This is a genomic window from Paenibacillus sp. NRS-1760 (assembly GCF_050467785.1).
Taxonomy (GTDB): Bacteria; Bacillota; Bacilli; order Paenibacillales; family Paenibacillaceae; genus Pristimantibacillus.
This window is the reverse complement of record NZ_JBITPK010000021.1, coordinates 115,343-230,685: the sequence shown is the minus strand read 5'-3', so window position 1 is coordinate 230,685 and position 115,343 is coordinate 115,343. Positions and strand designations below refer to the sequence as shown.

Sequence of the window (115,343 nt, the reverse complement as noted above, 5' to 3'; positions counted from 1 at the left end):
CCAATAGCAAGAATGGCGGGCATAATACGATGTTAGTGAGGGCACTCGCAACAGGTAACTGCGACCTGATCTGTGATACCACGGTGGAGCGCATTGACACCGAGGGTGGAAAACATGCTACCGGGGTTCGTCTCGTGCAGCAATTGGAGGGCTCAATCCAGCGACGGATAATACGGGCGGGGCATGTTGTGGTTGCCGCCGGAGCTATCGAAAGCGCACGCCTCCTTCTCAACTCGGCAACGGAATCAGAACCGGATGGAATCGGCAATCGGAGCGGACAAGTAGGAAGAAACCTTCAAGGCCATGTCTACTCTGGTGCTTACGGCCTCTTTGATGAACCGATTCAAGACGGTCTAGGTCCGGGAGTGAGCATTGCCACTTTCCGCTTTGACCATAGTAACGAGGGCATTATCGGGGGAGGGTTGCTTGCTAACGAGTTCACTCGGTTGCCGATTATTCACTGGTATCGAGCGCTTGCCCCGAATGCGGCGCGATGGGGGAGCGCAGGCAAGGAAACCATGCGGCAGAGCTTCTTGCGCACCAGCCAAATTCAGGGGCCGATCCAAGAGATCCCGAGCGCGGAATCCCGAGTACGGCTATCAAATGCGATAAAGGATCGCTTTGGCATACCTGTTGCTCAGCTCTCGGGTAGCGTCCATCCTGAGTCGCTGCGAGCTTCAGCCATGCTGGGAGAGCAAGCAGAGAAGTGGCTTTGGGCTGCTGGGGCAAGTGAAGTTTGGCAAACTCGGGCAGGTGGCGGGCTTAGCGCAGGACAGCATCAGGCAGGTACACTTCGCATGGGCAATGACCCTTCAACTTCCGTCACTGATCCCTTAGGTCGTGTACATGGATACGACAATCTCTGGGTGAGCGACGGATCTGTGCACGTGACCAATGGCGGTGTTAACCCGGTGTTGACGATCATGGCTTTAGCTTTCCGTACTGCAGAGAACCTCGTGAAACAAGGGTAGCGAAAAATTATAGAAGCATAGTAACAAAAAAATGAATCATAAAAAGACTCGCTAAAACCTAAGATGGTCATCTTGCTATCAGAGATGCGTAGTGGAAGAACTGCATCTGTGCAGTTCAAAAATAGGGAGGTAATCATGTCCATTATACGCCTTGCTACCCTGGAAGATATCGATGAACTTGTTCGAATGCGCTGGGAGTTCTCGGAAGAGGAGAACAGCGATAGTACACTAAACTATGAGGAGTTCCATCAAACTTGTTATGAATTCTTAGTTAAAGCAATGAAAAGCGGAGACTGGTATATTTGGGTAGCAGAAGATTCAGGAAGCATAGTGTCACATATGTATCTTCAACTCATTCATAAAGTACCGAGACCCGGTAAATCCCCGGACCCTTATTATGGATACGTGACCAACGTATATACGCGACCTTCATTTAGAAATCAAGGAATCGGCAGCGACATTCAACTGGCCATGGAGCATTGGTCAAAAGAAAATAAAGTCGAGTTCCTTTTGGTTTGGCCGAGCAGCAATAGTGTGCAATTTTACTCCAAAAATGGCTTCTTTCGCTGCGATGAAGCGATGGAAAAGCATTTATAGTTTTATAATAAGAGCAGGAGCTGCGATAGCCTGCTCTTCTTTTTTTTGTTCTATCAGAAAATAATCAGATTTCTCTATTCGTATTCGTCCACATCCGCTAAGATGGGTTAGTACTCAAAAAGATTGATAGCGGGGGTTCAGCACCCCAATAGAAAAGGAGCACTAACCATGATTAAACAAGTACTAGGATTACAACAGAAAGAAGGATCTGCTGAAAAGAAGGTTACCTGGCTGGAATTGTTTTATGATTTGCTTTTTGTAGCGGCAGTTTCAAAAGCAGCTCATGTCTTGCTGCATGTCGAGAATGGCTCCATTCCAGTAGAATACTTAGGGAAATTCGTACTAATCTTCGTTCCAATTTGGTGGGCTTGGGTGGGACAATCGCTTTTTGTAAATCGCTTCGGACAAGATGTCTTATCCCACAGAATATTTCTCATTCTACAATTATTTTTTGTATTAATAATGACGGCTAGCTTATCGGTTGATTTTGATCAATATTATGTTTCATTTTTAATAGGCTATATTGGTTTAAGAGCTATGACGGCTATTCAATATTTAGCGGTTCATAAGAAAGAAGAAGCACATAAAAAGATCACTGCTCATTATTTAGGGAGTCGCTTTTGGATTGGTTTGGTCATATCTGCATCATCATTATTTTTTGACTCGTGGATACGTTATGCCGTTTTGTATGCAGGAATAGCTGTAGACATATTGCTGCCTTTAATCGGTCGAAAATATTTAGTGAAAAGCCCGGTAAATACTCATCATTTATTAGAACGCTTCTCTCTGTTTACGCTTATTCTGCTTGGCGAATCCGTAATCAGCATACTAGCCGTATTGCAGTCCAGCAACTGGACGTGGCAATCTATCTTATTTGCGTTAATTACTTTTGTGTTAATCATCGCTATGTGGTGGCAATATTTTGATAACGTCGAGAAGAAAGTAAACAAATCAATAGAGACTGCAGGACAAACGATTATTTATGGACATTTATTCATTTATTTATCGATGTGTATGATCGCTGCTTCGATTCAGTTGTTATTTTTGAAACAATTAGATTATTTATTTATGTTAGGTTATATGTTTGGATCTGTATTGCTCTATTTTTTTTCAACCTCATTAGTTTTCCATAAGTATAGACATGAACATCAAAGACTGGGCATATCACATTTAGCACTTTTCTTAGGGCTGCTACTCGCTTTTTTTACAGTGGATTTGTTTCTTGTACTTCCCAATTACATAATCATTGGAGAAGTGATGGTGTTTTTTGTTGTATATGCAAAATTAACAACGCAAAACGTGAAAAAGCCATGAGCACGGATCATTGCTGAACGGTGCTCATGACTTTCGACTTGTATACTGCTTGCTACGGGCTGATGATACCTTTGGCCCGAGCGTCTTTCAGCCACTGCGGGTATTCATTGAATAGTCGATCATACAGATCCTCGTCACTAACTTGGTCCAAATCATCCAGCGCAAAAAAATCGGCGTTATCGAGTACTCGTCCCCTCAAATCATCGAGCTTGCGCAACACGCCGAAGTCGGCATTACCGAGGCCGACAAATTGCCAAAATATATTTTGACCGGAGCTATCAATAAGCAGCTTCGAAATTTTCTTCGTTTCATAGATGCCGCCATCGCTGAAGAAGACAATATAGGTTGGCATTTTTGAAGGCTCTTCTTGTGTATACTTCTTGATTATATCGGCCATAACGAGAGGCTCATTATTACCTGCCCCGAGGCCGCCAAATAGGCGAGGGGCCGGATATGTATTTTTAACATAATTTTCGTATTCATTTTCGTTTACGCTCTTCATTCGTTGACTCTTCGAGGCAAAGAACCAGACATCCATCATGCCATCGTCATCCATGCTTGCAGCTACTGCAAGTACCCGCTCAAATGCTCGCTGCACCACGCCTTTTTCGTAGAGAGCATACATGGAGCCGGAGGCATCGAATATAACAGCTACCCGCGCTTTTTGCTGATCGATATTTTTTTTGCGAAGCGATATGGCCACCTTTTGCTTCAACAAATCAATTTTGTTCAAATTAATTTTAGATGGCGCTGCACTTGCCGAGGAGCTCGCTGCGCCTGAGCGTGCAGCTTTGATTTCGGATACAGCTTTTGAGCGTGACTGATCGGCTTGAATCGTCGGAGCAGTTGGGGATGGGGGACTGCTTGTATCTTCTTCCTCAGCAACGTTTACGCCATGAGCTTCCGCGAGCGGTTTCAAACCACCATGGAAACCTTTGCCAACTGCACGAAGCTTAAAGCCGCTTGAATGCAGGTACAACTCGGCGAGCACTAGCGAGGTTTCAGCATTTCCTTCTGTTATTTCATATACAACTTTATTCACCGAGGTATCGGCTGTGATTTGGCATCCCTTTACATCTGCGAACGTTCCCGGTCCATCAAGGGTGATCGCAAATACGCATTTTTGAATTTTCGATGACTGGAGGGCTGAAAGATTAATGATGAATTCACTATTCCATTTGTCTTGTGGAGTGAATTGCACGATGCGCCCAGGATCGGCAGGCTGGTTGTAAAATACGAAATAATCATCGGATGAAACTTTACCGTCAGAGCCTACCATAAAGCAGCTGACATCGAGCTCTGCTGGCGAATGCTTGCAGGAAATGGCAACCTTCACCGAGGTCGCGTCGCCAAGGGGAGCATTGGCGCCTGTTATTAATTTAATCGTAGAAGTACTCATACGTTCACTCTCCTTGTCTCGTACTGAGAATGTGAGGGATAACCTGCATATTATGGAAACCTTACACTGTAATGGTTGAATTATATCATAGGATTGAATAGAGAACTATTCTAATAGATGGGTGTGATTTAATAGATTATCCATGCTTAAGAATCAATCTGCTTAGCTTATGTCCGGTGAGAATGGGTTGGTTGTTGGAATTTATAATTTTGATTCTACAAGCTTCCAAGCTTCACTCATTCTTTCTATTCCGTCTGTCAAATCATCGTCTGTGAGGTGGGAAAAGCCGAGGCTTATGCCAATCCGATTACGGTTCGTTCGATCTTTCACCCACTCGACGCCTGCTTCCCGGCAAGCCTTCTCAAAAGCATCATAATCCTCTTGTGCTCCTGTCCACCAACCGAAAATATGCAAACCTGCATCTCCCTCAACCCAGCGAATCGGAATGGTCAATCGTTTCAACGCGTCGCGCAAAAGAGTGAATTTGTGGCTGTATATTCGCTTCATTCGTCTCAAATGCCGTTCATACAGCCCGCTGTTCATGAATGAGGCGAGTGCCCGCTGCTCAAGAATTGCGCTTGGATGCGGCTCATATAATGCCTTTGCTCTAGCAAAGGGCACGACTAAAACTCTCGGCAGAACAACAAAACCAAGCCTTATATCCGTCATCATCGTTTTGGAAAATGTTCCTGTGTATATGACGAGATCAGCTGAAGTTTCCAAACTTTTGAGCGTCTCAATCGGTTTGCCTCGGTGGCGGAATTCACTGTCATATTCATCCTCGACGATAAATGCACTCTGTTCAGCGGCCCATTGGAGCAGCTGCTGCCTTCGCTCCATGTTCAACACAGCCCCCGTTGGGTATTGGCGATTCGGTGTAACAAAAAGCAGCTTGGCATTCCACGGTTGCGGAACTAGTCCTTGATCGTCAACTTCACCTTCAATCAACATTGCTCCTGAAGCAAGCACAGCTTTCCGAATCCCGTAATAACCGGGGCTTTCGGCTACGACGGCATCCCCAGAGCCTGCTAAAAGCTGTGTCAACAAGGCAATTGCTTGCATCGATCCGTTTACGATCGCAATTTGCTCCGAATCAGCAACAATACCCCGATAGCGCTGAAGATGCTTAGCGATGGCTTCGCGCAAAGTTTCCACACCAAGCGGCTTGTGTGCATCGATATTAGCTTTTTCTGTCATTTTCCTTGTTTCATCATACAGGCACCGATTCCAGTCTTCCTTCGAAAACGAGCTCATGTCGGTTATTCCTAGTTGAAATGATATTTTCTCGGAACATTTTGAATGCTCTGAACCATCATTTACTAATGTCTGATGGCTATTCGCCCCATCAATGTGGGTATCTGTTTCCCTGACATGAACTGCCATGCCTGCAATCCGCTCACCCCATTCAGACAATTGTATTTCTCTCTTGGCAAAAGGGAGCAAAGAAAGGTTCGTTGTCTGATAACTAACGTATGTTCCGCTGCCGGTCAAGGGAGCCACATACCCTTCAGCTGCGAGTGCTTCAAGTACATTCGAAACTGTACCGCGTGAAAATCCATACATCCTCGCTAGTTCCCGGCTTGAAGGAAGCTTATCCCCATGGACAAGCTTGCCTTCCAACAAAGCATCCCGCAGCGCATGGTACAACATCTCATATTTGGTGGTGTAACGTTCTTTATACGGCTCTAAAGCTAAATAAATAGTCATGTTTGCTTACCTGCCGTTTCTAAAGTGGTCTAATGAAATGGATCGAAAATGGATCTATTACTAATCCGATATGCATCATATAATGACAACAATCTCACATTTTCAGTAAACAAGCAATACGGAATCCATACCTTAGCAGAGATACTATTCTTATATAAAATCGGAGGTCACGGTAATTAATACAGAAAAAAACACATTGCAAGGAACGCGCGCAAAGCTGACCTTGTTGGAGGAGCATCATGCTGGCATGCTGCTGGAAGCGGCAAAGGACACACCGATTTGGGGTGTGTCTTTGAAAGGGATTTCTTCGTTAGCTGACGCCGAGCAGTATATTGGGCAAGCCAAAAAAGAAGAGGCGGCGGGAACCTGCATTCCTTTTGTTATATGGGATCAGGTACAGAATAAAATCGTTGGGAGTACCCGATTTTTCGATATTTCAGCAGAGCATCGCGGTTTGGAAATCGGCTATACCTGGATGAACCCCAGCGTTTGGCGGACAAGAGTGAATACCGAATGCAAATATTTGCTGCTGCGCGAAGCATTCGAGAATCACAACATGATCAGAGTACAGCTTAAAGCGGATCTTCGTAATACGAGGTCACAGGCAGCTATTGAGCGCATCGGTGGCATTCGAGAAGGGGTGCTGCGCAACCATCGCGTGTTAAGTGATGGCTATATTCGCGATACAGTAATGTACAGCATTACAAATCAGGAATGGCCGTCGGTTAAGGCAAGGCTGGAGTCTTATCTCTCTAAATAAGAATGGAGTTAGACCTTTTTATTTGTAGATAATGAATAATTTCTTGACAACTCGAGGTGGAATAACGATGCACGAGGGAAGACACGGACTCATAGGGCATCATCAGCACAGAGGACACAGAAACCGGGGACATGAACACGATGGTAGCAAACATGAGCGTTCTTCAAGCGCTCAAACCTTCCGCCGAGGCAGAGCGATTGCATTCCTTGAGAGACTTCAAACGAAGCGCTCTACTTTACTGCATCAACTGAATCAGCCAGAATACGACGCCATCAAACTAGTTATAAGTGGTGAATTAAAAGCAACGGATGCGATTATTCAGGAGTTTATCCATTCGTTTGAGCTTCGCGAAGCAGCTCCTGAAAGCGACAATAACAATAATGGAGAAGATGAGAAAAATGACAGTAACTGAAGCAATAGGAACCCGCAGAAGTATTAAATCATTCCGTTCTCAGCCCATTTCCGAAGTTGATTTGATTTCTTGGCTTGAGACTGCCAGCTATGCGCCTAACCATCGCTTTAACGAGCCTTGGGAGCTCTTGTTTATTGGGCCAGATACAAGAACTAAATTAAATCATAAAACGGACTTTGGCAAAGCGCCTGTCGTTATTGGAGTATTGTCTAAACCAGGTTCGACTTCATTTGAACGCGATGAGAATGATATGGCTGTCTCTTGTTTTGTACAGAACTTCTTATTAGCCGCTCATGAAGCTGGTGTTGGTGTGTATTGGGCATCTCTAGGGGCTTTGGCTCACAACCGCACCATTCTAGATGTGCCGGAAGATTACGATGTTATTGGTATATTTGGAATTGGTTATCCAGCAGAAGTTCCAAATGCTAAGCCAAGAACATCAATTGCTTCCAAGATTACGTATCTCTCTTAAAAATAAACCTCTCTACAGTATTGCTTGGTTGTGGGGAGTTTTTTTGTTATTAGTGAATGATCTAAAGCAAGAAATATTCACTTTGACTAGCCACAGCATTACGATATATTTAAAGCAATTCCACAAATTCATTTTCAAATGACAAATGATCAAAATATAAAGGTTGTGATTCCATGCTAACGCCCGTCACCCTTCGAGGGGATCTAGTCCATCTCGAACCAATGACGATGGACCACGTCGATGCTCTCTGCTCCGCCGCCTCGGAAGATCGGTCACTTTATACGTATACCAATGTGCCAAATGGGCGGGTGGATACCGAACGATATATAGAGGGTGCGTTAATGTCTTACGAGAAAGGCCGTGCAGTGCCATTTGTAGTTCGTCATCTTGAAACAGAGCGGATTGTTGGCACCACAAGATTTCTGGATTTAGAAGTTTTCTCATGGCCGCCTCCATGGCCTCCAGGCGTTGCGAGTGGACCATCGCCTTCGGATGAGAAAACGCCAACCGTGGCCGAAATCGGCAGCACTTGGTATGCAGCATCAGTTATTCGTTCAGGAGTTAATACACAGTCTAAGCTTCTTCTGCTTACCCATGCGTTTGAAACGTGGAAGACAACTAGAGTTTCGCTCAAAACAGATGCTCGCAATTTACGTTCTCGTTCAGCGATATTACGGTTAGGTGCTGCTTTTGAAGGTATTCGAAGGGCACATGTCCCTGCAAGTGATGGGGGTATTAGAGATACAGTTTATTATTCGATACTTGCCGAGGAATGGCCATCTGTGCGGGCCAATCTTCAAGAACGTCTTCAAAGAGGATCAAATCGTTAGGGGCCAGTTCCAATGATCTTCAATTGAAAAGTGATTTTTTAAAATATAACCTCTCTAGCGTGAAGATACACGGTATAGAGGTTTTTTGTGTTTTATGTAGTCAAGAGCGTTGAACAAAAAGAGTGAGCTAATTTGTTGAGAAAATTTATATTTAATGATACTCTAAATTTAGGCAGTACCTAATTATTTTAGTTGTTGCCTAATGCGGTGTCGAGGGGTGTTTAACTTGCTTGAATGGATGCTCAGAAAAATGATGGCTGATCGAGGAATATGGACGGGTGCAGCGCTGGCTCGCCTGCTGGAGGATAAGGCTAACTATAACCTTTCTGCTCCTTCAATCAGTGCTCTAATATCAGGTAAACCGAAGCAAATGAAGGCTGAAACGCTAGATGCACTTTGTACTGCTTTAGAATGTAAACCTAATGATCTATGGGTACATACCCCAACTTTACAAGTCAAGGAGGCTTAGTTTGTGGCTATAAAAGCAATTCTGCCTTTTGGTGATCCTGTTCTTCGAAAGAAAGCTAAGCCAATTGAAAGCATTACTCCGAAAATTTTAAAGCTATTAGATGATTTGGCTGAAACACTCTACGATTCGAATGATGGGGCTGGTCTAGCTGCTCCTCAAATAGGCATTCTAAGAAGATTGATTGTCATGGATTGTGGCGATGGGCTAATTGAACTGATTAACCCGGAGATCGTCTATCAAAGCGGTGAACAAGTTGGCTCTGAAGGGTGTTTATCTCTACCTGGATATTATGGCATAGTTAAAAGGTCACAACATGTGAAAGTGAAAACGTTAACTAGATCAGGTGAAGAGCTGGTTATTGAAGCAGAGGGTTTTCTGGCGAGATGCATACAACATGAGGTGGACCACTTAAATGGTAGGCTTTATATAGATCTTATCCAAGAGAATTCTTTTTTTGTAGAGGGGACGAATGAACGGGCAGATCTTATTGAGGCATGCAAGTTATCTTATACAAATTTGTAATAGAGGATTGTTAAAATTCAATGTTATCTCAACCTAAAACGAGCCACTAGAAGCGATTCTAGGGCTCGTTATTTTTTGGGATATGACCTTCACGCTTAGTAAAACAGGAAATATGTTTTACAAGTGCTGGATCAGTTGCTTAACGAGCTTCTCCAAATAAAGCTGGTCAACCTCGTCAAAACGATTAAGCTCAGGGCTATCTATGTCGAGAACGCCGAACAACTCGTCGTTTATAATAATTGGAATAACGATTTCGGATTGGGATGCGGCATCACAGGCGATATGTCCCGGAAACTCATGCACATTTCCAACTCTCACAGTCACTCTTTGGCTGGCAGCTTTCCCGCAAACGCCCCGATGTAGAGGAATGCGGACGCAAGCGGGTAATCCTTGAAAAGGTCCTAGGACTAGTTCTTCTCCCCGATACACGTAAAATCCAACCCAATTAATACGATCTAAAAATTGATTAAGCAAGGCCGATGCATTGGACAGGTTGGCAATTACATCAGATTCACCCTCCAGCAAAGCTTGAAGCTGCCGTATGGCCAAATCGTATTTTTGCTCCTTTGATCCTTCGTATTGTTCTGGATGAAACATCGTTCGACTCCTTTATTGTAAATGGGATTAGTTTATCATTTTTTGTTGTACATCACATTTTAGCATACTCCCTAATAAGATTTAAACATTTCGAAATAACCGGCAAATGAAGCAGCGGAATTCAAATGGATTAATTTTCAATGGGAGAACGCATACTAACAAAAAAGGAGTGATGGTTTTGGAAAATAATAAAGACAATCCGAAAAAAGACTACAAGCCAGACATTACGAATTACGATTATGTTTGGGGCAGTGACCAAGATGAATATGTGAAAAACGACCAACCAGCTGACGAAGCAACAAAGCAAGAAATTGAACTTTCGGAAAAATGATTTAGTAGCATGTATATTTAAATCATAAAAGAGGCTGTTCCTTAAGCAATTTCCGAATCATGCAGCCCCCACTTTTCACGTAATATGCTGGCAAAAAAGAACCTTCAGATTCACTTTCGTAGTGGTTTTGAAGGTTCTTTTGCACATAATATGGGATTCACTCACTCCGGTTTACCCTGCTGGGATATCCCCTATTCTAATTCGGCAAATATGCACTTCTACATTGTTCTTCATTATTTTCTATCCTGCATATTCGCAGGATAGCGGAATCATTCTCATACTTACGTGTAGCTATACTGTATTTCCTACAACATAAGCGCTCTAAAACTACTAAAATGGCAGATCATATAGAAAGTTATTCCATAAATACAACATAGATCTCCAACACAGCTAAACATGGGCGAAGTTCCTGCAATTGTGCAGGATAGCTGAACATTGATCGCGGAGATTGCTGTTGGTGGCTTCTCAAAATAACACCAAAACAAAGAAAAAGTGTAAGGATATGCGTTGTCGGTAAGACGAATGATTGAACCTGAAAGTATATTCGGGCAAATCAAGAATAACCGGGGATTTCGGCGTTTTCTGCTTCGCGGCTTGCCTAAGGTAAGTCTAGAGGTCGGCTGGCTTTCGCTTGCCCATAATCTGATGAAGCAAGCAAATAGTGACCTGAATAGAAAAATAGCCGTACAGGAATAGCTCTCCTGACGGCTATTTTTCATATTTCCCAATATTTCCGTTCAAAGTGAGCTATCTCTTCAGCGAGCTAAACGCACGCTTTTGGGACAGCCTCTTTTTGCTATTTGCAACGATTAAAGATGATTTCACCAATTTTTCTGTATCCTATGGAGTTGGGGTGAATCAAATCCTTAGACCAAAAGGTATTGTCTTCAGCCATTGGATGATTCCAGAAATCGATAAGCATTAATTTGTACTCGCTGCTAAGTGAACGAACGACTTCATTTGCTTGTAGCAGCTGTTCTTTTATTACTCGTTTTTTTTCATCAGGCAAAGGCAATCTAGCTGTAAAGTCGGGAAGATTTCCGATTATAACAGCAGCACCTGACTTGCTTAACGCATCTATCATGAGCTCCATTTCCGACTTATACTCATTGAAGTTCCAGCGGCCTTTTAAAATATCATTAGCGCCTGCAATTAGGCTGACTAAGTCGGGCTCTAGTGCTAGAGCCTCTTCCAGCTGCTTTAAACGAATCTCTTTGGTTATCAATCCACGTTTAGCCAAATTGGTGTATTTTAATGCGGGCTCATGCAGCTCGGCGAAGTGATGGACCCAGCTCTTTAATGGGGTCTCCTCAACTTCATCACCAATACCTTCCGTAAAGCTATCACCTATAGTTACAAAGTGTTTCCACATATCGGGCACCTCTTTCTATTTTATGTATACCTATAGTATAAGACACCTATGTAATGGAGTCGAAGACTAGATGAATCAAGCTATTGATTTATCTAGTCTTTTTTCTGTCCAAATGTTAAAAACGTCAATGTTGAAAGCACATGAAATCGCTTAACATTAAACTAGTGTTTGTATTGCATTTGGGCACAATCTTCTAAATAATGAAAAAGTGTATACGGTGAAGCCGTATCATTTGCAAGTGGAAACAAAAAAACGAATCTAAGCTGCTGCTTCATGGCAATCTTAGCAAAAATGGAGGCGGTACTTATCCGTACAGGGTTTAGCAGAATAAAGAGCTCACTGTTGCTTCGCTTCGCGTTATTGCTGGCTTTGTTGCTGATACCGATTATCTTGATCGGGAACAACTTTTATTCTGGAGGCAGGGAGCTGCTGCGAAGGGAAATATCCAACTCGATGGAGTCGAGGGTTGATGCGAATATACGTGCGATGGAGAAGGAAGTCGAACGGATTCAACTGCTGCAGTTTGAATTAATTAATGACGAATCGCTGAACAAGCTGGCGGTTATTCCAGACTACATGAATCAATATGACAAAAGCCAAGCCATATTAATGGTACAGGACAGGCTGTTTGCACTAAAAAACAGCAGCGTCTATATATCGGATGTGTCCGTACATATTCCTTCCCTTAACCGTACGATATCCGCTATGCAGGGAACGGGCGCGATGATGCATGAACAATTTAATGCTACTAGTGAGCTGGCTAGAAAGAGTCCGGGAAAAGCGATTTATTTCCTCAATCATATTCCGTATATTGTACTTGTTCACGAGGTGCGTGGTTTGTACGAAGCGGAAAATGCGATGTATTCCATTATTGTGGAGCTCTCACCACATGAACTAAGCAAATCACTTTCCTCTTTAGAGAGCAGCGAGAATAGCGGCTCCGTTCTAAGCGATCCGAATGGCGATTTTATTATTCGCACTCATCATTATGAGAATCCCTATTTGGATCAGTACATCGATCAATATAAATCGGGTGCACCGAATGAATACGAGAATATTAGGAGTGTCGGCGAGGGAGATGATAGAGTGCTCGTATCCTCTCGGTTCTCTGAGCTTCTCGGGTTCTCGCTCATTCATTTTGTTCCTGAGAAACATTTGTTCAATAACTTACATCGATACCAGCAGCTGTTCTGGGTGTTAATTGCCGTATTCCTCTTCTTTATTATTGTTTTGTGTCTTTCCTTGTACCGTATGATCCATCGGCCGCTGCTGGCGCTTCTGCGTGCATTTAGGAAGATGGAGAAGGGCGAATTGGACGTAACGATTACCGAGAACAGCCGCAGCGAGTTCGGATATTTACTCCAAGGCTTTAATAAAATGTCCCGTTATATGCGGGATTTGATTGAACAAGTATATACGCACAAAATATTAGTTCAACGAGCTGAGCTAAAGCATCTACAATCACAAATTAACCCGCATTTTCTATATAACAGCTATTTCACGCTCTATAATATGATTGCGGTGGAAGATCATGACAGTGCCAAGCAGTTCGCTTCACAGATGGGCAGCTATTTACAGTACATTACCCGCAATTCCTCAGATGAAGTACCGCTTTTCGAGGAGGCCAAGCATGCTACAATTTATGCTGAAATTCAGGGCAGGCGCTTTCGTCTGCGGATGAAGGCCAAGTGCGGCGAAGTTCCAACCGCTTACCTTGAGGTTAAGGTACCGCGCCTTATTCTTCAGCCCTTAATCGAAAACGCTTTCGAGCATGTATTTGATCATGTGGAGGAAGGCGGACTTCTGTCTATCACTTTCGAAGAAGCAGAGGAATGTTTGTTGATTCGTGTGGAAGACAATGGCCTATTATTGGATCAGGAACGGCTGGAGACGCTAGAGAAGCTGCTGAGGACGGATGAAAGTACGATTGAAACGACTGGCCTGCTAAACATACACCGAAGGTTGCGGATGAAATACGGGGAGCGAGGCGGAATCGTTGTCGAGCGCAGCCGTCTTGGAGGATTAGAAGTTCGTTTGACCATATGGAAGGAGGACAAGGCGTATGCTTAGATTGTTAATTGTTGATGACGAGCCCGATATTGCGGACGGCCTCTATACACTTCTGCAGGAACGTTTTCCGATCGAGTTCGAACTGTATAAGGCTTATTCTGGAAAGAGCGCTCTCGAATGGTTAAGGAGGGGAAGATTTGACATCGTAATGACCGATATTCGGATGCCTGTTCTAAGCGGTCTGGAGCTTCACAAGCATATTCGCAGGTTATGGCCTAGATGCAAAGTTGTTTTTTTGACCGGGCATAGCGAATTCGATTATGTATACGAGGCTATCCATTATGACAATACCAGCTATCTTCTGAAGACGGAAGGCCATGAGAAAATTTTGGATACGATTGGCAAGCTGGCAGAGAATATCGCCGGAGAACAGCAGATTGAAGGTCTTATGGGCAAAGCGATGCAGCAGATGGAGCAAACGCTGCCGCTGCTTCAAAACGAGCTGTTAAGCGAACTGCTCTATGATGAATCATTTGATAGGCGCAGCAGGTGCAATCAATTCGAGGAGCTGGGTATTCCGCTCGATCCGAAGCGTCCAGTTCTCCTTATGATGGCTAAACTGATCGGATTGGATTCTGGATCACGGCAGGCTGGAAAAGCGCAGCTGCATGCAGGGATGAAGGTAATCGAGGAGCAGTATGGTTATTCCCATCTGTATATGAAGTATATATTTGTGGACAAGGAAACAATGGCCTGGTTCATCCAACCGGCATCCAGTCATCTAAGCGAACCGATTGAACAATCTGCTTTGTGGAGCGACACTCGACTAGCGGTTCGGGAATATGCGGAGAATGCAGAGGCTGCTTTTCAGCAATCTTTCCATATTTCACTATTTTTTCTGCTGGACAGGTCTCCTTGCGAGTGGGATGACATTGCCGACCGATGGGCGATGCTGGAGCATGAGTATCATCGTCAATCCGGTGATCGAAACGGTGTTGTTCAAGTTGAATTCGGCGAGACCGAGCTTTACCTTGCGAAGATGCTGCGCAAAACGGATTTGTTTGGCGAATATTTAGCAAACGGCCAAGCCGAAGCGTTCGATTCCGCCTGGGATCGCTTCAAAGCTGAGCCTATGAGAATGGAATCGGTTTACTCTGCGCTATCGCTTGTTTTCCTGCGCCATATTCATCGTTTTAATTTGCAGGAGCGCCTATCGGTACGCATTGATTTGTCGGTATTAATGCAGCCGGCAGCTGATCAAGTTAATCTGTCATCATATATGGATTATTATTATCGACTTGCCATGACGATTTTTGAGATGCAGCAGCAGGACCAGGCTGAACGCCGCGACCGGACCATTGATCTTGTGAAGAGCTATATTCACGATCACCTAGGAGAGGATCTCTCTTTGGTGCGTTTATCTGAGATTGTACAATGGAATCCGTCTTATTTATCCAGAGCATTCAAAAAGGTGACGGGTACAAACGTGCTCACTTATATCCATGAGGCTAAGCTGAAAGAAGCGATGCGGATGCTGCTTCAACCAGATCTGAAAATTCATGAAATAAGTGCCGCGCTTGGCTTTATTTCACCGCCCCATTTTACACGATTCTTCAAGAAAGCAAGCGGTTATACCCCACAGGATTATCGATCGCTTGAAGAACGATGATGGATGGGCTTGCTCGGCAAATTTTTGCACATAGGTAAAAAATAGATAAGCAGAAGTAAAGAAATGGCCTGTTACGTAAGTCGATGTAGCGGGCTTATACTTTATTCATGCAAGTGACAGCGTTTACAACAAAAGGGGGATTGAACATGCAACACAAAAGCTTTAAGCGATATTTAATTCTCGCTACAGCAGTCATGCTTCTCTTAACATCAGCATGCAGCACTACGAATAACGGAGCGAGTGGAAACAAGGGTAAGCAAGAAAACACTGCAAACACAGGCGACAGCAAGGGCGCAGCGAATTCGACAGACAAACCAGCCGATGGTGTTCCGCTGGGCAAATATGAGCCTGCAATTGAGGTGACAACCGTAAGATCGCTGCCGCCGTCGATCAAGTTCGAGAAGGGCGACAGCATAGACAACAATATTTGGTATCGCAGTTATGAAGAGGAGCTGGGTATTAAGCTGATCAATAAGTGGAGCGTTCCACAGACACAGTGGCAGCAAAAAATGAATGTGACCATCGCATCTGGTGATATTCCTGATATTTTGACGGTGTCAGCTAATGAGCTGAAGCGCCTTGTCGATGCCGATATGGTCGAGGACATGACGGAAGTATTCGAGAAATATGCTTCGGAGAAAACCAAGCAAGTCATAAGTAATGATGGAGGCAACGGAATGAAGGCCTCCACCTTCGAAGGCAAATTGCTTGCGCTGCCTGGTGTTACCTTCACAGGTACCGGTGCGCAGATGTTATGGATTAGACAAGATTGGCTGAAGAAGCTTAATTTGCCTGAGCCCAAATCTTTGGAGGACGTATATCGCATCGCCGAGGCGTTTGCGAGTCAAGATCCTGATGGCAACAACCAGAAGGACACGATAGGGCTGGGTGGAATCAATAAGGATTTGAATTCCTTAATGGGCTTCTTCGAGAGCTTCCATGCCTATCCAGGCCGCTGGGTCAAAGATGATTCTGGACAGCTCGTCTACGGAGATATACAACCAGGGCTCAAGCCTGCGCTGCAGAAGCTGCAGGATCTGTTCAAAGCAGGTCTGATCGATCCAGAATTTGCGGTCAAGGATCAGGCTAAAGCATACGAATTAATTGCCGGTAACAAAACGGGCATGTTCTACTCAGGCGAGGGTGCCGTGTGGTGGCCTTTGACGGATCATTATAAGAAGGAAAAGTCGGATTGGAAGCCGTATCCACTCATTTCCTTTGACGACCAGCCAGCAAGTACCTCAGGCGGCATTCCGGTTGGGAATTATTATGTCGTTCGCAAAGGGTTCGAGCATCCGGAAGCGCTCGTAAAGCTGCTTAATTTTGCAGTAGAGAAGCAATATGGTCCGGAAGGACGTCTGGACGCCTATTGGTACGGGGGAGAAAACAAGGAAATTAATGTTGCGGCATTTGCAGCTGTTATCATAAGTGATCCACTGGAGCTGATAAATATTCACCGAGGTGTTCAGGAATCGGTTGATGCAGGGAAGTATGTAGATAATCCGATTGCCGATGTAAAGCATCATTATGACCTCTACCAGTTGTGGTTATCGGGGAAATTTATAGACAGCAACGAGGAAGGGCAGGCCTGGTCTTCCTATAAATGGGCTGGACCAGGAGGCGGTATGAATGTAGTCAGCGACTATGTGAAGGATAACAAGTATCTGGTTGATGAATATTCGGGACCAAGCACGCCAACGATGACAGCCAAGAAAAGCACACTGGATAAGATGAAGCTGGAAGTGTTCACGAAAATTATTATGGGGCAATCGGATGTAAGCGAGTTCGATAAGTTTGTAGCGGATTGGAAGAAATTTGGCGGAGATGCAATTACGGCTGAAGTAAACGAATGGTATAAGGCTAAACAATAACCTGAGAATGGAGAGGAAGCAGCTCGAATGGCTTGCTTCCTTTCTTACTCTATCAGCTTAGAAAGGAATGATCATGTTGCAAGCGGCGACCGTCAAAAGAAGACGATCTTGGAAGAAGCATCTACCTCTGCATCTTATGCTGGTGCCCGGAATTCTATTGTTAATCATGTTTCATTATATCCCTATGGCAGGAATCGTCATTGCCTTCCAGAATTTCATTCCTGCTAAAGGCTTCTTCGATTCCAAATGGGTGGGTTGGAACAATTTCGAGTTTATGCTCCAAATGCCTGGGATTGGCCAAGTGTTATGGAACACCATTTTTATTGCTTTTCTGAAAATCATCTTCGGTCAAATTGCCCCTATTGTGACGGCATTGCTGCTTAATGAAGTGCGGAAATCATCGATCAAGAGATCGGTGCAGACACTTATTTATTTGCCGCATTTCCTATCGTGGGTCATTCTTGGCGGCATTCTGATCGATATTCTCTCACCATCACAGGGACTACTGAATGAAGTGATTAGCTGGTTTGGAATGGAACCGCTATTTTTTCTTGGCAATGATAAGCTGTTTCCTTATGTGCTCGTTGTCACGGATGTATGGAAGGAATTTGGATTTGGCACGATTGTTTATCTCGCTGCGCTTACAAGCATTAATCCTACATTATACGAAGCCGCCATTATGGATGGGGCAGGCAGATGGAAACAAACGATTCATGTGACATTGCCAGGCATGCTTCCCATCATCGTGCTGCTCGCGACAATCGGGCTTGGGGGCGTACTGAATGCAGGCTTCGACCAAGTATTCAATTTGTATAACCCGCTTGTCTATCGTACGGGAGATATTCTAGACACTTTTGTTTATCGACTAGGTCTTATCGATGCTCAATATGCGGTTGCGACAGCTGTCGGCTTATTCAAATCTGTGGTCTCTTTGATTTTTGTAGGAGCCTCGTACTGGCTGGCTTATCGTATAGCTGGATACCGTATTTTTTAAGGAAAGGAGAGACCGTTATGGACATCAATGATTCACTGGGACGGAAAGTTTTTCTTATCTGCAATAATGTTTTCCTTATTACGTTAGCTGTTGTTTGTTTGCTTCCTCTAATTAATATATTAGCTCTGTCGTTTAGCTCAAGCTCGGCGGCGACGGCAGGGGCGGTCAAGCTGTGGCCAGTTGATTTTACGCTGAGCTCCTATAAGTACGCACTGTCCAAACCGGAATTTTTACAGTCGCTTTTTGTTTCGATTGTGCGGGTTGTCCTTGGTACGATTATCAGTTTATTGGTGGTTGTTATTTCCGCGTATCCGTTGTCGAAGGAACGGACGGACTTTCCGATGCGAACCTTCTATGTTTGGTTTTTCTTTGTAACCATTTTGTTTAGCGGGGGATTAATCCCAACCTACATGGTCATTCGAAATTACCATATGCTTGATACGATCTGGGCACTTGTACTTCCAGGCGCTGTGGCGGTGTTCAACATCGTGCTGCTGCTGAATTTCTTTCGCGGTACACCAAAAGAAATTCAGGAAGCTGCACTTGTTGATGGATGTACAGAGTGGCAACTGCTCTGGAAAATGATGGTTCCCATCTCGATTCCTGCACTGGCGACAATTTTGTTGTTTACATGCGTAGGCCAGTGGAATGCCTGGTTTGATGGACTGATCTATATGAACTCTCCTACGAATTATCCGTTGCAAACGTATCTGCAGACACTTGTTGTAAGCACGGAGTTGTTTACCGCAGGGGGAAACCTGACAGCGGAAGATATGAAGGCGTTAGCTGAGGTATCCGACCGTACAACCAAAGCTTCTCAAATTTTTCTAGCAGCACTGCCTGTGCTTGTTCTGTATCCGTTTTTGCAAAAGTATTTCATGAAGGGCATCGTGCTGGGCAGCGTGAAAGGATAGATTCAAGAATTATTATGACTTCATATCGGGAGGAATGGTTTGTGATGAAGATGAAGCTATTACTTGTGTTGCTTTTGATGGCAACCTTTTTGAATGTTGGGGAGGCGCATGCTGTGAGTCAGGAAAATAAGCAGATCTCTTCCAAAATCGTTACTTGGGAAACGCCTGATTGGCAGCAAAAAAACAAGAGCTTTTCGGTTTGGATAAGAGAGAATGGCAAGAAAACGTGGAAGGAGCTTTATGTTTATAACGTAAAGAACGGTGAGCAGAAGGAGCAAGATGTACCTACGGATGCAGCTATGGTTAACGTAGACTTTACAGGTACAGTTGAGTTTAAGGTAACTTATAACACGGATAAAATCAAAGATTATGAAATACGCCCTTCGGCTTATGGAATAAATGCTAAAAAAACAGAAGGAAATACATTAATCTTTTCGCTCACGCAAAATAATAAAGCTCCATTAAAGCCCACCATTATGGTGAATGGCAGCTGGAGTGAGGGCAATTTGCACATCCTTTCAAACACGCCTGAGAATGATGCGCCTTCACAGAATGCCGCAAACGTTTATGTCATAAATCCTGGCGACCCGATCCCGCTTTATTTGCCAACGGGAAAAGATACGTATTATTTTAAGCCGGGCGAGCACGAGCTGCCAAAAGGGATGTGGGTTGAGCTTGATCTCGAGGAAACCGTTCAACTGGAAAAATTTGATTTGGTGCAGCAGCTAACCGACTCCCAGTGGTTTGCAAAAGGACCCCAACGATTTGTGATTGAGGCCAAGGAGAGAAAAGACGACCCGTATGTAAAAGTATACGATGGGTATGAGAATAATAAGGAAGGAACAGTCACCGATTTATTGAGCAGCGTGAACGCGAGATATGTAAAGCTTGTCCTACTAGGTAATACCGGATCAAGTCATTATGTAATGACATCATTGGCAAGCGAATTTAAGCTTTATAAAAAGGGAGACGATTCTACAAATATTGCAAAGTGCAAAGCGGTAAATGGGGCATTCCCCAGTTACTCCAATATGACTGACGGCAATGATTCTACTCATTATATGTCGTCTACTGGTTATGGCAATTGGCATGCAGGAGAAGCGTTTTATATCAGTCAGAGCGATACGACTGTTTATTTGGCACCAGGCTCGCTTGTCAAAGGGTCAATTTCTGCAGATGATCTGAGCAACATTACAATTAAAGGCCGAGGTATCATGTACGGTGGTGATCTTTTGCGGCCTAGAAATTACGCTGAGGGACGAAGCGGGGCGATATGGATTACGAGAAGCGCTAATTCAAAGGTAGAAGGCATTACACTGATCGATTATCCGATGTGGTCAGTCGTTATGAACTTTACGGATCAAACGTCGATCAAAAACATAAATTTTTTCGGTTCGATGGTTAATGCTGATGGCATTCACCTCTCAGGCAGCAAAAATGCGCAGGTTTCAGGCGTCTTCATAAGAACGACGGACGATAATTTTGTCATTTATCATTATGGTGAGAGTTCAAATATAACGGTGAAGGATTCTATATTCTGGGCAGATAATGCTCGTCCTATTTTGCTAGGCTTGGGAGATACGCCAAATGCGACGATCGATAAGGTTAACTTTGAGAATATCTATATTTTGAATCAACGAGGCGTATGGGATCTGAATAAATATAATGGTGCGATTCAAATTTGGGCAACAGGAGGGAACAAGATAAGCAATATTGCCTTTAAAAATATTCATATCGATGAGTTCGAAGCTCCGGGGGACTCTATGCTTTTTCAAATCAAGACAGATGAGATGGCTGCTGGAATTGCGCCTGGTTCTGTGAGCAACGTCTCCTTTAACAACATTATCTACCGCGGCAAGCTTCCACGAAAATCTCTTATTAGCGGCGTTGACGACAGCCATAATGTGAGCGGGATCGTATTTAACCGTTTTAAAATAAACAATACGTTATTGTCTTCTACTAACATGAAACAGTTTATCGAATTTAAGGGGAAGTATTCGGATATAAAATTTAAATAGCATCAAAAAAACGGAAAATAAGCTGCTGACCTGCCTGTTATGGGCAGGTTTTTTTGTGTTTGCTATCAGGAAGGATGCATGCGTTCACGGAAAGCGGTAGGGCTGATTTTCTCATATTGTTTAAATAATTTACTGAAATAAAAGGTGTCTGAGATTCCGACATCTTGAGAGATTTCTTGTACCGATCGATTTGTACTTTTTAATAAAAACTTTGCTTTTTGAATTTTTAACATGTTCGTATATTTGATGATGTTTGTACCTGAATATTTCTTAAAGATTTGACACAAATATTCATACGTACGATCCATGCTGCGTTCTATTTCTTCTTTTGACAGGTTGTCGGTGTATGCTTCATCTAATAGACGAACCAATTTCCGATAAATAACAAATGATTCGGGAATGTAACGCTGATTTTTGGATTCGACTAAAATAGATAAAGCAATGGATTCCAAGATTTGCGCAAATTGCAGCGTTGAGCGAAAACGAAAGTATACTTCTGGTTTTGAGAAGGTCTCCAGCAGCTTTTCGAATTGGGAAAGAAGTTCATAAGGACGAGGGAATTGAAAATGCCTAGGCAGGATCAATTCATCGACATGCTCATATTCAAAGGTACGTAGATCCTGGTGCTCCAGCAGCGAATAATCGATGCCAGATGCCAAGTCTCCGACTTCCTTCAGAGAAGGCGTGCAGGAAAATTGAACCCAGAAGAAATTGACTTTGGGGTTCGTTTTTTTCCAGCTGTAATGCCGCTCCCACGGTTTTAAAATGAAGATATCTCCGGAGTTCAGCTCCAGCTGTTCGGATTCCACTTGCAGATAAATGGGTCCTTCGGCAACGACCATCAGTTCAAAAAAAGGATTGGAATGCTCCATCATATAGAGGTTATCATTGCCTTGTTGTATGCCAGCCCATCTCACATCAAGGCTCGCGAGCCTCGACATCGTAAAAAAAGACATGAAATCCCTCCCGTACCTATTCAATATGATCAATTAATTATAGGAGATTATGGTACCTCTGACAACACTGCGAACATACGAATATGAACCGATAGAATCGATGAAATGGAACGGTTTTTTTTAACATTATTTATTTTTAAACCTTAACAATGTCGATGTTTCTCGTACTGTTTCGTTGATAAACTCATTGATGTAACCACTATGAGAATAAGAGGTGCAACGATGAAAATTTCATTAGACCAGTATAAGAACAAAGTGCGCGGATGTTGGATCGGGAAAAACGTCGGAGGGACGCTCGGAGCGCCATTTGAATGCAAACGCGGGGTGCTTAATGTCACTTATTACACCCATGATCTGACGCAAGGAGTCCTTCCTAACGATGATTTGGATTTGCAATTGGTGTGGTTAAATGCAGCAGAGAAACACGGGAAAATGATTAATTCACGAATATTGGGCGAATATTGGCTGTCTTATATCGTTCCTAACTGGGCCGAATACGGTGCAGGGAAAAACAATATGCGGATGGGAATCGTGCCGCCGTTATCCGGTTATGTAAACAATAAATTCCGTGACAGCAATGGGGCTTTTATTCGCTCGGAGATATGGGCATGTCTCGCACCCGGCCATCCGGATATCGCTGTGAAATATGCTTTTGAAGATGCGGTTGTTGATCACAGTCATGAGGGTGTCTATGCGGAAGTATTCTTCGCAGCCATCCAAAGCGCCGCTTTCGTAGAGAGCGATACGTATAAGTTAATCGACATCGGACTTTCATACCTTCCAGATGATTGCGGATCTGCAAAAGCGGTTCGGACAGTTATAGAATGTTATCGTTCGGGTATGAGCTGGCAGGAAGCTCGAATTCGTGTGCTGACTGAGCTGCCTGGCAGCTTCGGTATTATCGGGATGACTCCGGAACTGTTGACGGATGAAGTTCCTGTCGGGGAAATGGGCTGGGATGCGCCAAGCAACGTTGGAATTACTATCATCGGCTGGCTTTACGGAGAAGGCGACTTTGGCAAAAGCATTTGTATCGCGAATAATTGCGGTGAAGATACCGATTGTACAGCGGCAACACTTGGCGCCATTATGGGGATTATTGGCGAGCCTGAGCGTGTGCCGTCGGAATGGCTGGAGCCTATTGGGGACGAGATCAAAACCTTATGCATCAATCTGGGAGATCAAGGCTTAAAGATCCCGAAGACGGTGACGGAACTTACGGATCGCATCTTAAAGCTGACACCGATTTTTCTTGGAAGCGAGTATTGTGACTATGTAAATGCGGAACGCGGATATACAATCGAGACTAAAGAAGATAAGGATTTATATAATCATCCGAAAAGAGTAAACTGCTGGGTTTATCGTGAAACCTCCGATTTGTTCAAGCAAAGCCCATTTATGGTCCATTACGACTTTCAAATCTTTTCGGTCTATTTGGATTATCGGAATGAACCTTTTGTATCGGAGGCTCAGCCAAAAAGGTTCCGCCTTGTCTTGGACAACCAACTGTTTATACAGCAGTGGTTAAACGTCAAATGGCATTTGCCGGAGGGTTGGACCGTGTCTCCAGGACCGAATATTAGCGTACCGCTTGAGCAGTATCACTGCAATGTTGGCTATAATGAGCTTTTCTTTGAGTTGACGCCTAATGCATTAAAGGAGCCGCGATATGATCTGATCGTCGAGATCACATCGGCTGGACGGCCTACGAAGGGTCTAATTCCCATCGTTTTATTGAATGTGCCCCAAGCTGCCGAAGAAGAAACTGTATCTCTTGTGGAGGATCGTTCAAAGGCTCCTGCCGCCCACATGATCCGATCAGTTATTTAGTTAAGCTAAGCGGGTGAATCCTAATCCTACATTTTACTATTGTTTGTAGCGTATTTTAGGGGGGAAAGTTTTGAACACAAATTCATTCAATAAAACAAATGCCACAAGGATACCGCCCAAAATATTCACATTCAGCGATGCTTGGACGGAATGGCTGCAAGGCAGCAAGTTCCCGATTGCTTTCTTCGGAGATAGTACTGTGGACGGTGCGAATACGTCGGGTTGGGTTGCCAATACGATTGGTTTGGACAGCACATCACCGAACACTTTCTCGAAGAAGCTGGAGGAGTTGCTTAGGCAAGCTGCACATAATAATATTTTACGTATTTATAATTCGGGATTTAGCGGTACGAATGCAAGTTGGGCGGTAACCATTCTAGAGATGCAGTTCGGAGCAGCATCCGACTATCATGACGTACAAATGATCGGAATCGGCTTCGGTATTAACGATCGGCTTCTCTACAAAAATGAAAAAGCTTATCGGGACGGATTCAAAGCTTCGATCAAGCAGATTATTAATTGGTGCTACTCAAAAAATATTCAGCCGTTTCTACTGACGACCCAAGCGATTGTCGAACCCGGGGTAAAGACCGAATATGCAGAAGATTACAAGATGAGAACGAGTGAACATATCGCTTGTATAGCTAATGAGGTCAAAAGAGAACTTGCAGAAGAGTACGCTCTTCAGCTCATTGACATGAACAAGTATACGGAGTTGTTTTTACAATATTCCTCTATCAGTACGCAACGGATTATTTCAGATCGACTGCACTTTGGAGACATTGGACATCAGTATGAAGCAGAAGTACTCTTCTCCTGCCTATCCCCTCGTACAATCGTCGTAGATGGCTATACCAAAATTGATTATTCGAGTCAAAAAATTAAGGACAGTGTACCAGATGACTGGTTGTCCATGCCGAAGGTGCTGACGGATTGTTTCAAAGTTTACGTTGACTATACGAAGGCAGATATGGGGGACATGATTATCATGTCTGCATCGGTTTTTGTTAACGCCAAGCGGAAGCTGACGTTGAAGGCTTTTAGGGGGAGCTCGCCGGATACCTATGTGAAAATAAATGGAGTTCCTCTAAGGTTAACTGGCTCTGAAACAATCATCGATCAGTTGGACCAAGGGTTGTATAACCTGGAAGTGTTTACAGGGGCGTCATTGAAGGTGGACTTTAAAGGCTTCATTCTAGAATAGAGTAAGTGTTGACATACCTATAACAGCTTGGAGGCTAAACAAATGACAACTCCGACAGTGATTTGGCCAAAAGGTGCACCTCATATTATTAGTGGAGAACCGCAAGGAGACCCAACATTAACTCCTTATTTGGTTGAAAGTGCTGTTCCTACAGCAGCTATTATTGTATGTCCAGGCGGTGCCTATGGCATGCTGGCAGATCATGAAGGTGAGCCGATCGCCCACTGGTTTAACAGGATAGGCATTTCTGCTTTCGTGCTGAAGTATCGGTTGGCGCCTTACAAGCATCCTGTTCCAATGCTTGACGCTCAGCGTGCCATCCGTTATGTACGTCATCATGCAAAAGACTGGAATATTGATGCGGAACGAGTAGGTGTGATAGGTTTTTCCGCAGGCGGTCATCTTGTGTCCACAGTTGGAACACATTACGACAGAGGGCGAATGGGGGATCTTGATCCAATTGAGAGGGAAAGCAGTCGTCCTGACTTGCTTATCTTATGTTATCCCGTTATCAGTTTTGGAGAGTTCCGTCATCATCATTCCATGGTCAATTTGCTTGGGGAATTTTCTTCTGAGGAGCAAAGACGTGACTTATCCAATGAGCTGCAAGTAACGGCGGATACACCACCTGTTTTTCTGTGGCATACGGCAGATGATGAGGCCGTTTCGGTGGAGAACAGCCTTCTCTTTGCACAGGCATTAAATAGGCATTATGTTCCTTGTGAACTGCATATGTTCGAGAGTGGTCCGCACGGTATGGGATTAGCCGAGAACGATGCAAGTGTCGGAACGTGGACATTGCTGTGCAAGGAATGGTTGAAAAAACGAGGCTGGAGAGTAGTAGAGGGAAAAGCTCCATAATAATATTTTTACAACGTTGAAAACAAGCAGCAGCTCCTATCGAATGATGATATGGAGCTGTTGCTTGTTTTTAGTTGATTTCAAATAGATGGTGGCCGAGCTGGAAAAGAATCATGGTCTTGTAGAACTTACCGCCTACTCTTATAGACTTGATTTTCTCATTAATTAAATATTATTATATATAAAGTATATGAATGTAATAGTGATTATGAAATAAAACCATAGGAGGATTATATGAAAAACTTTATTATTTTTGGAGCGAGTAAAGGACTCGGTGAAGCATTCGTTAAAGGATTACCGGAATCGGGGGACAACGTATGGATAGTTTCCAGAAGCAGTCCCAATGGTTTGGGACTTAACGATGGTGTTCATCGCTATTGGATTGAAGCTGATCTAGCGTTGAATGAAGCAAGCGATAGAATTGCGAGTAGATTACATGATGTCGTCATAGACGTATTCATATATAATGTTGGGATATGGGAAAGCAATGGATTTATGGATGACTACGATTTTGAGAAAGATGATCCTAACGAAATCGTTAATATTATAAATGTAAATGTAACATCCGCAATTACTTGCATCCAGAAGCTGCTGCCGAATTTAAAAAAATCAAGCAACGCAAAAATTTTCTTCATCGGATCTACATCAGGTCTCGAAAATAATGACAGTACACAAATTTCATTTGTAGCCTCGAAATTCGGATTGCGTGGAGTAAGCAATTCTTTGCGGGAGCATGTGAAGAAGTACGGAATAGGTGTAACCTGTATAAACCCAGGCGAAATTGCAACTCAGATCCCATATGAAGATGGAATAGAGAAAGTTTTATCGGCTTATAATGGGACACAGATCCCCCTTCAGGATATTGTATCTTTGGTCAAATGTGTGATGAATCTCTCAAGGGCTTCCTGTGTGAAAGAAATAAATATTCCAGCCATGCTCAGCACGAGTGTATGATTGCACGGACAAAACATGTTAATGGGAGAAAAGAGATGACAAATCAAGATGAATATTGGAATTGATGCTGGCGGGACACTTATCAAAGTCGCATATATGAAAAATGATCTGCTCGAATTTGAAAAGTTTCCTATTGCTGATTTGGAGCATGTGGCATCTTGGATAAACGGATTAGATAACATTAAGATCTGTACGACTGGCGGTAAAGCCACTTTTTTGAGATCGTTATTAAGTCAAAAAGCTGAACAAATCGTTGAATTTGAAGCAACATCGAATGGTGTGCGACATCTTCTTGCAACGTGTGGAATAACGGAGGAGTCATACATATTAACGAATGTTGGCACCGGAACTTCAATTCACCATATAGACAAAAGCGAGCAGCAGCGCGTCGGCGGTACCGGGGTCGGCGGCGGCACCATGATGGGGCTATCACAGCTGCTTACAGGGTTAACTGACTATGATAGCATTGTACCTTTAGCTGCTAAAGGTATACGAGATCGTATAGATTTAAAGGTAAGTCAAATTTATAAGGGGACAGTGCCCCCTATACCGGGAGATTTAACAGCCAGCAACTTCGGGAATGTTGACCCTATGGTATTGAAAGCAGATTTGGAAAATGAAGAACTACTAGCTTCTGTCATTGGAATGGTAGGGGAAACGGTGGCGACCGTTAGTGTTCTTGCGGCCGGACAATGCGGCGTATCCTCTGTCGTATTCATCGGTTCGTCGTTTATTCGAAATGAATTTCTTAAAGAAGTGGTACAAAGCTATACGAGGCTTAGAGGGGCAAATCCCATATTTCTCGAAAATGGGGAGTATTCAGGTGCCATTGGCGCTTTGCTGCATGTGAGTAAATAAACACAGCTAGCAAGTAGAGTATTCAAGGAAATGATAGTTCAACGAGACATCTATGATAGCGCTAACAAAAGTGCTTGCCAGTCCTCTGAAGTTGCAGTAAGTTAGTAGTATAAAGGAGGAATGAAATGATGGAACGGACTACTCTTCATTTACCCAGAAGTCAGCCGGAAGCACAAGGAATACCCTCCGCTGCTGTAATTGCCTTTTTAAATACTGTAAAAGAAAAAAAGCTGGAACTGCATAGTCTTATGCTGCTTAGACATGGACAGGTAGTAGCAGAGGGATGGTGGAAGCCTTATGCATCAGATATTCCTCATATGCTGTTCTCGCTTAGCAAGAGCTTTACCTCAACTGCCATGGGTCTCGCTGCTGCTGAAGGGAAATTGTCGTTAAACGATGCGGTTGTATCGTTCTTTCCGGAGGATGTTCCAGCCGAGATGAATTCTAATTTAGCTGCGATGGAAATCCGTCATTTGCTGATGATGGGAACAGGCCATGATCAGGACACAACAAGTAAGCTGCAGCAGTGTGAAGATGGAAATTGGGTCAAGGCGTTTCTGGATGCTCCTGTTGAGCATGCACCTGGTACACATTTTGTTTATAACAGTGGGGCTACATATATGCTGGCAGCTATACTGCAGAAGGTGACTGGTCAAACGCTTCTTGAATATTTGCAGCCGCGATTGTTTGAACCGCTTGGCATTGAAGGTGCGACATGGGAATCTTGTCCTCGGGGAATCCATGTTGGCGGGTGGGGGCTAAACATTACCACGGAGGATATTGCTAAGTTTGGCCAGCTATATTTGCAGAAAGGCGTGTGGAATGAACAGCGTCTGCTACAGGAAGATTGGGTTGATGAAGCGACGTCAGCACAAATATCCAATGGAGACGGTGGAGTGAGTGACTGGGCACAGGGTTATGGCTACCAGTTCTGGCGATGTCGGCACGGAGTGTACCGCGGTGACGGTGCATTCGGTCAATTTTGTATCGTAATGCCCGAGCAGAATGCGGTGCTGGCAATGACAAGCGGTACAAATGATTTGCAAGGTGTCCTGGATGTGGTATGGGATCACTTGCTCCCAGCAATGGAATCTTCGTCACTTCCTGCAAATCAGGATGCACATTCGAAGCTTGCGGATGAATTGCAGCAGTTAGCGCTGCCGCTGCCGCAGCTGCCGCCGGATTCACCATTGGAAACCATCATTGACGGCATTGAATATACGCTCGAAGTCAACGAACCGCTTTGGAAAAGCATTTCTATATCCTTCGAGGCTAATAAAGCTGTCGTCCTTCTGAGCAAGGAGGATGTTGAATATACGATTAAGCTTGGTCGAGGTGCATGGGTAGAGGGAACGACGCCTCTGTTTCAGGGAGAATATCAACGCTTCGTTGGCAGCTTTGCTTGGGAGCAGGAAAACACGCTTCAGCTGACCTTGAGGTTAATCGAAACGCCTTTCTCTATTCATGTCCACATTTTATTTGATGGTGACAACGTTGTATTAAGTCAAAACTCAAATGTATTAGCTGAAAAGTCTGAAATTCGTGGACGGAAAACGGATGTGAAATAGTTAAAAGCCGCATTAAATGCGGCTTTTTTTTTTGAGATAACTGTGATTAACGTAACATTATTGATAAGTTGTTTGATATTTATCTTTTATGCTAGTTTCGGGAACAATCCGCCTTGTATGCTGTCTCCTGCTGCTAGACCCAATCCTTCCGTACAGCTGTGCGGCTTTCCGCTAAATATTGTGCCATCCGGCATGAAAATAATAGCAAGCGCGCGCCGCGGTTTATCGGTATGATTGGCATTCGCATAATGGAACGTCAACCCGTCATGAAAGGTACAGCTTCCGGCTTTCATACGCACGACCACCGCAGTGTTTCTATCCACGTCTTGAGCTCCTGCATCGGCAAATATATCACTTGGAGCAACTAAGTCGATGCTTTTTAAATTTTTTATTTTTTGCGATTTTGGAACAAACATCATACAGCCGTTGTTCTCATCCACATCATCCAATGCGATCCAAATAGAGAATGCTCCGCTTTCCTGCATCGGCCAATATGGCCAATCTTGATGCCAAGGTGTGGGCTTGGAATCATTCGGCATTTTCAAGAGGGCATGATCATGAAATAAACGGATTCCTTCAAATCCAGTAAGCTGCTTGCCCATATCTGCAAAACGATTGCCTAACACGAACCGGGCCATTCCGCCATGATCTCTCCAAGTGTTTACACGCTGATTCAGCACTTTGAAGTAAGAGCCGCCAGCTTGGTCCGTCTGAATGGAACGCCCTGTAGTATCACTCATTGCTTCTTCCAAATACGTCCTCAGTTCTTGCAGCTCGTCCTCGGAAAGTACATTATCCACTTGAACAAAACCGTTTTCCCGATAAAAAATGATTTGCTTTTCAGTCAAAACCCTCTTATCATTCAACATAACCATTCTCCCTTTTATATAAAGTTGTTAGGTTTACTTTACGACAGGGAGCTGTTCGAATTCTTGGATGATCTACAAAAAAAGTAGGACGATCTGCTAAGGAGGATGGACTTGAATTGTCTATTCTAAATGGAAATGCATTTTTCGAGGACAGAGAGTTTCCTTTTTTTATACAGCGCTATCAAATTAAAAAAGGTGAGGTCATTCCTGCGCATACACATGATTTTGTTGAGCTTGTGTATGTGGCTAAGGGCGGAGCGCTGCATGAAATGGCCGATCAACGATATCCGCTTGCAACCGGTGATGTATTCGTAATCGAGCCACAAACCTATCATGGCTACTTTAACACCGATGGAGAAGAAACCATCGTATATAATCTCCTATTTGAGAAGCAACTGCTTCAGAAGGAATTGGGCGTCCTGCTGCAAATACCCGCCTTCATCAATTTCTTCTATCTCGCTCCTTTTCTAAGGAAAAACGCCTCTTTTGTACCGCATATTTCATTGAACGAGCATCAGCGGGGGCAATTGGAATTTCTTCTCCAAAAAATTCACAAGGAGTTTTATGAAAAGCCGGTAGGTTATCAGCTCGTCATAAAAACAAATTGGATCGAGTGTTTGGTGTTGTTAAGTCGTTATCAGGATAACAATGAGAACAATAATAATAGTCCGCTGCCGAAAGAGGAATGGATGAGTTCTATTTTGCATTTCTTAGAACAGAATTATCGACAGCCGTTATCGTTGAATCAGCTATCCCAAACCTGCGGCATGAGCGTGTCTTCCTTCACGGCAAAATTTAAGAAAGCGACAGGCATGAGCCTCATGGACTACAAGCACTCCCTTCAAGTCAGGCATGCTTGCGAATTATTGAAGGATCACCGCAATAAGGTTGTACATGTCGCATATAGTTCCGGATTTCAAGATGTCAGCTTCTTCAATCGGATTTTTCGCAAACACATGAGTATGACGCCAAGACAATTCCGCAATGGATTGTAGCGTTATTATGGCGGAATTGGTTGAATATCTGGAAGCAAGAGTGTAAGGTTAATGATGCTGGACTAACAGGCTGATCAGCATAAGAACAATAGTGGAGGTAACTTTATGAGTCAACGCTATAGAATTACAAGGACAATGCAAGAGCAGAACCATTCGGAGCAAAATATATCTTTGGAAGAGTGCAAAAGTTATTTTGCTGCCAAACCTGATTTTTCGTATACATCCGTTTTCACTGTAAAAGGGGAAACTACGATGTCTATTGATGGTGATTTTTTTATGTGGAGCTATGGCGATATCACAATCCCGTTCAGGCATTATCAGGGAGATATATATGTGTCCGGAACGAATGAAGCCGTGATCCCTAAGATGATTGAGGTTGCGAGCGAATTGGGTGCGGACGTGGTGGAAGGGTAAGAAGCAATATTTTATGTACTATCGTGAAAAATAAAGCCTCCTATCCGTAAAGTGATTTTACTGGCAGGAGGCTTTTTTTAATTGATGATTGAATGGATAACTTTATTGTACAATCGTTTTTGCAATAAAGGCCAGATCAACAATATCGATGACGCCATCATGGTTGATATCTGCTTTTTTGATCGCATTCCAATCAGGGCTAGTTGAATTTTTGCCATAGCTGGCTGCTGCAATACCAAGATCACCAACGGTCACTTTTCCATCTGAATTCGTGTCTCCTGATGTTGGGACATGGACTGCGTTTTTAAATGCTTGGAGTGCTTGATTCAAGGCGGTAACCGCTTGATCAATTTCCGCTTGGTTTACAGCTTTATCGGCTGCTGCTTTGGCAGTATTAATCGCTGCTTGCAAAGTGGCTTTGGAACCAACAGGGTATTGTCCTGGCGAACTGCCTTCTACAGCTGCTTGAACGGCTGCCTCTGATTGTGCAATTAAGGCATTCAAAGCTTCTTTGTTCAGCTCATTCGTGCTCGTGACTTTAACATTATGCGTGACAGGAGCAAGTGTGGTCTCCACGCCTGCTGAATTGGCAAGCTTCGCTTGCGAGAGTGTAATACTCGTATTAGGTGACTCTTTAATCGCTTTCCAGTGTAATTTAAGCAATTCTCCATCGGCGATGACAGCATGATCTGCACCTTCACTAGCAAGCAAAATCCGAATTTGTCCGGGAACGTCCGTTTTAGAATCAATAACGATAAGACCATTCTTTATGGACTCCGCCGAAACAAATGCGAGCTTGTCGGCATCATAATCAAATGTGAGATCCTGAGCATAAACGGCATCCTCCGATTTAGTCGACACATGCGTTAACCCGTAATTTACTTCGAGGCTTTCGCCTAATGAAAGGTGTGAAGCACCTGTAAGTGTCCCCGTTAATTTGTTTTCAACAGGGGGATTGAGGTTAGGAACATCGGCCTTATACATCGTCAAAAAGTCCAAATTCACATTGCCAATCGAACCATTATCAATACGATAGCTGATCACATTTTTGCCAGCCTTTAAGCGTAAACGCTCAGAAGCGGTAAACCATTCATCCCAGCTGATCGCCGTTTTATCTGGGCCTATCGTTTTTACTTGTATGCCATTTACATATACATTGATGTTTGCTCTTGCCGGCAGCTGCGTCGTAGGATTATTTGTAGATTCACCATCGACCTGAACGCCATAAGCGTATCTAACACCCACGATGTAATCACCATCTTCAGCCGCATTCACTACAAAACTGGCTTCTGCACCAGCTTTTTTGGGTAGGTTAATATAACCCGTTCCTTGATAATTTACATGGCTGTTGTCTTTCGTAATCTCACCATAAAGAATTGCATCTTCAGCTTGATACATATCTCCGAGTCCTAAATCACCAGAAGGCAAGTCCTGCCATTCATATGGCGATATAGGTACACCGAAATGCGGTGTTCCATCTGCATTCCAGCCAAATTTTTGAATATTGACCTGCCGCCACCAGTTTCGCCCAGTATCTTGATATACGCGCGAATGATAAATCATCCAATCTTCCTTGCCATCTGCCGATTTGACAAAACCTGCTCTGGCAGGGCCGGATACATCATCTGTAGCAACGAAAACATCATTTGTACGCGTCCAAGAATCTGGGTTCAAAAAATCGCCATCGGTATTCATAAAATAAGATAAACGATAGCCATTTGATGCATAATCACCTTCGGACATGGTAATAAACACTTTCCCATCCTTTTGCAATACACGAGGGCCTTCTCCGCCGCCTCCTGGCAGGAAGGAGCGGTCTGCTGTAATTGTATAGGGGTTATCCATTGGCGCAATTGCCGGGCCAATAGGTTCGCCGGAGCCTAAAGTGCCCCAAACCGCATATAGTTGTCCTTTGTAGTCGAAGACCGTGAAATCATTGGCTTGTTTATAAACGCCGTTTTCACCTGCATAAATGGCACCTTTATCAACGTACGCTCCTTGCGGGTCGTCTGTCACAGATTCCAGAACCGTTGCCATATGCTTGTAATCAAACTCTTTTAAGTCAGCGCAATAATAGATATACCATTTGCCATCAAAGAAGAAGAGTTCAGGTGCAAAAATCCGAGTTTGTGTTCCTTGGGAATCGAATACCATAATTTTTTCGCCTTGGTCTAACAGGGTACGAGACTTGGATACATAAACTTTATTGTTGGAGTCTAAATTGCTTGAAGAAACAAAGTAATAAAAACCATCTTTGTACGTGACAAAGGGGTCCTGTCCTTGATACAGCGGGTTGTTAAATTTATCAGATACGGAGGAGCTAGTAACTCCCATCTCTTTCATAAAGTCAGAACGGGCAATCGATACGCTCTTAATGGCATCATCAAGCAAACCAACCTTATCTAAATCACTAATTTCTTTGTCATCAATAGTGGCAAGCAGCTCTGCCGCAGTTATTTTTGCAGCGCTTAAGTTGTTTACTACGCTTTCTGCTACTTTGTCTGCAAAGTTTTCTGTTAAATAATCTATCTTTTGAATTTCTGCGGTCAAATCAGCTTTTTTAGTCGTGAGCACACGATCTGTAGGCAAATAAAGTGCTGATTCAGGCACGACCTCTCTGCTTTGGCTAGCGCTTTCCCATTCCATCTTAAGCCAAGTGCCTCCCCAGCCTTGCAAGTATTCAACTTTAATATCGTAATGCTTGCCTGCATCCAATGAAATGGAGGTGCTAACTTGTGGTTTTTCCCATGCCTGCTGCCAGAAGTCAATGATTAATGCTCCATTAACCCATAGTCTGAAACCATCATCACCAACCATATGGAAGGTGTAGTCTTCTGTATATTTTGGAACGATTGTACCTGTGAAACGTGCTGTATTAAAATCGGGTGTTCCGGAGAGCTGATTGAAGATGCTTGCAAAAGAATCGCCATTTAGATTGGAGACCGCTCTTTCTCCTCGAAAATCATTAAAATTAAAAATAGTAATATCTTCACGATTGTTAGGGTTCTTTTCACATTTAAAAAACTCGCCCAGCAATCCGTGACCGTCCACAGCTGCATCAGCAGCACGAGCATTTGCGGGTATAACAATCGTGCCTGCAAAAACAAACATAGCCAAAAGTATTCCTAGTACTCTTTTCATCGTTAAGCCTCCTGATTTCTCATTCTTATCATGCAAAGTAGGGAAGTATTGCTCTATAGCTGCTTCTCAAATTACCTCCTTTTCTCGTCCTATTGTTTGCTTCAAATTTACCATTTTTTATCGATTATAGATTTGTGAAATACGGGCTTTTTTTGCGTTTTTCTGTCCTTTTATTTATCAGATGGAGGGTTTGTGTTAAAGTATGGAATATTAGCGAAAGGTGGAGTAATGATGGAAATAGAAATTGATCAGAAGGGGAATTCCAAAGTTGCGATTATAGAGAGCACAGAAATTGTAGTAAGCGACGTGCAAGGGGCACTGGACTTGATGGCAACAGTGAATTATACAGATGGCTGCCATAAACTATTGATCCATAAAGCGAATATAACAGAGGAATTTTTTGATTTAAAAACAAAGCTTGCCGGGGAGATTTTGCAAAAGTACACAAATTATCACGTTAAAATCGCAATCGTTGGAGATTTTGATGGTTATGAAAGCAAAAGCTTGAAGGATTTTATTTATGAATGCAATAAAGGCAAGCAGGTTTTCTTTTTAAAAGATAAACAAGCTGCACTCGACGCACTGCACAATGTAAATTAATGGTATAAAGAAAAAGGCAGCCAAGGGTAATTGGCTGCCTTTTTCTCATGAAACAGCTAGCTGCTTCTGTTTCTTATTGCTACCGTGCCATCCGGATACGAGAACACCGAGTAATACAAGCGCTGCGCCGATATAACCTTTGAATGGCAATATTTCATTGATGAACACAAACCCGAACAAAGCTGCAAACAGCGGTTCGAGCGAAAAAATAAGCCCGGTTCGGATAGGAGTCGTATATTTCTGAGCCAAAGGCTGAACCACATAGCCAAATGCACTGCACACGATACTTAATACGAGTACGGCTACCCATCCTTCTGATGTATGAGGAAGTTTGGGCGTTTCGAATAGAAAAGAGAAGAACAAACCATAGGCACCTGCAAATCCCAATTGTAAAATGCCTAAGTTCAACGTATTCGTTGTTTTCGCCGCAGAATCGGTAATTAGAATATGTATGGCATACAATAGGGCCCCCATAATACATAAGAAATCTCCCGGATATATTCTCAGCTCGCTGTTTAATGTAAGAAATCCAATACCTATAATAGCAAGGCAAACCCCAATGACGAGGCTAAGCTTAAGTTTTTTCTTGAACACGGTGACATAAATTAAAGGGACAAATATAACGGTTAAGCTAATTAAAAATCCGGCGTTAGAAGTTGTGGTCGTTTTTAGACCAAACATAATGCCTGTAAATACACCAAATAATAATAATCCAAGTAATGCTGCATATTTTAACGTTTTCAGGTCGGTATGACGCAAGCTTTTGTGGAAGAGGGCGGCCGATAAAAGAAACGCAAACCCGCAGCGAAGAGCAATCAAATTAAATTCTTCAATCGAATTTAGTCCCAGCTTCATAAAAATATAGGATGAACCCCAACATAACGTAATCATTAAAATAAGAAAATCGGCTTTCAGCGGCTTCAATCTGTACCATCCTTTGTTTAGCAAGTGTTAGTAATCGAACCGGGTGGATACCAAGTACTAACACAGTATACTAAGGAAGGATTAACAAGTATATTGAATGTTTGTTATGATATACATTAGTAAATTTCATGTTAAAGGCGGGCTATCGATGAGTATTAATAAATACGAAGTTTTCATGAAAGTAGTTGAACAAGGGAGTCTGACAAAAGCTGCTGATCTGCTAGGATTCACGCAATCGGGCGTAAGTCATATGATCAAAAGCTTGGAAATAGAATTGGGTTTCGCCCTCCTGCTCCGAGGACGGTCGGGGATAAAATTAACGGCAAATGGAGAGCAGATGTTAAAGCCAATTCGTGAAATATTAAACTGGAACGAACAATTGAAGCAGGTAGTGTCATCGATTCATGGTTTGGAGGCAGGTACAATCCGTATAGGCACCTTCACCAGCGTATCCGTTCATTGGCTTCCTGGCATGATTAAGCAGTTTCAAAAAGAGTATCCGACCATTGAGATTAAACTGATGGAAGGCGACTATCAGGAAATAGAAAGCTGGATTGAAGAAGGTCAAATTGACTGTGGCTTCATATCTATTCCAACTCGCGGCACATTTGAGGTTATTCCTCTAAAGAAGGACCGAATGCTGGCTATTTTACCGCTGGATCATCCTCTAAGTGAGCTGTCCTATTTGCCTTTAGCCAAACTCGAAAATGAACCGTTCATCATTTCAAGTGAAGGTTCTGATTATGATGTCAGACGGGTTCTAGATCATGCGTCGATTAAACCCAATATTAAGTTTTCGTTAGGGGATGATTTTGCGATTATTGCCATGGTGGAGAATGGGCTTGGCGTCAGTATCCTCCCTGAGCTTGTTCTTCAAGGGCGCGACCATAACGTGTGCGTGATGGAACTCGAGGAGCGCAGCTACCGTTCACTCGGAATTGCCGTCCAGTCCATGAAAAATGCATCACCTTCCGCTAGGCGATTCGTAAATTATGTCCAGCAATGGTTGGAGAATTGGGAGCAATAAGAATCAGGCTGATCGCACGAAAGAACAGGAAGATAGTAGAGTTTAAAGGAATTTCATAGTAAAATATACTAAAAATTAAATAACCGAGGGGGTTGCTGATTGTGATCATTGAGACGGAACGGTTAATTTTAAGAGATTTTGTGACCAATGATTTCGAAGATATACATGTGTATGCATCGAATCCGATCGTAGTGAAGTACATGTTATGGGGACCAAACTCGAAAGAGGATACACAAAGCTATATGAATATGATAGCCGATATGCAAAAGCAACAGCCTCGACTTGGTTATGAACTCGCAGTGGTCATGAAAGAGAACAATCAGTTGATCGGTGGTTGTGGAATTCACATTATCAAGCCTTCACAAGGAGAGCTTGGTTATTGCTTTAATCATAACTATTGGGGAAGTGGCTTCGCATCAGAGGCTGCGGCTGCCTTGCTTGAATTTGGATTCCGTGAGCTCAGTCTTCATCGCATATTTGCAACCTGTCGCCCGGATAACATTGGATCGGCTAAAGTGCTGCAAAAAATAGGGTTGAAATATGAAGGACATATTAGAGAGCATATGCGCCATAACGAGAAATGGCATGATTCCTATCAATATTCCATTTTAGAAAATGAATATGTCTAGAAGAGCCACTTTCAAAAGGTGAGGTGACAATGATCATGGTTAGTGAAGAGGATAAAGCAATCATTAATCATTATGTTGCTGCTTATAATTCATTAGATGTAGCGGGAATGGTTAAGTTTTTGCATAACGATATTATATTCAGGAATGTTTCCAATGGCGAAATTAACACTGAAACCAGAGGTATACAAGAGTTTATACAATTGGCGGAAAAATCCTCAAAGATGTTCTCTAGCCGCTGTCAGACAATCATGAGCTATCATGCTGTAGAGGACAAAGTAGAAGTGCAGATTGATTATGAAGGAACACTTGCTGTTGATTTGCCTAACGGATTAGGCGCGGGAGACAAAATACAGTTAAAAGGGAAATCAATATTTGGGCTGGTAGACGGAAAAATTTTTATGATAGAAGATTATAGTTGAAGATAATTGCTAACAGAATAACATTCATTGGAGGTGCTTCACCTTGAAGACAATAGGTCTGATAGGCGGCATGAGCTGGGAGTCATCTGTGCTCTATTACCAAACCATTAATCAAAAGGTAAAAGAAAAGTTAGGGAAACTTCATTCTGCAAAAAGTATCATGTATTCAGTAGATTTCGAAGAAATCAAGACTCTCCAGGAACAGGGGAAGTGGGACGAAGCAACTGCCATCATGATTGATTGTGCACAAAAACTAGAATTAGCCGGAGCAGAGTTCATTATTATATGTACGAATACGATGCACAAAATGGCCAAAGAAGTAGAGGATGCGGTATCCATCCCACTGCTTCATATCGCAGATGCAACAGCAAATGAATTGGTTAAAGATGGGAGAAAGAAGGTTGCTTTGCTTGGTACGGCATTTACAATGGAACAGCAATTTTACAAGGGAAGACTAAGCGAAAAGTTTGGGCTTGATGTCATTATTCCTAATGAGTCAGAACGAAAGATTATACATGATATCGTCTATGAAGAGCTTTGCCTTGGAATTATAAACGAACAATCCAGAGAATCATATTTAAAGATCATTAATCGTCTCAGTGAGCAGGGAGCAGAAGCTATTATTCTTGGGTGTACAGAAATAACACTGCTCGTATCGCAAGATATTTGCAGTGTACCATTATATGATACAGCAAGAATTCATGCGGAGTGTGCAGTTGATTTTTCTTTAAGTGAGGAAATTTCTCGCTAACGTTCAGAGTTGATATCATCAACTTATGACATTGGTATGGCTTATTCGCGACTATCTAGTGCATATGGAACATCATATAAACAATCAGATATTAAATTAATGCAAATGGATGAAATGAAAAAGGCGACCGCTAAAGGTCGCCTTTTATTATACGATCTACTTGATCTTACAAATCTCTTTATCCATAAGCATTTTAATAAATAATCCGCCTTGAACGGTACGGTTTTGGAAGCCTACCATCTTTGCAGTGCTTGTTGAATACCAGTCGCTCATTGGAACGCGGCTCTCGGTTTTATCATATGCATGCCAGAGGCGGTCTACAATGGAATTGAAATCTTCCTTATTGTCGCAGAGCGTCGCACTCCAAACGATCCAATCCGATTTGGTGTAGGTGTCACGATTATCAAGCATGAGGCCAAACTCACCTGAATGTTTCTCCAAATAGGCTTTAGTCTCAGCTTTAAATGTATCTTTAGGGAACAATTCGAGACCGAATAATTGATCCCATACCGCATTGTATTTCATGCTGAAGGAATCAGGACGGTCAAATGCTAAACGATAGGTTCCGTCTTCATTAGCAGCCATGACGAGCCAGTTATCTATCATTCCTTTTGCAACATTCATTAATTCCTCTGACTTTTTCTCGTCTCCAGCCATACGGTTTAGAATCGCAAAGCTTGCGATACCCATAATAGCCTTAATCGATAAGTTACAGTTATGCGCGAGATGCCCTGCAAAATCATCCGTACACAGCTGGTTGTCAGGATCTACACCATTGTTGATTAAATAATTGCACCATTTCTCAAGATGGTCCCAGTTCTCTTTGGCAAAAGATACATCATTCTCCGTGACCGCAACAGCAGCTGTGCAAATCAGCATATTTCCACATTCTTCAACCGGCATTTGCCAAGTAGGGCATGTGCCATGACTATAGACTTGGCCGTTAACGAGTGGATAGGTTCCCGCATCGTGTGGTGCAAAATCATAATACCAAATATCAGTAGCAGCGTATTTAAAAATAGGGCGCAGCATCCCCTTAACGAGCTCTGGGTTGTAAATCAAAAATTGCGGTATGGATGGATACGTAACGTCTACCGTAGCTGCACAGCCATTGCTGAAATTTTCTTTGGATATAAAGAGAACGTTTCCATCGGTATCCGCACAAACCTTATGACCTGCAATAGCTTGTCTGTAGGCTAAGGATACTAGTTCCGCGTACTTCTCGTTGCCTGATTCTGCAGCTTCTGCAAATAGAGTGGATGAGAACTGTTCACACTTTTCAAATAGGTTGTCATACTCAGATAGAGCCTGCTTCAAGGCATCTTCGATGGTTTCACCGTCTTTTTTCCAATAAGCATTAAGCGGTTCATTAAAATATTCAATCGCTTTGATATCATCATATGCAACAGCAAAAAGCGCATTTGCGTTTTCGCCTGTATTTACAGGGATAGACAGCTCAATGTTATGGCTTACCGTACCGTATTCATGTGTATTGGCTACATCGATGACAGAAGCCTTTTCATGATTAGAAGCGAGGTATAAATAACCCCAGTTAATTCTAAGATCATCACCAGCTTTATTTAAAACATTTTGAAATTTGCTTCCAATCTTGCCGCATGTAAAACCTGGCTCGCTAATGTCTTTGTAATCGACTGGGAATTCATATTTAAAGTTTTGACATAACTCATCATCGACATTTATTTTTATAGTCACATCATGTGCTTCGCCATTGTTAGATTCGGCTTGTACATGAATATAAGACACAGGTCTAGACATAAGCTTTAAATCATCCATTAAAAGAGGGGTAGTAAACGTAACGAGTAAATTGATTTCATCAGATGTAAAACGATATTTGCTGGATAATGCATTAATATCTACGCTTGTTTGTTTCATTTTTATACCATTATCATTGCCGCCCATAAAACAATATTCTTTTCCGTTAACCACAGCGGTACCGACTAATTTATGAGGTTGGCCCGTCCAATGTTTGGTATCAGCTTCATTCAGTTCGTTAGCCATAGACCAAACAGAAAAATAAGGATCTACAGTTATAAGTGGGACAGCTGGAGCTCGCATAATCATAGTAATTCCTCCTAAGTTAGATGAAAATGAATGAAATGCAAAACGATTGAATAATGTTATCTGTTGCTGTAATATACAATTTATCATACAAATTACGGTCTGATAATAGAAGTTATCACAATAGATGTGAGGAATATCACAATGAAAGAAACTGTTTATAGCTTTTGGCATCTGCTAGATCCTAAACTTCCATTGAACATCGTAATGGCAGGAATTTCTTACTGCGACAAGAATTATATCATCGAGAGAAAAGGTGAAAATTTATTTTCATTCGAGTATATTATGGATGGAAGCGGTGTGTTGGAGATAGAATCCCAAACGCTGTATCCCCAAAAAAATGATGTATATCTCTTAACTAAAAATAGTTATCATAAGTATTATTCCAGCGAAGAAAATCCGTGGGTTAAAATTTGGGTCGTTTTTAATGGGGATTTTGCAGAAAGTTTATTTAAGCATTACTTGCCAGCAGACACCTATATTGTGAAAGATTGCAACATCCTTTCTTATATGAATGAAATTATTAATATTGCATCTGCCAAGCAAAAAAACTACTCTGATATTACAGATGAGATTTCAGTTATTGTGTTAAAAATCATATTGCATTTAAAAAACCATTTGGAAAATAAAGTGCTCTCTATTCCTGAGCGCATTAAACAATGTTTGGATTTAAACATCGAGAATGCTATCGATATTAACGATGTTTCATTGCAGCTTGGATATTCGAAAAACTACATTATTAAATTATTCCGAGAATGTTATGGTATAACGCCGTATACTTATTTTCGCAATCGCAAAATAGAGCTCGCCAAGCAATATTTGCTTAACACGAATCTAAACATCAACGAGATATCTACAAAGTTGAATTTTGCCGACCAGCATTATTTCTCTTCATCATTTAAAGCCATTGCAGGCATTACGCCTTCGGAATATAGAAAAAACAGAACTAATCAATTTATAGAGGCGGAGGGGTACTCTTGAACATCTACGTAGTCAGACACTGCAAGGCAGAAGGGCAATCGCCAAGTGCTAAGCTTACTGAAGAAGGTTATCTGCAAGCGGAGCGGGTAGCTGAATTTCTGCATGGCAAACCTATCGAACATATCATTTCGAGTCCGTTCCTAAGGGCCATTCAATCTATTTCTCCATTAGCTGAAAAAATTCAAGTAAACTGTCATGTGGATGACCGCTTGTCAGAACGGGTTTTATGTGGCGAAAGCAATGTTAACTGGCTTGAAATGCTTCGTCATACTTTTATAGATCTGGAGATGTGTTATGAAGGCGGCGAATCCAGTACTTCTGCGATGAATCGTGCCTTAGCGGTAATAACCGATGTGAGAAATAGCGGGTTTAGCAATGTGGTTATCGTTACGCATGGAAACTTGATGTCCTTGCTGCTTAAGCATTATGATACTAAATTCGGTTTTGAAGAATGGGCAGCCTTGTCTAATCCTGATGTCTATCATTTGCAGTTTGAAGGTGAATTGCCAATTATACAGCGAATATGGAATGGCTGAGCTAGATTATTAATAGTACAAGGAGGCGATAGGTTTGTACGAATATATGTATGTTGAAACGTCATTGGGTGGGTTTTTCTCCGAGGCAAAACATCGGGAAACGATCGATGAATATGCAAAAGAAGGATGGAGATTAGTGCAGGTTTTACCGACACATTATAATGGTCATGGAAAACCAACGGCGTATGAAATTATTTTCGAACGTTTAATATCAAATAGGGACGCAAACACGTAAAAGTGTCGCGTCCCTTTTTTTTTTCTATCTTTCATTAAACAAAGTTATTTTCTACTTCCAATATTTCTCGATAATAGCATCACGGCCAGAATATACTCTTGATTCCTTATAGAACTTTGGATTTTTACGGTGATAGTTCTGGTGATACTCTTCCGCTGGATAGAATACTTCCGCTTCTTGAATCTCTATTACAATCGGCTTGTCAAAACGGCCGCTCTTTCCAAGCTCTTCCTTGGATAATTGAGCAAGCTGGCGCTGTTCTTCTGTGTGATAAAAGATGGCAGCACGGTATTGGCTCTTGCGGTCATTGCCTTGTCCTACAGCATCTGTAGGGTCAATTTGCGGCCAATAAAGCTCAAGCAATTTTTCATATGGGAAGATGTCCGAATCATAAGTGATTTGTACGACTTCCAAATGACCGGTTTCACCAGTCAATACTTGCTCATAAGTAGGGTTCTCTAGCGTTCCGCCCATATAGCCGGACAGAATGCCATGTATGCCGGGCTGTTCATCAAAAGGACTTACCATACACCAGAAACAGCCCCCGGCAAACGTTGCTTTTTGTATCATTTGCTCTCCCCATTTCCTTAACTAATTAATAAAGCGTTCGTATGAACACTTATTATAAGCTTGATCATTTAATCAGTCTATTACTTTGGTGGCTTCATTAGAGACATTGTCTAGAAATTCCAAAGCTTTTGCAGTAAACTAATTGAATCTAATTATATCTATTTATAATCAAATAGTACATGACATTCATTTGGAAGTAGGGGATTACTTATGATTTTTGTTTTTGATTTAGATGGAACCATCTGCTTTAAAGGACAGCCTGTTTCAGAAAAGATTTTAAGTGGTTTGGAGGAATTAACTCAAGCAGGGCATGAAGTTATTTTTGCTTCCGCTCGTCCCATTCGAGATATGCTTCCTGTTCTTCATCATCGTTTTCACAATTTTTCTCTTATAGGAGGAAATGGTTCTCTTATTTCTAAGGATGGCAGCATGATCGCTATAGAAACTTTTAATGAAGATTTAAGGCTTAACATGCTGAAGCATATTGAAGCGCATCAAGCGACATATTTGATTGATAGCCATTGGGATTATGCCTACACCGGTTCTTTAGAGCATCCGATATTAAAAAATGTTGATGCCTCCAAGCTTGCTAAGCTTGTTGCAGTAGAGTCGCTGGAAACCATAGTCAAAATACTAATCCTTACCGCGAATGATATGGAAGTTTTGGAGCAAAAGCTTGCAAGCCTAGAAGTTGTTATTCACAGGCATCGTAATGAAGGTGTCATTGATATTAGTCCAACTCATATTCATAAATGGAGTGCTCTGCAAAAATTAGGGGTGGAAGCCAAACAATTTATTGCATTTGGGAACGATGCCAACGACATTTCGATGTTTCAAAACGCGAAACATGCGGTTATGATTGGCCATCATGATGAGCTGGCTCCTTATGCATCGGAAGTGATTCCGCTCGCGGGCAATTACGAAGAACAGATCGTAGAGAAACTGAAGGAGCTTGCTGGCAAGCATGTTCCATTGAATTCATAGATGCTGGTTGCAGTTGAGTGATAATTTTTTCGAGAATAGCAACGTAAGGAGCTCATTATGGAGGAACAATGGATAATTGCAAAATATGATCCAGAATGGAAAAATCGATTTTATGATATCGCTCTAAAAATAAGAAATGCTTTGGGAGATTTGGTCGTTCGTATTGACCATGTTGGCTCAACTTCGATTGTTGGTTTAGATGCGAAGCCCATCATTGATATTCAATTATCCGTTATTGATTTTGAAACGATCATATACCATAAGAGTGAGATGGTGAAAATAGGTTTCGTATATCGAGAAGAAAACGCAGATAAAACGAAAAAGTATTTTCGAGAAATACCGGGCAGTCGAAGAACGCATATTCATGTAAGGCAGTCAGGTAGTTTTTCAGAACAATTAACTTTATTGTTTAGAGATTATTTGCGTGCGCACCCTGAGGACTGTTTAAGATACGCCCAGGAGAAACATCGATTATTTGAGCTTTATAAGGATGAACGCTCCAAGTATGTCGAAGGCAAAGGGCCAATCGTTTGGGATATTATTCAGAAAGCACATATTTGGTCGCAAGAAGCGGGTTGGAAACCATCCGCTTCAGATATGTGAAGAAGTACTTCTTATTAAGAAGGGAGGAGCAGCATGCCAAGGCAGCTGCTCCTCTTCTGCATATATAATATTTTACGATATTACATACCCGATTCTTTAACCAGGCGCTTGACCATGGAATGAAGATTCAGCGATTTTAAACTTAAGCTCAGCTCATTGTTAAAAAAGAGAATCAAACCTGACTTGTTGTCTGGATTAAACATCGTAATCGTGAGCACTCCGGGATCAGAGCCGTTGTGTCCGATAACCTTGCCCTTGCTGACACCTTTCAAGTAAAGACTATCCAGCGCTGAATAGCTCCATCCGAGTGCCTGATTGCCATTATCCGACTGCGGTTTGAACATCTCATCAAGTGTGGCCTGCGATAGGATGGTTCCTTTCTCGGCCTTCCCGCCGTTCATGATGGCAAGATAGAATTTAGCAAATTCAGTAGTCGTTGTCTTCAGCGTACCGTCGGGATAAGTCGGGAAAGAATAGGGCACCAGTGGTTTATGTTTTGCATCATATTGCACGGCAAGTAGGTCTTTGCTTAATAAATCTTTATGCAGCCATTTGGTATGCTTCATGCCCACCAGGTCAAAGATATGCTGCTGTGTATATTCCGGAAAAGGTGTTTTGGTAATCTCTTCGACTAAATAGCCGAGTAAACCATATCCGACATTGCTGTAGCTGAACGCCGAACCAGGTTTATCTTTCGTAAAGTTTTTTTCTTCGTCGTACCATTTTTCTCCCGGAACGAGAAAATCCTTCATGAACTGCGCGAGTGCAACCGTTGAGTCACCACCACCAGTGTTCGAAGTATAGAGGCTGTCGTACAGCTTCCAATTGTTATCGATTCCTGAAGTATGGTTTAACAGCATGCGGAATGTAATAGGCGTGTCTGGAAATTTAGGATGAACAATTCTTATCGGCAAAAACGTATTTATGTCATCATCCAGCTGAATGGTTCCTTTCTCAACAAGCTGCATGACGGCCGTAGCAGTCACGGTTTTGGAAACGGAGGCAATCTGAAATACCGTGTCATTTGTGATCGGTATATCTTTTTCCCTGTCAGCGTCTCCGTAATTAATAATGCGATCAATTTGATTGTCTTTGATTATTGCGATGGATACGCCTGTCATGCCTGATTTCTTCATTTTGACTTGGACGAATTTCTCAAGATCCTTAGGGTTAGAGAAATCAACCTGAATGAAAGTAATCGTTGCTAAAGCAATGATGAGTGCTCCCAAAATAAGTCCAATGATTTTCCAAACCCGCCCCTTCTTCCTTTTCTTCTCCATCTTGACGCCACCTTCCGCCGTTTCTCAGGCCGATTATTAATAACATTTCTTAACTTTACCAGATATAGTAAAAATTAAATTCGCACCGCAGTCGAGTTTGCTGCCTCGACTATAGACTAGCTCGTGCTGGAGATTTGAATTATTATTCTTTTGTTTGTATAATGATTCAACTGGAAATGATGGACACTTTAATTTAAGGAGGATTATATGAACACCATCGTCTATATGGTTAGGCATGCTGAATCACCATACGATGAAGGAACTGAAAGAACAAGAGGACTCACCATCAAGGGCAAGGGCGATGTTGAAAAAGTTACAGAGATTCTTAAAGAAGAAGGACTAGATATTATTATATCTAGCCCATATAACCGAGCAATCTTGAGTGTTGAGGGATTGGCACAAAACTTGGGATTGGATATCGAAACATTTGAAGATCTCAGGGAAAGGCATTTTGCTGAAGAAATTATTGAAAATTTAATGTCCGTTATTAGAGAGAAATTTTATGATTTTGATTATGCTTTACCGGGTGGGGAGTCTAATTCTGATTGCCAGAATAGATCGATATCAGTGATAAAAAACATATTAAAGGAACACTCTGGGAAAAAAATAGCGATTGGAATACATGGTCTTGTAATGACTTTGATGATTAATTATTTTGATTCAAGTTATGGTTTGGATTTTTTAAATCAATTAAAGAAACCAGATATTTATAAATTAAGTTTTGAAAATTTAGAACTAAAAGAGGTAATAAGACTCTGGAATGAGGATTTTTTTATTTAGCTAACGGATACGTTAGCAAGAAAATGTTTTTGTTTACCTATCTTTACATATGAATGGCAGCCTATGACGTGTTTTATCGTCCAAGGCTGCCATTTTTTATTAGGCTGATCCAAGACATGATTTGAACTGAATCTGTGCAACTTGCTCCTTTTGGAATATTAAATTGAAATTAGTACCAAAATAGAGTGAGGATTTACGGATTGTATAGATATGGATGTGATTTCATTTGAGCGGTTCGGGTAATAAAATCAGCTTTGTGCAAATATTTATGATGTTTTCATTAATGAATGGCCTTACCAGCCACGTTATTGTAAATCCGATGATTTTGTCTGCGTCCAAACGTGATTCGTGGATTACAGTACTGATTACAGGTGTGTTTTTTCTTATTTGGATTTTGCTATTGGTCTGGATAATGAACCGATCAGGTCAGCAAGAGTGGAAAAAGTGGCTATCCCGCAGGAGTTCCCCTTTTGTTTCTTGGCTTCTTATCCTTCCCGTTTGCATTCAGATGTATCTCATTGGCGGTATGACCGTCATCCATACGGCTACATGGCATGTTACAAATTATTTGCCCTCTACTCCTAAGATGCTGCTCGTTGTCTCACTGGTATTATTTTGTACAGCCATGTCTATGTGGGGATTAAAGGTCATTGCGATCGTTGCAGGTGTGTTGCTTCCGCTTGTTGCTTTGTTAGGCATTTTTGTCGGTTCATTCAATTCTCCAATGAAAGATTTTTCGTTATTAAAGCCTGTACTTGAGCATGGATGGGGCCCGGTTTGGAACGGGATGGTTTATTCCGGTGCAGGATTTGTGGAGTTGATGGCGCTTATCGTGCTGCAGCATCATTTGAAGACGAAAGTTCGAGCTTGGCAGCTGCTTTTATATGGCGTATTTTCCATTGTCATTTCACTGGGACCTATCGTTGGTGCGATTACAGAGTTTGGACCCATAGAAGCATCCCATCAAATGACTTCGCCTTACGAGCAGTGGAGGCTCGTGAAAATTGGGCAATTTGTTGAGCATCTAGACTTTTTATCCATCTTTCAATGGCTGTCTGGCGCGATTGTTCGCATAAGCTTATCTGTGTATTTATTCGTTGAATTGCTTTCTCTTCGTCAAGCACGCAGTCGACACTGGGCAATAGCTATCATTATGGTGAGTTATATCCTTCTGTCACTGTTTCGAGTAAACGAATATACCTTTTATTTATGGATGGATCGTTATTACATGCCAATCTCGCTGGTGGTATTGTTGTCCTTCTCATTCTTATGGATGATTGCCGCCCTGTTCTTAGGATCTGCCTCAAAGGAGGGAAAAACATGAATGGACAAGCGCAGTCAAAGCCAGAGAACTGGAATGAGGAAAGCTTAAGGGATCTCTTTGCGGGGGCATCAGATGTCAAAATCCAAGCTTGCCACTTCGGAGAACAAGAGATCGTTGAAGTTGTAATTGCTTTTGCAGAAGGTCTGAGCCATTCAGCGGATATTGGTAAGTTTATTTTGCCAGAGCTTAATCGGCTTTTTAAAGAACAGGGCTCGTTCAAGGACCCGATTGTGCGGTTGTCCAATGTATTGTCGATTACAGAATTTACAGAAGCGACAAAGGATGCGTTATCGGAGGCTATTTTTCAAGGGGATCTGCTGCTTATATTCACACAAGAAAATAAAGTGGCTTTTGTAAGCATAGCAGATAAGCCAACAAGACAGCCATATGAATCCAGTACAGAAATTTCGGTTAAGGGACCAAGGGATGGGTTCGTTGAAGATATTACTGTAAATATTGCCTTAATCCGTAAACGGCTTCGAAGCCCTTCTCTCCATGTAGATAATTTGACAATAGGACGAAGAACAAAGACGCGGATTGGGGTTCTTTACTTTTATGACATCATTAATCCCAAGATATTGGAGGACTTACATGCGCGATTGGAAAAGATTGATATTGACGGTTTAATCAGTATTAGTCAGCTAGAGGAATTGTTGTCTGACTTTAAATTCAAGCTATTGCCGATTATGGATTTTACCGGAAGACCCGATTATGCCGTCCAAAGCTTGCTTTCGGGCCGTGTAGTACTCGTTATTGATGGATTGCCGATGGTGTTAATTGCGCCAGCTGGCTTGTCCCTTATTTTAAAGTCTCCAGAGGATGCCCATTTCAACTATGCGTATGTTTCGTTCTCAAGAATAATAAGAGGGATCAGCTTATTCTTGTCTATCTTTTTGCCAGCTGTATGGGTTGCGTTAGTGTCGTTTCATCAAGATCAAATTCCATTTCAAATGATGGCTACTATTTCTGTGACTAGGCTGGGGCTGCCGCTTTCTTCGCATATGGAAATGTTTTTGCTGCTCATGCTGCTAGAAATTTTTAGGGAAGCGGGAGTAAGGCTTCCTAACGCAATCGGTCAGACACTGACGTCAATTGGGGGGTTGATCATTGGGGATGCAGCCATTCGAGCGGGTTTGGTCTCGCCTTCAGTAGTCGTAGTTGGTGCGATTACCGCCGTTTCGGGCGTAACTCTAGTGAATCAGACGTTAAGCACGCAGGTTAGTATTTTGAGGCTGTTCTTTTTTACACTATCCGCAATTCTTGGCATGTACGGCGTGATTTTAGGTATGGTACTGCTCATTGGTTACATGGGTACTATAAAATCATTTGGCGTAAGCTATTTGGCGCCTTTATCTCCGCTATCCGTCAGGGAGCTGCTTATTTCTTTCCTGAGATTGCCATGGGATAAAATCAACAAACGACCTACCGCGCTGCAAACGAAAGATCCCGATAAGAAGAAGGAGGATTAGACATGTATATTTTCCGGGCAATAAGCGTGCTTCTGTGCAGTATTATGCTTCTAAGCGGTTGCACGAGTATGCCGGAAATTCAAAATATGGCATATGCGACGGCTATTGGTGTCGACTTTAAAGACGGGAAATGGATTGCCTATACACAAATCCTCAATTTCTCAAACATCTCGCATAGTGAACAAGTCAGCCTTGGTAAAGCTGTCCCTGTATGGGTAGGCAAAGGGGAAGGGAAAACGATGGCATTAGCATTAACAGACATTAGCAGAACATCCCAGCTGCAGGTGTTTTGGGGTCATGTTAAAGCTGTTGTTATGACAGAAGCGGTGCTCAAGAAGGGTGTCACTGATGTGTATAGCGCGATTAATCGGTACAGGGAAGTAAGGTACAATATTCTTATCTATGGAACAAAGAGGAGCCTGCCAGAAATATTTATTCAGAAATCGATTCTGAATTTATCCCCATTGGAAACGATCATGTTTACGGCTACTCAAATGCACTCAGTCGTTTCAGTAGTCCTTCCTGTTACCGTAAATCGCGTGATTGCGGATTTAAATGAACCTGGAGAGCCGGCAATGATTCCATCACTTGACCTTGATTCTAAAGATTGGTCGGAAGACGAGCAAGCAAAGCCGATGTTCAGCTTGTCAGGTGGTTATTTTTTCAAGAAAAATAGGATGATAGGATGGATGTCAGCACGGGATCTGCAAGGGATTAGGTGGGCGGAAGAAGGACTGAAACGTATACCGCTTCAAGTTACTGCCCACGGCTCACCGGCAGCCGTTATTGAGATTTCATCTCCGAGAATGAAAATTAGACCCGTAACGGAAAAGGGAGAAACTCGCTATAATCTTGTAGTTGAGGCAAAGGGCATTGTCATTGAGCTAATGCAAGACGTAACCATAAACCATTTGAAGGAATGTTCTGCTGATGCCATCCGCAAGGAAATTACGAACACCTATAGTAAAGCGTTAAAGGTCCAAATCGATCCGTTTCATCTCAGACAATCGCTTTATCAGTCATCACCCGCGGAGTTTCGGCGCTTGTCCAGCATCGATGATTTTTTCTTGAAAAATGATTCTATCAAGAACATTCAAGTAAACGTCAATCTAATGAATACGGGGAAATATAAGGGGACAAAAAATTAATTGAAGCAGACATTGGGACTCTAAGCAAGATACCTCGCAACTCTTGTAACAAGAGCACAATCATGAAGCCTCTACTAATCATAGATTAAAAGGAGCATGATAGTGGGAGGTGAGCTTTAATGGAGGAAATGTATCGTTTCGGTAGAAATAATATGAACTGTAGAGTCCGTGTTCGGACTCGGGATGGCCGTTGCCACGAAGGCGTTATCGTAAATGTTGATAGAAACAATATATATTTACGGACATCGGACAGGGTTAGAACATCAGCATATTATGGTAATGGGTACGGTAATGGATATGGTTATGGGTATGGTTATGGTTTTGGGGCAGGTCTACTGACTTTGTCATTGTTTTCGCTTCTTGCTATAGCTTTGATTTAAATAAAGAAACCTCAAGTCCATAGCGGCTTGAGGTTTCCTTGTTTTATAGCAGCAAGACGGAATATCTCACCCCATGTTTCGGTTAAGGAAGAATGTTTCCTGCAGCACGATAAATAGCATACCATTCTTCGCGTGTCAAATGAACTTCGCTCGCATTACAGCAATCGTTCAGGCGGTCAAGATTCATTGTACCGATAACCGGTTGCATATGTGCAGGGTGGCGCAAAAGCCATGCAATAGCAATTGTCGTATTGCTAACATTGTATTTTTCAGCAATTTCATCGATTTGTTTATTCAATTCCGGGAACTTGTCGTTTCCAAGGAATACGCCTTCAAAAAATCCATATTGGAAGGGAGACCAAGGCTGAATCGTAATATCGTTCAGTCTGCAATAATCGAGGATACTGCCATCACGGTGCACAGCAGCATCATTTTCCATATTTACGTTAAATCCGCTCGAAATCATAGTTGCGTTCGTAATGCTTAGTTGCAACTGGTTAGCGACTAGAGGCTGCTTCACCGATTTCTTCAGAAGTTGAATTTGCATTGGTGTTTGATTGGATACGCCAAAATGGCGTACTTTGCCTGAGCTTTCAAGGCGATCAAAAGCTTCAGCTACTTCTTCCGGCTCGACCAATGTATCTGGACGGTGCAAAAGCAGAATGTCCAAATAATCCGTTCTCAGTCGCTTCAAAATTGCATCTACCGATTCTAAAATATGTTCTTTGGAGAAATCGAACATACCAGGACGAATGCCGCACTTAGATTGTAAAATAATTTTCTCGCGAACTTCATCGTTCATATGAATAGCATCTGCGAATATTTCCTCACAAGTTCCACCGCCATAAATATCAGCATGGTCAAAGAAATTCGCACCTTTATCTAGCGCCGTCTGAACAAAACGTTCGGCACCAGTCTTGTCCAGCGAATTAATACGCATGCAACCGACTGCAATCACCGGCACCTCTAGTGTACTGCTTCCAAGCTTCATCGTCCTCATGATTTAAGTCCTCCTTCGAGATTGGTTAACTTTGTTTGATGGATTCATCGCAAATAGAAGAGTGTTCTATTTGTTGCTGCACAAACTATGTAAACGCCTTCCTAAAACAATTGTGCCTTATGATTGTCTCACAAAAGGCCGCCGTATTTCAATGTTTACAAAAAGGATAAAATGATATATGTGTCCGCTGGTCGTGAGCACGGCATCTCTTTCAACGCGGTCTGGTATTTACATACAAACGTGAATTCGGTATTCTGGAAAAATAGTTTCAACTTGGAAGGTTTTTAATCACGACTTTTTATTAAATGGAGGCAGCAAATATGGTGACAATTGAGGATTTCATGAAATTAGAAATTCGTATTGGTACGGTTATTCATGCAGAACCTTTTCCAGAAGCTCGAAAACCCGCAATAAAATTAGAAATCGACTTTGGTGATTTTGGTGTCAAACATTCCTCGGCACAGATCACTGAACGGTATGAACCAGAACAGCTTATTGGCCGTCAAGTTGCCGCAGTTATGAATTTTCCTGTTAGACGTATTGCGGGCTTTAAATCCGAGGTGCTTGTCATTGGTGGAGTCCCATCGGAAGGTGATGTAGTTCTTTTAAAGCCGGATCAACCCGTTCCGAATGGGACGCCAATTGCTTGAGGAAGCTCATCAAAAAAAAGAACAGGTTGCCGATATAATCGGCAACCTGTTTAGCTTTCCACGTTCACACGTCGACAGCGATCGTAGCAATTAAAGTTATAGGGCTCCATGTCAGCTTCGATTTTTTTGGGTACATAACCATCGTTTGTTAAGCTGGTAAGAAGTTTAGTTAAATGCTTTGCTGTTTCTGGTAGGTCATGCATGAGAACGATAGGGGTTACATCATGTTTCTCTAATTTTTGTATTTGTGAAATTGTCGTTTTAATATAATCTTTGCTTGAAATAGACCAGTCGCTGCTGTCCACGTTCCAATCCCACAATTTATACCCGTTGTCACTTAAAACCTTCCTGAATGAATCCGTTAAATAAGGTACACTGCCGTAAGGCGTACGAATTAGAACCGTTGAGATGCCTGTAATTTTCTCAAGTGTTTTTTGTGCTTGATTCATTTCATCCAGCGCAGATTGTTCCGAACGGTAAAATCGATTTTTATTGTGTGTGACACCATGCAAAGCTACGGCATGTCCTTCTTCTACAATTCGTTTAACGATTTCTGGGGACTGTCGCATTTTTGGTTCCAACATAAAAAATGTAGCTTTTACGTGAAATAGCTTCAACGTATCCAAGATTTCATTGGTAGCTGAAGAGGGGCCATCATCAAAGGTTAAATATATCGTTTTATTATTTTTGTCATCATCGATTTCGGAAGGCTGCTTTACAGTAATTAAATTTGTTTCAAGTTGTTCATCTGTGTCATTTACAGTGGCTTGAATAGGATTTGGTCTGCTGCTGCATGCAGATAATTGAGTAACAATGATTAAAATAATACAAATGGCAAGTTTTCGCATGATCTAATTCCTCGTTTTGTATAAGATGTTTTGATTACGATGGTTCTTTTGTCCTTTCTGTTTGTACTGTGGTATATATCTTTGGGATGTCTGTTTAGTCAGTATAAAAAATAAAAGTGTCAGCACTATGGCTAACTTGTTTCTATGTTGTAAAATCTCGCAAAAATCGACATCAACTACTGATTATTGATTTGTTAATTGGTAACACTATGTAAGAAGAATGATGGACAGGCTTTGGCCATCAGTGATGAAGCAGATGGATTTTTTAAGGGGACAGCGGCACTCTGAGACTATTTAATATAAGTCTCATCATCCGTTGTCCCCTTTATTGATTGACCTGCTTTGATAACCAAACGGCTGTTATTAAATCTATTTACGTTTCTTTTTTAGAAATTTTCTAGTTAAATTAACTGATATTGATCTTAAATCAGAGGAATCGGTTGAATTCTGACCAGAATCGCTATTATCGCTGCCGCTGTCACTATCGCTGCTGCTAGAATCACTGCTGCTTCCTTTTCCGGCTATATTGGTTATGTTGATGTTTATTCTGCCAACATTCCCAAAAATAATCGTGCCTTCGTTTCTTTCAATGATGACACGTCCCAATTCGCATCCCATAGTAGCTCAGCATCCCTTTCTTTCATCACTATTTAAAGCAGCTTGACTGTAGATGGTTCTTACTGACTATTCTATGAATGAACGAGTAAATAGGTATTGGCTATTTGTAGAGTTACAGGAGCCTTTTTTTAGTCTAAAATCTGTTTTTATTATGCGATGTGGTATAAAAGCTCTCATTCTATTGGATTTTTCTGGTTTTGCGCAAGAGCAACAAAATTAGTTTATTCAAACTCTATTGGTGTCTGGGAAGATTTCTTACACGGGGCAAGACTGTTTCTCTAGACCCACATGAATTTCGTTTTGTATAATGACACGGTACCTTTAAGGCTATAGAAGATAGGAAGTGCTCAAGGATTGACTACTCAAATGGATGCAACAAACAAGCAATCAACTTTCGCGATTTGGAACAGCTTAATTAGCAACATTGTATTGACCGTCATGAAACTTACTGTTGGTTTGCTGTTTGGCAGCCAAGTTCTTATTGCAGATGGCGTTCATAACGCAGGAGATGTATTTGCAACTGCAGCAGCATTAGTCTCAATGATGATATCAAAGCGACCGCCGGATGAGGATCATCCGTATGGACACGGAAAAGCTGAGGTTATCGGAGCAGGGATTGTAGCGGTTGTACTTGTCCTTGCTGCGCTCTATATGGGCTATCACTCCGTAATGGCAATGATGGAACCGCCACATAAAGCAACACTGCTTGTCCTTATTGCAGCAGCCGTTTCACTCGTATGGAAACAGTGGCTTTATGTTTACACTATGCGAATTGGCAAAAATACGAATAGCAGCGGCTTAATCGCCACTGCATATGACCATTTAGCAGATGTATACGCATCACTGGCAGCAGTTATTGGTATTGCTCTAGCCATGTTAGGTGAACATTACAATATTCATTTTCTAAAATATGGAGATCCTTTCGCAGGAATCATTGTTGCTTATTTTGTCCTAAAGCTGGCCATTCAAATGGGGAAAACCTCTGTTGACGTATTAATGGAGAAAAATATTGATGAAGTGAGCATGGAGCAAATTTCAGAGCTCGTTAAGTCGATACCTGAAGTAAAGCGAATTGACCGAATAAGGGGTAGAGAGCACGGACATTACATTATTGTAGATGTAAGAGTAGGCATTCCGGCTGAATTAAGCGTACAAGAAGGCCATGACATTAGTAGAGAAATTAAACGTGTGATTCAGTCGCAAAATCCGATGGTGGAAGAGGTTCTTGTTCATTTAAATCCATGGTATATGGAAAACACTCAAAAAGAGTAAAGGTAGTTAAGCCGATACGAATGCAGAAAAACGGGTGCTGTGGCATCCGTTTTTTGTTTGTTTTTCAACAGGTTAAGAATGATAGAAGAATGAATGGTTCCACTCCGCTGTATACCTAAACGCAACAAAGGCTCGCGATTAGTCGTCTATCTTCTAATTGGAATATTTAGCATTTGGAGGGTATAGATGAAGAAACAATTAAAAGGCAAAGCCGTCGTAATCGTTATATTCATTGCTTGTTGCATTCCCTTACTTTTATGTTGGGGGTTGTATATCATCCTAAGTTCTCCGACGATGCACTAAATGACTCGAGATCTGTCATGATAAATAAATGATATTTTTGAGTTCAGTAAACTTCAGTTATAGGCATTCTTTATTACCCAAGCTGCGAATAAGTCGTTTATGATGTGTATTGTAGCTATCTTTATAGAAGGAGTGATGCGTTATGAGAAATCACCGGTTTCAAATGATCGATTTGTTCGAGAGGTCTATCACTTAGGGAAATCCGATAGATGGTTTTTCCTGAAATACAGGGAGGAATCCAGAAATGATTACATTAAAGGCATTAGACATTAGTAATTGGGAACAATGTGCACAGCTTAAACCAAAACCAGAGCAAGAAAAATATATCGCACCTAATATTTATTCGATCGCTGAAGTGCAATTTTTAAAAGGATTTGTAACGAGGGCGATTTACAATGATGAAGTTATGATTGGTTTTACAATGTTTGGGCTTGACCCAGACGATGGGAACTACTGGATTTATCGGTTTATGATTGATGGAGCATTTCAAGGACAAGGTCATGCTTCTAAAGCAATGCTGCTGGTTATTGATGAAATAAAAAATGCAAGTGACCGAACGGATGTTATTGTTCTTGGATATAAACCGGAAAATGAGCGAGCGAGGAAGCTTTACTCAAAAGCAGGTTTTAAAGAAGAAGGTTATGCTCCTTGGGGAGAAGTACTTGCGAAGTATAGTTTCAAGCAAGCTGTTCACAAGTAACAAAAATCAAATTTCAAATAGCAAAGGCTGCCGTCCTAAACGAGACGGCAGCCTTTGCTGAGTTCATATAAAAGAATCTTTAGGAATTATGATACCTAAATCATAATATCGATATGATTATTGCGGATGGATCGTTTAGTATAAGCATAGGAGTGTCGAAGCTGTAACCAGCTCTGATTTTCAAGAGGAGGAATTGTGATGTCCATGCCGACTAGCGATACATTGGCAAGAAAGAAAGTTAGAGCAATAATTACTGGTTCTACTGGAATGGTGGGAGAGGGGGTGCTCCATGAATGCCTTAATCACTCTGAAGTGGAGCAGGTATTAGTCATAAATCGCAAGCCATGTGGCGTAACCCATCCAAAACTAACAGAAATTATGTTACCGGACCTCTTTGATTTATCTAGTATTGAATCTAGGTTAATCGGCTACAATGCCTGTTTCTTTTGTCTAGGCGTATCGTCTGTAGGTATGAAAGAGGTTGAATACAGCAGAATTACATATGATTTAACCTTATATATAGCTAATCTGCTCTCCAAATTAAACACGGATATGACCTTTTGTTATGTAACCGCGGGAGGAACAGACAACACGGAACAGGGCAAAAGCATGTGGGCACGGGTGAAAGGGAAAACGGAAAATGATCTGCTGAAGCTGCCCTTCAAGGGAGCTTATATGTTTCGACCAGGCTACATACACCCGACAAAGGGATTAAAAAACGTACATCGCTTTTATGGGTTGTTAACTTGGCTGTACCCTGTATTGCGGCCTATTTTTCCGAAGCATGTCATTACGTTAAGAGAACTGGGCATAGCGATGATTCATATCGTAAACGATGGTTATGAGACTTCCATATTAGAGAGTAAAGATATGGCGAAGGCGGCTAGATTAAAATAAAGCTTTATGGATATTCAAACGAGAACAAAGCTGAATCCTTTGTGATGCGGCGATATGGTGGTCAAGTAGGGCCTGCGATTGAAGGTGATCAGGTTACATGAGCAAGCATGTTGTGTTGTTTACTATTTTAGGTTTATTTTCGATCTGGGGCTGCGTATATGTGGGTAGCCTTGCTCCTTCGCTTTGGAAGCAGAAAAATTTTAGAGGAGCCATTGGTGTAAGCATATTAGCGGGCATCACGTTAGTTGTTCCTGTTTTAGTCAGAATGATCGGAGAGGAATAAAAAAATAAGGCCTTTGCTAACTGCAGAGGCCTTATTTATATGGTTGCCGCAAATAAGTAAGCTGTTTCTTTATCCAGTTACAGCATCTACTCGTGATTGATCAGCATTAATGCATCGTTTGCATACTGTGATCGATGAGCCGTTTTTTGTCGCTCGCGGATAAAGCAATTTGATTCTAGTACGATTGCAAGTAGGGCAGGTGCCTCTGCCGCGTGATGGGAGGTTCCAAAGAGTCCGTCCTCTTTTTGATTTTGCCATCGATTATTCCTCCTTTCCGTTCAATTACTGGTTAAAACAATTTGTTTCAATAACTGTATTTTAATTCCTGTTCAGGTGGGTTTGATAGATAATAAATGACTATAATTAAACTGTTTCTTTTTTGTCGCCTATTTTCAAACTAGCAATGAGCAAAATGAAGATGATGATCATTAGCACGGCTAGCGCCGGAGCAAAGTTATCAAATAGATCGGATGTGAAACCGATAAATAGAGGGCCAATGGATCCTAATAAGTAACCGCCAAATTGCATGACAGCTGATAATGATGTCGCTTCTTCCGCACTTTTAGCCTCTTGAATTGGAATAAGGATTGCTAGTGGAAACAGACCGCCAGCACCAATACCTAGAAAAACAGCAGCAAACCATGGAGAAAAATGCAAAAGCAATAAAACAATTCCGATCAGTTCTGCAAGACCGCATACGAGCAGCCAAGTTTTTCTGCGGCCAGTTTTACTTACAAGCATTGGAATGAAGAAGCTAATAGGAATTTGAATAACAGTAAATAATGTAAGGACAAGACCGGATTGCGAATGGCTTAAACCTAACGATTGAGCAATGGGAGCGAGCCAAGCAGTTATCGAATAAAAAATAGCGGCCATACAACCAAAAAACAAGGTAAACAACTGTACACGTTTATTTTTGACGAACAAGGATGAGATCGGAATAACGGTACTATTTGTTCCTTTTTTCTTTAAAAGCGGGAGAAGCAATAGAGAAGCGGGCAGTGCTAGAATGCTCCAGAAGCTTAAAGAGTTCTGCCACGATTCATTTAGTTTATGGAATAACGGCACAGAGAAGCTGGACGCAATCGCAGCTCCAATGACCATAGCTACAGAATATACTCCTGTTATGCCCGGCTTATTTGGAAAGTGTTTTTTTATAAAGCCTGAGATTAATGGTCCTGCAATTCCAATTCCAATACCCGTGAATAGCGATGTAGTAATTAAGAAAAGACTGCTATTTGCGAATACACGAAGGGAAGTAGCTGTCAGGATCAAGAGCATAGCCGCAAGCAATGACTTTTCTATTCCTAAATGGGAATTCAGCTTTATCGCCAAAACAGCAAATATCCCCATACAAAGAACTGGCAGTGTCGTCATCAAACTTACGGTGACCCCGCTCATTCCTAAATTGGATTGAATAATATCAAATAATGGACCGACCGAAGTAATCGATGGTCTTAAATTCAAGGATACAAGAAATATAACTAAAATAAGATACATATAACGCATAGGAAACATCCCCTTCTTGGTTGTTGCACTCATTATAGTTTTGTATTTATAATAGTTCAATACTATATATTCTATAGAAACGATAGCATCAAACTATCATAAAAGAAGGGTTGTTACTATGGAGATTAGACAATTACAATACTTTCTTATGTTGTGCAATGAATTGCATTTCTCTGAAGCGGCATACAAATTAGGGATTTCACAACCGACGTTAAGTCAACAAATACGAGTGATGGAAGATGAGCTAGGCGTTCCTTTATTCGATCGGATTGGTAAAAAAACGGTTAAAACCGAGGCGGGAGAGCTTCTTGAAAGCTATGCTTTGAACATTGTTCAACAATTAGAAAACGCCAAAAAGGCGGTATCCGATCTTACCAATCTGGATGCTGGTCAATTGCGAGTAGCCGTGCTGCCATCGGATCTCGATTATCGTTTAACTTCATTGCTCGTTGATTTCCACAGGGAACTGCCAAATACAAAAGTTCAAGTGATACCGTCGATTGATATTTCAAATAAAGTGCTGAACAATGAGGTTGATATTGGTGTTGGTCTAGCGATTCAGTCAGATCCAAGGTTAACTCGCATTCCTTTCTATACCGAATCGTACAGCTTATACGTAAATAAAGAACATCATTTAGCGGCGCAGGATATTATTTTGCCAGAACAATTATTAGAGATCCCTTTTGTAATGTTCCCCAAAGGTTTTTATGGACGCGATTTAATTGACACATGGTGCAAAGAGCAAGAAATATCTATCCACACCATTATGGAGACAGGGTCTGTTACATCTTTGTTTCAGCTCGTAATAGAAGGAATTGGAGCTACCATACAACCAAGCCAATTGATTGAAAGCTTCCACTCGGTGAATATCCATGCGATTCCGATCAAACATTCACCGACGCGAGAGTTAGAAATTTTTTATCGCAATGATCGATATTTGAGTCGAGCAGCTAAAGTTTTTATGAAGAGATTGGAACAGTTTTTTTGAGGATGTAGTTGCAACTCCGTTTACTTTTATGTAAAAATTTAGATGTGGTTGATTGATATAGCTGAGGGGAGAGGATCATTTGAAAGAGGAAACCGTAATAGAACTGATCGAAGTAGCGCCATTTAAGGCGCTGGCAGTACGGACAGGAATGACGCCAGACAAGAGTGGAACAAGGGTGGCTTGGAGCAAGCTGGCGGAGCTAGTGCCGCTGGACGATGAGCGGCTGAATTCAGAACAATCAGCGTTTGTATTCATCCCGCAGCAGCAATGGGACAAGGAAGTGGATACACTTTGGGTCGGTCTTAAGGTTAAAGAGTTTGGCATCGTGCCCGAAGGCGTTGAAACGCTTGAAGTTAGCGGCGGACTGTGTGCTAGCGCTCGCGTGTATGGCGATGAGACGAGCATGTGGGGTGTTTATGAGAAGATGTTCTCCTGGCTGGAGCAGTCACCGGACTACGAGCTTGATAAACGTGATGGTGTACTCGGCATGGAGACGGTTCCGCTCAAGCCAATCAATGCGTTGACCATTCCTTATTCAGACATCAAAACCTTCGATTTCACGATGCTCTATCCCGTTCGGAAGAAGCTGATCAAGTAACAGCTATTGCTTTATTTGATATCACCGCTGTCTCTAATAATCACTTTAACGGTAAACTCTTGTTTTAGTTTCGGAAACCATACTGTTTTCCAGTTTTCGCTTTGATTCTCCGTCATCTTATTGCGGTAATATTGTCCCAGCCCCAATATATCTGATTTATGAGCTTGAAGTCTGCTGAGTAGATTAGAGTATCTCTTTATCATTAGTGTTTCAAGCGCTTTTTCAACCTCTGCATTCGTAGGGTTTCCCTTCTCTTCTTCAATAACGCCTATTAGTTTCATATGGCTCTTGATGTTTGGAGTGGAACCAGACCAACTCGCTTCATTGTGAACACGAGCGCTATCGATCATAACGGTTGCATTATTCATGAGTTCAACCGTTCCTCCTGAATATTGGCCTTGGTAAAGGTTGTAAATTAGAGTCTCTTCAATTGACATTTTCCCGACCATACGATCCCTGTTCATTATGGCAGAACCGAGGGACATGAAGGGCGTAGTAACCCCTTTCGCAATAATTGGGATTGCAGTATCCTCTGTTTGTACATACATTCCGCGGTAGGCTTCCCAAATGTGAATAATGGAAATATTCGGTGTCCAACCAGACTCCTTGCCAAAAAAATCATAAGCGGATAAACCGATATTCACCTTTTTCTTATCGTACATTAGCTGTGAGAAATCTCCAGATACAATAGCGACTAATGCTTTCGGTGAAATTTCTCTTGAACGGATAACAAACTCGATGGCATCTTTAATGCTTTTTCTTGCCGTATTTTCGCTTATGAGCAGCAGCTTTAAGTGCAATAAATCAACACTTTCCTCTGCCTGGGTTCGCAGAATATCAATGGCCTTGTCGATGGATTTGGCTTCTGCTTGCAGCGTTCTTGTTGTGTTGTTTTGTTGGCTTGGAATGCGTAAAAAAACTTGAACATTGCCCTCCTGGCCTTCCGTTATTCCCATAATGACAGGCAGCATACGTTTATTAATGTCTTTATTATTCCAGCAGCCTCCTAATACGGCGAAGCTGCAGCATAATAATATGAACGCAATAAGAGGCTTATATCTCATGCCAGCTTCCTCCTCTTTACCATACCCATAATGAAAATAGCTAAAGGTATCGCGAAAATACAGTAAAAGCGGAACCATGTATCCATATTGATGAGAACTTGAACAGAATTCCAAGTGGGAAGAAACCCTGCAAGCGCAACGACTGAAATAGCGAGAATGATCACGATGACGGGTATAGAGGAAATAAGATAAAGCTTTTGAATTATTTGGATCATCATCCAAAGTAGAAGAGCAGCATAAACAAAAACAGAAATGAGCGTACATGTAATAAAAAATAATGTTAGTCTATCAAACATAATCCAACTGATATCGATGGAATCCATGGATATGATGGTTGGGAATTGAAAGCGAGACGAGGTTTCGCGGCCGAATATAAAAAGCGGAATATAAACGAGAGCAATATAAAAAAATAGCAAACTCACATAAGTTAAAAAAATGGATTTGCTTTTTTTTAATATTGGATATTTATAGAGAGGGATAAATCCTAAGAACAAAAATCCAGAGTGTGCAATAAAACTCGAGTAAAAATCAGCGCTGGTCATGAAAGAAAAGGTTTTATCAAACAGCGGATAACCATTCTTTAAATCAAAATTGCCAAATGAAGTGAAAAATGAAAAGAGTGTCACAGGCATACAAATGATAAAAAGAATAAGAGTTGCTCTTATGATCGTAAGAATTCCTTTCCAAGCCGCATATAGAGGCACGAGTACCAATAATGCAAGTGACCATAGCGGGTATTCTGGAAGGAAGGTCACGGTCAGCATTTCGGAGTGAACCCGGAGAATGACACAAACATCGATAAAGAAGAACAGGAGCAACGGGGCAAGAATGAAGCGTGCAGCCCATTTTCCTGTTATTTTATTAAAAATATCGATAAGATCCATTTTTGGAAAACCAGCAAGACCTTTTAGATACAGCCACATTAAGATCCATTCCAACATAAATCCGATTAAAATAGGCTCCCAATGACCGCTTTTTGTAGACGCGATCGTTTTTTCAGGGAAAACTAAAAGAATGGTAGCAATATGAACTAAAAAAAATGTAGTTAATGGTGCGAATTTACTCATTAGAACCTCCAGATTTTATACTCGAGTTCACATACGGGTAGTGGAAAGTAGTCATACTTGATAAGTAAAAACAAATCCAGACGACCCCAACGAGCGTGCCTAGCAGGCCATAAACCGCGCTGATTAACAAAACAACGTATTTTAGGATTCGAATCATATACGCATTTTGGTAGCTGACTAACGTGAAATTGGCGATTGTTGTCGCAGCTAAAATAATGATTAATAAATTACTGACCAATTTTGCCTGAACAACGGCTTGGCCAAGTATAATTCCCCCTACCATCGTAGTGGTGGGTCCTATACTCTTTGGAAGTCTTATGCTCGCTTCGATAACCATCTCCAAAATACCAAGCATGAACAAAGCTTCGACGAGTGCGGGATAAGGTACACCTTCTCTGCTTAGTGCTACAGATAAAGCCAGTTGAATACGAAGAACCTCTGGATTGACCGCAACCAAGGCAACATAAAGACCTGGTGCTAGAAGGCTTACGAACAATCCGAGAATCCGTACCATGCGTATGGTAATCATATAAACGAATGGATAGTTGCGATCCCCTTGCATACTCCAAAGATCGGTCACAAAACCAGGCATAGCCATTGCAAAGGGGTGATGATCCAAAAAAATGATGATACGGCCTTCCATTAAATGCCGAACGGACTCTGAAGGAAGCTCAGTTGAAAGGAATGGAGGGACAAGGCTGTACTTTGGCAGTCCTAGCATTTTTGATAAATCTTGAATGCTTTCAATTTCAGTATCTTTATGTTTCTCCAAAAGAGAGTTGATATGGTTTACAAATTTTTTTTGAGACCTGCTTTTTATGTAAAACATGCTGATTTGGCGTGGATTAAACGAGCCTACTGAATAAGAACTGACGATTAAATGATTAGCTGTTATTTTGGATCGCAACATGCCGATATTCGTATTGATATCTTCCGTAAACGCATCGAATGATGATGATAGTACACTTTCAGTTTGAGGGGGGCTGATTGCTCGGGAGATTTGCGGATGCAATAAATTAAGCATTAAAATGGTGGAACCGTCTTCAGAAAAAAGGCCAATTCTCCCTCGTAATAATGATTGTGCGATCTCATCAAGAGATTTCACATAAGCCCCTCCAAAAGTAGAAAAAATCTGATCGAAAACATTGATCGATTCATTGGCATAGGGTTCGAGCAGAAGTAAAGAGTTTCTAGACTCATTAATGTTTACTAGAGATTCAAAATAGCAAAGTTGAATTTTTTTGTTATGAATGAGAAATTCCTCTTTGACGAAGTCTGAGCTTTCTTCGAAATATTGGTTTACTTGATCATATAAGTTCATGGATAATGGTTGATTCATGGTTTACCACCCCGTAGTTAAGGCCCTCCATAAAGCGGAGGGCCTTTGGCTGTTGTTTAGAAGTTGCGTTGACCTAATTGTTGTTCAGCAATTTGGACGAGCTTCTTCGTAATATATCCACCGATTGAGCCTGCATCACGAGTCGATAAATTACCGTTATAACCATCTTGCGAGAACTGTACACCTAATTGCTGTGCTGCCTCTGTTTTCATTTGAGAAATGGCTTGTCTTGCTTGCGGTACGACTAAAGTATTCGAACTTCTTCTGCTCATGTTTTATCACTCCTTCATGGGATGTAAGGTTATTATGGTTTGTAAATTGTAAATGTATGCAAGTTTAAAAACAGATTTTTCGGAAAAATTACAATGCTTATAAAGATGAGTATAATGAGTATTGCATTGATGCGGAAAATGGCATTTCATACACAAATAAAAAGCTTAGGAGTGATGGTTTGTGAAAGGTGAGAAAATATATCTGTCTCCATTAGAAATAAAGGATACCGAAGAGCTGCTTGCAATTAGACGAAGGAATTTTCAATTTTTTCAGCCATTTGAGCCTATAAGGCCAGAGCATTATTTTACGATCGAAGAACAGAAAAAAATGATTGAATCAAGCCTGCAAGCTGCGGCTAATGATCAAGGTTTTGTGTTTGGCGTGTTTCTTAACGAGTCGAATAAGCTTATAGGGAGAATCGAATTATCAGGCATCGCGCGAGGCCCTTTTCAAAATGCGTATCTGGGTTACTTCCTTGATCAAGAGCATAACGGCAAAGGTTATGCGACTGAAGCCGTATCATTAGGTGTCAAATTTGCGTTTGATCAAATCGGCTTGCATCGTATTCAAGCTGGAGTGATGCCAAGAAACTTGCCATCAGTCCGAGTCCTTACGAAAGCTGGCTTTAGATTCGAAGGACTTTCCACTAAATATTTGAAAATTAATGGCGTTTGGGAAGACCATGCGATTTATGCGATTATTACTGAGGATAGGGATGCTGCTCAGTAGAAATCCATCAAATAAAATGGGATTGAAAAGAGAAAATGATCCGCTTAGCTGAACCTTATTTTTGGGAAATGTTTCAAATTCGCATAGGGTGTGTATTAGCCTAATAGAATGAATTTAAACAAACAAAGAATGGGGTAGTGATGTTCAATGAAAAAAATGTGTTCACTTATGCTAAGTTTGTTTCTGGTAGCCGTTGTTATTGCAGGAACAAGTGGAGGAACCACCGCAGAAGCCGCTGTCAAAAAAGAGTATCTTGAAATTTCAAAAAACGTCGTCTATTACGGACAATTGAAAAACGGCAAACCGCATGGAAAGGGAACAATGTCCTGGTACCAAACAAAAACGTATTCAGGTGATTGGGTGGACGGCAAACGAAGCGGGCTTGGTAAATTTGTGAGCAGATCTACAAGCGAAGGCACAGAAATTACATACGATGGCGCTTGGAAAAACGATATTAAATCAGGCAATGGTTCATTGAATACGAAGATTATCCGCTCGGATGGCAGTGTACAATCTCATAAGATCCAATTCGGTCAGTTTACGAATGACAAATTCACAGCAGGATATTCCGTATTGCATGTGAAAGATGAGCCAGCATATAGCTTTAACTACAAAGATGCAACGATGAATCTTCAAGTGATCGGTACGAATGTGAAGATGAAGGAAGCATGGAAAAATGGTACTTTCTCAACCATTCAGTTTATGAAGGGCAAAGTGATGAAGCATTACGCTGTCGCATTCAACGAAAACCCTTCTTTGGTAAAACAGAACAAAGCGACACTTAAATATTTACAAGGCATTCAATCACAAGTAAACACGCATTTGATTAAGTTTGAAAGCTTAGCTAAGCGGGTGCCTTTGGCTTAATGCATAATAGATTTTAAGCGGATGGCTCCTTATTCGAAGGGGCCATCCTTTTTTTAATCTTCCTTCACGTTTGTCAAGTACTACAGAAACATGGTACTAGGTGGATGGTGGGGTGTTGTGTATAGTTAATTTATCCATACAACGCGTGGAAAAGGTACTTCAGGAGGGTGAATAGTTGCTGTGAATACGACAGTAATAAGAAATGGTGAGCTGCAATGGAAAGCATCCATCCTGAAGCAGCATGAAACATATGCCTATCAAGCGGCTTATTATTTGCTTGAAGATGAGTTCCTTGCAGCCAAAGCAGCGATGGATACACTTGCAGCATTGATTCGTGATGAAGCTTTTTTTGTTAAGGAAGCCGTGCTTCAGCAGAAGCAATTGAAACAATTGGTTATGAAAATATCGCTGGGCATTAAAGCTTCACACCTGCAAACTTCAATTTAACAATATAACAATAAACCTCAAGCTTATGCTTCACTCTCCTCGTTATTTGTTCTAAATCAAATCAATTCTACGCCAAGTCCAATTTGGATTTTTTCTCTCCCTGCCGTTAAAGCTCATTTTCGTAATCAACTCTGATATGATATAGTTTTTATGTAAGATAAAGACAATTCATGCAGGAGGATGTGGCAGTATGATCATAGACTTGACGCATATGATTCATGAAGGGATGCCGGTATTTCCGGGGCACAAAGAGACGACTCTGGTGCAAAGCAGTCATTTTCAAAGTGATGGGTACAATAACCACCAATTATCGATTAATATGCATGCAGGCACTCATATCGACGGCCCGATGCACTTATTGGACATTCAGAAATATATGACAGAAACCTCAGTCGAGCAATTTGTTGGAGATGGCGTGCTGCTGGATGTAACTGGAGCTGCAGTAGTCGATTACAAAGAAGAGTACGAAACACGTATTCATGAGGGACAGATCGTTATTTTACATACTGGGCACGGCGATTTTTATGGGAAACCTTATTATTTCAGCGATTATCCGGTTTTGACCGCCGATTTTGTTGATTTGCTTATTCGAAAAAAGGTGAAAATGATCGGTTTAGATACACCTTCGCCTGATCGCTATCCTTTTTCGATTCATAAAAGCTTGTTTGGCAGCAATATTTTTATTATAGAAAATTTAGCGAATGTGAAGCGGCTGATTGGCATTCAAGCTTTTGAAATTATAGCATTGCCGCTCCTTATTCAAGCGGACTCATCCATAGCACGAGTGATCGCACGCGTAAAAGAATAACGATATAATGAGACGTAAAGCAAGCCCAAGCTTTCAACTAAAACGAAGGAGGATGATGTTTTTATGGATATTATTTATCATGGACACTCTTGTATTCAATTGATCGCGGGGGATAAATCGCTTATTATCGATCCCTTTCTGAGAGGCAATCCGCTTGCTACTACGAAAGCGGAGGAGATAAAGACGGATGCCGTACTCCTCACTCATGCTCATATGGACCATATTTTAGATGCGGATCAGATTGCATTAAACAATGATGCTCCTGTTGTGGCGAACCCGGAGCTCGCGGCTTATATGTCATGGAAGGGTGTAAAAACGATCGGCATGAACATTGGCGGAACGTTAGATTTGGGATTTGCCAAAGCTAAAATGGTACAAGCGTTCCATTCCTCAGGGATCGTTGTCGAAGAGGACAAAACCATTTTGTACGGTGGCATGCCTGCCGGTTACATTGTAAATATGGAACAACTAAATGTTCTTCATACAGGTGATACCGCTTTATTTGGCGATATGAAAATGATTGGTGACCGTCATTCGATCGATATCGCTTTTATTCCGATTGGCGATCATTATACGATGGGGATAGATGATGCGCTGCAAGCGGCAATATGGTATAACGCGAAGCTGGTTGTGCCTGTACATTACAATACTTTTCCTGTCATTCGCCAAGAGGCTGAAAGCTTCGTGCAGCAGCTGCAAGACAGAGGGATTAACGGAAAAGTTCTGAAACCAGGCGAGAAAATGACGGTATGACTAGGCATGTAATTTACATTGTCACATGTGTTCTTATAATCGTAATGTCAGTGTGTTTTCTTTGGTACGCGCTATGGGATGCGAGTCAGCCCAAAACCGGACCTGTTGGCAACGGCGTTCATATGCCTACTTTCCAAGACTTATGGCCGATATACAGTATGATGGCAATGGGTGTTTTGAATTTGCCCGTGGCCATTATGCGTTATTTGGAATATAAGAAGACGCAAGAGAAAGATGATGTAATGAAATAAGGCGTTTGAGAGTAAAAAGGATTGACAGCGATTTCACGTTTTGTGTATGATGTACCTGTTAACGCGTGTTCATAATGTTCAAAACAACATAGAAATAAGTCCTATTTAAGAAATAGGATTTATTTTTTAATATATATAAACACGTGTTCACAAAAGGGATGCCGTGATAGAAGTGAATGCAGATTTTAGAAATTATACTTATATAAGGCGGTAGATATGAGATGGAAGCTGCACAAGAATCCCGAAATAATGAAGAGCGCACATTAGTCAGTTTGCTTGAAAAGATCGATGTGAAAACTGGCGAACGCAAAGTTTTGGCTGAATTTAATCATTTAATTGAAGCGCCAAACTGGACCAAAGACGGCAACCATCTTATTTATAACAGCGGAGGTTTGCTCTACACCTTTGAGCTAGCAACTGGGGAAAGCAAGCTGATCGAATCGGGGTATGCCAATCATTGCAACAATGATCATGTATTGTCACCTGACAATACACAATTAGCGGTAAGCCATCATACGCAGGAAGATGGAAGATCACGAATTTATATATTTTCATTATCTGAAGGTTTGCCTGCCCTAATTACACCGTTAGCACCAAGCTATTTGCACGGTTGGTCTCCTGACGGCGCCTCGCTCGCTTACTGTGCAGAAAGGAATGGTCAGTACAACATTTATACGATACCGGCTCACGGCGGGATTGAAGCACAGCTGACCGATACGACTGGTCTAGATGATGGACCGGAATATTCGCCGGACGGCCTACATATTTGGTTCAATTCGACAAGATCTGGCTTGATGCAAGTATGGCGCATGAACGTCGATGGAAGCGAGCAGACTCAAATGACATTTGATGAGAGCAATAATTGGTTTCCACATGTGTCTCCCGATGGTGAATCCGTTGCTTATATTACTTACCGCAAGGGTGATGTTGAGCCGAACGATCATCCTGCCAATAAAGATGTTGAAATTCGTCTAATGCCAAGCAAAGGCGGACCACATGCTGTCATTGCTGAATTATTTGGCGGTCAGGGCACAATCAATGTGAACTCTTGGTCGCCGGATAGCCGCGAGCTCGCTTTTGTTAGCTATAAATTTATATAATTATTTTTGTTTGAAGGAGCGAATCCATACATCATTTAGAACGAATATATGCTTATAGTAGCATGACAATATTCCTGCTCTTCTCACTAACCGTGAAGGAGCGGGATTTTTGTTGTGAAATATTTTTTTTCGACTTCTTACTTCGACAACGTTTTATTATTCATGAAGCTATACTAAACAGGTGCTATTTTATTGACAGCGGAGGGTTGCTCATGACTAATTCGAATTTCAGAAAGCGGATAGTTTGGTTCATTAACAGTGAGAGCGAACGAGTGTTAAGTAATTTGAAGAGCGGGGCAGTTAATAAAGAGAATGCATTAGGAAGCTTTAACACGCTGTATCAGATCGCTTCATCAACAAGAGATACGGATACGATGGTAAGCTTGTGCGAAATGATCGACAAGGTAAGAGAATCGAATCATCGATCTGGATTATTTCATTTTACTGAGATGCGCAAAGGATCATTTTATTGACTCTCTATCGTTTTCATAGGCGATTTCAAAGAAAAGAGACCGATTCCGGTCTTTTTTTGTTGATTCAATTATTTTCTGCGGGGTAAGTATTATTTAAGAATACTCATAAAACGAAGCTGAAGGGAGCACTGAGCATGAATAAACCTACAAAAAAACTTAATAAATTGCTTTTGATAACGATGATGAGCATCGTTGTTATTTTCACCGCTTCCGCTTGCAATAATGATAAGGATGTTAATAACAATGGCAACAGCAACGTAATTGAAGACGGCGCCAATAACACCCCTGATACGACGGATGATGCCATAACAAACGATGATGCTACAACACCTTAAATACGCATTTCTATGTAAAAGTGAACTAAGAGAGAGCCTCTGAAAGAAGGCTCTCTTTGTCTTTCAACTATTTTTTTGATTTTTTCTTTTTTGCTCTCGAAATATAGGATCTCTCGCTTTTATGGCGTTTATGCGAACGGTTTGATCTGTTTTCTTGTTCGCCACCTACTTGATTTTCATCAACATAGCAGTATTGATAAAGGTGTTTTTCACAAGGAACACAGTGATGACGTGTAACAACGTTTACTTGGTGAACTACCTCTACGATTTGTGGATGGAAAACATCTCTGGTAACCGTTACTGGAGGATCATATACCCGGACTGTCGGACAAAATGGTCTGCAAGACAATATTGTCAGCTCCTTTCCTAGTAGTCTTCTATACAATATGAAACTCCCTTATACAATGCTTGTGCCACTGCCTTGCGAGACAAATGAGGATAGAGAAGCGCTAGGTTAATTCAATGGTTCGATCAAAAAAAACTAGAGATTGGACTTCTGATTGAAGTCTGATAATATGGGAGCAAGGCCTCTACTCTTAGAGGCCTATATTTTTATAAGGAGGAAGCAGCAAATGATGCGAATCATCGTCCAAACCTTGCCGCTGCGCAATACGTCTTTAGGGGGTGAAGTATACTATGAACCATAGTCTCCCCTTAGATACCCTTAGAGATCAACTAAGGCTTCAGCTCGTAGTTTTGGGTGAAGAGAAGCAAGCTTTTCTTGATGCACATGCGCCCAAACAGGAGTCAGAGCGTAAGCAAATCTATCAATTTATTACCGAATATGTACAGTTTGTCGAGAAAGAGCTGAAATCATCGGATGAGCGATTGCCATCAACCGTATTTATAGGCTGCGAGGTTACCATTTCTTATTTGGATGACGCTACCTCAGATACGTTCAAAATTGTTTATCCCCATGACGCAGATCCGGAGCAGAATAACATTTCGTTCCTCTCTCCTGTCGGAAGACAGCTGCTGATGAGCCGCATAGAAGATATTATATCGGTTGAGACGCCAGCTGGAGCTATGCGAATGCGAATGCTTCATATTCAATAGCACTAGAAAAAAACCGCTGAAGCTATAGCTTCAGCGGTTTTTTTAGTATGCTTTCTATCATTCTGAGAGGCAGAATTAACCTCTATTATTTTGAAGTCTGATCACGTTCCAAGATGCTTTGCCGAGCATCGCTTTAACGTTTCCATTATCAGCTTTGGCAGTGCCGCGGTTATGAGGTACGACGTTGCTTGGGTTCGTTTTCGTATTATTTGCTTTCAAGTCATCATGCTCCAGAACGATATGCTCGATAATGCTTACATCGCCGAAGCTGCGCACATCTACATCAAGCTCAAGTCCTTCGGACAAATGACGATTGACGGCGAAAATAGTAATTTCACCTAGCTCCTCATTGAAAACGCTGATTGCTTCTAAATAAGGAACGTCAGTGAAATCCTTGGAATCGTATTTCGGTGATGAAATAATCGGATGAAGCACGGTTCCTCTTCCATAGACGGAAGCGTGAAGATAAGGATAATAGGTCGTTTGCAGCCATAATGGCCCGCCGGTCTCTGTCATTATTGGAGCGATGACATTAATCAGTTGAGCAATACATGCCATTTTTACGCGGTCTGCGTGTTTGAGCAGCGTAATCAGGAAACAGCCTACAGCCAGTGCATCCTCAAGTGTATACACATCCTCGAATTCAGGTGGAGCTACTTGCCAAAGCTCTTCTGCTCGGCTTGTTCCGATCGAGTTCCATACATTCCACTCATCAAGCGAGAGCATCAGCTTTTTCTTGCTCCGTTTCTTTGCCTTCATATAATCGCAAATGGCTGTTACGCTGTAAATGAACTGATCCATATCAAGCGATTTTGCCAAGAAGTTGGAGGAATCGTTTTCGTTATTGTTGTAATACGTATGAAGCGATAGGAAGTCCACTTGATCATAAGTAAGGTCAAGCACGGTTGCTTCCCACTCCGCGAAAGTGCTCATGCCGCTGGAAGAGCTGCCACAAGCAACAAGCTCGATGGATGGATCGACCCAGCGCATTGCTTTGGCCGTTTCATTCGCAAGTCTTCCATATTCCACTGCAGTTTTTGCCCCGATTTGCCAAGGTCCGTCCATCTCATTCCCTAAGCACCATGTTTTAAATTTATGAGGCTCTTTATAGCCATGTGAAATGCGAAGATCACTGTAGTAAGACCCTGATGGATGGTTACAATATTCAACAAGGTTTCTAGCCGCATCAATGCCGCGTGTTCCAAGATTTACAGCCATCATCACTTCTGAGCCGACAAGCTTCGCCCAATCTGCAAATTCGTTTGTTCCTACTTCATTCGTTTCTGTTGTCCACCATGCAAGATCAAGAAGACGCTTGCGTTCGGATTTAGGCCCGACGCCATCCTCCCAATTATAGCCGGATACAAAATTTCCTCCTGGATAACGTATAATTGGCACATTCAAAGAGCGAATGGCCTCCAACGCATCGCTGCGGAAGCCGTTCACATCTGCGGTAGGATGGCCGGGCTCGTAAATTCCCCCGTATACCGCTCTGCCTAAGTGCTCAATGAATGATCCATAGAGCCGTGGGTCGACTGCGGAAAGTGTGAAGTTTTTATCAATATGCATGGTAGATTTCATAGACATGAATAATTTTCCTCCTAGTTGAATTAATGTATTAACTAATTCATATTTGTTGATTTAATATCTAATATTTATCATAATAAATAAATACATTCAATACGATTGTTGTGAATTGCTTTAGGATTAACTAAATTACTAATTGTAAAAGCAGGTGAGTTTCACATGTATTTATCAACCGATGCAGCTTCGCTGCGTGTATACGAAGCGCTTGCGAGCGAAGTGCGCTTGCAAATTATTGATTTGCTGAACAACAAAGAGATGCATATAAAGGAGCTTGCTGCAGAGCTGTATTTGAGCAGTGCAATTGTAAGCACCCACGTCAACAAGCTGCAAAATGCCGGCCTAGTTAGTTATAGGATGCGCAGAATAAATGGAGGGACTTATAAATATTGCTCCTTGTCGACGGAGTATCTCCAAGTTAAACTGTCTAAATATGCAGAGAGTTCTACAAAATATAAGGAAGTATCCATGCCGGTTGGTCATTATACGGATATTGAAGCCGCTCCGACCTGCGGCATTGCATCGACGGAGAAGATGATCGGGCATTATGACATGCCCGCTTATTTTATGGACCCTGAGCGTGTTCAAGCAGGGATTTTATGGTTCACTAGAGGTTTTGTTGAATACAAAATTCCTAATTATTTATTTAAGGATCAGGTCGTACAGGAAATTGAAATATCATTTGAAATTGGATCAGAGGCACCCTATGTCAATGAGAATTGGCCGTCAGATATTCAATTTACTTTGAATGAGCAAAAGCTTGGCATGTGGACGAGTCCTGGCGACTTTGGCCGGATGAGAGGCCGTTATTCACCAGATTGGTGGCATTTTGACGTTAATCAGTATGGCCTATTAAAGGTGCTTCGAATAAATAAAAAAGGTTCCTTTATCGATGGTCAGCAAATTTCTGATATGACGATTGATGATGTATCATGGAATCGTTCGCAGTGGACATTCCGCATAAGTGCGGATGATACGTCGCAGGGCCGCGGCGGTCTCACCCTTTATGGAAAAGGTTTCGGGAATTACGACCAAGATATTGTTATTCGCATCTATTATGAATGATTGCCTTCTTATTTGACAGAAAAAATGACGGGGATGGCGGAGGTTTACGAATGGAAATTTCATGTCGTGTTGTTATTGTAGATGACGAACTATTAGTCAGGCAGGGAATTAAGCATCTGTTAAATTGGGAGCAGGAGGGCTTCCAGATTGTTGGAGAGGCATCCAATGGAAAAGAAGCGCTTGAGCTGATTGAGCGCGTCGAGCCTCATATTGTGATCACGGATATCGTTATGCCTGTTATGGGCGGAGAAGAGTTAACTCGTGCAATAAAGGCAAGATATCCAGAGATTGAAGTCATCATATTGAGCAGTTATGGCGAGTTTGATTATGTGAGATCGACCTTTCAAAGCGGCGTAGTTGACTATATTTTAAAACCTAAGCTTGAAGCTATTCAGCTATTAGACACGGTGAAACGAACGGCGCAAAAAATTCCGTCTCTGAAGCTAATGGAATCAACTAACGAGGCTTTATCCGTTAAACATATTGTAGAGAAGCTAATGTCCGGTTACGAAATCGATGTGGATGACCATGTCCTTGCAGAAGCATTTCCTCATAACAGCTATCGGCTGATTGGGGCAGATTTGAAGTCTCTGAACAGCATGAGCAGAGAAAGATATGATGATTCCTATTGGGTCGACAAAATGAAAGCGGTGCTCAGCAGCGAATGTCCGCAGGCGGTTTATTTTGCACTGCCGGTAGAACCTAATATGGCTACGCTACTTGTCAATATGGATCAAAGCGAGCAACATAGCTTGGTAAGAGCAGGCAGAGAGCTTGCTGCTTGGTCGGGAGAGCGGCTGAATGAGATTGGATGGACGATCGGTGAGACGTTTGATGATTTGAGACAGCTTGGCTCGAACTACAAGAACAGTTTTCTGAAATTAAACTCCTACCGTTACTTTCTTCCGTCCGCCAATCGTTTGATCGTACATGGCGAGCTTCCAAAAACCTCGGATGAAATTGATGTCTTCAACATGAATCAATTTACAGAGCTTTTGAACAGACGGCAGTTCGATGAAGCGTTTGGCGAGCTGCTCAATTATGTGAATAGCCGTTCAAGCCAATATAAAACCGATGTTTTCGAGTTTAAGTCCTTCTTAGGCAATGTCATTTTCAATATAACGATTTTACTGGGCCGCCTGGACCCCGCGATGAAAAAACTAGATGAAACGAAGTATGCCTATTTCAAATCCATTGGTGAATCTTCTCATGTTAACGAGGCAGCTGCGCTCTTACAAGCGTTTATTAACGAAGTGAATGACGTGTTTCAGGTGAGGGGAGCAGCAAGCAGCAATCCGAATATGACGCTGCTGCTGCAATTTATTCGGGAGAACTATGCTGAGCCGCTTAGTCTGACGGAGATCGCCAAGCATTTTCATTTTAATCCATCGTATTTATCTAGTTATTTCACCGCGCATAATAAAGAAGGCTTTAGTGAATATTTGAATAAAATCAGAGTGGAGAAAGCGGCTGAGCTGCTGCAGCAAGACGCTGCGTCCATATCTGAGATTAGCGGCATGGTTGGTTATTCAGATCACAGTTATTTCACGAAAGTATTTAAGAAGCTGACAGGTCTGTCGCCTAGTCATTATAGAAAACAATACTTGGGCAAGAAGAGGGATTAGGTTATGAGAGTTTTTTTGGACAAATTTAAATATCACGGCCTATTTATAAAAATGTTTACGGTTACGCTTGTAAGCATCATTGCGGTATCGCTGCTAACCTCTACCGTCATGATACAAATGTCAGAGAAGCTGTTCATGAATACCTTCAGCATTACAAATACCAAAATCATTAGTCAAATTAAAGCGAATTTTGAATCCTTCAACTATTCGATCGTCACCGCCTCCAATAATGTGCTGCAAAATGGTTCGATAAAAGGTTTCCTCACAAAGCCGGATAAAAACGCTATTACGTCGGTTGGCAGTTATTATGAGGCCAGTATGCAAATGAAACGGATTCAGTCCAATGTCGCTGCGTACCCCGTCACCATTACGATCACAGGGATAAATGGCAAAAGCCATTCGACAGACAGCTATTATTGGCCGAGCTCCTTGGAGAAGCTAAGAAACAGCCGCTTAACCGAGAATACGCTAGTCGCGCCAAAACGGTTAATCTATCAGTTGGATATGGAGAACATGGCAGACACCTCTGCAGAAGATCCGATCATTGTTGCATCAAGGGCACTTATGGAAAAAACGAGTGCGAAAAAATACGGCATTGTTTATTTTGCAATAAAGGAAAGTGAATTTAAACGGTTCTATTCAAGCTTCACAAGCAGAGGCAATGATGTCGTTATATTAGATCGATCTGGTTTGGTCGTTTCGAGCAATCGTCATGAGCTTATAGGAAAACAAGAAGATGCTCTGCTCAGTTACGCCAAAGAAATTGACGAGCAAAAATTAGATTTTAAAGATGTAAGCGTGATGGGGAAAAGCAATTTGGTACTGTCTCAATATCTGCCCGTTTATGACTTTTACCTCGTTAATTTAATTGACAAGCAAGCAGTGCTCAGCGAGATGGTTGATTTTAAGACTGTCGCGCTTATTTGCATTGCCATTGTTTTCAGTGCACTTATTATCGTATTTCTTATATCAAGAAGATTGACGAAATCGTTGACGATGCTCGCTAGACAAATGTCGCGTATTACGGCCAATCACTTCGATAATTATATTAACGTCACAGGCAGCTATGAGATTAAGCAGCTCGGAAATGCTTACAACTATATGTTGGATGAACTAAATGATTATATTAAGCAGCTGATTCAGACGCAGAAGGACCAGCGCAATGCAGAGCTTTCAGCGCTGCAAATGCAAATTAATCCTCATTTTCTTTATAACACGTTAGCATCCGTCAAAATATTAGTACAGCAGGGCAACAAGGAAAAAGCAGCAGCCACGATCAATTCACTTATTTCACTTTTGCAAAATACAGTAAGCAACATTAGCGAGACAATCAGTGTAGCCCAAGAGCTCGTTAATTTAAAACATTATGTTTTCATTAACCATGTTCGTTACGGCGAGCAAATTGTCGTCAATTATTTTGTTTCGAATGATTGTTATGGGTATCATTTACCGAAGCTCATCATCCAGCCATTTATTGAAAATGCTTTCTTTCACGCCTTCCAAGAGCGAAACGATGGACATATTTATGTGCTTTTCTCGCGCGAGGATAATGCATTAGTGATTGAAGTCGTCGACAATGGGGTTGGCATGAAGGATTATGACCATGAAAATCAGGACAACAGCTCGAGCAGCGGCAGCCATTTTTTCTCTGGAATTGGCATTCGAAACGTTCAAGACCGGATCGTATTGCTCTATGGAGAGGAATTTGGTGTTGAAATTGTAAGTGATATCGGTGAGGGAACACGGGTGAAAATTAGGCTTCCGCTCAAATCCGCCTAAAATAAATACCAATAAACAAAATAAGTCACAATTACATAATAACGATTGGAAAGGTAACAATAGAATGACAAAAGCACACAAATATATTGCTAACGGGTCAATTTATCGAGTTGATATAATTAAAATCGTTAGCCGGCAAACGCTTTCAAATAAGTATCCAAGGGGTTGAATGAATTGAAAAAACTACTTGCAATTATGTTGGCCAGCTTCGTACTGCTGACCGCATGTTCTAGTAAAGAAAACAATGTTCCTAACAATGGCGGTAAACCTGCTGAGGGGACGAAGGAAATTACAGTATGGGCGTGGGATAAAGCTTTTAACATCGGTGCTATGGAACGCGCAAGCGAAGCCTACAAAGCAAAAAATCCGGATTCCACTTTAAAAGTAAACATCGTTGAAAATGCGCAAGCGGATATTATTCAAAAATTGAATGCTGGTTTGAACGCAGGTACTACAAAAAGCTTGCCAACCATCGTATTGATTGAAGATTACCGTGCACAAAGCTTCTTGCAAGCTTACCCAGAAGCATTTTTCGAATTAACAGATTTCATTAAGCCAGGCGACTTTGCCGATTACAAAATCGGGCCAACTAGCCTAGATGGCAAGCAATACGGCGTACCATTTGATACGGGCGCTGCAGGCTTGTACGTAAGAAAAGATTACTTAGAAGAAGCAGGCTATAAGCTAGCTGACCTTCAAGATATTGACTGGAAGAAGTTTATCGAGATCGGTAAAGCTGTGAAAGCCAAAACAGGCAAAGCACTTCTTACACAAGATCCGAATGACCTTGGACTCATTCGCATGATGATCCAATCTGCTGGCTCATGGTACTTGAAGGAAGACGGTACTACACCTAACTTAGCAGGCAACGAAGCGCTTAAAGAAGCTTTTGAAACATACAAAGAAATTATGAACGCTGACATCGTGAAGGTTATTTCTGACTGGAGCCAATTTGTTGGTGGATTCAACAGCGGTGATGTAGCAACGATCCCTACCGGCAACTGGATTACAGCTTCCGTTAAGGCTGAAGCATCCCAGTCCGGCAAATGGGCAGTCGTGCCATTCCCTAAACTAACGAACAATCCGAATTCCGTAAATGCTTCTAACCTTGGCGGCAGCTCATGGTATGTCATGAACGTTGACGGCAAAGAAGCAGCGGCAGAATTTTTGAAACAAACATTTGGTTCGGATGTAGATCTTTATCAGAAGCTTGTAACAGAGATTGGCGCAATCGGTACGCTTAAAGCAGCAGCTGCTGGCGATGCTTACAAGCAAGCGGATGAATTTTTCGGCGGACAAAAGGTCATTGAAGATTTCGCTAAATGGACAGAAAAAATTCCAAAAGTGAACTACGGCATGCACACGTACGCGATTGAAGATATTCTCGTTGTAGAAATGCAAAATTTCTTAGGCGGCAAAACAATCGATAAAGTGTTAAGCGATGCTCAAGCACAAGCAGAAACGCAAGTTAAATAAATCAGAGCATACGGCAAGTGAATAAAACCTGGGGCTTCTCCTACTCCTGATTCGCATGTTCGGCTTCCGGCAGCAGGAGCTGGAGGAGTCTAAAGGTTTTATTTTTTCCGTAAAGAAAGGGGTTAGGCTAACGTGAAAGCAGCGAGGCCTGGCGTGAGTATTCGCACGAGAGCCAACTTAACTGGATGGATGTTCGTTATTCTAGCCGTCATTATGATTGCGGCGTTCTATTTCTATCCGATGATTCAAGCGCTCATTTTATCATTTAAGTCCGGTAAAGGTATGAATCTATCATTTACAGGATTTGATAACTACGTTCGGCTATTCAGCGATAAAACGTTTTTGACTGCCGTTAAAAACACTTTTATTTATTTGATCATCCAAGTACCCGTTATGATTGTTTTGGCTATGTTTATTTCTGTATTACTAAATGACAGCAAGCTGAAATTTAAAGGATTTTTCCGTACGGCAATCTTTTTACCAGCCGTTACCTCACTCGTTGCTTATTCCGTTATTTTTAAATACTTGTTTGCTACAGACGGATTGGTCAATAAAATGCTGACTAATCTCCATTTGGTCTCGACACCGATTCAATGGATCACAGACCCTTTCTGGGCGAAAATAACAGTTATCATTGCAATCACATGGCGCTGGACTGGCTATAATATGATTTTCTACTTGTCCGCGCTTCAAAATATTGATCACTCGATTTATGAGGCAGCAAAAATTGATGGCGCCTCCTCTACGAGACAGTTTTTTGGCATTACGGTGCCATTGCTTAAACCGATCATATTGTTTACTTCCATTACTTCAACGATCGGAACCTTGCAGCTGTTTGATGAAGTTGTCAATATTACGAAGGGTGGACCAGGCAATGCGTCGATGTCCATTTCGCAATATATTTACAATTTGTCATTCAAGTATTCGTCCGATTTCGGCTATGCTGCAACCGTATCGTATTCCATCGTCATCATGATCATCATATTGGCATTTGTACAGTTTAAAGCGGCAGGTGATAAAAATGGATAAATTAAAACGCATCTTTGTTTATATTTTTCTAAGTGTCGCTGCGTTCGTGTCCATCTTTCCATTTCTTTGGATGATTATCAGCGCTACGAATAAGTCGGCTGACGTAACGAAAGGAAGATTGCTTCCCGGCAGCCAGCTGTTTGAAAATTTAAGTCAGTTATTTGAGACGGTAGATATTGTTCCAGCATTGTTGAACTCGGCAAAAATATCGGTCACAACAACCATATTGGCCATGGTTATTGCCTCACTCGCTGGTTATGGCTTTGAGATTTATAAGAGCAAAGCAAAGGATGTTGTATTTAACATCCTGCTGTTATCCATGATGATTCCTTTTGCGGCTATCATGGTGCCGTTGTATCAAATGTTTGCAGGAATATCGCAAGCTGTACCCTTTCTCGGCATAGACACGTTGTCTGGTGTAGTCCTTCCGACCTTTACTACAGCGTTTCTTATTTTCTTCTTCCGTCAGAACACGAAGATGTTTCCGCGGGAGCTGCTGGAGGCGGGCCGAATTGATGGGCTTAACGAAATCAGTCTTTTCTTCCGTATCTTCATGCCTACAATGAAAACGACCTATGCAGCGGCAGGAATTATTACGTTCATGTCGAGCTGGAACAACTACTTATGGCCGCTCATTGTGTTGCAATCGCCGGAGAAGAAAACAATTCCGATGCTCATATCCAATCTAGGATCGAGCTATTCACCGGATTACGGCATTATTATGACAGCGATCGTTATATCCACGATTCCAACTGCGCTAGTGTTCTTCCTAATGCAGAAGCATTTCGTAGCAGGGATGACGGGTTCAGTAAAATAAGCATAATCAGAGTCAGGCGGGCTGCTTGTTTCACCGCAGCCCGCCTGACTTTTAAATCCATTTAAGGGGAAAATAAAATGAATGAAATGAAACCGACGATAAATTGGCTTACCGATTTAAGCGTATTTGCTGTGAACCGGCTGCCAGCACATTCTGATCATCGTTATTACGAATCAATAGAGGAAGCAGCCGCTGATGACCAAATGGCACTTCGCTATGATCTAAACGGAAGCTGGAAATTCAGCTATGCAGTGAAACCGGAGGATCGTCCAGAGCGATTCTACCAATTGGATTATGTTTGCGATAGCTGGGGAGATATAAACGTGCCGGGACATATCCAAATGCAGGGTTACGGCAAACCGCAATATGTAAACACGATGTATCCTTGGGACGGTCATCATGATATTCGTCCGCCAGCTATTCCGGAGGATCATAACCCTGTCGGCAGCTACGTTAAATATTTTAAGGTACCAGTTAATATGCAGCAAAAACCAGTCTACATTTCGTTTCAAGGTGTAGAGTCAGCGTTTTATGTATGGTTGAACGGTAAATTTGTTGGATACAGCGAGGACAGCTTTACGCCAGCGGAGTTTGATTTATCGCCTTATTTGGTGGATGGCGAAAATAAGCTTGCGGTTGAAGTTTATCAGCGCAGTACAGGCAGCTGGCTGGAAGATCAGGACTTCTGGCGTTTCTCAGGCATTTTCCGTGATGTTTATTTGTATTCCGTTCCAAGTATCCACGTCCGTGATCTATTTGTTCATGCAGATTTAAATGATGACTATACTAATGGCAGTATTCAAGCAGATATGAAACTCGAAGGGCAGCAGCCATCGAGAATAAGGATGGAACTAAAGGATGCAGACGGTTTAACTGTTGCGACGGTTTCCTCTGATTCGGTCGAAGGTTCATCCTTAACCCTTTCATTGGATGCAGGTGCAGTGATCCCTTGGAGTGCAGAAAAGCCTTATTTGTATATGCTTTATATTACCGCTTATGATCAAGCAGGTATTCTCATTGAAGCGATTCCTCAGAGAGTTGGCTTCCGCAAATTTGAAATGATCAATAAAATCATGCATCTAAACGGCAAGCGTATCGTATTTAAGGGCGTTAACCGCCATGAATTCAATAGCCGCAAGGGAAGAGCGATTTCGAAGGATGATATGCTTTGGGATATTGCTACGCTCAAGCGCAACAATCTGAATGCGGTGAGAACCTCTCATTATCCGAATCAATCGTTATGGTATGAGCTATGTGATATATATGGCGTATATGTCATCGATGAGATGAATTTGGAGACGCATGGCTCGTGGCAGAAAATGGGCGCAGTTGAGCCTTCGTGGAACATCCCGGAAAACAAGCCGAAATGGCAGCCTATCGTGATGGACCGTGCGATTTCCATGGTTGAACGCGATAAGAACCATCCATCTATTCTGATTTGGTCAGTGGGCAATGAAGCTTATGCAGGCGAGGTGCTCTTGAACGTATCGAATTATTTCCGCGAGACGGACCCTAGCCGTTTAGTTCATTATGAAGGTGTATTCCATAACCGCAAATATAACGACACAAGCGACATGGAGAGCCGGATGTATGCTAAGCCCGCTGATATCGAAGCGTATTTGAACGATGACCCGCAAAAGCCATATATTAGCTGTGAATATATGCATGCCATGGGCAACTCAGTAGGCGGCATGCATAAATACACGGAGCTTGAACAAAAGTATCCAATGTATCAAGGCGGCTTCATTTGGGACTATATTGACCAGGTCATCGTGAAGAAGGACCGCTATGGTAAAGAGTTTCTTGCTTACGGTGGAGACTTCGATGATCGCGCGACGGATTATAACTTCTGTACGAATGGTATTGTTTATGCAGATCGCAAGGAATCACCGAAGATGCAGGAAGTAAAATTTCTTTATCAGAACTTGAAGCTTATTCCTGATCGCCATGGCGTGACGATTAAGAATGAGAATTTGTTCGAGGGTACGGATGCATATGATTTAGTTGTTTGCCTCCATCTTGAAGGAAAAGAAATATTCCGCAGTACATTATTAGTTGATGTGGCTGCACAAAGCGAATCATATGTGAAGCTAGAGCTTCCTGAGGCAGCGGAGCAAGGGGAATACGTACTGCTTGCTGCGCTCACATTGAAAGAAGATCATTTATGGGCACAAGCAGGCTATGAGATATCCTTCGGACAATTTGTGTTTGTAGTGGAAAATCGTGTGGAAGCCGTGCTTCCGGAAGGTTCGCTTCGAGTTGTCGAAGGTGATGTTAACATTGGCATGCATGGTCGCGACTTCAGCATCATGTTCTCGAAGCAGGCAGGCACGCTCACATCGGTCAATTATGCGGGCAGAGAGATGATTGCTATTCCACCGGCGCCATTATTCTGGCGTGCAACAACGGATAATGATAAAGGCTTCTCGCTTGGCTTCGATTCCGGCGTGTGGTTTGCGGCAAGCCTGACACGCAAATGTACTCAAGTTGAGCTTACCGAGCAGTCTGGAAGTGCAACCGTTACCTTCCAGTACAAGCTGAGCATTAGCTCGGAAGTGCTTGTTACCGTAGCGTATACCGTGTTCGCAGATGGCAGCATGAGTGTCAAATCCCGTTACAATGGAGCGGAAGGGCTGCCGAAGCTGCCGATATTCGCATTATCATTCAAGGTTCCCGCAGATTATAGCCATTTGGATTGGTATGCCATGGGGCCGGATGAGAACTACATTGACCGGGCATTTGGCGCTAAGCTTTGTGAGTTCAGCAACAATGCCGCAGACAATGTATCCGGCTATGTCGTGCCGCAAGAATCAGGTAATCGCACGGGCGTTCGCCGTGTAAATATTACGAATGATTACGGTCGCGGCATTCGAATTTCGGCACCTGCAGCGCAGCCGGTAGAATGCAATATTTCGCCTTATACAGCATTTGAGCTTGAAAGTGCCAGCCATCATTACGAGCTGCCGAACGTGCATTATACGGTAGTTACCGTAGCCGGCAGACAAATGGGTGTAGGCGGTGACGACAGCTGGGGTGCGCCAGTCCATGACGAATATCTCATTCCAGCAAATCAAGAGCTGGCGTTTGAATTCAATATTCATCGCGTATAAGTTATGTTTATGAACAAGGCTATGTAAATGAAGAGAGGTTGTTCCTGATGTAGATCATTCTACTTTAGGGGCAGCCTCTATTTATTTTTCCTGCCGATACTTGGAAGGACTGCAGCCTTCACTCCCTTTGAATGCACGGCTGAAAGCATGAATGTTCGAATAGCCAAGCTGCTCAGCGATATCCTGCATCGGCAAATAAGTAAACTGAATCATCATTTTAGCTTTTTCGATACGGATCTGCTGATGATATTGAATCGGTGTTTGCTGAAACAGGTTTTTGAACAAATGGATCAAATGGAATTTGCTTATATGGAATCGCTCAGACAGCTCATCCAGCTTGATGCAGCGGTGCACGTTATGCTCGATGTATGAACGAACATCCGTAAGCAGCCCCAGCTGTCCATCACTTTTCGTTTTGCTGCCCCAATATTGCTCTCTCATGATGAGGGACAGAATCGCGAGCAAACAGCCTTTGATACGGATCTCATAAAAGGGAGGTTTCGTTTCGAATTCGCGAATCAATTCGAAGAGCGATTGTTCCAAAGGAAATGGGTCTCCAAGGCGAAAATGAGTAGGCATAAGAAACGGTGATTCGGATAGCTCATTATCACGAAACCAGCCCTTCTCCTTCGTATTCATCTGATGGAGCGGTTTAAAGGAAACGCCAACATCTTGGCTGTCAGGCTGAACATACAGATCAAAATGAACATGGGGCTGGCGGACTCTCGTTCCGCCAATATTTTGAATAGCGTGTTTTTGCCCGGGCTTAAAGAAGAAGCAGTCTCCAGCCTTTCCGTGATAGACAAAATCCTCCACGGTTACGAGCATTTGACCCTCCATGAGGTATAGCAGCTCATAATCCCAAATAACCCGCTCATCCATCTTCCACGTTGGCTCCAGCACACTGTCCATAGCCACCCGAATATAGGGGGACAGTTTATCGACCTGCATATCGATCACCTCAGCAATTTATGATAAACAACTTAACAATAAAAGGTAAGGGATAATCATATCTATCATTATATAATAGGCTCGATAATAAACAATAATTGATACATGAGGTGATGGACTATGCTGCAGCAGCACGGACTAGGATTTGGTTTATCCTCCGCTCCGCTCGTCACAAATGCGCGTACCCGATCCATTTCAGCAGAAAATGTGAATGGTGAGAAGGGGCAAGGCGGTAAAGAAGCGAGCAACTTGGGCATTGGAAGAAAAGGCAGGCCTGCCATAACACTGGGTCAAGGTGAAGAAGTGACGCTTGCCCATATTCAAGGGGCGGGTGTAATTCAACATTTCTGGATTACTGTCGCGGACAAAACGGGCAGAGGGCATGCGGCACAATTCGTGCTTCGTGATCTTATTCTACGCATGTACTGGGATGATGAGACGAGCCCATCGGTGGACGTTCCGCTCGGTGATTTTTTCTGCAATGGCTTCGGTGTGCGAACCAACGTTCATTCACTGCCGATTGCTGTCGTTCCGACGGGCGGCATGAACTGTTATATTCCAATGCCGTTCCGGAAATCGGCGAAAATCACGATTGTAAATCAGCATGCCGCTAACATAGATGGTTTTTTCTATACGTTTAATTATTCGCTCGTTGATGAGCTGCCAGAGAATGCAGCGTATTTTCACGCGCAGTGGCGCCGTGAGAAAGTGACGGAAATAGGCAAAGACTATACGATTCTGGATAATGTCAAAGGTGCAGGACAATATATCGGCACATACCTTGCATGGGCCGCACTCGAGCGGAACTGGTGGGGAGAAGGCGAGATCAAATTTTATATGGATGGCGATCAAGATTGGCCGACGATTTGTGGAACGGGCACGGAGGATTATGTGGGAGGCGCATGGTGTTTCAGCAATACACGGACAAATGAACCCGAATCGTATTCCACGGCGTATTTAGGCTATAAGTTTTACAAGGAAACGACGGAGGTCGACCCTTGGTATGGTCATAATGTACCCATGCACGGCATGTACCGCTGGCATCTGCCCGATCCGATTCGTTTTGAAAATGATCTGCGTGTGACGATTCAGCAAATCGGTCACGACCATACGAAGCTGTTTGAACGCTCCGACGACATCTCATCCGTAGCCTATTGGTATCAGATGGAGCCGCATGCCCCATTTCCTCAATTGCCCCCGGCTAATGAGCGATGGCCGAGGTAAGCATAAGGCAGGGAATACATTCGTGATAACAATAGAATAGAAGTCCATGATATGATAGGGAGAACATCGTATTTTAGAAAGGAGTTATTCGAATATGTACGAGCATCTCGTATCATTTAAGTTTAAAGAGAAGCTTTCTAGCACCAAAGAACAAGAGCTGCTGAGCGCTCTTTATTCCTTGCAAACAGAAGTTCCAGGCATCATTGAATTGACTGCAGGCTGTAATGTAACGACAGAAACGGATAATATTCAAGGTTACACACTGGGCTTGCGAGTTACCTTTAAGGATCAGCAGTCTTTGCTCGACTACGGTCCGCATCCTGCACATCAGCATTTTGTAGGTTTGCTGGACGGGCTGCTTGATAACGTAATCGTTGTTGATTATCCTATCTTGAATAAACCGATCAACTAGATGTCGAATCTGAAGCAGGCAGGGTGAGCAAATGGCTGAAAAGGAAGAGCTGGTTCGGTTTGGCGTGTCCTTTCCGGCACCGCTGATTGATCAATTTGATCGATATACAGACGAACTTGGTTATCATAATCGATCGGAAGCCATTCGTGATTTGGTTAGGCGAGCCTTGCTTGAGCCAACTCGAATGAACGGTCAGGAGCATGTTGCAGGTACGATTGTTCTCGTATATGATCACCATGTCAGTGATTTACCCGTTGTTCTGATGGAGGTGCAGCATCGCTTTCATCATGATATTATTTCCAACATGCATGTCCACTTAAATCATGATCAATGCTTGGAGGTCATCGTCGTGAGAGGACAGCTGTCGCGCCTGCGGTCGCTGCATCAGCAGATTCAAGCACAGAAGGGCGTCATTTATGCCGAGCTCTCCGTTACTTATGCGGATAAACATGATTCTGCCAAAGAGCATACTCATACTTGAGATCGGAAACTGTTATATTTGAATCTATTAATAGGATTGTACAATTAAGAGGATTTCTAACATGTCGACGCTGTCGATGTTAGGTCCTCTTTTTTTTCTGGCGTTTTTTGAGCGAATTTTGAAGAAAAAGGATGAAACTCTATCAAAGTCGTGTTACACTATCACATAATCGTGTTACTTAATGTAACGCCACAGGAGGGGTTGGGTTGAAAACTATCGTTTCAGCTATCACTTATGCAATCATTGTTGTATTAATCATCACAGGATGCAGCGGCGTGAAGCCGGCAGACACTACTGCCAAAACAGATGAGCTAATTGTTGCGGTAGGATCAGAGCCGGACACCGGTTTTGATCCGATTAAGGGCTGGGGACGGTACGGCTCTCCGCTGTTCCAAAGTACACTGCTTAAACGAGATGATGATTTGAATATTGTGAAGGATTTGGCTGCTGACTATCACGTAAGCGAGGATGGCAAGTCGTGGACGGTCAAGCTGCGGGAGGATGTCGTATTCTCCGACGGAAAGCCGTTAACCTCAGAGGATGTGAAGTTTACATTCGATACAGCTGCCAGCAATGGAGCTGCGATTGATCTCACTAATTTAGCAAACGTAGAAGCAGGAAATAACGAAGTTGTGTTTCATTTAAAGAAACCGCAATCGACATTTGTTTATTATCTTATAACGACCGGTATTGTACCTAAACATGCTTATTCGAGCAGTTATGCGGAAAACCCGATCGGCTCAGGTCCGTTTACATTCGTACAATGGGATCGCGGACAGCAGCTAATCGTAAAGGCAAATGCAAACTATTACGGAGACAAGCCGTATTTTCAGAAACTGACTTTCTTATTTTTAAATGAAGACGGCGCATTCGCGGCGTCAAAGGCTGGAAGCGTTGATCTTGCTTATATACCGTCCACGTTTAGCAAACAAAAGGTTGCTGGCATGCGGATTGAAGCAGTAAAAACAGTAGATAACCGCGGAATAGCATTCCCCTATGTCAAAGCTGGCGGCAAAACGGAAGAAGGTTATCCCATTGGTAATGATGTAACCGCAGATAAAGCAATACGCCTGGCTATCAATACGGTAATCGATCGTCAGCAGCTGGTCGATGGCATTTTGGACGGACATGGCTCACCTGCCTATACAGCGAATGATGGTCTTCCATGGTGGAATGATGAGACGAAGGTCAAGGATAATGATGCTGCTGCAGCCGCAAAAATATTAGCGGATGGAGGCTGGGTGGACAGCGATGGTGATGGTATCGTCGAAAAAGGGACGTTAAAAGCACAGTTTACACTTCTGTATCCTTCAGGTGACGTTACACGGCAATCGTTAGCGCTGGCTGCGGCGGAAATGGTGAAAGCTGCCGGCATTCACATTTTGGTTGAAGGTAAAAGCTGGGACGAGCTTGAGAAGCTGATGCATTCGAATGCTATGCTGCTAGGCTGGGGAAGTCATGACCCGCTCGAAATGTACAATCTATACAGCAGCTCATTTAGTGGCGTTGACTATTACAATACGGGTTATTACAGCAATCAGACCGTGGATCAGTTGTTTGAACAAGCATTGGACGCACGTACGGAGGAAGAAGCACTGGCCTATTGGAAAAAAGCGCAATGGGATGGACAAACGGGACTCAGTGCAAAAGGCGATGCTCCATGGGCATGGCTCGTAAATATTGATCATTTGTTTCTCGTGAAGGACAAGCTTAATATCGGAAAGCAGCGTATTCAGCCGCATGGTCACGGATGGCCTGTAACGGACAATATTGAGAGCTGGCGCTGGGAAGAGTAACAGGCGGGAGAGGTTGTCGGCATGCTACAGGGAGTTGCAGTATTTGTAGGGAAAAAGTTTATACGATTAATTGCGCTGCTTGCATCGGTCAGCATCATTACTTTTGCGCTCGTTGCTTTATCGCCGATTGATCCGGTGCAATCGTATATTGGAGCAGATGTCATGCGTGTCGGTGCAGAGCAAAGGGAGCAGATTGCTGCTTATTGGGGACTTGACCGACCATTCGCTGAACGATTTATAAAATGGGCGTCTGCTCTGCTTCAAGGAGATATGGGCACTTCAATGATATACAGAGAGGCTGTAACGAAGGTGATTGCGGATCGTTTCTTACACTCGGTGCTGCTCATGGCGTTCGCATGGACGCTGTCAGGCATTATTGGATTTGCCGCTGGCGTGGCCGCAGCTATAAAGAAGGATTCATGGTTGGATCGGTTGATCAAAAGCTATTGTTATACGCTGGCTTCCACGCCTGCCTTTTGGATCGGCCTGCTGCTTATGATGGTATTTGCTGTATGGCTCGGCTGGCTGCCAGTAGGGCTCGGTGTTCCTGCTGGGGTATTGGCAGGGAGCGTAACGGCTGCCGATTATATTCGTCATATGATTTTGCCAGGTATTACACTGAGTGTCGTGGGCATCGCACCGATTGCACTACATACACGCCAGAAGCTGATTGATGTGATGGAAAGCGATTATTATTTGTTTGCCAGAGCTCGAGGTGAATATGGTGTGAGTTTGTTTCTTAGACATGGTCTTCGCAACATTGCATTGCCTGCTATTACGCTGCAGTTTGCTTCATTTGGCGAATTGTTCGGTGGAGCCGTTCTTGCAGAGCAGGTGTTTTCTTATCCGGGACTCGGACAAGCGACGGTAGAAGCGGGTCTTCGCGGTGATGTGCCGCTGCTTATGGGGCTTGTCTTATGCAGTACGATCTTTGTATTCACTGGCAATGCAATAGCTGATTATTTTTACCGTATGGTTGATCCAAGGCTGAGGTACGGGAAGGAGGCGCAAGGATGAATCAGCTTACGATTTTACAGAAACCAGCTGCTCGGAAGCGTTCAAACGAACGGCGACGAATGCTTATTTCGGCAATAGGTGCAGCGCTTCTGCTTGTAAGCATCGGCATAGGCAGCTGGCTTCTTGATTCATCGGGACTTTCAGTTCAGCTGAATAATCGGAACTTGCCTCCGTCGTTAACTCATTTGTTCGGAACCGATTGGCTGGGGAGGGATATGCTTTCCCGCACCGTAAAGGGACTGGCACTTAGCATTCAAGTTGGGCTGCTCGGTTCGATTTCCAGCGTACTTATTGCAGCGATGATGGGATTGATGGCGGCAACGCTTGGGAAGACGGCTGATCGCATTGTTTCCTGGCTTATTGATGTTTTTCTAAGCGTACCTCATCTCGTATTGCTTATATTGATAGCTTTTGTTTGCGGGGGCGGCCTTAAAGGGGTAGCCATTGGCATCATGCTGACGCATTGGCCAAGCCTTGCTCGAGTGATTCGCGCGGAGGCGATGCAGCTCATGTCAGCAGAATATGTGCTAGTTGCGAGGAAGCTCGGAAGATCACGTTTGTCTGTTGCTGCTAGGCACTTAGCACCGCATTTATTTCCGCAATTGTTGGTTGGTTTTCTGCTGTTGTTCCCACATGCTGTGCTGCATGAAGCGGCGATAACCTTCCTAGGCCTTGGCATGTCACCGCATCAGCCCGCAATAGGAATTATACTTTCTGAATCCATGCGTTACTTATCGACGGGAATGTGGTGGCTTGCGGTATTTCCGGGACTCGGATTGTTGCTGACTGTACGCGCGTTTGATAAGCTGGGCAACCATTTGCGGCTGCTCATTGACCCGCGGAATGCTCAGCTATGACGCTAATGGAAGGCGATATTGATCAATATGGAGGGAGGTGCCCCTATGCCGCTGCTGGAGGTGAATAAACTATCCATTTCCTTTATGCACTATGTGAAAGGCAGCTCGCAGGAACAGGTTTCGATTATTGATGAGCTGGATTTCGCGATAAATGAAGGTGAAATCGTAGCCGTCGTTGGAGCGAGCGGATCGGGAAAAAGCTTGCTCGCTCATGCGATTATGGGCATTTTACCTAAAAATGTTGTGATGACCGGAAGCATCTCATACGGCGGAGAGGTGCTGAATGAAGCTAAGCTTAAGCGCTACCGCGGTAAGGAAATTGCCTTAGTACCGCAATCGGTAAGCTTTCTTAATCCGTTAATGCGAGTAGGCAAGCAGCTGCGCACGCGCGAAGATGGCGCTGAGCAGCTTCAGGAACGGAGAGGGTTATTTGCGCGGCTTCAGCTTGGAGCACATGTGGAGAGGCTGTTTCCCTTTCAGCTCTCAGGAGGCATGGCTCGTAAGGTGCTTGTTTCTACGGCAGCGCTGGAGAGAACAAGGCTGATCATCGCAGATGAACCTACGCCAGGCATGCATCCGGATGATGTTACAGAGGCGCTCGGCCACTTCAAGCAGCTCGCTGAAGGCGGCTGTGCCGTGTTGTTTATTACACATGATATTGAAGCGGCTCTTCGAATTGCCGATAAGGTCGCTATATTTTATGCGGGAACCGCTGTTGAGGTCGCTTCGGCCAAAGATTTCCACGGAAATGGTGAGCAGCTTAGGCATCCATACAGCCGCGCCTTGTGGCGTGCGCTTCCTCAAAATGGTTTCGAACCGCTGGCCGGGACGCAGCCTGCAAGGAGTTCTGCGATTTCAGGCTGTCTCTTTGCTGAACGCTGCAGCTTGGCTACTGAACGATGTGTTGACAGCAGGCCGGCGGCTCGCAGCCTTCGGAGTGGAATGGTGAGGTGTGTTCATGCGACTTGAAGGAAGGAATCTCGGCTGGCGTTATGCGGACGGTCCTTGGTTGTTTAAAGATTTTAGCATTGCGATACAGTCAGGAGAGGTCGTCGGCCTTATTGGACCTAGCGGCAGCGGAAAAACGTCGTTAGGCCGATTATTGGCTGGTTATTTGATCCCTATTGCAGGAGAGGTGTCGGTTGATGGACGGAGTAAGAGTGATAAAGGCTCTGATCCTGTCCAAATGATTTTTCAGCATCCAGAGCGCGCGGTTAATCCAAGATGGCGGATGGCAAAAACAATGACAGAAGGATGGTCCCCGGATGCTGCGCTGCTTGAAGCGTTAGGCATTAAGGAGCAGTGGCTGCGTCGTTATCCAAATGAGCTGTCAGGTGGAGAGCTCCAGCGCTGCTGTATTGCGAGAGCTCTCGGACCAGATACCAAATTTCTCATCGCAGATGAAATGACGACGATGCTTGATGCAATTACGCAGGCGCAAATATGGCATAAGATGCTTGAAATTGTCCGTGCTCGTCAAATGGGCTTGCTCATCATTAGTCATGATCATGCGCTTGTAAACAAAATTTGCAATCGAATGATTTCATTTCCAAGCGAACGCTAATCTTGTCCGCCCATTAGTCTGCGCAGTTTAGCTTCTGTCGACGTTTCAGGTGCAGGCGTATAGACGCTGCATCGTAGATCGGTATTTCCCTTTACTTGAAATGAGGTCAGATGAAACAACATCTTTCCGACTCGTGCATGTCGAAATTCCAGCAATACATCTGGAGCAGAGCTGACCTGGCTTTGCTCCCAAAGATATTGAAACTCCGGATGGCTTCGCTTCATTTCATCAATAAACCGCTCATACCAATCATCCTGCACATATTGACCGTAATAGGCGCGAAAGATAGCTAGAAATCCTCCTACAAAATGCTCCCAATTTCCCGCTAGCCTGCGGAATTCTTTCCTTGTGAACAATAATTCAATCATATTTCGCTGTTCAGCTGGAATTTGGTCAAAGTCCATAAACACATGCGAGGCGGCCTCGTTCCAACCGACGATTTGGCAGCGCCGATCCGATATTATGGTTGGACAGAAGCGGAGCTCCTTTAAAATTCTTTTTAAAGAGGGCGTAATTTCGGTCTGCTCCTCATTAATAGGCAGCGTGCTATAGCCGGAACCGAGGGCGAGGGCGTACAAGTACTCCCGTTCATCGTCATTTAACTGCAGAGCCGCCGCAACACATTCCAGAACAGACGCCGATACTTGAATATCTCTGCCTTGTTCTAGCCAGGTATACCAAGTTGTGCTGACGCCAGCAAGCTGAGCGACCTCCTCACGTCGTAAACCAGGTGTTCTCCGCCGTGTTCCAATAGGGAAACCAACGTCCTCCGGCATGATTTTGGCACGCTTTGATTTTAGAAAGGATGATAATGCTTGTAGTCTCGTCTCTCGATTAATCATGGTTTCCATCTCCGTACTCTCTTTATAGTAGTACTCATTATACTATAATAAACTACAACTTGTAATAGGATAAATAGTATGACAAACTACTACCCATAAAGGATTTTGCGAAGGAGGAAATAAGATGGAACGTGTCGTCATTACGGGGATGGGTGTCATCTCACCGCTAGGGAACAGTGTGGAGCGTTTTTGGGATGGATTGGTGCATGGACAATCTGGTATTTCTACGATTGATACATTTGATGTAAGCAAACATAAATCGAAAATTGCAGGTGTCGTAAAAGATTTTGATGGAGAAGCTTTATTTGGGAAAAAAGAAGCCCGTCGGATGGATCGGTTTAGCCAGTTTGCGATAGCAGCTGCTGAGCAAGCGCTGGAGGATGCAGCACTCAAGGTTGAAGAGACAGATCGGGAACGTGTTGGCGTTTATGTAGGCTCTGGCATCGGCGGCATACAGACGCTGCTTGACCAAGCTGAGGTGCTGCATGATCGAGGGCCAGATCGTGTTAGTCCAACGCTTGTTCCGATGATGATTGCGAATATGGCAGCGGCGATGATCAGTATTCGGTTTGGTACGCAGGGCCCTTCGATGGCGCCCGTTACCGCATGCTCGATCGGGAATACGGCAATTGGTGAGGCTTGGCGGCTTATTCGATCAGGCAGCGCAGATGTCGTTATTGCAGGAGGAACGGAAGCGGCAGTGACGGATATTTCGCTCGCGAGCTTCGGCAATGCAACATCGGTATCAACGCGGAACGAAGCGCCAGCTTCGGCAAGCAGACCCTTTGATGCAGGGCGCGACGGCTTTGTTATGGCGGAAGGAGCCGGCATTCTCATACTCGAATCACTGTCACATGCGCAGCAAAGAGGAGCCCGCATTCATGCGGAGGTTATCGGCTATGGCGCCAGCTCAGATGCGTATCATATGGTCGCCACCCATCCTGAGGGTATTGGTGCTTATCAGGCGATGAAGCATGCGCTGCGAGAAGCTGACTTGGAGCCTAATCAAATTGATTTAATAAGCGCACATGCCACCAGTACGGAAATCGGCGACCGTTCCGAAACAGCAGCCATTAAGAAGCTGTTTGGTGACCTCGCGTATCAAATTCCGGTGACAGCGAACAAATCAATGACAGGTCATATGCTTGGTGCAGCTGGCGGAGTAGAGGCTATCGCACTCGTGAAGAGCATACAGGAGGGGATTATCCCGCCAACGATCAATCAAGAACAAACAGATCCAATTTGTGATCTTGATTATGTGCCAAACGTTGCGCGCGAAGCTGAGATTAATATCGCGATGTCCAATTCCTTCGGCTTCGGCGGTCATAATGCCGTTATTATATTGAAGAAATTTCAGGCATGAGCATGATGTAATATCATAAATTTTCTTAATTCCAAAAATAAAGCAAGAAGCTGGGTCGGCAGATTACTGCCGTTGACCCAGCTTTTTTTATTTTGTAATAAATCCGAGCGTGATTGCGGGCAGCAGGGAGAAATGACCAGTACTCCAAGCGATTCAATTCATGAGAGGAAGGGTAAAGGTTATGTAACCTATGGATGACAAGATCAGTTAAAAAGAGAAGAAGGTGCAGGCATGGCCAGACATAATCGATTTTTTAGATGGTGCTTCACGATTATTTTGGTATTAATTATTATTTATTTGGGGTCGCGCGTTTCATTTATATTTAAACCTGTGCTTTCCTTATTCAGTATGATTATCGTTCCGCTTATGCTGGCAGGCTTTTTTTATTACTTGCTGCGCCCACTCGTCAATGTGATGGAGCGGCATAAGGTTAATCGTACGGTTGCAATTTTGCTGATTTATTTGATTTTCGCCATTATGATGGTTGGCTTCAGCATCTTGGTATGGCCTTCCTTACGTACGCAGCTCAATAATTTGGTCGAAAATGCACCCGCTTTGTTTACTACTTTAAGCGAGCAAGTTGCAGAGGTTGAGCATAATGGGTTTTTATCGTCCTTTTTGCCGCAGGATTCGAATCTGTTATCTAAGCTTACGGAGTATTTGAACAAAGGCTTTACGGTATTTACAGAATATTTGACCGGGCTCTTTTCTTTTTTCTCAAATTTCGCGATTGTGCTCATAACGTTCCCGATTCTCCTGTTCTATATGCTGAAGGAAGGCGGGAAGTTTGGTGAACAAATTGTAAGCTTTATACCCAAAAGGTTCCGTATCCACGGTAAAGAGGTTATGGACGATATCGATCATATGCTCAGCAGCTTTATCGTTGGCAGAGTTATCGTGAATGTAGCACTGGGCGTTCTCATGTATGTAGGCTTTCTAATTATTGATTTGCCTTATGCGATGCTGCTGACCGTAGTGGCCGTCATCTTGAACTTTATTCCGTTTATCGGGTCCTTTTTATCTTCCATCCCGATTGTTATCATCGGCTTCATCGAAGCGCCGTCAATCGCGATCTGGTCTATTGTCATTATTACAGTAGCGCAGCAAATACAGGATAATCTTATATCGCCATATGTTTTTGGGAAGCAGCTTGATATTCATCCGATGACGACGATCATCTTGGTGCTCATGGGCGGAGATATTGCAGGAATTTTAGGCATACTACTTATTATTCCGGTTTATATGATTTTGAAAATCGTTTATAGCAAAGTTTACGAGCTGTTCTTCAAGCAGAAATGGGAAAATGCTTAACTGAGATTGTCACATAATGGGTGCGTATTATGGCATCATCTGTTATAATGACGTCGGCTAAGGCAAATTTACCGAAAGTACGGTGGCTTGATAACGATGGGGATAAACGCATTGCAAGGGAAACAAATCGTAATTGCTGGATCTCGAAAAACGGATGAGATGTGCATGGTTATTGAAAAACAGGGCGGCGTTCCAATTGTTCGTTCGCTTCAAGGCTTGACGATGTTTGATGAAGCGCTGTTGGAAGAGCCATTGCGAAACTTCGCTGAGAAGGGCGCGGATTGGGTTATTTTGACCACAGGCATGGGATCGGATCAGATCGTCAACACAGCCGAGAGCATCGGCATTAAACAAGCGGTGCTTGGCAGGCTGGCTGAGGCGAAAATCGCGACAAGAGGCTACAAAACGTCTGCATTTCTTAAACGTTCAGACCTGAAAGCGATCGTTAGCACGGATGATGGAACGATGGATGGACTCATAGAAAACCTCGAAGCCTTTGATTTTGAAGGGCAAAGGGTGTGGATACAGCTTCATGGTGAGCCAGCTCCAAAACTAGTGCGTTTTCTCGAAAATAAGGGTGCTTCGCAAGTAGAAGCGGTGCTGCCCTATAAACATGTTCCACCGGATGCTGCTACAGTCGAGCAGCTGCTCAGCGAGCTTTCTGCCGGCACAGTCGATACGGTCTGCTTTACGACTGCGGTGCAGGTGCACTATTTGTTCAAGCATGCAATCGAATCTGGCCGCAAGGAGCTTTTGTTGAACATCTTTAATCAGCACATCGTGGCTGCCGCAGTCGGTAAAGTAACGGCTGCAGCATTGAAGGAGTACGGCGTGGAAAGAATCATCGTTCCCGAGCTGGAGCGAATGGGCGCATTAGTAATCGAAATTGGACGTTATTATGATCGTACTGAAGGCAAGGAAGTATAAGTATATTGAAGAGGCAGTCTTAGACACGTAATCGGTGTTTTAGACTGCCTTTATTTTATGAAAAGGATTTTTCTTGCGCATTTCTAAAATGCCTTGGTGATAGGCCATAACTTTTCTTGAACGCTTTCGAGAAATGTGAGGCATTGGCGAATCCGCAATACTCCGCAATTAAATCGAGCTTAAGTCCGGTTGTGGCTAGCAGCTCGCTTGCTTTCTCCAAACGTAAATGAACGAGAAACTGATGGGGCGTTGCTCCAAAATAGTGATGAAAAATAACGTTGAAATGGGATTCGGAATATCCCGCATGCTTCGCCATCGACTCCACCGTGATTGTTCCAGATAGGTGAAAGGAAATAAAAGCTTTCATCTTCGTTACGAACTGCTGATCCTCGAATGCCAAAGAGCCTGTCGTCTCAAAGTCGCCGATTAATAGAAGGAGCAGCTCCATTGCCAGCTTTTGAGCATGCAGCACGTTTTGTATATCGTTGTGGCTAAAATGCTCAATCATTTGGTTCAGCAGCTTTTTGAACGATTCTGGATGTCGCGGTTTCAGCTTGACGGGCAGCTGCAGGTTTGGAAATTCGTTTAACTGCGGCTGCTTCAAATCCGAATACGGCTCCAAGTTTGTCTGGCCGGGCGTCGTTACAAAGCTTCTTTCTCGGTTCGGATTATAAAAGAAATCAAGATGAGTGTTTGGTACTACGCAGCTCCCATATCCTCTCGTTGTGAAGAGCATTCCAGGCTGAATAAGAGCAAAGTCGCCAGGCAGCAGCTCATATTCGACACCCTCAACCGTAAGCAAATAACGGCCTTCTTCCATATATAAAAACAAATAATCGAGCAGACGCCGTTCACCTTGAAAAAATGACGTTTCTTTAAAGCGATAGCAAAGCCGTATAAACGGCAGCACGGGATGGTCATTCCAGTTATGCAGCTGCGTATTCATTCCTAATTGCCTCCATTTCATACGATTAGCACGATCATTATCATTGTTTTTGACAAGTTATTTCGATGTTTTTTACATGATTACCTTTATTATTAGCTTTATTATAGAAGTAAGCAATAGAAAAAATCGAGGATAATGACATGAAAATGGAGGGGTATACGAATGAGCTTAATGATACCTGATGTGATGACGATACCAAAATTTTTGGGAAATGGGAAAATTGATTATAGCGAGAAACCGGTGCCGACCCCAGGGCCAGGCCAGCTGCTGCTGCAGGTCAAGGCAAACGCTTTATGCGGATCAGAGCGTGGACAGTTCTACAACGGTTCCGAAGCGACGCCTGGTCATGAGGCAGCAGGCATCGTTGTCGCAGCAGGCTCTAATACCAAAACGGATGTAGGTACACATGGCGTTGTTTTTTTAATGGATTTTTGCGGGCAATGCCGCAGCTGCAAGCGAGGGTATACAAACCAATGCTTAAGCAAGCGTGCAGATTATGGCTTCTCTCATGATGGCGGTTACGGGCCTTATATGGTCGTGAACGAAAATGTGTTTTTTGCTGTGGATGCTGCTATTCCGTTGGCAGAAGCAACGATATTGCTTGATATCATGGGGACAGGCGGTCATACGATTCGCAGAGCGCAGCTTGTGCATGGCGATATCGAATCCATCCTTATTGCCGGTGCAGGTCCGATTGGTCTAGCGGTGCTGGCGATGGCGAAGCTGCTGCTGGGCAAAGAGCTGCCTGTATTCATTATGGATTTTACACCTTATCGTTTAGAACTCGCACAGAAAATGGGTGCTATTCCGATCCATTTGGGGGAAACAACACTTGAAGCGGGATTGGCAGCCGAAGGCTTTGACCGTATAGATGCAGCATTCGATACGAGCGGTAGAACAACAGCTCGCGAAGCAGCTTTGCATGCACTAAATCATCGCGGTGTACTCGTATGCATTGGTCATGGCGAGCAGCTAAATTTGCAAGTGTCCTCCGATTTGATAGCAACAGAGAGAGCTGTGCTCGGCAGTGAGTATTTTCCGTTTAGCGAGCTAGAGGCTAATCATCGTTTGATGGGCGAGCACCTGCCATACTTAAGTCAAATCATCACGCACCGATTTGGACCACAATCGATGCAAGAAGCATTTGAGCTGTTTTTCAAAGGCGATACGGGAAAGGTGGTCATTGAGCAATGAGCAGTGAGGGGCGAGTGAAGGTTGCCTTAATCGGGGCTGGCGGCTGGGGATACCACCATGCTCGTATTTTTAATGCGCGTAAGGATGTTGATTTTTGTGCCGTTGTTGGACGAGATGCTGCCCGAACAAGGGCAAGAGCAGATGAGTTTGGGACAAATGCCTATACGAGCATCGCGGAGATGCTGGAGACGGAACGGCCTGACCTCGTCAGCTTATGCTTGCCGAATCAAGGACATTTTGATGCGACCTTGCAGGTTATTCAAGCAGGTGTTCCATTATTGGTGGAAAAGCCGCTCGTATTTGATCTAGAGGAAGCTGATTTATTGCTTGCGGAAGCAGCGAAGCGGGAGCTTTTTTTTGCGATTAATTTTAATCACCGCTATGCGACAGCTGTTCAGAAGGCTAAAGTAGCGATGGATACGGGACGGTTAGGAGAGCTTATATTCGCTTCTTGGCGGTTTGGCGGTGAAGGAACAAGCGATCATCCGCACGGCAACTTAATCGAAACTCAGTGCCACGGATTTGATATGCTTGAGCAATTATGCGGCCCGATTGCATCGGTGATGGCACAAATGACAGATAAAACCGGAAATGGCTTCTCTACCATGGCATTAGCACTGCAATTTCAATCCGGCGCAGTAGGAACGCTGCTCGGATCTTACGACTCCTCGTATGCATACGCACAGACTCATGTCATGGAGCTTAATGGCTTAAAGGGCAGAGTGACCATTCAAGATACAGTGAAGAAATTTACGTTTCAACGCTCGGGCAGCGAAACAGCGGAAGTATGGCAAGCGGGTTACTTCAATGATAAGGAGCGAGAATTCCACCTTACGTTCGACAAACATTTTGATCATTTGCTCGGTGCATTTCGTGCGGGTGAAGCACCGCCTATTCACGCTGCGGCGGGGCGCAGAGCGCTTCAGCTAGCCCATGCAGCGATTGAATCATTCCAGACGGGGCAACGGATTCAGACGTAGAGCACGCTATGGAAGGATCGGTTTAACTAAAAAAAGTGATTAAGCGACTTACTGGTCGGCTTAATCACTTTTTTGGTTATAATCAGATGTGGTACGGATCGCTCAAAGAATTTTGTCCAGATGCTCAAGAGGCCTATTTAAATTAAGCTTCATCAAACGTGAGGCTTCTTCACCATTACGTGCTTCAAGCGCTTGGATGATGTACTCATGATCCGCTGCAGCCGTATGGGTCTCCCAGCTCGGCCGTTTGAAGAAAATATATTTGTATCTTCTTATATGTAATTGAAGCGAGGAGCAAAAGGTGAGTATATGCTGATTATTGGCAATTTGCAGTATGGTTTCATGAAACTCTTCATCATATTCCATCGCTTCATAGAGCTGCTCTTCACTAACTTTTTCATTAAAGCTGGCATTAATAGCACGCAGCTGTTCAATATGCTCTGGCTGTATATTGTCGGCAGCAAGCTCAGCTGCTAATGCTTGAAGGGCTGTAAGGGGCGCATACAGCTTAAGGATATCTTCCTTGGCTAGCGTCGTGACTCGCGTCTCTTTGCCAGGAAACATTTGAATGAGTCCTTGAACCTCAAGCAATTGAAAGGCTTCCCTAATCGGTGTGCGGCTGACGCCAAGTGCCTCGGCAAGCTCTGAATCGTTAAGCTTCTCTCCGGGCTGAAGCGTGCCGTCGATAATCCATTTTTGCAGCTGGCTTAAGGTACGCTCCTTGGCGGATAGTCTAACGGGTGTTGAATAATCAGTTGGAATAGGCAGAGGGGATCCTCCTTTATTTTTTGGTTTCATTATGAAAGTGATAGGATAACAGTTTCGACAATATATAATATATCGCAGGTTCATTCATTGAAGCAAATGCCAAAAATTTTAAAAAGGAATTTATTGCTTTTATTTGCTTAAGGAAATATAATATGCGATATATTACATATTACATTCTATTTGGAGTAAGGAGAAAACTGTATGTCTAGTACTCAAGCTTCAATCGCAACATCACCGTCCGCTTTAAAAACGATATACCCATTGTTGTTCGCTATTAGCTTCGTGCATTTGATTAATGACACGATTCAATCGGTCGTGCCGGCATTATTTCCTATTTTGAAGGACTCGCTTTCACTGAGCTTTGCTCAAATTGGATTGATCTCTTTGATGATTAATTTAACTGCAGCGCTGCTTCAGCCTGTTGTCGGCATTTTATCTGATTCGCATCCGAAGCCGATGCTGCTGCCTATTGGCATGCTGTTCACAATGGGGGGCGTTGCTGCTCTTTCGTATGCTTCGCATTTCTGGATGGTCATGGTCGCTGTTATGTTAATTGGAATTGGCTCAGCCGTTTTCCATCCTGCTTCTGCGCGGGTTTCCTATTTGGCGGCTGGGACGAAAAAAGGTACAGGGCAGTCGATCTTTCAATTTGGCGGAAATATTGGACAATCGCTTGCACCAATTATGACAGCTGTTCTGTTCGTGCACACAGGTCAGCGCGGTGTGATCTGGTTTGCTTTGGTCGTTACGATAGGAATTATCATTCAATTTAATGTAGCCAAATGGTACGGCAAGCAGCTCGCACTTGAGCCAAGCAAGAGCACGAAGCAAGCGGCAAAGCCGGTTTCCAAACTTAATGTGTCCACCGGTAAAGTTGTATTTGCCATAACGATTTTAATGATTCTTGTGTTTTCCAAAAACGTCTATATTTCTGCGATCAGCAGCTATTACTCGTTTTATGCCATCGAGCATTTTGGACTCTCCGTCAGTCATGCTCAAATCGTATTGTTTGTCTTTCTTGCAGCGAATGTTATTGGCTTGCTTCTCGGCGGGGTGCTCGCAGATAAGTTCAGCCGTCGCAGCTTGATCTGGTTCTCGATCCTAGGAACTGCACCATTTGCGCTGCTGCTTCCTTATGCTAATTTAACATTTTCCGTTATTTTAATCTTTTTTGCCGGTTTAATCTTGGCCTCGGCGTTTTCCGTTATTTTAGTTTATGCGAACGAATTGCTGCCTGGGCGGGTTGGCCTCGTATCAGGTGTATTTTTCGGAATGGCGTTTGGTCTCGGGGGCATTGGTTCGGCGGTGCTCGGCAATTTGGCAGATTCCATGGGTATTGAGTTTGTCATTCGCTGCACGTCCTATTTGCCTTTGCTCGGCATGCTGACGATTTTGCTGCCATCGGATCGCAAAGCAAAAGCAGCCGTTTAATCCGAGTGGACGATTTTCTCATTAGGACAATTTCCGCGCATTCCCCGCCCACATACAATGTTGGTGTATAGCCTAATTGGTGCTGGGAGGGGAGTAACGCTGTGAATAAGCGGACTTTAATGATCGTTTCGCTTGTCATTTATGTTATGCTAGCTATCTTATTCCTCATTTTGTCTATTTTTCATTAAACACATAACAGAGCAAGGGCTGTCCTAGAAGTAGATTAATCTACTCTAGGCAGCCCTTGTTTGTTTATTAGCCTCGGCTACTTGCCTGGCTGCTCCTGACTAAGCTTCATTTTACGGTAATCCTTCGGAACGACGCCCTTGGTTTCACGGAAAATACGGGAGAAGGTTTTGTATGAGCCATAACCAACCTCCAGCGCAATTTCAGCGACGCTCATATCGGTAGAAACAAGCAGGCTGCAGGCATGCCGCAAGCGCAAATCATGCAGGAAATGTACGAATGTTTGTCCAGTTGTTTGTTTAATTACTTCACTTATGCGAGACATGCTCAGTGAAAAGCGGCTTGCAAGATCAGATAGCGCAAGCTCGTCTTGATAATGTTGATGAATATAATGAATGATTGGCCAAACCGAGGCACTCGATTTGGAAGCAAGCCTTGAGGCTGGAGCAGACGGCGCAATATTGCGGCGATAACGATCAAAAAAAGCTAATATTTCCTTCAACCGCACTTGCAGCATCGTTCGGCGCCAAGGCTCCTGCCCCACGTACTCACGAAACATATCTTCTATTAAATGCTTCATTCGTTCATTATCAGCACCGCTAAGTTGAACGGATGGAGGCAGAGTATTCTGATCGATGAGGTCCATAAGGCCTTCCTCTTGTCCAGGCTCCATCAGCAAGTCCATGCTAAACATACAATTATAAAGAACAAGTGTACTCCCGGGCTCTGTAAATAGTTCATGCACCTGATAAGGAAGCACAAACGTAAAGGTGCCGGGCAGCATTTGATGTTTTGCATCGTTGATCGATTCAGAGCCCCTTCCGTCTATAACATAAGAGAACTCCAAAAAATCATGGCGATGCGGCCTAAAGCCATGGTAAAGACGGTTTAGGCTAATATGGAGGGGAGAAGAGGTATTCATATTTGGATACGTTTTCAAATAGTCAGGTATGTAGGTCATGAATGAATGCATTCCTCCGAAAATCTGAGACTTTTATCGAAAAACAAGCACGATTTCTCATCCCGTTTATTCTAACATAAATGAAGAGATCAAGCGTTACCAAAAACGAGTGCTTATTGCTGAGCAAGGGTTCATTCAAAATTATAGGAGGAATTTCATTGACTACAGAAAATAAGATTAGAATAGGTATTATCGGTGCAGGAAATATTGGCAACGTCCATGCAGGAGAATTTTCTAAGCTTGGCGAAGAGTGTATCATTACGGCGATTACTGATCTGGATTTGAAGCGAGCAGAGAAAGCAGCCAAGCAATATGGTATTGAGCATGTTGCGGCTTCCAATGAAGAGTTGATTCAGCGAGCTGACATCGATGCGGTCATCATCGGTGTGCCTAACCAATTCCATGCTCCGCTTGCCGTACAAGCTCTTGAAGCGGGCAAGCATGTATTGATAGAGAAGCCGATGGGCATTAACAGCGATGCTGCTCGTCAAATATTGAGAGCAAGCGAAGCAGCAGACCGTGTCGTCATGGTCGCTCATCAAATGCGCTGGGAATCTGTAGCGATGCAAATTAAAGAGCAAATCGACCGTGGTGAGCTTGGCAAAATTTATACAGCCAAAACGGGCTGGTTTCGCCGCAAGGGCATTCCGGGCTGGGGCACATGGTTTACACAAATGGATCAATCGGGCGGCGGCCCGCTTATCGATATCGGCGTTCACATGCTTGACCTTGCGCTGTATTTGATGGGCAATCCAAAGCCGGTTTCCGTATATGGATCAACCTATGCAGAGTTTGGCCCAAACCGTAAAGGGATTGGCACATGGGGTACACCGGATTGGGACGGAACTTATGATGTTGAGGATTTGGCTACGGCGCTAATCAAAATGGAAGACGGCAGTACACTCTCGCTTGAAGTGAGCTGGGCTGTTCATATGGATACGGACAATTCACCGTTTATCCATGTAATGGGCTCAGAAGGCGGAGCAAGCTATCGCGGTGCTGAAGGCAAGCTGCTTACAGAAAAATTTGATCGCCCGATTGAAAGTGTTTTGAGCAAAGCAGACAATGATGAAGGTGAGCGCGCTCGTCTTAGCCGTCACTTCCTTGCATGTATTCGTGAAGGTAAACAGCCGATTACTTCCGTATTGACTGGTTTGACGAACAATCTTGTGCTTGATGCAATTTATGAATCATCGCGCACAGGCAATGAAGTGAAGCTCGACTGGAATCTAAATTAATCATAATTGTTTGTAGAATGAGGAGGAATTTGTATGTTGAGGGGTTTAACTGGAGCGGGTCTTGGTCGAATCGAAAGTGATGAGCATCTAATTAAGCTCGCTGGCGCGTACGGATTTCAAGCTGTAGATTTGGATGCGGCGTCGCTAATTAATCGTTATGGCGTAGAGCAAGCGCGTGAGCTTCTTGCAAGCAATGGCGTAGTAATTGGCTCCATTGGTCTTCCAGTAGAATGGAGAACAACGGAAGAAGCTTTTCTTGAAGGATTGGAGAAGCTGGCTTCCTCAGCGGCTGCGGCTGCGGCTCTAGGCTGTACAAGCTGCTGCACCTATATTTTGCCTTCAACAGATTTGAAAGCAGCTCGCTTCATGGCACTTGCAACTCGCAGATTGCGTACTTGCGCTCAAATTCTAGGCGCTTATGGCATTCGCCTTGGCCTTGAATTTGTTGGCCCGCATCATTTGCGGACGCGTTGGGAGAATCCGTTTATTTGGACGCTCGAGGAAACATTGGAGTGGATCGACGCAATCGGTGAGAGCAATGTAGGATTGTTGTTTGATGCCTATCACTGGTATACGAACAGCCTGACTGTTGCTGATATTGAAGCGCTTCGTCCAGAGCAAATCGTCCATGTTCATATCAATGACGCGCCGGATGTTCCGGTTGAGGAAGCACTCGACAACGGCCGCGTATATCCAGGTGAAGGTGTAATTGATTTAGTCGGATTTCTGCAAGCACTTAATCGTATTGGCTATAAAGGTGCCGTTTCACAGGAAATCTTATCATCAGAAGCGGAATCGCAATCGCCGGAAGAGCTGGCGCAGCGCTCCAAAGCAGGCTTTGATAAAGTATTTGGCGCAGCTGGTCTGTAAGAAATACTCCTTCAAATATAATATGGCTGTTAATTACATCGCTGCAAGCACACATCATCGTGCTTGCAGCGATTTTTTATTATTTAGCGAGAATTCGAAAAAACGCTAATTTTGACATGATTTTTCATGAAATGTATTGGGTACTGTTGAGCAGGGCTATTCCGTTATGATGAATAATAACTGTTTTTTTAAACACTGTGAACAGAGCGATAATAGGAGACCAAAAACATGGGATATAAAGCAGAGCAGCTTCATCCGTTAAACCTTTGGTATAAGCAGGAGGCTTCACGATGGGAGGAAGCACTGCCCATTGGGAATGGCCGACTAGGCGGTATGGTATTTGGCGGCGTGGAACAAGAACGCATTCAATTAAATGAAGATACATTGTGGTCAGGCTTTCCGCGGGATACGAACAATTACGAAGCGCTGCGCTATTTAGAGCGAGCTCGGGACTTCATAGCAGATAAAAGATTTGTTGAGGCGGAACAGTTAATCGAGGCGAAGATGCTCGGAACAAACACAGAGTCCTATCAACCGATGGGCGACTTGTTTATAGAGCAGCATTTTGAACACGCGCATGATCAGGCTGCAGATTACATTCGCAAGCTTGATATCGATGCAGGCATCGCTGCTGCACGGTTTCAAGTGGGTAAAACGGTTTACTCGCGCGAGATGTTCGTTAGCGTGGTGGATCAAGTGTTATGCGTTAGATACGAGTCAGAAGGAGAAGATCTGCTAGAGCTTACAGCAGCGATGACTTCCTCCGTACAGTATGAAATCGAGGCAGCAGGCAGCGACGCTATCGTACTTCACGGTCGTTGTCCGAGTCATGTAGCAGACAATTATATGGGCGATCATCCGCTGGCTGTACAGTATGAGAATGATCGCGGCATTACCTTTCAAGGAAAACTGAGAGTCAAGATAGAAGGCGGCAAACTATCGATAAACTGCGATAAGCAAATAAATATTCAAGGGGCAAGCTCGGCTACATTTCTATTAAGCGCAGTAACAAGCTTTGTGAACTTTGATGTTCAGCCAGACAAAACAGCTGCTGATCTGGCCGAGCAAAACGATCGCCTACTGGAGAAAGCATTAACATTTAGCTATGAACAGCTGCGAGAGCGCCATGTAGAGGATCATCGAAGCTTATTTCAACGCGTACAGCTAGATTTGGGGCGGACGGCACAAGCTCAATTGCCGACAGATGAGCGGCTGGAAAACTATAAGCAAGGCAAACAAGATCCAGCATTGGAAGCGCTGTATTTCCAATACGGCCGATATTTGCTTATGGCAAGTTCGCGGCCAGGCACGCAGCCGGCTAATCTGCAAGGCATTTGGAATGACCGGGTTCAGCCGCCTTGGAACAGCGACTATACGACGAATATTAATACACAAATGAATTATTGGCCGGCGGAAATAGGAAATTTGAGCGAATGCCATGAGCCTTTGTTTCGCTTGATTGAGGAGCTCAGCATCACGGGAGCCCGTACTGCGGCTATTCATTACAACAGTGCAGGCTGGGTAGCGCATCATAATGTGGATTTATGGCGGACATCAACGCCGACAGCCGGTCATCCAAGCTGGGCTTTCTGGCCGCTTGGCGGCGTTTGGCTGACGCAGCATTTATGGGAGCATTATTTATATCATCCGAGTGAAGCCTTTTTGAGAGAAAAAGCTTATCCCTTAATGAAGGGCGCAGCTTTATTTTGTTTGGATTGGCTACAGGAGAATAACAAAGGGCAGCTGATGACTTCGCCATCCACGTCGCCAGAGAATAAATTTCTGACCGCACAAGGCGAGGTTAGCAGTGTTGCTGAGTCATCTGCTATGGACATTACTTTAATTGGCGAGCTGTTTGATCATTGCGCAGCAGCTGCGAGCTTGCTCGGAATCGATGCATCTTTCAAGCAGCAGCTAGAAGCAGCGAGGAGCAAGCTTCCTCCGCTGCAAATTGCGCCTAATGGACAAATGCAGGAATGGCATGATTATTTCGAGGAGCACGAGCCTGGGCATCGTCACGTATCCCATCTATATGGCTTATTTCCAGGTACGTCCATCAATCAAGAAACAACTTCGGAGCTTGTGGAAGCGGGCCGCCTTTCACTTGAGAGCCGCATAAACCACGGAGGCGGCCATACAGGCTGGAGCTGTGCGTGGTTAATTAACTTATTTGCGAGGCTGAAGGATTCGAAGTCTTCTTATCACTTTATCCATACTTTGCTTGCACGCTCTACGCATCCGAATTTGTTCGATGATCATCCACCATTTCAAATCGATGGGAACTTTGGCGGTACGGCGGGCATTGCAGAGCTTCTGCTGCAAAGCCATTTGGGTTATATCGAGCTTCTGCCAGCGCTTCCGGGTGCATGGCTGGCAGGCTGCGTGAAAGGTCTTAAAGCGCGCGGAGGGTTTGTTGTCGATATGGAATGGACAGATGGCAAGCTGGCGGCTGGCCGCATGCAATCCACACACGGATCGATTTGCAGCTTGCGATCGAAGGAATCCATTACCGTTGTTGCTTCTGACGGTACAGCTATCGATGCGTCAAAGCCATTTCCAACAAACAAAAATGAATGGTATAGCATATTAACATCCACGATAGAGGGGGAGTAAGCATTATGACGACCAGTATACGTTTTCCATTTGAAAATATAGAGCTTCCGCTTGAAGAACGGGTAACCGATCTTGTTTCACGTTTTACGCTGGAAGAGAAAATTGAATCGATGGTTCAATACCAGCCTGAAATTGAGCGATTAGGCGTAAAGCCGTACAAACATGGGACGGAAGCGGCGCACGGAATGGCGTGGTTAGGCGAAGCGACCACGTTCCCTCAGCCCATCGGGCTTGGCTGCACTTGGAATCCCGTGCTGCTGAAGGAAGTAGGCTCTGCAATCGGTGACGAAGCACGCGTTTACTTTCAGCGAAACCCAGCCATCAACGGCTTGACGCTGTGGGCGCCAACGGTGGATATGGAGCGAGATCCGCGCTGGGGAAGAACAGAAGAGGCTTATGGAGAAGATCCTAAGCTGACAGGTGAGCTAACAGCCTCGCTGGTACAGGGCATTCAAGGCGATCACCCGCTTTACTTTAAAGCGGTAGCGACCTTGAAGCATTTTATCGGCAATAACAATGAAATCAATCGCGGCAGCTGCTCGGCAAGCATCGATCCGCGCAATATGAAGGAATATTATCAAGCAGCTTTCAAGCCTGCTTTCGTCAAGGGCGGCGCTCATTCGATGATGACCTCGTACAACTCGGTTAATGGCACGCCTACTATTTTGCACGAGGATGTAAACAAAGTAGTGAAAGAGGAATGGGGCATGAACGGCTTCATCGTCAGCGATGCGGGAGATTTGCTTGGTATCGTCAACGATCATCATTATTATGATTCTTATAAGAAGGCAGTAGCTCATTCCATCAAAGCAGGCATCGACAGCATAACGGATGATAAAGAAAAATCATGCGCGGCTATTCGCGAAGCTTTGTCAGAAGGGCTGCTGTCTGAGCAGGATTTGGATAAAGCACTCATTAACACCTTTCGTGTACGTTTCCGCTTGGGAGAGTTCGATCCCGCTGAAGGGAATCCATACGCGGATATGTCGGAATCGAAACTATGTGCGCCCGAGCATAGACAATTATCGCTGCGGGCTGCAAAAGAGTCGATTGTTTTGCTCAAAAATGAGAACAAAACGTTGCCGTTGAATAAAGAAAAGCTAAACCGTGTAGCCGTTATCGGGCCGCTTGCTGACGTTGTATACCGAGACTGGTACTCTGGTTCACTGCCGTACAAAGTAACACCACTTGAAGGCATCAAGAGCAAGCTTGCCGGCAAAGAAGTAACATTCAGCAGCGGCAATGATCGCATTCAATTGAAATCAGCTGCGAATGGTAAAGTATTGCGCGCATCCACAGACCATGCAAACCGCCTGCAAGCGACTGAATTGGATGAGGAAGGCGATACATTTGAGGTGACGGATTGGGGCTGGGGCAGTTATACGCTAGCGAGCATGGATTCCGGCAAGCTGCTTACAAGCGCAGATGATGTCAATATTGCAGCAGCTGCAAGCGAAGCTTTTGGCTGGTATGTGAAGGAAGTGTTCAAGCTTGATGAGCAATCCGAAGAGAAATTTGCGATACGAACTTGGAACGGCAAGCTGGTCAGTGCCCCTAATGGCGGCGCAGATTCCCTTCAAGTTACGGAATTAGCGGATATTGGAGCAAGCGAGCTGTTCTCTAAAGATGTCATCACGAACGGAATTGCAGAAGCGGCAGCTGCAGCCAAAGCAGCTGAAACGGCAATTGTTTTCGTAGGCAATAATCCGCTTATTAACGGGAAAGAAGAAATCGATCGTCCAAGCCTTGACCTTGCCGCTTCGCAAAATGAATTAATTAGCGCGGTATTCGCTGCTAATCCGAACACGGTCGTCGTAGTTATTGGAAGTTACCCATTTGCACTTAATAAAGTAAACGACCAAGTTCCAGCGATTGTTTATTTATCACATGCGGGTCAAGAGCTGGGCAATGCCATTGCTGACGTTTTATTCGGTGATTACTCGCCGGCTGGACGCTTGAATATGACTTGGTACAAATCAGAAGAGCAGTTAACCGATCTAATGGATTATGATATTTTGAAAGGAAAACGAACCTATCTTTATTTCGATGGCGAACCGTTGTATCCATTTGGTTATGGTCTTAGCTACGGTTCATTCCGATACGGTCCGCTTGAGATTACGAATAACGCTGCGAGTATGAACGGCAGTGTAACGGTGGAACTGCAGGTTACGAATGAGAGCGACATCGCAGCGGATGAGGTTGTCCAATTATATGTTCGAGTAGAGGGCTCAAGGGTACAGCGTCCGCTTAAGAAGCTGGTTGGCTTCACGCGGATTTCATTCCAGCCTGGAGAGACGAAGCAAGTAGAACTTGTAGTTCCAGCAGAAGAGCTTGCTATTTGGGATGTAACACGGGACCGTTTCTGCCTTGAATCGGCGGCTTATACGTTTGCAGCTGGTGCCTCTTCTGCTCATCTCCTTGCCGAGGGTACAATAACAATCGAAGGCGAGACCATTCCACCACGTCAGTTATCCCCGCAGACGCGGGCGGAAAACTATGATGATTATGCGCATGTTTATTTGGATGAGAGCAAGGAAGGCGGAACGGCAGTCCGTTTATCGCAAGCAGAGGGCTGGATCAAATTTAATGATGTTGATTGGTTAAACGGCCCAAGTGTATTTGAAGCTCGCGTTTGCGGCGGCGCTCAAGGCGGAGAGTTGTCTATTCAGATGATCAGCCCGGCCGCTGTTTTTAGAGGCTCATACTCGGTTGAATCAAGCGGTGAGCAAGAATGGCAAACGATTCGTATTGATCTGCCAAGCTGCAAGCTGAGAGGCGATCTGGTAATTGGTTTGACGGAAAGTGTGAAGCTGAGCTTCTTCCGCTTTCAATAATAAGAGTAACTTCATACGGAGCTGTCTTCAGGTGCTGTATAGCGCTTGTTGCAGCTCCGTTTTTGCGGTTATGGTTGCTTTTTATGTAATGCCGCTTTATTCTTTAAATGAACAATGAGCATCGACAGAGGAGCTAGTCCATATGGCAAACGACATTGAAATCAACTTGTATAAAGATTGGATAAATACGGTGAAAGAAATCTTTCGGGGGTCAGGACATCCCTTGCCTGAATCCATTAGCGATCGGGAGGCAGCATTTGCTTACTTCTCGCAGACCGCACAATCGGAAGAGGAAGCAGAGCAGCAGGCGGATGCGAATGAAGAACGCCTTGCCTCGCTGCAGCAGACGATCATCGATCATTTTGAAACGGTTATTGTGCCGGATATTCGCAGCAGAACAAATTATGCAGGCGATCGTTTTGCTTTCAAATGGTTGTACAACAAAGGCGAGCATATCGTTGAAGAGCACTCATCCTACCGAATTCCGCTCTCTTAAGAGCGGGATTTTTGCATCGTATAGGCAGCGCTTCCATTTTGTCTAATTTTCATATGATAAAATATTGAATTAGTAATGTAGGCACGACAGATTACCAGCATTATAATGTAGATGCCTTAAAATTTTACGCGAAAAAGTAAACGCTTACCTCAGCCGATACTAACGAATGAAGTTTGCTGCGCAAAGCTTTAAGGAGGAGCCGTTTGTATGAAGAAGAGCATTCGAACAATGGGGCAAAGAATGAACAATATTCGAATCAAAAAGAAACTAATTATTTCTTTTATTCTCGTTGTTTTTGTACCGGTGCTTATCGTAGGCATTTTTCTTACCGTCGCTTTTAGGCAAAATGTACTTGATCAAGCGACCCAGCAAATTACGAATAACGTCGAGCGAATTAAGAAGCAGACCTTGGATATTATACGCATGCCAATCGAAATTTCCGACAAGCTGCTGGTCGATAGCAGGTTAACGAACGTCGTCAACACGCAATACAGCTCCACGTTTGATGTCGTTAAGGCGTTTTGGGATTACCGTGATTTTAAAGATTACATTCAACTATACAGTGAAGTCTACAATATACGCTTTTATACGACGAATATGACGATACTCGACAACTGGGAGTTTCTGAAAGTTACGGATCCTATTGCAGAGACATACTGGTATAAGTCAGCAATGGAGCGCGACGGCATTCACTGGGAATACATTAAGGATGAAACCAAAAATAACCGCCGTTATTTGAGTCTTATTCGGAAGATCACGTTCCCAACGTATCGGACAAGCGGTGTACTAGTGATAGGCGTGAATCAGGATGAGCTTAATGCGATGATTAGCCAAGAGCCGTTTGATACGATGATTATTGATGACAATGGTTATATGATTGCAGCGAAAAATCCCGAATGGGTAGGTAAAAATATTTCTGAATTAGACTTTGCCAGTAAACTGACGAATAAAGCAGCAGGCACCTATGAATTCAAATATGATGGAAAACCTTCGAAAATTGTTATCGAGGATCTTCAGCCCGAATCAAGCTTTAATCGGTTGAAAATCGTATCGGTATTTACAATTGATAGTATTGTAAGTGGAGCTAATCGGATAAGCTTGCTTGGGCTAGGCATTATTTTGCTAAGCTTAGTTATAGCCTTCGTTATGATTTATATTTTTTCTGCGATTATATCGAAGCGGATGCTGGTCCTGAATAAAGATTTGAACAAAGTAGCGATGGGAGATTTGAACGTGATTTCGCATGTGACAGGCAATGACGAGATTGGCATCCTGTCCAAGCAATTCAACAACATGGTCGTTAGTATTCGTGGCTTAATGGATGAGGTAGCGGAATCGCATAAACAGCAGGCGCAGCTGCAGCTTAGACAGAAGGAAATTAAACTGAAAATGATGGCTAGCCAAATTAATCCTCATTTTTTGTTTAACGCGCTTGAATCGATTCGAATGAAAGCTCATATCAAAGGCGAGACAGAGATTTCTTCAATCGTTCGTATGCTTGGTAAAATGATTCGTCGAAATTTAGAGATAGGCGCGCGCAAAATTGCATTAAAGGATGAACTCGAAATGGTGCGCTGCTATTTGGAAATTCAAAAATTCAGATACGGCAACGATCGATTGACGTTTCGCCTCGATATCGATGCTAATGGTCAGGAGATCGAAATTCCGCCGCTCATAATTCAGCCTCTCATCGAGAATGCTGTTGTGCATGGTCTTGAAAATGTTGCTGAGGGCGGATTCGTATGGTTAAAGACAGAGGTCAGTGATCATTTGCTTCGGGTCGAGGTATCCGACAATGGCGTAGGAATCAGCGATGAAAAGATTCATGAAATCAATGAATCGCTGCATGATATGGAAGAAGAGGAAGAATACCGAATCGGGCTGCGCAATGTCCATCAGCGGCTGGTCATGATCTATGGGGATGGATATGGCTTGACGCTGACGAGCGAGCTTGGAGCGGGTACACGCATTACTTTTGAAATTCCAATAGGGGGTCATTCGCTTGCATAAAGTGCTCATTGTAGACGATGAACCGATGATTCGAGAAGGACTGCAAACATTAGTTGATTGGAGCAAATACGGATTTGCCGTCGCAGGGACAGCATCCAATGGACGCGAGGCAGTCGAGAAGCACGGTGTGCTGAGTCCTGATTTGATTCTGATTGATATCCGCATGCCTGGCATGGATGGACTACAAGCGATTGAGGAAATAAGGAAAACAGACAATAGCTGTCATTTTTTAATTTTGAGCGGCTATGCGGAGTTCAATTATGCTAAGCAAGCGATCGCGCATAATGTGGATGGTTATATTTTAAAGCCGATCGATGAAGATGAGCTGGAGAGTTATGTCGAACGAGTCTCTGCTCAGCTCCAAAGTCAGTCGGAGCAGCGTCAAAACACAGAGCAATCGGCTGCTTTACTGCGTGAGGAGATGCTGTATCAGCTCACAAGCGGGAAGCTGGATGCAAATACGGCTAACGGCCACGAGCTGAAAACATTATTGGGTGAGCCGGCGAAATATTACCAGCTGATGTTGATCGAGCTCTACAGCAGGGAGCATTCCCTTACGCTGAATGCAACGCTCAAGAAGAAGCTGACGGACATTGTTGAAGAGAAGCAAATCGGCTGGGTTTTTTCTGCCGAGCCTTATATTGGGATATTGCTTAAAGATTATGTGCTTCAAAATGGCTCGCGCGAGCAAATGAAGCTGTGGATCGAGGAATGCTGCGGAACGAAGGTGAAATTTGCAGCTGCGGCAAGCGAACCCGTTCGTGAACCCGCGGAGCTGCAAAAATGGTCCATGCCCATTCACGACTTATTGAAGCAGCGGTTCATGCTGCAAGGACAGTTCATCCATATGGTGTCTTTAGCCGAGGAAAGACAGCAGGCGGAGGCTGAGCTTAGCAATCAATTATCAATCGAAAGCCTTGCTCAAAAGCTTTATTATATGCTGGATATCGGGAGCAAAGAGGGAATGGACAAAGCGCTGCAGGAGGCGTCAAAGCAAATTATCGCTTATGATTGTTCCGAGCCGTTCGTCAAATCGAGCTGGGCGCAGCTTCTCACGATCGTACTAAATAAAGCGGCCTTGTCTAATCCGCAGCTATCGCTCCATGAGGATCTGTCGATGATTACCGCCTTGTACCTTGCCCATCATTATGAGGAAATGATTGCGCAGCTGCAAACCCGTCTGTCGGAGCTGGCGATGAAAACTTCGAAATCAGACAGCTTGTCGGTCATGAAACAAATGACTGACTTTATTGAACGTCATTATAGCGAAAATATTAAGCTGGAAACGCTGGCTGATCTATTTAATTACAATAGCGGCTATTTAGGAAAAATGTTCAAAAACTATACGGGTGAGCATTTCAACACGTATTTGGATCAAGTGCGAATCCAGCATGCCATTGAGCTGCTGCAGGAGGGGCTCAAGGTTCATCAGGTGTCGGAACGGGTCGGATATGCGAATGTTGATTACTTTCATAGTAAATTTAAAAAGTATAAAGGGGTATCGCCCTCATCTTTTAAAAGTATTTCTGGTAGAACGGCTTTGGAATAGGAAGCTGTTGTTCCTATAATCTTATTATTACAAACATCTATTTCACAGGACTGATAGAGTCGCTGGCGAGCTAGATGTTTTTTTTATTTTTTTATATAACCAACGGTTATGAAAACGCTTGAAAGAACGTATTTTCATATGATTTTAGGTCTAATTATATGGGTGCCGGAGGAAAGGTTCTATCGTTTATGATAAGTACAGATAAGAGAGG

At 43.2% G+C, this 115,343-nt stretch carries 110 protein-coding genes and 1 pseudogene (1 of these 111 cut by a window edge); 85 read left to right on the top strand and 26 right to left on the bottom strand.

Annotated features, from left to right (window positions below):
- From ACIFSR_RS29195 to ACIFSR_RS29185, 3 genes are all read left to right on the top strand, one after another.
- A protein-coding gene (locus tag ACIFSR_RS29195) for a GMC family oxidoreductase (protein WP_430061929.1) crosses the window boundary here: on the top strand, positions 1–971 show its 3' end. The gene continues 1,159 nt to the left of window position 1, outside the view; 971 of the gene's 2,130 nt are visible here — the last part of the coding sequence; its start codon lies off the left edge, out of view; it ends in the stop codon at positions 969–971.
- 135 nt (positions 972–1,106) lie between these two features.
- The gene (locus tag ACIFSR_RS29190) at positions 1,107–1,568 is read left to right on the top strand and encodes a GNAT family N-acetyltransferase (protein ID WP_339208408.1); all 462 of its coding nucleotides are present in this window, start codon (positions 1,107–1,109) and stop codon (positions 1,566–1,568) included.
- A gap of 168 nt (positions 1,569–1,736) precedes the next feature.
- Positions 1,737–2,882: a low temperature requirement protein A gene (locus ACIFSR_RS29185; protein WP_339208409.1), complete on the top strand. Its 1,146-nt coding sequence runs from the start codon at positions 1,737–1,739 to the stop codon at positions 2,880–2,882.
- A 52-nt stretch (positions 2,883–2,934) separates the two neighbouring features.
- Here ACIFSR_RS29185 and ACIFSR_RS29180 read toward each other — a convergent pair whose 3' ends face one another.
- Both ACIFSR_RS29180 and ACIFSR_RS29175 read right to left on the bottom strand, forming a co-directional pair.
- Positions 2,935–4,281, bottom strand: a complete 1,347-nt coding sequence (locus ACIFSR_RS29180; RefSeq protein ID WP_430061925.1) for a vWA domain-containing protein — start codon at positions 4,279–4,281, stop codon at positions 2,935–2,937.
- A gap of 201 nt (positions 4,282–4,482) precedes the next feature.
- A complete protein-coding gene (locus tag ACIFSR_RS29175) occupies positions 4,483–5,988 on the bottom strand; it encodes a PLP-dependent aminotransferase family protein (RefSeq protein WP_430061922.1) in 1,506 nt (501 codons plus the stop codon).
- A 196-nt stretch (positions 5,989–6,184) separates the two neighbouring features.
- On the opposite strand from ACIFSR_RS29175, the gene ACIFSR_RS29170 reads away from it, so the two are divergent.
- From ACIFSR_RS29170 to def, 6 genes are all read left to right on the top strand, one after another.
- Entirely contained in the window at positions 6,185–6,748 is a 564-nt protein-coding gene (locus ACIFSR_RS29170; RefSeq protein ID WP_430061920.1) for a GNAT family N-acetyltransferase, read from the top strand.
- 67 nt (positions 6,749–6,815) lie between these two features.
- Complete coding sequence (locus ACIFSR_RS29165) at positions 6,816–7,160, top strand: hypothetical protein (RefSeq protein ID WP_339208414.1); 345 nt, start codon at positions 6,816–6,818, stop codon at positions 7,158–7,160.
- Positions 7,147–7,632, top strand: coding sequence for a nitroreductase family protein (locus tag ACIFSR_RS29160; protein WP_430061917.1), 486 nt, complete (start codon positions 7,147–7,149; stop codon positions 7,630–7,632). Before ACIFSR_RS29165 ends, ACIFSR_RS29160 begins: the two co-directional genes overlap by 14 nt.
- 173 nt (positions 7,633–7,805) lie before the next feature.
- Positions 7,806–8,462 carry a GNAT family N-acetyltransferase gene (locus ACIFSR_RS29155; RefSeq protein WP_430061914.1) on the top strand — a complete coding sequence of 219 codons (657 nt, stop codon included), beginning with the start codon at positions 7,806–7,808 and terminating at the stop codon, positions 8,460–8,462.
- Between the two features lie 226 nt (positions 8,463–8,688).
- Entirely contained in the window at positions 8,689–8,931 is a 243-nt protein-coding gene (locus tag ACIFSR_RS29150) for a helix-turn-helix domain-containing protein (RefSeq protein ID WP_076270562.1), read from the top strand.
- 3 nt (positions 8,932–8,934) lie between these two features.
- Complete coding sequence (def, locus tag ACIFSR_RS29145; RefSeq protein ID WP_430061911.1) at positions 8,935–9,453, top strand: peptide deformylase; 519 nt, start codon at positions 8,935–8,937, stop codon at positions 9,451–9,453.
- Between the two features lie 117 nt (positions 9,454–9,570).
- Here the strand turns inward: def and ACIFSR_RS29140 are convergent, their stop codons facing one another.
- On the bottom strand, positions 9,571–10,050 hold the full coding sequence (locus ACIFSR_RS29140; protein ID WP_339208422.1) for a GAF domain-containing protein: 480 nt from the start codon (positions 10,048–10,050) through the stop codon (positions 9,571–9,573).
- Positions 10,051–10,228: 178 nt separating this feature from the next.
- Between ACIFSR_RS29140 and ACIFSR_RS29135 the strand changes: the two genes are divergently transcribed.
- Together ACIFSR_RS29135 and ACIFSR_RS29130 are read left to right on the top strand one after the other, a co-directional pair.
- On the top strand, positions 10,229–10,381 hold the full coding sequence (locus ACIFSR_RS29135; RefSeq protein ID WP_339208423.1) for a hypothetical protein: 153 nt from the start codon (positions 10,229–10,231) through the stop codon (positions 10,379–10,381).
- 498 nt (positions 10,382–10,879) lie between these two features.
- Positions 10,880–11,077, top strand: a pseudogene (locus ACIFSR_RS29130) (transposase); the annotation flags it as partial.
- Positions 11,078–11,177: 100 nt separating this feature from the next.
- Here the strand turns inward: ACIFSR_RS29130 and ACIFSR_RS29125 are convergent.
- A complete protein-coding gene (locus ACIFSR_RS29125) occupies positions 11,178–11,753 on the bottom strand; it encodes an SGNH/GDSL hydrolase family protein (RefSeq protein WP_430061907.1) in 576 nt (191 codons plus the stop codon).
- 273 nt (positions 11,754–12,026) lie between these two features.
- Between ACIFSR_RS29125 and ACIFSR_RS29120 the strand changes: the two genes are divergently transcribed.
- The 6 genes from ACIFSR_RS29120 to ACIFSR_RS29095 all read left to right on the top strand — a co-directional run bounded on the left by ACIFSR_RS29120 (position 12,027) and on the right by ACIFSR_RS29095 (position 21,229).
- Positions 12,027–13,823, top strand: coding sequence for a sensor histidine kinase (locus ACIFSR_RS29120; protein WP_430061904.1), 1,797 nt, complete (start codon positions 12,027–12,029; stop codon positions 13,821–13,823).
- A complete protein-coding gene (locus ACIFSR_RS29115; RefSeq protein WP_430061901.1) occupies positions 13,816–15,432 on the top strand; it encodes a response regulator transcription factor in 1,617 nt (538 codons plus the stop codon). Before ACIFSR_RS29120 ends, ACIFSR_RS29115 begins: the two co-directional genes overlap by 8 nt.
- Positions 15,433–15,578: 146 nt before the next feature.
- Positions 15,579–17,303: an extracellular solute-binding protein gene (locus ACIFSR_RS29110; protein WP_430061898.1), complete on the top strand. Its 1,725-nt coding sequence runs from the start codon at positions 15,579–15,581 to the stop codon at positions 17,301–17,303.
- Positions 17,304–17,376: 73 nt separating this feature from the next.
- Positions 17,377–18,297 (top strand): ABC transporter permease, encoded by a 921-nt coding sequence (locus tag ACIFSR_RS29105; RefSeq protein WP_430061895.1) that lies wholly within the window; start codon positions 17,377–17,379, stop codon positions 18,295–18,297.
- Between the two features lie 17 nt (positions 18,298–18,314).
- A complete protein-coding gene (locus ACIFSR_RS29100; protein ID WP_339208431.1) occupies positions 18,315–19,211 on the top strand; it encodes a carbohydrate ABC transporter permease in 897 nt (298 codons plus the stop codon).
- Positions 19,212–19,255: 44 nt separating this feature from the next.
- Positions 19,256–21,229: a glycosyl hydrolase family 28 protein gene (locus ACIFSR_RS29095; protein WP_430063171.1), complete on the top strand. Its 1,974-nt coding sequence runs from the start codon at positions 19,256–19,258 to the stop codon at positions 21,227–21,229.
- Between the two features lie 65 nt (positions 21,230–21,294).
- Here the strand turns inward: ACIFSR_RS29095 and ACIFSR_RS29090 are convergent, their stop codons facing one another.
- Entirely contained in the window at positions 21,295–22,185 is an 891-nt protein-coding gene (locus ACIFSR_RS29090) for an AraC family transcriptional regulator (protein ID WP_430061892.1), read from the bottom strand.
- 222 nt (positions 22,186–22,407) lie between these two features.
- Between ACIFSR_RS29090 and ACIFSR_RS29085 the strand changes: the two genes are divergently transcribed.
- The 6 genes from ACIFSR_RS29085 to ACIFSR_RS29060 all read left to right on the top strand — a co-directional run bounded on the left by ACIFSR_RS29085 (position 22,408) and on the right by ACIFSR_RS29060 (position 29,460).
- Positions 22,408–24,015: an ADP-ribosylglycohydrolase family protein gene (locus ACIFSR_RS29085; RefSeq protein WP_430061889.1), complete on the top strand. Its 1,608-nt coding sequence runs from the start codon at positions 22,408–22,410 to the stop codon at positions 24,013–24,015.
- 70 nt (positions 24,016–24,085) lie between these two features.
- Complete coding sequence (locus ACIFSR_RS29080; RefSeq protein WP_430061886.1) at positions 24,086–25,219, top strand: SGNH/GDSL hydrolase family protein; 1,134 nt, start codon at positions 24,086–24,088, stop codon at positions 25,217–25,219.
- Positions 25,220–25,261: 42 nt separating this feature from the next.
- Positions 25,262–26,080 carry an alpha/beta hydrolase gene (locus ACIFSR_RS29075; protein ID WP_430061883.1) on the top strand — a complete coding sequence of 273 codons (819 nt, stop codon included), beginning with the start codon at positions 25,262–25,264 and terminating at the stop codon, positions 26,078–26,080.
- 234 nt (positions 26,081–26,314) lie between these two features.
- Positions 26,315–27,034, top strand: coding sequence for an SDR family NAD(P)-dependent oxidoreductase (locus tag ACIFSR_RS29070; RefSeq protein WP_339208437.1), 720 nt, complete (start codon positions 26,315–26,317; stop codon positions 27,032–27,034).
- Positions 27,035–27,082: 48 nt separating this feature from the next.
- Positions 27,083–27,892 (top strand): type II pantothenate kinase, encoded by an 810-nt coding sequence (gene coaW, locus ACIFSR_RS29065; RefSeq protein WP_430061879.1) that lies wholly within the window; start codon positions 27,083–27,085, stop codon positions 27,890–27,892.
- A gap of 125 nt (positions 27,893–28,017) precedes the next feature.
- Complete coding sequence (locus ACIFSR_RS29060) at positions 28,018–29,460, top strand: serine hydrolase domain-containing protein (RefSeq protein ID WP_430061876.1); 1,443 nt, start codon at positions 28,018–28,020, stop codon at positions 29,458–29,460.
- An 86-nt stretch (positions 29,461–29,546) separates the two neighbouring features.
- On the opposite strand, the gene ACIFSR_RS29055 is transcribed toward ACIFSR_RS29060, so the two are convergent.
- Positions 29,547–30,329: a phytanoyl-CoA dioxygenase family protein gene (locus tag ACIFSR_RS29055; RefSeq protein WP_339208441.1), complete on the bottom strand. Its 783-nt coding sequence runs from the start codon at positions 30,327–30,329 to the stop codon at positions 29,547–29,549.
- Positions 30,330–30,445: 116 nt separating this feature from the next.
- Here ACIFSR_RS29055 and ACIFSR_RS29050 point away from each other — a divergent pair, with 116 nt between their 5' ends.
- Complete coding sequence (locus ACIFSR_RS29050) at positions 30,446–31,324, top strand: helix-turn-helix domain-containing protein (RefSeq protein WP_430061873.1); 879 nt, start codon at positions 30,446–30,448, stop codon at positions 31,322–31,324.
- A gap of 105 nt (positions 31,325–31,429) precedes the next feature.
- Positions 31,430–31,738, top strand: coding sequence for a hypothetical protein (locus tag ACIFSR_RS29045; protein ID WP_076270544.1), 309 nt, complete (start codon positions 31,430–31,432; stop codon positions 31,736–31,738).
- Positions 31,739–31,840: 102 nt separating this feature from the next.
- Here the strand turns inward: ACIFSR_RS29045 and ACIFSR_RS29040 are convergent, their stop codons facing one another.
- Positions 31,841–34,879: a family 43 glycosylhydrolase gene (locus ACIFSR_RS29040; protein ID WP_430061870.1), complete on the bottom strand. Its 3,039-nt coding sequence runs from the start codon at positions 34,877–34,879 to the stop codon at positions 31,841–31,843.
- Positions 34,880–35,110: 231 nt separating this feature from the next.
- On the opposite strand from ACIFSR_RS29040, the gene ACIFSR_RS29035 reads away from it, so the two are divergent.
- Positions 35,111–35,479 (top strand): DUF4180 domain-containing protein, encoded by a 369-nt coding sequence (locus tag ACIFSR_RS29035; protein WP_430063168.1) that lies wholly within the window; start codon positions 35,111–35,113, stop codon positions 35,477–35,479.
- A gap of 45 nt (positions 35,480–35,524) precedes the next feature.
- Here ACIFSR_RS29035 and ACIFSR_RS29030 read toward each other — a convergent pair whose 3' ends face one another.
- Positions 35,525–36,403 carry a DMT family transporter gene (locus ACIFSR_RS29030; protein ID WP_339208446.1) on the bottom strand — a complete coding sequence of 293 codons (879 nt, stop codon included), beginning with the start codon at positions 36,401–36,403 and terminating at the stop codon, positions 35,525–35,527.
- 148 nt (positions 36,404–36,551) lie between these two features.
- Here ACIFSR_RS29030 and ACIFSR_RS29025 point away from each other — a divergent pair, with 148 nt between their 5' ends.
- The 4 genes from ACIFSR_RS29025 to ACIFSR_RS29010 all read left to right on the top strand — a co-directional run bounded on the left by ACIFSR_RS29025 (position 36,552) and on the right by ACIFSR_RS29010 (position 39,229).
- Positions 36,552–37,430 (top strand): LysR family transcriptional regulator, encoded by an 879-nt coding sequence (locus ACIFSR_RS29025; protein ID WP_430061867.1) that lies wholly within the window; start codon positions 36,552–36,554, stop codon positions 37,428–37,430.
- A 101-nt stretch (positions 37,431–37,531) separates the two neighbouring features.
- Positions 37,532–38,059 carry a GNAT family N-acetyltransferase gene (locus ACIFSR_RS29020; protein WP_430061864.1) on the top strand — a complete coding sequence of 176 codons (528 nt, stop codon included), beginning with the start codon at positions 37,532–37,534 and terminating at the stop codon, positions 38,057–38,059.
- 35 nt (positions 38,060–38,094) lie between these two features.
- Positions 38,095–38,478 (top strand): nuclear transport factor 2 family protein, encoded by a 384-nt coding sequence (locus ACIFSR_RS29015; protein ID WP_339208451.1) that lies wholly within the window; start codon positions 38,095–38,097, stop codon positions 38,476–38,478.
- 43 nt (positions 38,479–38,521) lie between these two features.
- Positions 38,522–39,229 (top strand): aspartate/glutamate racemase family protein, encoded by a 708-nt coding sequence (locus ACIFSR_RS29010; RefSeq protein WP_430061861.1) that lies wholly within the window; start codon positions 38,522–38,524, stop codon positions 39,227–39,229.
- 156 nt (positions 39,230–39,385) lie between these two features.
- Here ACIFSR_RS29010 and ACIFSR_RS29005 read toward each other — a convergent pair whose 3' ends face one another.
- Positions 39,386–41,311: a glutaminase domain-containing protein gene (locus tag ACIFSR_RS29005; protein ID WP_430061858.1), complete on the bottom strand. Its 1,926-nt coding sequence runs from the start codon at positions 41,309–41,311 to the stop codon at positions 39,386–39,388.
- 141 nt (positions 41,312–41,452) lie between these two features.
- On the opposite strand from ACIFSR_RS29005, the gene ACIFSR_RS29000 reads away from it, so the two are divergent.
- Genes ACIFSR_RS29000 through ACIFSR_RS28990 form a run of 3 tightly spaced genes read left to right on the top strand, consistent with a single transcriptional unit; the run spans position 41,453 to position 43,060 of the window.
- The gene (locus ACIFSR_RS29000; protein WP_339208455.1) at positions 41,453–42,289 is read left to right on the top strand and encodes an AraC family transcriptional regulator; all 837 of its coding nucleotides are present in this window, start codon (positions 41,453–41,455) and stop codon (positions 42,287–42,289) included.
- A complete protein-coding gene (locus tag ACIFSR_RS28995; RefSeq protein ID WP_339208457.1) occupies positions 42,286–42,825 on the top strand; it encodes a histidine phosphatase family protein in 540 nt (179 codons plus the stop codon). The genes ACIFSR_RS29000 and ACIFSR_RS28995 overlap by 4 nt, the downstream gene beginning before the upstream one ends.
- 34 nt (positions 42,826–42,859) lie before the next feature.
- On the top strand, positions 42,860–43,060 hold the full coding sequence (locus ACIFSR_RS28990) for a DUF4177 domain-containing protein (protein ID WP_076270151.1): 201 nt from the start codon (positions 42,860–42,862) through the stop codon (positions 43,058–43,060).
- 51 nt (positions 43,061–43,111) lie between these two features.
- On the opposite strand, the gene msrA is transcribed toward ACIFSR_RS28990, so the two are convergent.
- Positions 43,112–43,627, bottom strand: coding sequence for a peptide-methionine (S)-S-oxide reductase MsrA (msrA, locus tag ACIFSR_RS28985; protein WP_430063165.1), 516 nt, complete (start codon positions 43,625–43,627; stop codon positions 43,112–43,114).
- 213 nt (positions 43,628–43,840) lie between these two features.
- Between msrA and ACIFSR_RS28980 the strand changes: the two genes are divergently transcribed.
- Positions 43,841–44,614: an HAD-IIB family hydrolase gene (locus ACIFSR_RS28980; RefSeq protein ID WP_430061854.1), complete on the top strand. Its 774-nt coding sequence runs from the start codon at positions 43,841–43,843 to the stop codon at positions 44,612–44,614.
- Between the two features lie 57 nt (positions 44,615–44,671).
- The gene (locus tag ACIFSR_RS28975) at positions 44,672–45,217 is read left to right on the top strand and encodes a GrpB family protein (RefSeq protein ID WP_430061851.1); all 546 of its coding nucleotides are present in this window, start codon (positions 44,672–44,674) and stop codon (positions 45,215–45,217) included.
- Positions 45,218–45,297: 80 nt separating this feature from the next.
- Here ACIFSR_RS28975 and ACIFSR_RS28970 read toward each other — a convergent pair whose 3' ends face one another.
- On the bottom strand, positions 45,298–46,497 hold the full coding sequence (locus tag ACIFSR_RS28970; protein WP_430061848.1) for a serine hydrolase domain-containing protein: 1,200 nt from the start codon (positions 46,495–46,497) through the stop codon (positions 45,298–45,300).
- 207 nt (positions 46,498–46,704) lie between these two features.
- On the opposite strand from ACIFSR_RS28970, the gene ACIFSR_RS28965 reads away from it, so the two are divergent.
- The 5 genes from ACIFSR_RS28965 to ACIFSR_RS28945 all read left to right on the top strand — a co-directional run bounded on the left by ACIFSR_RS28965 (position 46,705) and on the right by ACIFSR_RS28945 (position 51,598).
- Positions 46,705–47,277, top strand: a complete 573-nt coding sequence (locus ACIFSR_RS28965) for a histidine phosphatase family protein (protein ID WP_430061845.1) — start codon at positions 46,705–46,707, stop codon at positions 47,275–47,277.
- 226 nt (positions 47,278–47,503) lie between these two features.
- Positions 47,504–48,601, top strand: a complete 1,098-nt coding sequence (locus tag ACIFSR_RS28960) for a GerAB/ArcD/ProY family transporter (protein ID WP_430061842.1) — start codon at positions 47,504–47,506, stop codon at positions 48,599–48,601.
- Positions 48,598–50,070, top strand: a complete 1,473-nt coding sequence (locus ACIFSR_RS28955) for a spore germination protein (RefSeq protein WP_339208464.1) — start codon at positions 48,598–48,600, stop codon at positions 50,068–50,070. Before ACIFSR_RS28960 ends, ACIFSR_RS28955 begins: the two co-directional genes overlap by 4 nt.
- 2 nt (positions 50,071–50,072) lie before the next feature.
- On the top strand, positions 50,073–51,218 hold the full coding sequence (locus ACIFSR_RS28950; RefSeq protein WP_430061839.1) for a Ger(x)C family spore germination protein: 1,146 nt from the start codon (positions 50,073–50,075) through the stop codon (positions 51,216–51,218).
- Between the two features lie 119 nt (positions 51,219–51,337).
- Positions 51,338–51,598 (top strand): hypothetical protein, encoded by a 261-nt coding sequence (locus tag ACIFSR_RS28945; RefSeq protein WP_339208466.1) that lies wholly within the window; start codon positions 51,338–51,340, stop codon positions 51,596–51,598.
- A gap of 82 nt (positions 51,599–51,680) precedes the next feature.
- Here ACIFSR_RS28945 and ACIFSR_RS28940 read toward each other — a convergent pair whose 3' ends face one another.
- Entirely contained in the window at positions 51,681–52,598 is a 918-nt protein-coding gene (locus tag ACIFSR_RS28940; protein WP_430061836.1) for an aldo/keto reductase, read from the bottom strand.
- A 320-nt stretch (positions 52,599–52,918) separates the two neighbouring features.
- Here ACIFSR_RS28940 and csaA point away from each other — a divergent pair, with 320 nt between their 5' ends.
- Positions 52,919–53,248, top strand: coding sequence for a chaperone CsaA (csaA, locus tag ACIFSR_RS28935; RefSeq protein ID WP_430061833.1), 330 nt, complete (start codon positions 52,919–52,921; stop codon positions 53,246–53,248).
- Between the two features lie 50 nt (positions 53,249–53,298).
- Here csaA and ACIFSR_RS28930 read toward each other — a convergent pair whose 3' ends face one another.
- Positions 53,299–54,096, bottom strand: a complete 798-nt coding sequence (locus tag ACIFSR_RS28930; protein ID WP_339208469.1) for a polysaccharide deacetylase family protein — start codon at positions 54,094–54,096, stop codon at positions 53,299–53,301.
- Between the two features lie 369 nt (positions 54,097–54,465).
- Positions 54,466–54,714 (bottom strand): hypothetical protein, encoded by a 249-nt coding sequence (locus ACIFSR_RS28925; RefSeq protein WP_076270138.1) that lies wholly within the window; start codon positions 54,712–54,714, stop codon positions 54,466–54,468.
- A 366-nt stretch (positions 54,715–55,080) separates the two neighbouring features.
- Here ACIFSR_RS28925 and ACIFSR_RS28920 point away from each other — a divergent pair, with 366 nt between their 5' ends.
- From ACIFSR_RS28920 to ACIFSR_RS28905, 4 genes are all read left to right on the top strand, one after another.
- Positions 55,081–55,986, top strand: coding sequence for a cation diffusion facilitator family transporter (locus ACIFSR_RS28920; RefSeq protein WP_339209571.1), 906 nt, complete (start codon positions 55,081–55,083; stop codon positions 55,984–55,986).
- 547 nt (positions 55,987–56,533) lie between these two features.
- A complete protein-coding gene (locus tag ACIFSR_RS28915) occupies positions 56,534–56,989 on the top strand; it encodes a GNAT family N-acetyltransferase (protein WP_339208471.1) in 456 nt (151 codons plus the stop codon).
- Between the two features lie 198 nt (positions 56,990–57,187).
- Entirely contained in the window at positions 57,188–57,886 is a 699-nt protein-coding gene (locus ACIFSR_RS28910) for an epimerase (protein ID WP_339208472.1), read from the top strand.
- Positions 57,887–57,983: 97 nt separating this feature from the next.
- The gene (locus ACIFSR_RS28905) at positions 57,984–58,169 is read left to right on the top strand and encodes a hypothetical protein (RefSeq protein ID WP_339208473.1); all 186 of its coding nucleotides are present in this window, start codon (positions 57,984–57,986) and stop codon (positions 58,167–58,169) included.
- Between the two features lie 69 nt (positions 58,170–58,238).
- Here the strand turns inward: ACIFSR_RS28905 and ACIFSR_RS28900 are convergent, their stop codons facing one another.
- Both ACIFSR_RS28900 and ACIFSR_RS28895 read right to left on the bottom strand, forming a co-directional pair.
- A complete protein-coding gene (locus ACIFSR_RS28900; protein ID WP_339208474.1) occupies positions 58,239–58,427 on the bottom strand; it encodes a hypothetical protein in 189 nt (62 codons plus the stop codon).
- Positions 58,428–58,532: 105 nt separating this feature from the next.
- Positions 58,533–59,678, bottom strand: a complete 1,146-nt coding sequence (locus tag ACIFSR_RS28895; protein ID WP_430061828.1) for a CynX/NimT family MFS transporter — start codon at positions 59,676–59,678, stop codon at positions 58,533–58,535.
- A gap of 118 nt (positions 59,679–59,796) precedes the next feature.
- Between ACIFSR_RS28895 and ACIFSR_RS28890 the strand changes: the two genes are divergently transcribed.
- Positions 59,797–60,666 carry a LysR substrate-binding domain-containing protein gene (locus tag ACIFSR_RS28890; RefSeq protein WP_339208478.1) on the top strand — a complete coding sequence of 290 codons (870 nt, stop codon included), beginning with the start codon at positions 59,797–59,799 and terminating at the stop codon, positions 60,664–60,666.
- Positions 60,667–60,745: 79 nt separating this feature from the next.
- On the top strand, positions 60,746–61,264 hold the full coding sequence (locus ACIFSR_RS28885) for a GyrI-like domain-containing protein (protein WP_430061825.1): 519 nt from the start codon (positions 60,746–60,748) through the stop codon (positions 61,262–61,264).
- 11 nt (positions 61,265–61,275) lie between these two features.
- On the opposite strand, the gene ACIFSR_RS28880 is transcribed toward ACIFSR_RS28885, so the two are convergent.
- The 4 genes from ACIFSR_RS28880 to ACIFSR_RS28865 all read right to left on the bottom strand — a co-directional run bounded on the left by ACIFSR_RS28880 (position 61,276) and on the right by ACIFSR_RS28865 (position 65,006).
- On the bottom strand, positions 61,276–62,328 hold the full coding sequence (locus ACIFSR_RS28880; RefSeq protein ID WP_430061821.1) for a Ger(x)C family spore germination protein: 1,053 nt from the start codon (positions 62,326–62,328) through the stop codon (positions 61,276–61,278).
- The gene (locus ACIFSR_RS28875; RefSeq protein ID WP_430061818.1) at positions 62,325–63,395 is read right to left on the bottom strand and encodes a GerAB/ArcD/ProY family transporter; all 1,071 of its coding nucleotides are present in this window, start codon (positions 63,393–63,395) and stop codon (positions 62,325–62,327) included. Before ACIFSR_RS28875 ends, ACIFSR_RS28880 begins: the two co-directional genes overlap by 4 nt.
- Entirely contained in the window at positions 63,388–64,716 is a 1,329-nt protein-coding gene (locus tag ACIFSR_RS28870; protein ID WP_430061815.1) for a spore germination protein, read from the bottom strand. Before ACIFSR_RS28870 ends, ACIFSR_RS28875 begins: the two co-directional genes overlap by 8 nt.
- 74 nt (positions 64,717–64,790) lie before the next feature.
- Positions 64,791–65,006, bottom strand: a complete 216-nt coding sequence (locus ACIFSR_RS28865; protein WP_339208485.1) for an alpha/beta-type small acid-soluble spore protein — start codon at positions 65,004–65,006, stop codon at positions 64,791–64,793.
- A gap of 181 nt (positions 65,007–65,187) precedes the next feature.
- On the opposite strand from ACIFSR_RS28865, the gene ACIFSR_RS28860 reads away from it, so the two are divergent.
- From ACIFSR_RS28860 to ACIFSR_RS28815, 10 genes are all read left to right on the top strand, one after another.
- Entirely contained in the window at positions 65,188–65,736 is a 549-nt protein-coding gene (locus tag ACIFSR_RS28860) for a GNAT family N-acetyltransferase (RefSeq protein WP_430061811.1), read from the top strand.
- Between the two features lie 147 nt (positions 65,737–65,883).
- The gene (locus ACIFSR_RS28855) at positions 65,884–66,603 is read left to right on the top strand and encodes a hypothetical protein (RefSeq protein ID WP_339208489.1); all 720 of its coding nucleotides are present in this window, start codon (positions 65,884–65,886) and stop codon (positions 66,601–66,603) included.
- A 180-nt stretch (positions 66,604–66,783) separates the two neighbouring features.
- Positions 66,784–67,050, top strand: a complete 267-nt coding sequence (locus ACIFSR_RS28850) for a hypothetical protein (RefSeq protein ID WP_339208490.1) — start codon at positions 66,784–66,786, stop codon at positions 67,048–67,050.
- Positions 67,051–67,240: 190 nt separating this feature from the next.
- Positions 67,241–67,858, top strand: coding sequence for a cyclase family protein (locus tag ACIFSR_RS28845; protein WP_339208492.1), 618 nt, complete (start codon positions 67,241–67,243; stop codon positions 67,856–67,858).
- Positions 67,859–67,921: 63 nt separating this feature from the next.
- A complete protein-coding gene (locus ACIFSR_RS28840) occupies positions 67,922–68,611 on the top strand; it encodes a metal-dependent hydrolase (protein ID WP_339208493.1) in 690 nt (229 codons plus the stop codon).
- Complete coding sequence (locus ACIFSR_RS28835; RefSeq protein ID WP_430061807.1) at positions 68,608–68,862, top strand: hypothetical protein; 255 nt, start codon at positions 68,608–68,610, stop codon at positions 68,860–68,862. The genes ACIFSR_RS28840 and ACIFSR_RS28835 overlap by 4 nt, the downstream gene beginning before the upstream one ends.
- 221 nt (positions 68,863–69,083) lie before the next feature.
- On the top strand, positions 69,084–69,962 hold the full coding sequence (locus ACIFSR_RS28830; protein ID WP_430061805.1) for a TolB family protein: 879 nt from the start codon (positions 69,084–69,086) through the stop codon (positions 69,960–69,962).
- A 212-nt stretch (positions 69,963–70,174) separates the two neighbouring features.
- The gene (locus tag ACIFSR_RS28825) at positions 70,175–70,435 is read left to right on the top strand and encodes a hypothetical protein (RefSeq protein WP_076270117.1); all 261 of its coding nucleotides are present in this window, start codon (positions 70,175–70,177) and stop codon (positions 70,433–70,435) included.
- Between the two features lie 134 nt (positions 70,436–70,569).
- Positions 70,570–70,770, top strand: a complete 201-nt coding sequence (locus ACIFSR_RS28820; RefSeq protein ID WP_339208498.1) for a hypothetical protein — start codon at positions 70,570–70,572, stop codon at positions 70,768–70,770.
- A gap of 636 nt (positions 70,771–71,406) precedes the next feature.
- A complete protein-coding gene (locus ACIFSR_RS28815) occupies positions 71,407–71,826 on the top strand; it encodes a GreA/GreB family elongation factor (RefSeq protein ID WP_076270114.1) in 420 nt (139 codons plus the stop codon).
- Between the two features lie 75 nt (positions 71,827–71,901).
- Here the strand turns inward: ACIFSR_RS28815 and ACIFSR_RS28810 are convergent, their stop codons facing one another.
- Positions 71,902–73,413, bottom strand: a complete 1,512-nt coding sequence (locus tag ACIFSR_RS28810) for an alpha-N-arabinofuranosidase (RefSeq protein ID WP_430061802.1) — start codon at positions 73,411–73,413, stop codon at positions 71,902–71,904.
- 159 nt (positions 73,414–73,572) lie between these two features.
- On the opposite strand from ACIFSR_RS28810, the gene ACIFSR_RS28805 reads away from it, so the two are divergent.
- The 7 genes from ACIFSR_RS28805 to ACIFSR_RS28775 all read left to right on the top strand — a co-directional run bounded on the left by ACIFSR_RS28805 (position 73,573) and on the right by ACIFSR_RS28775 (position 84,311).
- On the top strand, positions 73,573–74,475 hold the full coding sequence (locus ACIFSR_RS28805; RefSeq protein WP_430061800.1) for an ArsR/SmtB family transcription factor: 903 nt from the start codon (positions 73,573–73,575) through the stop codon (positions 74,473–74,475).
- Between the two features lie 50 nt (positions 74,476–74,525).
- Positions 74,526–76,100: a response regulator transcription factor gene (locus ACIFSR_RS28800; RefSeq protein WP_430061798.1), complete on the top strand. Its 1,575-nt coding sequence runs from the start codon at positions 74,526–74,528 to the stop codon at positions 76,098–76,100.
- Between the two features lie 3 nt (positions 76,101–76,103).
- Positions 76,104–77,879: a sensor histidine kinase gene (locus tag ACIFSR_RS28795; protein ID WP_430061796.1), complete on the top strand. Its 1,776-nt coding sequence runs from the start codon at positions 76,104–76,106 to the stop codon at positions 77,877–77,879.
- 174 nt (positions 77,880–78,053) lie between these two features.
- Positions 78,054–79,355 carry an ABC transporter substrate-binding protein gene (locus ACIFSR_RS28790; RefSeq protein WP_339208504.1) on the top strand — a complete coding sequence of 434 codons (1,302 nt, stop codon included), beginning with the start codon at positions 78,054–78,056 and terminating at the stop codon, positions 79,353–79,355.
- Between the two features lie 189 nt (positions 79,356–79,544).
- A complete protein-coding gene (locus ACIFSR_RS28785; RefSeq protein WP_372239025.1) occupies positions 79,545–80,384 on the top strand; it encodes a carbohydrate ABC transporter permease in 840 nt (279 codons plus the stop codon).
- A complete protein-coding gene (locus tag ACIFSR_RS28780) occupies positions 80,377–81,201 on the top strand; it encodes a carbohydrate ABC transporter permease (RefSeq protein WP_076270107.1) in 825 nt (274 codons plus the stop codon). The genes ACIFSR_RS28785 and ACIFSR_RS28780 overlap by 8 nt, the downstream gene beginning before the upstream one ends.
- A gap of 77 nt (positions 81,202–81,278) precedes the next feature.
- Positions 81,279–84,311 (top strand): glycoside hydrolase family 2 TIM barrel-domain containing protein, encoded by a 3,033-nt coding sequence (locus tag ACIFSR_RS28775; protein ID WP_430061793.1) that lies wholly within the window; start codon positions 81,279–81,281, stop codon positions 84,309–84,311.
- A gap of 81 nt (positions 84,312–84,392) precedes the next feature.
- Here ACIFSR_RS28775 and ACIFSR_RS28770 read toward each other — a convergent pair whose 3' ends face one another.
- Positions 84,393–85,262: a helix-turn-helix domain-containing protein gene (locus ACIFSR_RS28770; protein ID WP_430061791.1), complete on the bottom strand. Its 870-nt coding sequence runs from the start codon at positions 85,260–85,262 to the stop codon at positions 84,393–84,395.
- Between the two features lie 120 nt (positions 85,263–85,382).
- Between ACIFSR_RS28770 and ACIFSR_RS28765 the strand changes: the two genes are divergently transcribed.
- The 8 genes from ACIFSR_RS28765 to ACIFSR_RS28730 all read left to right on the top strand — a co-directional run bounded on the left by ACIFSR_RS28765 (position 85,383) and on the right by ACIFSR_RS28730 (position 92,613).
- A complete protein-coding gene (locus tag ACIFSR_RS28765; RefSeq protein ID WP_430061789.1) occupies positions 85,383–86,486 on the top strand; it encodes a glycoside hydrolase family 172 protein in 1,104 nt (367 codons plus the stop codon).
- A 94-nt stretch (positions 86,487–86,580) separates the two neighbouring features.
- Positions 86,581–86,898 carry a Dabb family protein gene (locus ACIFSR_RS28760; protein ID WP_339208510.1) on the top strand — a complete coding sequence of 106 codons (318 nt, stop codon included), beginning with the start codon at positions 86,581–86,583 and terminating at the stop codon, positions 86,896–86,898.
- A gap of 31 nt (positions 86,899–86,929) precedes the next feature.
- Positions 86,930–87,379 carry a nickel-responsive transcriptional regulator NikR gene (gene nikR / locus ACIFSR_RS28755; RefSeq protein ID WP_339208511.1) on the top strand — a complete coding sequence of 150 codons (450 nt, stop codon included), beginning with the start codon at positions 86,930–86,932 and terminating at the stop codon, positions 87,377–87,379.
- 206 nt (positions 87,380–87,585) lie between these two features.
- A complete protein-coding gene (locus ACIFSR_RS28750; RefSeq protein ID WP_430061786.1) occupies positions 87,586–89,175 on the top strand; it encodes an ABC transporter substrate-binding protein in 1,590 nt (529 codons plus the stop codon).
- 21 nt (positions 89,176–89,196) lie between these two features.
- A complete protein-coding gene (locus ACIFSR_RS28745; protein WP_430061784.1) occupies positions 89,197–90,192 on the top strand; it encodes an ABC transporter permease in 996 nt (331 codons plus the stop codon).
- Positions 90,189–91,049, top strand: coding sequence for an ABC transporter permease (locus ACIFSR_RS28740; protein ID WP_430061782.1), 861 nt, complete (start codon positions 90,189–90,191; stop codon positions 91,047–91,049). Before ACIFSR_RS28745 ends, ACIFSR_RS28740 begins: the two co-directional genes overlap by 4 nt.
- A 45-nt stretch (positions 91,050–91,094) precedes the next feature.
- Positions 91,095–92,018 (top strand): oligopeptide/dipeptide ABC transporter ATP-binding protein, encoded by a 924-nt coding sequence (locus tag ACIFSR_RS28735; RefSeq protein ID WP_430061780.1) that lies wholly within the window; start codon positions 91,095–91,097, stop codon positions 92,016–92,018.
- On the top strand, positions 92,008–92,613 hold the full coding sequence (locus tag ACIFSR_RS28730) for an ABC transporter ATP-binding protein (protein ID WP_430061778.1): 606 nt from the start codon (positions 92,008–92,010) through the stop codon (positions 92,611–92,613). The genes ACIFSR_RS28735 and ACIFSR_RS28730 overlap by 11 nt, the downstream gene beginning before the upstream one ends.
- On the opposite strand, the gene ACIFSR_RS28725 is transcribed toward ACIFSR_RS28730, so the two are convergent.
- The gene (locus ACIFSR_RS28725) at positions 92,610–93,452 is read right to left on the bottom strand and encodes a helix-turn-helix transcriptional regulator (RefSeq protein WP_430063161.1); all 843 of its coding nucleotides are present in this window, start codon (positions 93,450–93,452) and stop codon (positions 92,610–92,612) included. The genes ACIFSR_RS28730 and ACIFSR_RS28725 overlap by 4 nt on opposite strands.
- A gap of 127 nt (positions 93,453–93,579) precedes the next feature.
- Here ACIFSR_RS28725 and fabF point away from each other — a divergent pair, with 127 nt between their 5' ends.
- From fabF to ACIFSR_RS28710, 3 genes are all read left to right on the top strand, one after another.
- Entirely contained in the window at positions 93,580–94,818 is a 1,239-nt protein-coding gene (gene fabF / locus ACIFSR_RS28720; RefSeq protein ID WP_430061776.1) for a beta-ketoacyl-ACP synthase II, read from the top strand.
- A gap of 231 nt (positions 94,819–95,049) precedes the next feature.
- Positions 95,050–96,129, top strand: coding sequence for an AI-2E family transporter (locus ACIFSR_RS28715; protein WP_430061774.1), 1,080 nt, complete (start codon positions 95,050–95,052; stop codon positions 96,127–96,129).
- A gap of 96 nt (positions 96,130–96,225) precedes the next feature.
- Positions 96,226–97,056, top strand: a complete 831-nt coding sequence (locus ACIFSR_RS28710; protein ID WP_430061772.1) for a uroporphyrinogen-III synthase — start codon at positions 96,226–96,228, stop codon at positions 97,054–97,056.
- 55 nt (positions 97,057–97,111) lie between these two features.
- Here ACIFSR_RS28710 and ACIFSR_RS28705 read toward each other — a convergent pair whose 3' ends face one another.
- Complete coding sequence (locus tag ACIFSR_RS28705; RefSeq protein ID WP_339208519.1) at positions 97,112–98,002, bottom strand: AraC family transcriptional regulator; 891 nt, start codon at positions 98,000–98,002, stop codon at positions 97,112–97,114.
- A gap of 162 nt (positions 98,003–98,164) precedes the next feature.
- Here ACIFSR_RS28705 and ACIFSR_RS28700 point away from each other — a divergent pair, with 162 nt between their 5' ends.
- Together ACIFSR_RS28700 and ACIFSR_RS28695 are read left to right on the top strand one after the other, a co-directional pair.
- Entirely contained in the window at positions 98,165–99,196 is a 1,032-nt protein-coding gene (locus tag ACIFSR_RS28700; RefSeq protein ID WP_430061770.1) for an alcohol dehydrogenase catalytic domain-containing protein, read from the top strand.
- On the top strand, positions 99,193–100,176 hold the full coding sequence (locus ACIFSR_RS28695; protein ID WP_430061768.1) for a Gfo/Idh/MocA family protein: 984 nt from the start codon (positions 99,193–99,195) through the stop codon (positions 100,174–100,176). The genes ACIFSR_RS28700 and ACIFSR_RS28695 overlap by 4 nt, the downstream gene beginning before the upstream one ends.
- Positions 100,177–100,278: 102 nt before the next feature.
- Here the strand turns inward: ACIFSR_RS28695 and ACIFSR_RS28690 are convergent, their stop codons facing one another.
- Complete coding sequence (locus tag ACIFSR_RS28690) at positions 100,279–100,974, bottom strand: GntR family transcriptional regulator (protein ID WP_430061766.1); 696 nt, start codon at positions 100,972–100,974, stop codon at positions 100,279–100,281.
- A gap of 171 nt (positions 100,975–101,145) precedes the next feature.
- Here ACIFSR_RS28690 and ACIFSR_RS28685 point away from each other — a divergent pair, with 171 nt between their 5' ends.
- Entirely contained in the window at positions 101,146–102,375 is a 1,230-nt protein-coding gene (locus ACIFSR_RS28685) for an MFS transporter (protein WP_339208524.1), read from the top strand.
- Positions 102,376–102,640: 265 nt separating this feature from the next.
- Here ACIFSR_RS28685 and ACIFSR_RS28680 read toward each other — a convergent pair whose 3' ends face one another.
- Positions 102,641–103,522: a helix-turn-helix domain-containing protein gene (locus ACIFSR_RS28680; RefSeq protein ID WP_430061764.1), complete on the bottom strand. Its 882-nt coding sequence runs from the start codon at positions 103,520–103,522 to the stop codon at positions 102,641–102,643.
- Between the two features lie 158 nt (positions 103,523–103,680).
- On the opposite strand from ACIFSR_RS28680, the gene ACIFSR_RS28675 reads away from it, so the two are divergent.
- The 7 genes from ACIFSR_RS28675 (at position 103,681) to ACIFSR_RS28645 (ending at position 115,132) form a co-directional block, all read left to right on the top strand.
- Positions 103,681–104,760 carry a Gfo/Idh/MocA family protein gene (locus ACIFSR_RS28675; protein ID WP_339208527.1) on the top strand — a complete coding sequence of 360 codons (1,080 nt, stop codon included), beginning with the start codon at positions 103,681–103,683 and terminating at the stop codon, positions 104,758–104,760.
- 33 nt (positions 104,761–104,793) lie between these two features.
- Positions 104,794–105,630 carry a sugar phosphate isomerase/epimerase family protein gene (locus ACIFSR_RS28670; protein ID WP_076270088.1) on the top strand — a complete coding sequence of 279 codons (837 nt, stop codon included), beginning with the start codon at positions 104,794–104,796 and terminating at the stop codon, positions 105,628–105,630.
- A gap of 228 nt (positions 105,631–105,858) precedes the next feature.
- Positions 105,859–108,243, top strand: coding sequence for a glycoside hydrolase family 95 protein (locus ACIFSR_RS28665; protein ID WP_430061761.1), 2,385 nt, complete (start codon positions 105,859–105,861; stop codon positions 108,241–108,243).
- Positions 108,244–108,248: 5 nt separating this feature from the next.
- The gene (locus tag ACIFSR_RS28660) at positions 108,249–111,077 is read left to right on the top strand and encodes a glycoside hydrolase family 3 C-terminal domain-containing protein (protein WP_430061759.1); all 2,829 of its coding nucleotides are present in this window, start codon (positions 108,249–108,251) and stop codon (positions 111,075–111,077) included.
- A 142-nt stretch (positions 111,078–111,219) separates the two neighbouring features.
- Positions 111,220–111,573: a hypothetical protein gene (locus ACIFSR_RS28655; protein WP_339208531.1), complete on the top strand. Its 354-nt coding sequence runs from the start codon at positions 111,220–111,222 to the stop codon at positions 111,571–111,573.
- 207 nt (positions 111,574–111,780) lie between these two features.
- Positions 111,781–113,583 (top strand): cache domain-containing sensor histidine kinase, encoded by a 1,803-nt coding sequence (locus ACIFSR_RS28650; protein ID WP_430061757.1) that lies wholly within the window; start codon positions 111,781–111,783, stop codon positions 113,581–113,583.
- A gap of 1 nt (position 113,584) precedes the next feature.
- Positions 113,585–115,132 (top strand): response regulator transcription factor, encoded by a 1,548-nt coding sequence (locus ACIFSR_RS28645; RefSeq protein ID WP_430063158.1) that lies wholly within the window; start codon positions 113,585–113,587, stop codon positions 115,130–115,132.
- The last annotated feature ends 211 nt before the right edge of the window (positions 115,133–115,343 follow it).

Excerpts from the sequence above, each read along its gene's own strand:
- ACIFSR_RS29190 (WP_339208408.1), top strand. The coding sequence starts at position 1,107 with ATGTCCATTATACGCCTTGCTACCCTGGAAGATATCGATGAACTTGTT.
- ACIFSR_RS29185 (WP_339208409.1), top strand. The coding sequence starts at position 1,737 with ATGATTAAACAAGTACTAGGATTACAACAGAAAGAAGGATCTGCTGAA.
- ACIFSR_RS29180 (WP_430061925.1), bottom strand. The coding sequence starts at position 4,281 with ATGAGTACTTCTACGATTAAATTAATAACAGGCGCCAATGCTCCCCTT.
- ACIFSR_RS29175 (WP_430061922.1), bottom strand. The coding sequence starts at position 5,988 with ATGACTATTTATTTAGCTTTAGAGCCGTATAAAGAACGTTACACCACC.
- ACIFSR_RS29165 (WP_339208414.1), top strand. The coding sequence starts at position 6,816 with ATGCACGAGGGAAGACACGGACTCATAGGGCATCATCAGCACAGAGGA.
- ACIFSR_RS29160 (WP_430061917.1), top strand. The coding sequence starts at position 7,147 with ATGACAGTAACTGAAGCAATAGGAACCCGCAGAAGTATTAAATCATTC.
- ACIFSR_RS29155 (WP_430061914.1), top strand. The coding sequence starts at position 7,806 with ATGCTAACGCCCGTCACCCTTCGAGGGGATCTAGTCCATCTCGAACCA.
- ACIFSR_RS29140 (WP_339208422.1), bottom strand. The coding sequence starts at position 10,050 with ATGTTTCATCCAGAACAATACGAAGGATCAAAGGAGCAAAAATACGAT.
- ACIFSR_RS29125 (WP_430061907.1), bottom strand. The coding sequence starts at position 11,753 with ATGTGGAAACACTTTGTAACTATAGGTGATAGCTTTACGGAAGGTATT.
- ACIFSR_RS29120 (WP_430061904.1), top strand. The coding sequence starts at position 12,027 with ATGGCAATCTTAGCAAAAATGGAGGCGGTACTTATCCGTACAGGGTTT.
- ACIFSR_RS29115 (WP_430061901.1), top strand. The coding sequence starts at position 13,816 with ATGCTTAGATTGTTAATTGTTGATGACGAGCCCGATATTGCGGACGGC.
- ACIFSR_RS29110 (WP_430061898.1), top strand. The coding sequence starts at position 15,579 with ATGCAACACAAAAGCTTTAAGCGATATTTAATTCTCGCTACAGCAGTC.
- ACIFSR_RS29105 (WP_430061895.1), top strand. The coding sequence starts at position 17,377 with ATGTTGCAAGCGGCGACCGTCAAAAGAAGACGATCTTGGAAGAAGCAT.
- ACIFSR_RS29100 (WP_339208431.1), top strand. The coding sequence starts at position 18,315 with ATGGACATCAATGATTCACTGGGACGGAAAGTTTTTCTTATCTGCAAT.
- ACIFSR_RS29095 (WP_430063171.1), top strand. The coding sequence starts at position 19,256 with ATGAAGATGAAGCTATTACTTGTGTTGCTTTTGATGGCAACCTTTTTG.
- ACIFSR_RS29090 (WP_430061892.1), bottom strand. The coding sequence starts at position 22,185 with ATGTCTTTTTTTACGATGTCGAGGCTCGCGAGCCTTGATGTGAGATGG.
- ACIFSR_RS29085 (WP_430061889.1), top strand. The coding sequence starts at position 22,408 with ATGAAAATTTCATTAGACCAGTATAAGAACAAAGTGCGCGGATGTTGG.
- ACIFSR_RS29075 (WP_430061883.1), top strand. The coding sequence starts at position 25,262 with ATGACAACTCCGACAGTGATTTGGCCAAAAGGTGCACCTCATATTATT.
- ACIFSR_RS29070 (WP_339208437.1), top strand. The coding sequence starts at position 26,315 with ATGAAAAACTTTATTATTTTTGGAGCGAGTAAAGGACTCGGTGAAGCA.
- coaW (WP_430061879.1), top strand. The coding sequence starts at position 27,083 with ATGAATATTGGAATTGATGCTGGCGGGACACTTATCAAAGTCGCATAT.
- ACIFSR_RS29060 (WP_430061876.1), top strand. The coding sequence starts at position 28,018 with ATGATGGAACGGACTACTCTTCATTTACCCAGAAGTCAGCCGGAAGCA.
- ACIFSR_RS29055 (WP_339208441.1), bottom strand. The coding sequence starts at position 30,329 with ATGTTGAATGATAAGAGGGTTTTGACTGAAAAGCAAATCATTTTTTAT.
- ACIFSR_RS29045 (WP_076270544.1), top strand. The coding sequence starts at position 31,430 with ATGAGTCAACGCTATAGAATTACAAGGACAATGCAAGAGCAGAACCAT.
- ACIFSR_RS29040 (WP_430061870.1), bottom strand. The coding sequence starts at position 34,879 with ATGAAAAGAGTACTAGGAATACTTTTGGCTATGTTTGTTTTTGCAGGC.
- ACIFSR_RS29035 (WP_430063168.1), top strand. The coding sequence starts at position 35,111 with ATGGAAATAGAAATTGATCAGAAGGGGAATTCCAAAGTTGCGATTATA.
- ACIFSR_RS29025 (WP_430061867.1), top strand. The coding sequence starts at position 36,552 with ATGAGTATTAATAAATACGAAGTTTTCATGAAAGTAGTTGAACAAGGG.
- ACIFSR_RS29015 (WP_339208451.1), top strand. The coding sequence starts at position 38,095 with ATGGTTAGTGAAGAGGATAAAGCAATCATTAATCATTATGTTGCTGCT.
- ACIFSR_RS29005 (WP_430061858.1), bottom strand. The coding sequence starts at position 41,311 with ATGATTATGCGAGCTCCAGCTGTCCCACTTATAACTGTAGATCCTTAT.
- ACIFSR_RS29000 (WP_339208455.1), top strand. The coding sequence starts at position 41,453 with ATGAAAGAAACTGTTTATAGCTTTTGGCATCTGCTAGATCCTAAACTT.
- ACIFSR_RS28980 (WP_430061854.1), top strand. The coding sequence starts at position 43,841 with ATGATTTTTGTTTTTGATTTAGATGGAACCATCTGCTTTAAAGGACAG.
- ACIFSR_RS28975 (WP_430061851.1), top strand. The coding sequence starts at position 44,672 with ATGGAGGAACAATGGATAATTGCAAAATATGATCCAGAATGGAAAAAT.
- ACIFSR_RS28970 (WP_430061848.1), bottom strand. The coding sequence starts at position 46,497 with ATGGAGAAGAAAAGGAAGAAGGGGCGGGTTTGGAAAATCATTGGACTT.
- ACIFSR_RS28965 (WP_430061845.1), top strand. The coding sequence starts at position 46,705 with ATGAACACCATCGTCTATATGGTTAGGCATGCTGAATCACCATACGAT.
- ACIFSR_RS28955 (WP_339208464.1), top strand. The coding sequence starts at position 48,598 with ATGAATGGACAAGCGCAGTCAAAGCCAGAGAACTGGAATGAGGAAAGC.
- ACIFSR_RS28950 (WP_430061839.1), top strand. The coding sequence starts at position 50,073 with ATGTATATTTTCCGGGCAATAAGCGTGCTTCTGTGCAGTATTATGCTT.
- ACIFSR_RS28945 (WP_339208466.1), top strand. The coding sequence starts at position 51,338 with ATGGAGGAAATGTATCGTTTCGGTAGAAATAATATGAACTGTAGAGTC.
- ACIFSR_RS28940 (WP_430061836.1), bottom strand. The coding sequence starts at position 52,598 with ATGAGGACGATGAAGCTTGGAAGCAGTACACTAGAGGTGCCGGTGATT.
- csaA (WP_430061833.1), top strand. The coding sequence starts at position 52,919 with ATGGTGACAATTGAGGATTTCATGAAATTAGAAATTCGTATTGGTACG.
- ACIFSR_RS28930 (WP_339208469.1), bottom strand. The coding sequence starts at position 54,096 with ATGCGAAAACTTGCCATTTGTATTATTTTAATCATTGTTACTCAATTA.
- ACIFSR_RS28925 (WP_076270138.1), bottom strand. The coding sequence starts at position 54,714 with ATGGGATGCGAATTGGGACGTGTCATCATTGAAAGAAACGAAGGCACG.
- ACIFSR_RS28920 (WP_339209571.1), top strand. The coding sequence starts at position 55,081 with ATGGATGCAACAAACAAGCAATCAACTTTCGCGATTTGGAACAGCTTA.
- ACIFSR_RS28915 (WP_339208471.1), top strand. The coding sequence starts at position 56,534 with ATGATTACATTAAAGGCATTAGACATTAGTAATTGGGAACAATGTGCA.
- ACIFSR_RS28910 (WP_339208472.1), top strand. The coding sequence starts at position 57,188 with ATGTCCATGCCGACTAGCGATACATTGGCAAGAAAGAAAGTTAGAGCA.
- ACIFSR_RS28905 (WP_339208473.1), top strand. The coding sequence starts at position 57,984 with ATGAGCAAGCATGTTGTGTTGTTTACTATTTTAGGTTTATTTTCGATC.
- ACIFSR_RS28900 (WP_339208474.1), bottom strand. The coding sequence starts at position 58,427 with ATGGCAAAATCAAAAAGAGGACGGACTCTTTGGAACCTCCCATCACGC.
- ACIFSR_RS28895 (WP_430061828.1), bottom strand. The coding sequence starts at position 59,678 with ATGCGTTATATGTATCTTATTTTAGTTATATTTCTTGTATCCTTGAAT.
- ACIFSR_RS28890 (WP_339208478.1), top strand. The coding sequence starts at position 59,797 with ATGGAGATTAGACAATTACAATACTTTCTTATGTTGTGCAATGAATTG.
- ACIFSR_RS28880 (WP_430061821.1), bottom strand. The coding sequence starts at position 62,328 with ATGAGATATAAGCCTCTTATTGCGTTCATATTATTATGCTGCAGCTTC.
- ACIFSR_RS28875 (WP_430061818.1), bottom strand. The coding sequence starts at position 63,395 with ATGAGTAAATTCGCACCATTAACTACATTTTTTTTAGTTCATATTGCT.
- ACIFSR_RS28870 (WP_430061815.1), bottom strand. The coding sequence starts at position 64,716 with ATGAACTTATATGATCAAGTAAACCAATATTTCGAAGAAAGCTCAGAC.
- ACIFSR_RS28865 (WP_339208485.1), bottom strand. The coding sequence starts at position 65,006 with ATGAGCAGAAGAAGTTCGAATACTTTAGTCGTACCGCAAGCAAGACAA.
- ACIFSR_RS28855 (WP_339208489.1), top strand. The coding sequence starts at position 65,884 with ATGAAAAAAATGTGTTCACTTATGCTAAGTTTGTTTCTGGTAGCCGTT.
- ACIFSR_RS28845 (WP_339208492.1), top strand. The coding sequence starts at position 67,241 with ATGATCATAGACTTGACGCATATGATTCATGAAGGGATGCCGGTATTT.
- ACIFSR_RS28840 (WP_339208493.1), top strand. The coding sequence starts at position 67,922 with ATGGATATTATTTATCATGGACACTCTTGTATTCAATTGATCGCGGGG.
- ACIFSR_RS28835 (WP_430061807.1), top strand. The coding sequence starts at position 68,608 with ATGACTAGGCATGTAATTTACATTGTCACATGTGTTCTTATAATCGTA.
- ACIFSR_RS28830 (WP_430061805.1), top strand. The coding sequence starts at position 69,084 with ATGGAAGCTGCACAAGAATCCCGAAATAATGAAGAGCGCACATTAGTC.
- ACIFSR_RS28825 (WP_076270117.1), top strand. The coding sequence starts at position 70,175 with ATGACTAATTCGAATTTCAGAAAGCGGATAGTTTGGTTCATTAACAGT.
- ACIFSR_RS28820 (WP_339208498.1), top strand. The coding sequence starts at position 70,570 with ATGAATAAACCTACAAAAAAACTTAATAAATTGCTTTTGATAACGATG.
- ACIFSR_RS28815 (WP_076270114.1), top strand. The coding sequence starts at position 71,407 with ATGAACCATAGTCTCCCCTTAGATACCCTTAGAGATCAACTAAGGCTT.
- ACIFSR_RS28810 (WP_430061802.1), bottom strand. The coding sequence starts at position 73,413 with ATGTCTATGAAATCTACCATGCATATTGATAAAAACTTCACACTTTCC.
- ACIFSR_RS28805 (WP_430061800.1), top strand. The coding sequence starts at position 73,573 with ATGTATTTATCAACCGATGCAGCTTCGCTGCGTGTATACGAAGCGCTT.
- ACIFSR_RS28800 (WP_430061798.1), top strand. The coding sequence starts at position 74,526 with ATGGAAATTTCATGTCGTGTTGTTATTGTAGATGACGAACTATTAGTC.
- ACIFSR_RS28795 (WP_430061796.1), top strand. The coding sequence starts at position 76,104 with ATGAGAGTTTTTTTGGACAAATTTAAATATCACGGCCTATTTATAAAA.
- ACIFSR_RS28785 (WP_372239025.1), top strand. The coding sequence starts at position 79,545 with ATGTTCGTTATTCTAGCCGTCATTATGATTGCGGCGTTCTATTTCTAT.
- ACIFSR_RS28780 (WP_076270107.1), top strand. The coding sequence starts at position 80,377 with ATGGATAAATTAAAACGCATCTTTGTTTATATTTTTCTAAGTGTCGCT.
- ACIFSR_RS28775 (WP_430061793.1), top strand. The coding sequence starts at position 81,279 with ATGAATGAAATGAAACCGACGATAAATTGGCTTACCGATTTAAGCGTA.
- ACIFSR_RS28770 (WP_430061791.1), bottom strand. The coding sequence starts at position 85,262 with ATGCAGGTCGATAAACTGTCCCCCTATATTCGGGTGGCTATGGACAGT.
- ACIFSR_RS28765 (WP_430061789.1), top strand. The coding sequence starts at position 85,383 with ATGCTGCAGCAGCACGGACTAGGATTTGGTTTATCCTCCGCTCCGCTC.
- ACIFSR_RS28760 (WP_339208510.1), top strand. The coding sequence starts at position 86,581 with ATGTACGAGCATCTCGTATCATTTAAGTTTAAAGAGAAGCTTTCTAGC.
- nikR (WP_339208511.1), top strand. The coding sequence starts at position 86,930 with ATGGCTGAAAAGGAAGAGCTGGTTCGGTTTGGCGTGTCCTTTCCGGCA.
- ACIFSR_RS28745 (WP_430061784.1), top strand. The coding sequence starts at position 89,197 with ATGCTACAGGGAGTTGCAGTATTTGTAGGGAAAAAGTTTATACGATTA.
- ACIFSR_RS28740 (WP_430061782.1), top strand. The coding sequence starts at position 90,189 with ATGAATCAGCTTACGATTTTACAGAAACCAGCTGCTCGGAAGCGTTCA.
- ACIFSR_RS28735 (WP_430061780.1), top strand. The coding sequence starts at position 91,095 with ATGCCGCTGCTGGAGGTGAATAAACTATCCATTTCCTTTATGCACTAT.
- ACIFSR_RS28730 (WP_430061778.1), top strand. The coding sequence starts at position 92,008 with ATGCGACTTGAAGGAAGGAATCTCGGCTGGCGTTATGCGGACGGTCCT.
- fabF (WP_430061776.1), top strand. The coding sequence starts at position 93,580 with ATGGAACGTGTCGTCATTACGGGGATGGGTGTCATCTCACCGCTAGGG.
- ACIFSR_RS28715 (WP_430061774.1), top strand. The coding sequence starts at position 95,050 with ATGGCCAGACATAATCGATTTTTTAGATGGTGCTTCACGATTATTTTG.
- ACIFSR_RS28710 (WP_430061772.1), top strand. The coding sequence starts at position 96,226 with ATGGGGATAAACGCATTGCAAGGGAAACAAATCGTAATTGCTGGATCT.
- ACIFSR_RS28705 (WP_339208519.1), bottom strand. The coding sequence starts at position 98,002 with ATGAATACGCAGCTGCATAACTGGAATGACCATCCCGTGCTGCCGTTT.
- ACIFSR_RS28700 (WP_430061770.1), top strand. The coding sequence starts at position 98,165 with ATGAGCTTAATGATACCTGATGTGATGACGATACCAAAATTTTTGGGA.
- ACIFSR_RS28695 (WP_430061768.1), top strand. The coding sequence starts at position 99,193 with ATGAGCAGTGAGGGGCGAGTGAAGGTTGCCTTAATCGGGGCTGGCGGC.
- ACIFSR_RS28690 (WP_430061766.1), bottom strand. The coding sequence starts at position 100,974 with ATGAAACCAAAAAATAAAGGAGGATCCCCTCTGCCTATTCCAACTGAT.
- ACIFSR_RS28685 (WP_339208524.1), top strand. The coding sequence starts at position 101,146 with ATGTCTAGTACTCAAGCTTCAATCGCAACATCACCGTCCGCTTTAAAA.
- ACIFSR_RS28680 (WP_430061764.1), bottom strand. The coding sequence starts at position 103,522 with ATGACCTACATACCTGACTATTTGAAAACGTATCCAAATATGAATACC.
- ACIFSR_RS28670 (WP_076270088.1), top strand. The coding sequence starts at position 104,794 with ATGTTGAGGGGTTTAACTGGAGCGGGTCTTGGTCGAATCGAAAGTGAT.
- ACIFSR_RS28665 (WP_430061761.1), top strand. The coding sequence starts at position 105,859 with ATGGGATATAAAGCAGAGCAGCTTCATCCGTTAAACCTTTGGTATAAG.
- ACIFSR_RS28660 (WP_430061759.1), top strand. The coding sequence starts at position 108,249 with ATGACGACCAGTATACGTTTTCCATTTGAAAATATAGAGCTTCCGCTT.
- ACIFSR_RS28655 (WP_339208531.1), top strand. The coding sequence starts at position 111,220 with ATGGCAAACGACATTGAAATCAACTTGTATAAAGATTGGATAAATACG.
- ACIFSR_RS28650 (WP_430061757.1), top strand. The coding sequence starts at position 111,781 with ATGAAGAAGAGCATTCGAACAATGGGGCAAAGAATGAACAATATTCGA.